This is a genomic window from Xanthomonas sp. WHRI 1810A (assembly GCF_040202885.1).
Taxonomy (GTDB): Bacteria; Pseudomonadota; Gammaproteobacteria; order Pseudomonadales; family Pseudomonadaceae; genus Aquipseudomonas.
This window is the reverse complement of sequence record NZ_JBEGED010000001.1, coordinates 527,418-642,760: the sequence shown is the minus strand read 5'-3', so window position 1 is coordinate 642,760 and position 115,343 is coordinate 527,418. Positions and strand designations below refer to the sequence as shown.

The 115,343-nt window shown below is 59.8% G+C and carries 100 protein-coding genes, 1 pseudogene and 1 riboswitch (1 of these 102 only partly in view); of the genes and pseudogenes, 54 read left to right on the top strand and 47 right to left on the bottom strand.

Features of this window, described 5'->3' with window-relative positions:
- Positions 1-51, top strand: the end of a protein-coding gene (locus ABQX22_RS02860; RefSeq protein WP_349796288.1) for a YajG family lipoprotein. 531 nt of this gene lie to the left of the window's left edge; 51 of the gene's 582 nt are visible here — the last part of the coding sequence; its start codon lies beyond the left edge, outside the window; the stop codon is at positions 49-51.
- A gap of 161 nt (positions 52-212) precedes the next feature.
- Here ABQX22_RS02860 and ABQX22_RS02855 read toward each other — a convergent pair whose 3' ends face one another.
- Positions 213-419 carry a hypothetical protein gene (locus tag ABQX22_RS02855; RefSeq protein WP_349796286.1) on the bottom strand — a complete coding sequence of 69 codons (207 nt, stop codon included), beginning with the start codon at positions 417-419 and terminating at the stop codon, positions 213-215.
- Between the two features lie 139 nt (positions 420-558).
- Here ABQX22_RS02855 and ABQX22_RS02850 point away from each other — a divergent pair, with 139 nt between their 5' ends.
- Positions 559-828: a hypothetical protein gene (locus ABQX22_RS02850; protein WP_349796284.1), complete on the top strand. Its 270-nt coding sequence runs from the start codon at positions 559-561 to the stop codon at positions 826-828.
- Between the two features lie 63 nt (positions 829-891).
- On the opposite strand, the gene ABQX22_RS02845 is transcribed toward ABQX22_RS02850, so the two are convergent.
- Positions 892-2,055 carry a 1-acyl-sn-glycerol-3-phosphate acyltransferase gene (locus ABQX22_RS02845; RefSeq protein ID WP_349796282.1) on the bottom strand — a complete coding sequence of 388 codons (1,164 nt, stop codon included), beginning with the start codon at positions 2,053-2,055 and terminating at the stop codon, positions 892-894.
- Positions 2,056-2,185: 130 nt separating this feature from the next.
- Here ABQX22_RS02845 and ABQX22_RS02840 point away from each other — a divergent pair, with 130 nt between their 5' ends.
- The 4 genes from ABQX22_RS02840 (at position 2,186) to ABQX22_RS02825 (ending at position 4,340) form a co-directional block, all read left to right on the top strand.
- Positions 2,186-2,377: a CPXCG motif-containing cysteine-rich protein gene (locus tag ABQX22_RS02840; RefSeq protein WP_349796280.1), complete on the top strand. Its 192-nt coding sequence runs from the start codon at positions 2,186-2,188 to the stop codon at positions 2,375-2,377.
- Positions 2,377-2,637, top strand: coding sequence for a putative signal transducing protein (locus ABQX22_RS02835; RefSeq protein WP_349796278.1), 261 nt, complete (start codon positions 2,377-2,379; stop codon positions 2,635-2,637). Before ABQX22_RS02840 ends, ABQX22_RS02835 begins: the two co-directional genes overlap by 1 nt.
- Before the next feature lie 51 nt (positions 2,638-2,688).
- Positions 2,689-3,330 (top strand): SOS response-associated peptidase, encoded by a 642-nt coding sequence (locus ABQX22_RS02830; RefSeq protein WP_349796276.1) that lies wholly within the window; start codon positions 2,689-2,691, stop codon positions 3,328-3,330.
- A gap of 191 nt (positions 3,331-3,521) precedes the next feature.
- Positions 3,522-4,340 carry a M48 family metallopeptidase gene (locus tag ABQX22_RS02825; protein WP_349796274.1) on the top strand — a complete coding sequence of 273 codons (819 nt, stop codon included), beginning with the start codon at positions 3,522-3,524 and terminating at the stop codon, positions 4,338-4,340.
- 126 nt (positions 4,341-4,466) lie between these two features.
- On the opposite strand, the gene ABQX22_RS02820 is transcribed toward ABQX22_RS02825, so the two are convergent.
- The 3 genes from ABQX22_RS02820 to ABQX22_RS02810 form a co-directional block, all read right to left on the bottom strand.
- Positions 4,467-5,051: a TMEM165/GDT1 family protein gene (locus tag ABQX22_RS02820; RefSeq protein WP_349796272.1), complete on the bottom strand. Its 585-nt coding sequence runs from the start codon at positions 5,049-5,051 to the stop codon at positions 4,467-4,469.
- Positions 5,052-5,140: 89 nt separating this feature from the next.
- Positions 5,141-5,262: riboswitch (yybP-ykoY riboswitch) on the bottom strand.
- Positions 5,263-5,300: 38 nt separating this feature from the next.
- On the bottom strand, positions 5,301-6,299 hold the full coding sequence (locus ABQX22_RS02815; protein WP_349796270.1) for a class I SAM-dependent methyltransferase: 999 nt from the start codon (positions 6,297-6,299) through the stop codon (positions 5,301-5,303).
- Positions 6,300-6,449: 150 nt separating this feature from the next.
- Positions 6,450-7,415 (bottom strand): 2-hydroxyacid dehydrogenase, encoded by a 966-nt coding sequence (locus ABQX22_RS02810; RefSeq protein WP_349796268.1) that lies wholly within the window; start codon positions 7,413-7,415, stop codon positions 6,450-6,452.
- A gap of 257 nt (positions 7,416-7,672) precedes the next feature.
- Between ABQX22_RS02810 and ABQX22_RS02805 the strand changes: the two genes are divergently transcribed.
- The 7 genes from ABQX22_RS02805 (at position 7,673) to ABQX22_RS02775 (ending at position 18,789) form a co-directional block, all read left to right on the top strand.
- Positions 7,673-8,302: a LysE family translocator gene (locus tag ABQX22_RS02805; protein WP_349796266.1), complete on the top strand. Its 630-nt coding sequence runs from the start codon at positions 7,673-7,675 to the stop codon at positions 8,300-8,302.
- A 305-nt stretch (positions 8,303-8,607) separates the two neighbouring features.
- Positions 8,608-10,284, top strand: coding sequence for a fatty acid--CoA ligase (locus tag ABQX22_RS02800; protein WP_349796264.1), 1,677 nt, complete (start codon positions 8,608-8,610; stop codon positions 10,282-10,284).
- A gap of 379 nt (positions 10,285-10,663) precedes the next feature.
- On the top strand, positions 10,664-12,586 hold the full coding sequence (locus tag ABQX22_RS02795) for a DUF1302 domain-containing protein (protein ID WP_349796262.1): 1,923 nt from the start codon (positions 10,664-10,666) through the stop codon (positions 12,584-12,586).
- 14 nt (positions 12,587-12,600) lie between these two features.
- A complete protein-coding gene (locus ABQX22_RS02790; RefSeq protein ID WP_349796260.1) occupies positions 12,601-13,965 on the top strand; it encodes a DUF1329 domain-containing protein in 1,365 nt (454 codons plus the stop codon).
- 372 nt (positions 13,966-14,337) lie between these two features.
- Positions 14,338-17,097 carry a LuxR C-terminal-related transcriptional regulator gene (locus ABQX22_RS02785; protein ID WP_349796258.1) on the top strand — a complete coding sequence of 920 codons (2,760 nt, stop codon included), beginning with the start codon at positions 14,338-14,340 and terminating at the stop codon, positions 17,095-17,097.
- A gap of 103 nt (positions 17,098-17,200) precedes the next feature.
- The gene (locus ABQX22_RS02780) at positions 17,201-18,520 is read left to right on the top strand and encodes a type II toxin-antitoxin system HipA family toxin (protein WP_349796256.1); all 1,320 of its coding nucleotides are present in this window, start codon (positions 17,201-17,203) and stop codon (positions 18,518-18,520) included.
- Entirely contained in the window at positions 18,517-18,789 is a 273-nt protein-coding gene (locus ABQX22_RS02775) for a helix-turn-helix domain-containing protein (RefSeq protein WP_349796254.1), read from the top strand. The genes ABQX22_RS02780 and ABQX22_RS02775 overlap by 4 nt, the downstream gene beginning before the upstream one ends.
- 8 nt (positions 18,790-18,797) lie before the next feature.
- Here ABQX22_RS02775 and ABQX22_RS02770 read toward each other — a convergent pair whose 3' ends face one another.
- Positions 18,798-19,196 carry a type II toxin-antitoxin system MqsA family antitoxin gene (locus ABQX22_RS02770; protein WP_349796252.1) on the bottom strand — a complete coding sequence of 133 codons (399 nt, stop codon included), beginning with the start codon at positions 19,194-19,196 and terminating at the stop codon, positions 18,798-18,800.
- Between the two features lies 1 nt (position 19,197).
- A complete protein-coding gene (locus ABQX22_RS02765; protein ID WP_349796250.1) occupies positions 19,198-19,494 on the bottom strand; it encodes a type II toxin-antitoxin system MqsR family toxin in 297 nt (98 codons plus the stop codon).
- Between the two features lie 467 nt (positions 19,495-19,961).
- Between ABQX22_RS02765 and ABQX22_RS02760 the strand changes: the two genes are divergently transcribed.
- The 8 genes from ABQX22_RS02760 (at position 19,962) to ABQX22_RS02725 (ending at position 29,189) form a co-directional block, all read left to right on the top strand.
- A complete protein-coding gene (locus tag ABQX22_RS02760) occupies positions 19,962-21,104 on the top strand; it encodes a transporter substrate-binding protein (RefSeq protein WP_349796248.1) in 1,143 nt (380 codons plus the stop codon).
- A complete protein-coding gene (locus tag ABQX22_RS02755; RefSeq protein WP_349796246.1) occupies positions 21,101-21,694 on the top strand; it encodes an ANTAR domain-containing response regulator in 594 nt (197 codons plus the stop codon). Before ABQX22_RS02760 ends, ABQX22_RS02755 begins: the two co-directional genes overlap by 4 nt.
- Positions 21,691-22,539 carry an ABC transporter permease gene (locus ABQX22_RS02750; protein WP_349796244.1) on the top strand — a complete coding sequence of 283 codons (849 nt, stop codon included), beginning with the start codon at positions 21,691-21,693 and terminating at the stop codon, positions 22,537-22,539. The genes ABQX22_RS02755 and ABQX22_RS02750 overlap by 4 nt, the downstream gene beginning before the upstream one ends.
- Positions 22,540-23,466: an ABC transporter permease gene (locus ABQX22_RS02745; protein ID WP_349796242.1), complete on the top strand. Its 927-nt coding sequence runs from the start codon at positions 22,540-22,542 to the stop codon at positions 23,464-23,466.
- A gap of 38 nt (positions 23,467-23,504) precedes the next feature.
- Entirely contained in the window at positions 23,505-25,139 is a 1,635-nt protein-coding gene (locus tag ABQX22_RS02740) for an ABC transporter substrate-binding protein (protein WP_349796240.1), read from the top strand.
- 294 nt (positions 25,140-25,433) lie between these two features.
- Positions 25,434-26,381, top strand: a complete 948-nt coding sequence (locus ABQX22_RS02735) for an acetamidase/formamidase family protein (protein WP_349796238.1) — start codon at positions 25,434-25,436, stop codon at positions 26,379-26,381.
- 9 nt (positions 26,382-26,390) lie between these two features.
- Positions 26,391-28,133 carry an ABC transporter ATP-binding protein gene (locus tag ABQX22_RS02730; protein ID WP_349796236.1) on the top strand — a complete coding sequence of 581 codons (1,743 nt, stop codon included), beginning with the start codon at positions 26,391-26,393 and terminating at the stop codon, positions 28,131-28,133.
- A gap of 351 nt (positions 28,134-28,484) precedes the next feature.
- On the top strand, positions 28,485-29,189 hold the full coding sequence (locus ABQX22_RS02725; RefSeq protein WP_349796234.1) for an OmpA family protein: 705 nt from the start codon (positions 28,485-28,487) through the stop codon (positions 29,187-29,189).
- A 175-nt stretch (positions 29,190-29,364) separates the two neighbouring features.
- On the opposite strand, the gene ABQX22_RS02720 is transcribed toward ABQX22_RS02725, so the two are convergent.
- Positions 29,365-30,261, bottom strand: a complete 897-nt coding sequence (locus ABQX22_RS02720; protein ID WP_349796232.1) for an acyltransferase — start codon at positions 30,259-30,261, stop codon at positions 29,365-29,367.
- A gap of 104 nt (positions 30,262-30,365) precedes the next feature.
- On the bottom strand, positions 30,366-32,456 hold the full coding sequence (gene pta, locus ABQX22_RS02715) for a phosphate acetyltransferase (RefSeq protein ID WP_349796230.1): 2,091 nt from the start codon (positions 32,454-32,456) through the stop codon (positions 30,366-30,368).
- A 254-nt stretch (positions 32,457-32,710) separates the two neighbouring features.
- Here pta and ABQX22_RS02710 point away from each other — a divergent pair, with 254 nt between their 5' ends.
- Positions 32,711-33,196 (top strand): FKBP-type peptidyl-prolyl cis-trans isomerase, encoded by a 486-nt coding sequence (locus ABQX22_RS02710; protein WP_349796228.1) that lies wholly within the window; start codon positions 32,711-32,713, stop codon positions 33,194-33,196.
- A gap of 132 nt (positions 33,197-33,328) precedes the next feature.
- The gene (locus ABQX22_RS02705; protein WP_349796226.1) at positions 33,329-33,811 is read left to right on the top strand and encodes a glutathione peroxidase; all 483 of its coding nucleotides are present in this window, start codon (positions 33,329-33,331) and stop codon (positions 33,809-33,811) included.
- Positions 33,812-33,829: 18 nt separating this feature from the next.
- Here ABQX22_RS02705 and ABQX22_RS02700 read toward each other — a convergent pair whose 3' ends face one another.
- Positions 33,830-35,005 carry a glycosyltransferase family 4 protein gene (locus ABQX22_RS02700; RefSeq protein WP_349796224.1) on the bottom strand — a complete coding sequence of 392 codons (1,176 nt, stop codon included), beginning with the start codon at positions 35,003-35,005 and terminating at the stop codon, positions 33,830-33,832.
- 311 nt (positions 35,006-35,316) lie between these two features.
- Between ABQX22_RS02700 and ABQX22_RS26845 the strand changes: the two genes are divergently transcribed.
- Positions 35,317-35,742 carry a flagellar protein FlhE gene (locus tag ABQX22_RS26845; RefSeq protein WP_441005232.1) on the top strand — a complete coding sequence of 142 codons (426 nt, stop codon included), beginning with the start codon at positions 35,317-35,319 and terminating at the stop codon, positions 35,740-35,742.
- A gap of 43 nt (positions 35,743-35,785) precedes the next feature.
- Here the strand turns inward: ABQX22_RS26845 and ABQX22_RS02695 are convergent, their stop codons facing one another.
- From ABQX22_RS02695 to cysZ, 3 genes are all read right to left on the bottom strand, one after another.
- On the bottom strand, positions 35,786-36,277 hold the full coding sequence (locus ABQX22_RS02695; RefSeq protein WP_349796222.1) for a hypothetical protein: 492 nt from the start codon (positions 36,275-36,277) through the stop codon (positions 35,786-35,788).
- Between the two features lie 54 nt (positions 36,278-36,331).
- Complete coding sequence (locus ABQX22_RS02690; RefSeq protein WP_349796220.1) at positions 36,332-36,601, bottom strand: hypothetical protein; 270 nt, start codon at positions 36,599-36,601, stop codon at positions 36,332-36,334.
- Positions 36,602-36,846: 245 nt separating this feature from the next.
- Entirely contained in the window at positions 36,847-37,611 is a 765-nt protein-coding gene (cysZ, locus tag ABQX22_RS02685; protein ID WP_349796218.1) for a sulfate transporter CysZ, read from the bottom strand.
- Between the two features lie 404 nt (positions 37,612-38,015).
- On the opposite strand from cysZ, the gene trxB reads away from it, so the two are divergent.
- Positions 38,016-38,978 carry a thioredoxin-disulfide reductase gene (gene trxB / locus ABQX22_RS02680; protein WP_349796216.1) on the top strand — a complete coding sequence of 321 codons (963 nt, stop codon included), beginning with the start codon at positions 38,016-38,018 and terminating at the stop codon, positions 38,976-38,978.
- A gap of 68 nt (positions 38,979-39,046) precedes the next feature.
- Here trxB and ABQX22_RS02675 read toward each other — a convergent pair whose 3' ends face one another.
- The 6 genes from ABQX22_RS02675 to ABQX22_RS02650 form a co-directional block, all read right to left on the bottom strand.
- Positions 39,047-39,388, bottom strand: a complete 342-nt coding sequence (locus tag ABQX22_RS02675; RefSeq protein ID WP_349796214.1) for a HopJ type III effector protein — start codon at positions 39,386-39,388, stop codon at positions 39,047-39,049.
- Positions 39,381-39,677: a DUF1244 domain-containing protein gene (locus tag ABQX22_RS02670; RefSeq protein ID WP_349796212.1), complete on the bottom strand. Its 297-nt coding sequence runs from the start codon at positions 39,675-39,677 to the stop codon at positions 39,381-39,383. Before ABQX22_RS02670 ends, ABQX22_RS02675 begins: the two co-directional genes overlap by 8 nt.
- 193 nt (positions 39,678-39,870) lie before the next feature.
- The gene (gene folX / locus ABQX22_RS02665) at positions 39,871-40,242 is read right to left on the bottom strand and encodes a dihydroneopterin triphosphate 2'-epimerase (protein WP_349796210.1); all 372 of its coding nucleotides are present in this window, start codon (positions 40,240-40,242) and stop codon (positions 39,871-39,873) included.
- Positions 40,243-40,245: 3 nt separating this feature from the next.
- On the bottom strand, positions 40,246-40,806 hold the full coding sequence (gene folE, locus ABQX22_RS02660) for a GTP cyclohydrolase I FolE (RefSeq protein ID WP_441005231.1): 561 nt from the start codon (positions 40,804-40,806) through the stop codon (positions 40,246-40,248).
- Between the two features lie 20 nt (positions 40,807-40,826).
- A complete protein-coding gene (folM, locus tag ABQX22_RS02655; protein ID WP_349796208.1) occupies positions 40,827-41,537 on the bottom strand; it encodes a dihydromonapterin reductase in 711 nt (236 codons plus the stop codon).
- A gap of 261 nt (positions 41,538-41,798) precedes the next feature.
- Positions 41,799-42,368 carry an antibiotic biosynthesis monooxygenase gene (locus ABQX22_RS02650; RefSeq protein ID WP_349796206.1) on the bottom strand — a complete coding sequence of 190 codons (570 nt, stop codon included), beginning with the start codon at positions 42,366-42,368 and terminating at the stop codon, positions 41,799-41,801.
- Between the two features lie 212 nt (positions 42,369-42,580).
- Between ABQX22_RS02650 and ABQX22_RS02645 the strand changes: the two genes are divergently transcribed.
- The gene (locus ABQX22_RS02645) at positions 42,581-43,531 is read left to right on the top strand and encodes a MerR family transcriptional regulator (protein ID WP_349796204.1); all 951 of its coding nucleotides are present in this window, start codon (positions 42,581-42,583) and stop codon (positions 43,529-43,531) included.
- A gap of 107 nt (positions 43,532-43,638) precedes the next feature.
- On the opposite strand, the gene ABQX22_RS02640 is transcribed toward ABQX22_RS02645, so the two are convergent.
- Together ABQX22_RS02640 and ABQX22_RS02635 are read right to left on the bottom strand one after the other, a co-directional pair.
- On the bottom strand, positions 43,639-44,244 hold the full coding sequence (locus ABQX22_RS02640) for a hypothetical protein (protein WP_349796202.1): 606 nt from the start codon (positions 44,242-44,244) through the stop codon (positions 43,639-43,641).
- Between the two features lie 70 nt (positions 44,245-44,314).
- The gene (locus ABQX22_RS02635; RefSeq protein ID WP_349796200.1) at positions 44,315-44,770 is read right to left on the bottom strand and encodes a PAS domain-containing protein; all 456 of its coding nucleotides are present in this window, start codon (positions 44,768-44,770) and stop codon (positions 44,315-44,317) included.
- A 100-nt stretch (positions 44,771-44,870) separates the two neighbouring features.
- Here ABQX22_RS02635 and ABQX22_RS02630 point away from each other — a divergent pair, with 100 nt between their 5' ends.
- Both ABQX22_RS02630 and ABQX22_RS02625 read left to right on the top strand, forming a co-directional pair.
- Positions 44,871-45,326 carry a flavodoxin gene (locus ABQX22_RS02630; protein ID WP_349796198.1) on the top strand — a complete coding sequence of 152 codons (456 nt, stop codon included), beginning with the start codon at positions 44,871-44,873 and terminating at the stop codon, positions 45,324-45,326.
- 784 nt (positions 45,327-46,110) lie between these two features.
- Complete coding sequence (locus ABQX22_RS02625) at positions 46,111-49,620, top strand: dermonecrotic toxin domain-containing protein (protein WP_349796196.1); 3,510 nt, start codon at positions 46,111-46,113, stop codon at positions 49,618-49,620.
- Here ABQX22_RS02625 and ABQX22_RS02620 read toward each other — a convergent pair.
- A complete protein-coding gene (locus ABQX22_RS02620) occupies positions 49,574-50,377 on the bottom strand; it encodes a SirB1 family protein (protein ID WP_349796194.1) in 804 nt (267 codons plus the stop codon). The two genes, ABQX22_RS02625 and ABQX22_RS02620, sit on opposite strands and share 47 nt — an antisense overlap.
- Positions 50,378-50,583: 206 nt before the next feature.
- On the opposite strand from ABQX22_RS02620, the gene ABQX22_RS02615 reads away from it, so the two are divergent.
- A complete protein-coding gene (locus ABQX22_RS02615; protein WP_349796192.1) occupies positions 50,584-51,606 on the top strand; it encodes a Glu/Leu/Phe/Val dehydrogenase family protein in 1,023 nt (340 codons plus the stop codon).
- Between the two features lie 38 nt (positions 51,607-51,644).
- On the opposite strand, the gene ABQX22_RS02610 is transcribed toward ABQX22_RS02615, so the two are convergent.
- Positions 51,645-51,914, bottom strand: a complete 270-nt coding sequence (locus ABQX22_RS02610; protein ID WP_349796190.1) for a YebG family protein — start codon at positions 51,912-51,914, stop codon at positions 51,645-51,647.
- Between the two features lie 254 nt (positions 51,915-52,168).
- Between ABQX22_RS02610 and ABQX22_RS02605 the strand changes: the two genes are divergently transcribed.
- A complete protein-coding gene (locus ABQX22_RS02605) occupies positions 52,169-52,657 on the top strand; it encodes a phosphate-starvation-inducible protein PsiE (protein ID WP_349796188.1) in 489 nt (162 codons plus the stop codon).
- 79 nt (positions 52,658-52,736) lie between these two features.
- Here ABQX22_RS02605 and ABQX22_RS02600 read toward each other — a convergent pair whose 3' ends face one another.
- Complete coding sequence (locus ABQX22_RS02600; protein ID WP_349796186.1) at positions 52,737-53,066, bottom strand: DUF3509 domain-containing protein; 330 nt, start codon at positions 53,064-53,066, stop codon at positions 52,737-52,739.
- 522 nt (positions 53,067-53,588) lie between these two features.
- A complete protein-coding gene (locus ABQX22_RS02595; RefSeq protein WP_349796184.1) occupies positions 53,589-54,008 on the bottom strand; it encodes an HPF/RaiA family ribosome-associated protein in 420 nt (139 codons plus the stop codon).
- A 500-nt stretch (positions 54,009-54,508) separates the two neighbouring features.
- Here ABQX22_RS02595 and ABQX22_RS02590 point away from each other — a divergent pair, with 500 nt between their 5' ends.
- The 3 genes from ABQX22_RS02590 to ABQX22_RS02580 are packed head-to-tail and all read left to right on the top strand — an operon-like array spanning position 54,509 to position 56,729.
- Entirely contained in the window at positions 54,509-54,793 is a 285-nt protein-coding gene (locus ABQX22_RS02590; RefSeq protein WP_349796182.1) for a DUF3649 domain-containing protein, read from the top strand.
- A complete protein-coding gene (locus ABQX22_RS02585; protein ID WP_349796180.1) occupies positions 54,790-56,397 on the top strand; it encodes a PepSY-associated TM helix domain-containing protein in 1,608 nt (535 codons plus the stop codon). The genes ABQX22_RS02590 and ABQX22_RS02585 overlap by 4 nt, the downstream gene beginning before the upstream one ends.
- Entirely contained in the window at positions 56,397-56,729 is a 333-nt protein-coding gene (locus ABQX22_RS02580) for a DUF3325 domain-containing protein (RefSeq protein ID WP_349796178.1), read from the top strand. The genes ABQX22_RS02585 and ABQX22_RS02580 overlap by 1 nt, the downstream gene beginning before the upstream one ends.
- A gap of 6 nt (positions 56,730-56,735) precedes the next feature.
- Here the strand turns inward: ABQX22_RS02580 and ABQX22_RS02575 are convergent, their stop codons facing one another.
- Positions 56,736-57,620 (bottom strand): AraC family transcriptional regulator, encoded by an 885-nt coding sequence (locus ABQX22_RS02575; RefSeq protein ID WP_349796176.1) that lies wholly within the window; start codon positions 57,618-57,620, stop codon positions 56,736-56,738.
- 233 nt (positions 57,621-57,853) lie between these two features.
- Between ABQX22_RS02575 and ABQX22_RS02570 the strand changes: the two genes are divergently transcribed.
- Both ABQX22_RS02570 and ABQX22_RS02565 read left to right on the top strand, forming a co-directional pair.
- Positions 57,854-58,753, top strand: coding sequence for a DMT family transporter (locus ABQX22_RS02570; RefSeq protein ID WP_349796174.1), 900 nt, complete (start codon positions 57,854-57,856; stop codon positions 58,751-58,753).
- Positions 58,754-58,999: 246 nt separating this feature from the next.
- Positions 59,000-62,104, top strand: coding sequence for a hypothetical protein (locus ABQX22_RS02565; protein ID WP_349796172.1), 3,105 nt, complete (start codon positions 59,000-59,002; stop codon positions 62,102-62,104).
- 46 nt (positions 62,105-62,150) lie between these two features.
- Here the strand turns inward: ABQX22_RS02565 and ABQX22_RS02560 are convergent, their stop codons facing one another.
- Positions 62,151-63,125, bottom strand: coding sequence for a 2-hydroxyacid dehydrogenase (locus tag ABQX22_RS02560; protein ID WP_349796170.1), 975 nt, complete (start codon positions 63,123-63,125; stop codon positions 62,151-62,153).
- A gap of 190 nt (positions 63,126-63,315) precedes the next feature.
- Positions 63,316-64,263 (bottom strand): LysR family transcriptional regulator, encoded by a 948-nt coding sequence (locus ABQX22_RS02555; RefSeq protein ID WP_349796168.1) that lies wholly within the window; start codon positions 64,261-64,263, stop codon positions 63,316-63,318.
- 183 nt (positions 64,264-64,446) lie between these two features.
- On the opposite strand from ABQX22_RS02555, the gene ABQX22_RS02550 reads away from it, so the two are divergent.
- The 4 genes from ABQX22_RS02550 (at position 64,447) to ABQX22_RS02535 (ending at position 69,347) form a co-directional block, all read left to right on the top strand.
- Complete coding sequence (locus tag ABQX22_RS02550) at positions 64,447-65,958, top strand: efflux transporter outer membrane subunit (RefSeq protein ID WP_349796166.1); 1,512 nt, start codon at positions 64,447-64,449, stop codon at positions 65,956-65,958.
- Positions 65,959-66,082: 124 nt separating this feature from the next.
- The gene (locus ABQX22_RS02545; RefSeq protein WP_349796164.1) at positions 66,083-68,269 is read left to right on the top strand and encodes an FUSC family protein; all 2,187 of its coding nucleotides are present in this window, start codon (positions 66,083-66,085) and stop codon (positions 68,267-68,269) included.
- Positions 68,259-68,459 (top strand): DUF1656 domain-containing protein, encoded by a 201-nt coding sequence (locus ABQX22_RS02540; RefSeq protein WP_349796162.1) that lies wholly within the window; start codon positions 68,259-68,261, stop codon positions 68,457-68,459. Before ABQX22_RS02545 ends, ABQX22_RS02540 begins: the two co-directional genes overlap by 11 nt.
- A 15-nt stretch (positions 68,460-68,474) precedes the next feature.
- Positions 68,475-69,347 (top strand): HlyD family secretion protein, encoded by an 873-nt coding sequence (locus ABQX22_RS02535; RefSeq protein WP_349796160.1) that lies wholly within the window; start codon positions 68,475-68,477, stop codon positions 69,345-69,347.
- A gap of 120 nt (positions 69,348-69,467) precedes the next feature.
- Here ABQX22_RS02535 and ABQX22_RS02530 read toward each other — a convergent pair whose 3' ends face one another.
- Together ABQX22_RS02530 and ABQX22_RS02525 are read right to left on the bottom strand one after the other, a co-directional pair.
- Complete coding sequence (locus tag ABQX22_RS02530; RefSeq protein WP_349796158.1) at positions 69,468-70,292, bottom strand: SDR family oxidoreductase; 825 nt, start codon at positions 70,290-70,292, stop codon at positions 69,468-69,470.
- Positions 70,293-70,469: 177 nt separating this feature from the next.
- The gene (locus ABQX22_RS02525; RefSeq protein WP_349796156.1) at positions 70,470-70,934 is read right to left on the bottom strand and encodes a multidrug transporter; all 465 of its coding nucleotides are present in this window, start codon (positions 70,932-70,934) and stop codon (positions 70,470-70,472) included.
- 820 nt (positions 70,935-71,754) lie between these two features.
- Here ABQX22_RS02525 and ABQX22_RS02520 point away from each other — a divergent pair.
- The 3 genes from ABQX22_RS02520 (at position 71,755) to ABQX22_RS02510 (ending at position 80,413) form a co-directional block, all read left to right on the top strand.
- Entirely contained in the window at positions 71,755-74,511 is a 2,757-nt protein-coding gene (locus tag ABQX22_RS02520) for an RHS repeat-associated core domain-containing protein (protein WP_349796154.1), read from the top strand.
- Between the two features lie 122 nt (positions 74,512-74,633).
- Positions 74,634-77,468: an RHS repeat domain-containing protein gene (locus ABQX22_RS02515; RefSeq protein ID WP_349796152.1), complete on the top strand. Its 2,835-nt coding sequence runs from the start codon at positions 74,634-74,636 to the stop codon at positions 77,466-77,468.
- Positions 77,469-77,632: 164 nt separating this feature from the next.
- Positions 77,633-80,413 (top strand): RHS repeat domain-containing protein, encoded by a 2,781-nt coding sequence (locus ABQX22_RS02510; RefSeq protein ID WP_349796150.1) that lies wholly within the window; start codon positions 77,633-77,635, stop codon positions 80,411-80,413.
- 132 nt (positions 80,414-80,545) lie between these two features.
- Here ABQX22_RS02510 and ABQX22_RS02505 read toward each other — a convergent pair whose 3' ends face one another.
- The 13 genes from ABQX22_RS02505 to yaaA all read right to left on the bottom strand — a co-directional run bounded on the left by ABQX22_RS02505 (position 80,546) and on the right by yaaA (position 99,039).
- A complete protein-coding gene (locus tag ABQX22_RS02505; RefSeq protein WP_349796148.1) occupies positions 80,546-82,000 on the bottom strand; it encodes a mannose-1-phosphate guanylyltransferase/mannose-6-phosphate isomerase in 1,455 nt (484 codons plus the stop codon).
- 236 nt (positions 82,001-82,236) lie between these two features.
- Entirely contained in the window at positions 82,237-82,914 is a 678-nt protein-coding gene (locus ABQX22_RS02500) for an alginate O-acetyltransferase AlgF (protein WP_349796146.1), read from the bottom strand.
- A 12-nt stretch (positions 82,915-82,926) separates the two neighbouring features.
- On the bottom strand, positions 82,927-84,102 hold the full coding sequence (locus ABQX22_RS02495) for an alginate O-acetyltransferase (RefSeq protein WP_349796144.1): 1,176 nt from the start codon (positions 84,100-84,102) through the stop codon (positions 82,927-82,929).
- Positions 84,103-84,112: 10 nt separating this feature from the next.
- Positions 84,113-85,711: an MBOAT family O-acyltransferase gene (locus ABQX22_RS02490; protein ID WP_349796142.1), complete on the bottom strand. Its 1,599-nt coding sequence runs from the start codon at positions 85,709-85,711 to the stop codon at positions 84,113-84,115.
- A 214-nt stretch (positions 85,712-85,925) separates the two neighbouring features.
- Complete coding sequence (locus ABQX22_RS02485) at positions 85,926-87,059, bottom strand: mannuronate-specific alginate lyase (protein WP_349796140.1); 1,134 nt, start codon at positions 87,057-87,059, stop codon at positions 85,926-85,928.
- 7 nt (positions 87,060-87,066) lie between these two features.
- Positions 87,067-88,503 (bottom strand): alginate O-acetyltransferase AlgX-related protein, encoded by a 1,437-nt coding sequence (locus ABQX22_RS02480; RefSeq protein ID WP_349796138.1) that lies wholly within the window; start codon positions 88,501-88,503, stop codon positions 87,067-87,069.
- A gap of 13 nt (positions 88,504-88,516) precedes the next feature.
- On the bottom strand, positions 88,517-90,157 hold the full coding sequence (gene algG, locus ABQX22_RS02475) for a mannuronan 5-epimerase AlgG (RefSeq protein ID WP_349796136.1): 1,641 nt from the start codon (positions 90,155-90,157) through the stop codon (positions 88,517-88,519).
- A gap of 200 nt (positions 90,158-90,357) precedes the next feature.
- The gene (locus tag ABQX22_RS02470) at positions 90,358-91,881 is read right to left on the bottom strand and encodes an alginate export family protein (protein WP_349796134.1); all 1,524 of its coding nucleotides are present in this window, start codon (positions 91,879-91,881) and stop codon (positions 90,358-90,360) included.
- The gene (gene algK, locus ABQX22_RS02465; RefSeq protein WP_349796132.1) at positions 91,878-93,290 is read right to left on the bottom strand and encodes an alginate biosynthesis TPR repeat lipoprotein AlgK; all 1,413 of its coding nucleotides are present in this window, start codon (positions 93,288-93,290) and stop codon (positions 91,878-91,880) included. The genes ABQX22_RS02470 and algK overlap by 4 nt, the downstream gene beginning before the upstream one ends.
- Positions 93,291-93,292: 2 nt before the next feature.
- A complete protein-coding gene (locus ABQX22_RS02460; protein WP_349796130.1) occupies positions 93,293-94,462 on the bottom strand; it encodes a PilZ domain-containing protein in 1,170 nt (389 codons plus the stop codon).
- Between the two features lie 52 nt (positions 94,463-94,514).
- Positions 94,515-95,996 (bottom strand): mannuronan synthase, encoded by a 1,482-nt coding sequence (gene alg8, locus ABQX22_RS02455; RefSeq protein ID WP_441005230.1) that lies wholly within the window; start codon positions 95,994-95,996, stop codon positions 94,515-94,517.
- A gap of 128 nt (positions 95,997-96,124) precedes the next feature.
- On the bottom strand, positions 96,125-97,441 hold the full coding sequence (locus ABQX22_RS02450) for a nucleotide sugar dehydrogenase (protein WP_349796128.1): 1,317 nt from the start codon (positions 97,439-97,441) through the stop codon (positions 96,125-96,127).
- An 818-nt stretch (positions 97,442-98,259) separates the two neighbouring features.
- Complete coding sequence (gene yaaA / locus ABQX22_RS02445; protein ID WP_349796126.1) at positions 98,260-99,039, bottom strand: peroxide stress protein YaaA; 780 nt, start codon at positions 99,037-99,039, stop codon at positions 98,260-98,262.
- Between the two features lie 293 nt (positions 99,040-99,332).
- On the opposite strand from yaaA, the gene ABQX22_RS02440 reads away from it, so the two are divergent.
- The 8 genes from ABQX22_RS02440 to ABQX22_RS02405 all read left to right on the top strand — a co-directional run bounded on the left by ABQX22_RS02440 (position 99,333) and on the right by ABQX22_RS02405 (position 105,650).
- Positions 99,333-100,589 (top strand): polysaccharide deacetylase family protein, encoded by a 1,257-nt coding sequence (locus tag ABQX22_RS02440; RefSeq protein WP_349796124.1) that lies wholly within the window; start codon positions 99,333-99,335, stop codon positions 100,587-100,589.
- Between the two features lie 319 nt (positions 100,590-100,908).
- Positions 100,909-102,303 (top strand): PhoH family protein, encoded by a 1,395-nt coding sequence (locus ABQX22_RS02435; RefSeq protein WP_349796122.1) that lies wholly within the window; start codon positions 100,909-100,911, stop codon positions 102,301-102,303.
- Positions 102,304-102,498: 195 nt separating this feature from the next.
- Complete coding sequence (gene moaC, locus ABQX22_RS02430; protein ID WP_441005238.1) at positions 102,499-102,948, top strand: cyclic pyranopterin monophosphate synthase MoaC; 450 nt, start codon at positions 102,499-102,501, stop codon at positions 102,946-102,948.
- Positions 102,945-103,196: a MoaD/ThiS family protein gene (locus tag ABQX22_RS02425; protein WP_349796118.1), complete on the top strand. Its 252-nt coding sequence runs from the start codon at positions 102,945-102,947 to the stop codon at positions 103,194-103,196. Before moaC ends, ABQX22_RS02425 begins: the two co-directional genes overlap by 4 nt.
- Before the next feature lie 2 nt (positions 103,197-103,198).
- Positions 103,199-103,648 carry a molybdopterin synthase catalytic subunit MoaE gene (gene moaE, locus ABQX22_RS02420; RefSeq protein ID WP_349796116.1) on the top strand — a complete coding sequence of 150 codons (450 nt, stop codon included), beginning with the start codon at positions 103,199-103,201 and terminating at the stop codon, positions 103,646-103,648.
- Positions 103,649-104,009: 361 nt separating this feature from the next.
- Complete coding sequence (locus ABQX22_RS02415) at positions 104,010-104,597, top strand: CsgG/HfaB family protein (RefSeq protein WP_349796114.1); 588 nt, start codon at positions 104,010-104,012, stop codon at positions 104,595-104,597.
- 22 nt (positions 104,598-104,619) lie between these two features.
- Positions 104,620-104,991 (top strand): DUF4810 domain-containing protein, encoded by a 372-nt coding sequence (locus tag ABQX22_RS02410; protein ID WP_349796112.1) that lies wholly within the window; start codon positions 104,620-104,622, stop codon positions 104,989-104,991.
- Positions 104,988-105,650 carry a DUF799 domain-containing protein gene (locus ABQX22_RS02405; protein WP_349796110.1) on the top strand — a complete coding sequence of 221 codons (663 nt, stop codon included), beginning with the start codon at positions 104,988-104,990 and terminating at the stop codon, positions 105,648-105,650. The genes ABQX22_RS02410 and ABQX22_RS02405 overlap by 4 nt, the downstream gene beginning before the upstream one ends.
- A 123-nt stretch (positions 105,651-105,773) precedes the next feature.
- Here the strand turns inward: ABQX22_RS02405 and ABQX22_RS26840 are convergent, their stop codons facing one another.
- The 4 genes and pseudogenes from ABQX22_RS26840 to ABQX22_RS02390 all read right to left on the bottom strand — a co-directional run bounded on the left by ABQX22_RS26840 (position 105,774) and on the right by ABQX22_RS02390 (position 110,249).
- Positions 105,774-106,268: a methyl-accepting chemotaxis protein gene (locus tag ABQX22_RS26840; protein ID WP_441005237.1), complete on the bottom strand. Its 495-nt coding sequence runs from the start codon at positions 106,266-106,268 to the stop codon at positions 105,774-105,776.
- 372 nt (positions 106,269-106,640) lie between these two features.
- Positions 106,641-107,795 (bottom strand): annotated as a pseudogene (locus ABQX22_RS26835) (FIST signal transduction protein); the annotation flags it as partial.
- Between the two features lie 182 nt (positions 107,796-107,977).
- A complete protein-coding gene (rhlB, locus tag ABQX22_RS02395) occupies positions 107,978-109,480 on the bottom strand; it encodes an ATP-dependent RNA helicase RhlB (protein WP_349796106.1) in 1,503 nt (500 codons plus the stop codon).
- A gap of 100 nt (positions 109,481-109,580) precedes the next feature.
- Entirely contained in the window at positions 109,581-110,249 is a 669-nt protein-coding gene (locus tag ABQX22_RS02390) for an alpha/beta hydrolase (protein WP_349796104.1), read from the bottom strand.
- Between the two features lie 480 nt (positions 110,250-110,729).
- On the opposite strand from ABQX22_RS02390, the gene ABQX22_RS02385 reads away from it, so the two are divergent.
- From ABQX22_RS02385 to ABQX22_RS02370, 4 genes are all read left to right on the top strand, one after another.
- A complete protein-coding gene (locus ABQX22_RS02385) occupies positions 110,730-111,761 on the top strand; it encodes an amino acid ABC transporter substrate-binding protein (RefSeq protein ID WP_349796102.1) in 1,032 nt (343 codons plus the stop codon).
- 66 nt (positions 111,762-111,827) lie between these two features.
- Positions 111,828-113,009, top strand: coding sequence for an amino acid ABC transporter permease (locus ABQX22_RS02380; protein ID WP_349796100.1), 1,182 nt, complete (start codon positions 111,828-111,830; stop codon positions 113,007-113,009).
- Between the two features lie 10 nt (positions 113,010-113,019).
- Entirely contained in the window at positions 113,020-114,117 is a 1,098-nt protein-coding gene (locus tag ABQX22_RS02375) for an amino acid ABC transporter permease (RefSeq protein WP_349796098.1), read from the top strand.
- Positions 114,118-114,127: 10 nt separating this feature from the next.
- Positions 114,128-114,892 carry an amino acid ABC transporter ATP-binding protein gene (locus ABQX22_RS02370; protein WP_441005229.1) on the top strand — a complete coding sequence of 255 codons (765 nt, stop codon included), beginning with the start codon at positions 114,128-114,130 and terminating at the stop codon, positions 114,890-114,892.
- Positions 114,893-115,343 lie beyond the last annotated feature (451 nt).

Here is a 115,343-nt window from a genome sequence, read left to right as displayed (position 1 = left end):
CTGACCCGTTTGTTCCAGGATCAGACGATCGGGAAAGTGCTGGGTCAGTAACACGGCTGATAGCTACAAAAAAAAGCCCCGGTTTCGAGAGAAGCCGGGGCTTTTTGTTGAACTGTTTTTTGTAGGAGCGCGCTTGCCCGCGATTGAGGCGGGCCAGTCACTGCATCTGTCACAGATGGACCGTCATCGCGGGCAAGCGCGCTCCTGCAACATCACGCCGCCTGCTGATAAAAATTCAAAAACGTGTAACCCGTGTCCAGGTCGACATCCGGCCAGTCGTGATGGGCATGACCCCCCAGCGCGCAATACACCAGCCAGTGGCGATCCTGTACGTTGAATGCCAACGCGTCGATCAAGGCTTCCTGCTCATCGCTTGGGGCAATGAGGTAGAGGCGGTCCTGGTTATTGGCATGCAGCATGATGAAGCTCCGGGGGACGGGGTGTCGGGTCGAGGTGCCACACAGTGCCCGGTTCAGGTGACGTTAAGGTGACACCCGTTAGATTGCCAGTCAGACCCACAGAATCGGCGTTGCTGATGATGACGCCATCGAGGCTCACATGTCGTTGCTCCCGCTGTCTCCCGCGATGACCCTGAATCTGTTTGCGCTCTTCGCAGCCGGGCCCGGTGTCTGGCTGCTCTCCGTCACGCGCAGCAAGGAGCAGCGGGAAAATGCCCACCTGCATACGCTTACCGAGCAGGCGCCGATCGACGAACCGATGCACCTGATGGACGTGGGCACCCTGCGACTGATTCGAACCTGCTACAGGGTCGGTGCCGGATGCCTGGGATTTGCGCTGCTGTTGTCGTGGGCCAGCACCCATCTCTGACTGTGAGTGCCCTGCAAACAAAAACGGCGCCCCGAAGGCGCCGTTTTTACAGGGATCAAACGATCAAAGCGGCAGACCGGCCTTGACCCGATATTGATTGCGCACCGGCGTCGCGTATTGCAGGACCAGGTAAGGGCGATGCTCATCAGGGCAGCCGTGCAACCGTCGCTCCCATTCTTCCTCGGCGCGGGCCAGCTCATCGGCCGCAAACACCTCGGCAGCCAGCGGCACCTTCAGCGCCGGATCGGCATCCGCCCAGCGCGCATACGCCAGGTAATGCACCGGGAACAGCCGGTAGCCACCGAGAATCTGGCGGTCCATTTCAATGGCCAGCTGCTTGGTGTCCTCAAACACCTCGGTGATCGGCGGGGCGAAGTTCACATGCACCCGGCCTTTGTAGCCGGTGATGCCCAGCGCGATGCTGACGTCGTCTTCACCCGGCGCCTTGGTGTAGTTGCCGGTGGTGGCGCGGATGAACAACTCGCGCGCCTTGGCGTGATCGCACGGGTCATATTCGTAGCTGATCGATACCGGCGTCAGGTTGAGCGAGCGAATCACTTCGCCGAACGGCTCGTCCTTGCGGCACATGTGGAACATCTTGAGGATCGCCGACTCGGTGCGGTCGTCGCCGTCCTTGGCGCGGCCCTCGGCCTGGGCGATCCAGATCGACTGGCAGTCGTTGCGAATCGAATGATTGATGTACGCCGACAGCAAGTGATACGACGCCATCTTCTCTTTGCGGCCGGTGATGGAGCGATGAACGATGAAGCTTTTGTTCAGGCGCATCAGGTCGCTGACGAAGGGCTTTTGCAGCAGATTGTCGCCGATGGCGATGCGCGGCGTCGGCAGACCCGCGTGATACACCGCGTAATTGACGAAGGCCGGGTCCATCACGATGTCGCGGTGGTTGGCCAGGAAGAGATAGGCCACCCCCGACTTGAACTGCTCGACGCCGGTGTAGGTCACACCATCGGTGGCGCGTTCGATTGTATGGTCGACGTAATGCTCGACCTTGTCCTGCAGCGCGGCAACGGTGTCGATGCCGGCGAACTGGCGCCGCAATTTGCGGGCAATGGCCGGCTGCAGCATCCAGCCCAGCGAGTTGGCCAGGCGCGGGAAGCGGAAATGCGTGAGGATTACGAGGAACGCCTTATCGCCCAGCAGCCGCGCGAGCACGGCTTTTACTTCGGAGTCGTTGTAAGGTCGGATGGCATCGAATTCGCCCATCATGCTCTCTTGTTGAAAAAGGCTAGGGTAAAGGTGGCCGGCGCCGGGAAAACAAGCCCGGGGCTGTAGATATCAGGACCGGCCTTTAAATGAGCGGCGATTATACGCAAAACTGGCCCTGGAGACCGCGATGCACGAAATACAACCCTCAGCACCCTATGAATGCCCGTACTGCGGCGAACCCGGCGAGACCACGCTGGACCTCACCGAAGGGGATAACAATTTCATTGAAGATTGCCACGTGTGCTGCCGTCCGATTGAGTTTCATCTGGAAACCGACGGCGAACGCTGGGATCTGGAAGTCCGCGCCGAGAATGATTGATGCGCAAAATCTACGAGCCAGAAAATCTGATGGAGGGCGAGTTGCTGCAAGGCATGCTCGCCAGTGAGGGCATCGAGGCACACATCACCGGTCGCCATTTATTGGGCGGCGTAGGAGAACTGCCGGTTTTCGGATTGTTGGGCTTGTCGGTCGACGACGGTCTGGCGGACCGGGCACGGCAGTTGATCACTGAGTACAATGGCGCCTTTCCGTTGTCTGGCGATGAGCCAGACAGCTACCCCGACGTGCTGCTGTGTTGAACCGCTTCGAGCCCTGCGTCGTATCCCTTCAAAAAGAGTTGCCCTGAACCCATGTGTGGACGTTATGCGCTGTTTCGTTGGACGCCTGCATTTGCGACCTTGCCGGGCTTCCCGGCGGACCAGAAAGCCCAGTGGAATATTTCCCCGGCCGATTCGGTGCTGATGGTGCGTGCCACGGCGGCGCCGGAGGAGGGCGGGGAGCCTGGTCGTGAGCTGGCACGTGCCCGCTGGGGCCTGACCCCGCCGTGGCTGACTGACTTGTCGCGTACCCCGGCCCATGCCCGCGCGGAAACCGTGGCCGAACAGCCGATGTTCCGTCAGGCATTTCGTGAGCGTCGCTGTCTGCTGCCGGCCAACGGTTTCTATGAATGGCGCGGCAGTGCGCGCAAGCGTCCGTTCTGGCTGACACCGGGCGAGGGTTCGGCGCTGTATTTCGCGGCCATCTGGGAGGCTTACCCCGTGGAAGGGCACACCTATTTAAGCGTGGCCGTCATTACTCAGGCGGCCGCCAGTCAACGTCGACCGTTGATTCTGGATGCGCAAGGCCAGGCGGCCTGGTTGGCAGGGGACACGCCGTTGCCAGCGCTGCAAGCCCTGCTCGCCGCCCCGCAAACTGCCCTGCGAGAGCGGCCGCTGGCCAATCTGGTCAACGACCCGAAACTCAATGCGCCGGAATGCCTCACACCGATGTAATACTCACCAGATTCTGTGGGCGGGAGCTTGCTCGCGAGACATCAGCCGACGGTTGGAGATGCGTCGGATGTACGGGCCTTTCGCGAGCACGCTCCCTCCCACGGTTGTTTATCAAATGGCCAACGGCTGCCATCTGGCACATGCATACGGTATTGCCTAGGATGTGCGCGATGATTTTCAGGAGATTTTCGATGCGTCAGACATTTGCTTTATGTGCGTTGAGCGCGGCACTGCTACTGGGCGGTTGCTCAGCCGTCAACACCACCAGCGGCGATTCGGTGGGGGTTGAGCGCAAGCAGTACATGTTCAGCATGCTGTCCACCGATCAGGTCAACCAGATGTACGCCCAGTCCTATCAGGAGACCGTCACCGAGGCCACCACCAAAGGCGTGCTGGACAAGGACAGCGCCGAAGCCAAGCGTGTGCAGACGGTGGCCAAACGATTGATCGCCCAAGCGCCAAAGCTGCGGCCAGACGCGGCGCAGTGGCAGTGGGAAGTGAACCTGATCAAGAGCGATGACCTGAACGCCAACTGCGGCCCGGGTGGCAAGATCATCGTCTACACCGGCCTGATCGATACCTTGAAACTCAGCGACGACGAGCTGGCCGCAGTGATGGGACATGAAATCGCCCATGCCCTGCGTGAACACGGCCGCGAAGCCATGTCCAAGGCCTACGGCGTGCAGATCGCCAAACAGGGCGCTGGCGCATTTCTGGGATTGGGCCAGGACAGCCTGGCGCTGGCCGATACCGTGGTCAATTACAGCCTGACCCTGCCAAACAGCCGCTCCAACGAAAACGAAGCGGATTTGCTGGGCCTGGAGTTGTCGGCGCGGGCCGGTTACAACCCGAACGCGGCGATCACCCTGTGGCAGAAAATGACGGCCCAGGCCGGCACTTCGCAGCCGGAGTTCATGAGCACTCACCCGGCGTCGACCAATCGTATTGCGTCGTTGCAGGCCGCGATCCCGAAGGTCATGCCGTTATACGAACAAGCCCCGAAGTCCTAACGTTTTTGTAGGAGCTGACGAGCTGCCGAAGGCTGCGATGCGGTAAGCCTGACACACCGCGATCGCAGCCTTCGGCGGCTCGTCAGCTCCTACATCGATTGTGGTGGACCGGGGTTTGGCCCGAACTTACACCCACCCGCTAATCTGCATCGCCTTGTAAACCGCCACAATCGCCAGCACGAAGAACGCCGTGGCCGCGATACGGCGGATCAGTGTCAGCGGCAACTTCTCCGCCGCGAAATTCCCCGCCAGCACCACCGGCACATTGGCGATCAGCATCCCCAGCGTCGTGCCCAGAATCACCAGCCACAGATACGAATATTGCGCGGCGAGCATGACCGTGGCGATCTGGGTCTTGTCGCCGATTTCAGCAATGAAAAACGCAATCAGCGTGGTGACAAACGGTCCGAACTTGCGGCCAGTGCTGGCCTCCTCGTCGTCCATCTTGTCCGGGACCAGGGTCCACAAGGCGGTGGCGGTGAAGCTCGCGGCAAGAATCCAGTGCAGGGTGGCGTCGGATAGATAACTGCTGAACCAGGCGCCCACCGCGCCGGCGGCCGCATGGTTGGCCAGGGTCGCGGCTACAATGCCGGCGATGACGGGCCATGGCTTGCGAAAGCGGGCGGCGAGAATAAGCGCGAGGAGTTGGGTCTTGTCACCGATTTCCGCAAGTGCGACAACCGCGGTGGGGACCAACAGGGATTCCAGCATCAGTGGTTTTCCTAAGGGGCGGGTCGACACGGCTATGACACGTACAGCCTCCCCGCCCCGGGTAAGGTGTTCGTGTCATAGGTCTTGTCAAACCACCGATCCGTCTGGGCGGATCTGGGGTCGCACGCACCATGGTTATCTAACCAAGTATGTTGATGCGCGCCGGACGAGCATGGCGCTCGTGGGAGACTACTCCCCTAGGACGGAGCGGATTCTGCCTTTGCAGACCGCGTTGGGCAAGCGCTAATTTCAGGCCTTCTTGGCGCGATAAATTCGAAAGCCCTGGCCCTCGGCCATCGTGGCGCACGGGCCCAGATGCTGCTCGATGATCGGTTGGTAGCGCAGAAAACTATTGGCAACCAGGCGCAGTTCGCCGCCTTTTTTCAGATGATTGCGCGCTTTTCGCAGCAGGTTTTCCGAGGCGGCATAGTCGGTGTGCACGCCGGTGTGGAACGGCGGGTTGGTCAATATCGCGTCCAGATGCTCGGGCGCGGCGTCGATGCCATCGCCCGTCACGACCTCGGCTTCAAGCCCGTTGGCGGCCAGCGTCAGTTGACTGCTGGCCGTGGCGAATGCGTCGACATCCAGCAGCGTCACTCGGCTGTCGGGGTAGCGCCGCTTGACCGCAGCGCCCAAAACCCCCGCGCCACACCCGAAGTCCAGCACATGCCCACCGGGCAGGCGGTCCAGATTTTCCAGAAGCAGGGCTGACCCGCGATCCAGCCGGCCATGGCTGAACACGCCTGGCAGGCTGATGACCTTCAACGGCGCGTCGGCGGTGGGCACTTCAAAATGTTTGGCGAGGCTTTCCAGGGTGACGGCTTGCGGCGGCGTCTGCACCGTCACTTGCCAGAGCTGGCAATGGCGGGCGCTGTCGAGTTTGCGCGCACGGCCGAAGGGGCTCAGCTGGCGCGCGGCGGCTTCGATACCGGCGCGTTTTTCGCCGACCAGGAACAGCTCGCGTCCGTCCAGGCGAGAGGCGAGGGCGTTCAACAGGTAGTCGGTGAGGTCCCGAGCCTTGGGCAGGAATAGCACAGCGGCCTCGAACGAGGTGTCCGGCGCGTGGACCCCGAAATGCGTGCGTTCAGGGAAGCGCGCCTCCAGTGCGCCATGCTCCCCTGCGTGCCAGCTCCAGCCCTGCGCATTGGGCAGCTTGCCCATCAAATCGTCGGCGGGCAGGCCGGTCAGCAATAACGAACCCTGAAACAGCTGGGCCTGACGAAGTAACACTTCACTGCGCGGGTCCATCTTCGGCTCCTGAAAAAAGGGCGGAGTGTGAAACTCAACGCAGCACCGGTCAACTGTAGGAGCGCGCTTGCCCGCGATTGCGGTGTGTCATTCGATCATTGATTTACCGGCAGACGGCAATCGCGGGCAAGCGCGCTCCTACAAGCGTTGTTAGCTCACCACCCGAACCGGCGCACCGGCGTAAAACCCCAACGCGTTCTCGTTCACCTGCGTGACGATACGCTGCCGCGCTTCCTGGCTGCCCCAGGCGCTGTGCGGGGTGATGATCAGGCGCGGAATATCGCCGGACAACAGCGGGTTGCCATTGACCGGAGGCTCCACGGTCAACACATCTGTCGCCGCGCCGCCCAGTTGGCCATTGCGCAGTGCATCGGCGAGCGCCTGCTCGTTGATCAAGCCGCCGCGCGCCGTGTTGACGATGAAGGCATGGGGTTTAAACAGGCTCAGTTCATGGGCGCCGATCATGTCGCGGGTGTGTTCGTTAAGCGGGCAATGCAGGGTCAGTGCGTCTACTTGCGGCAGCAGTTCAAGCAGGGGCACGCGATCAGCCCGTGCAGGGCGACCGGGAATCTGCCCCAGCAACACGCGCATGCCGAACGCTTCGGCCAGCTTCGCCACCGCGCCGCCCAGTTCGCCATGCCCCAGCAGGCCCAGGGTCTTGCCTTCCAGCTCCACGATGGGGAAGTCCAGCAGACAAAACTGTTTGGATTTCTGCCACAGCCCTTGATGAATCGCCGTCTGATAATCCAGCACCCGCGTGGCCATCGCCAGCAGCAACATCAGCGTGTGTTGCGCCACCGAAGGCGTGCCGTAGCCCTGGCAGTTGCTGACGACCACGCCGTGCTGGCGCGCAGCGTCGAGATCGACGTTGTTGGTGCCGGTTGCGGTGATCAGCACCAGCTTGAGGACCGGGCACGCGGCAAAGGTCGCGGCGTCGATCATGATTTTGTTGGAGATCACCACCTGCGCATCTTGCAGGCGCTCGATGACCTGATCGGGCGTCGTACTGGCGTGCAGCTCCAGCTCGCCGAAAGTTTCACGCCATGGACTCAGGTCCAGATCACCCAGATCCAGAGAAGTGTGGTCGAGGAACACGGCTTTGCGGTTGTCGCTCATGTACGGGACTCCTGTGGCTCAAGTGCAAGAAGATACGTAGGACGTGTCCCATAGTGCTTCAAGAACTTGTCTGAGTGCCAGACTCCAACAATGATCGCTTCTACGCGGAGCGTAGGAACTAGCACCACTTGTTCGCCAGACGTTGGACCTGACACGCTGCGCAATCGCTTCGCCAACAAGTTGGCTCCTAATGAGTCTGGGGGCGTAAAGTAGCGGCCTTACCCCAGCCTGCCGCGCTGAGCCAATTGGAGACCCCCATGTACTGGACGGAATTTCTCACCGTTGCCCTCATTCATTTGCTGGCCGTGGCCAGCCCCGGCCCGGACTTTGCGGTGGTGGTGCGAGAGAGCGTGACCCACGGGCGAAAGGCCGGGACGTGGACCGCCATGGGCGTGGGTAGCGCGATTTTCGTGCACGTGGGGTATTCACTGCTGGGTATCGGGCTGATCGTTTCCCAGTCCATCGTGCTGTTCAACGCGCTGAAATGGGCGGCGGCGGCCTACCTGCTGTACATCGGCATCAAAGCCTTGCGCGCCAAACCGACCAGCGCGGGCGATGCGCCTGTCGATATCGGTGTGGGCGAGCGGACCGCACGCGGCGCCTACACCGCCGGCTTCGTGACCAATGGCTTGAACCCCAAAGCGACGCTGTTCTTCCTGTCCTTGTTCACTGTGGTCATCAACCCGCACACGCCCATGGTGGTCCAGGCCGGCTATGGTGTGTACCTGGCGCTGGCGACCGGGGCGTGGTTCTGCCTGGTGGCGCGGCTGTTCAGCCAGCCTCGGGTCCGCGCAGGTTTTGCCCGGATGGGGCACTGGTTCGACCGGGCGATGGGTGCTGTTCTCGTGGGGTTGGGTGTGAAGCTGGCGTTTACCGAGCTGCATTAAGCGACGTCACCACCCTTCGCCGCGAACGTGGGAGGGAGCTTGCTCGCGAAACGCCGGTACATCCGCCATTATTTTTTCGCGGCAGCCGTTTCATCGCGAGCAAGCTCCCTCCCACCTGGAAGTCCAGGTTGTCCTCAAAATCCGCGTCGAGCCTCAATTCTGGCCATTTACCCGCACCAAACAGCGTAACGCCTGCACCCTCGCTCGTCTTGCAAATCATCCCTTCGGCTGATTTGACTGGCGAACGCGTTCTCTAGAGTCCATATTTTTCCCGCAATGCCTGTGCACCTTGAAAAGGGATTCCTATGTTGCAGACTCGTGTGATTCCTCCCGCCGAGGGTGTCTACCAGTACCCCCTGTTGATCAAACGCCTGCTGATGTCCGGCAGCCGCTACGAAAAATCGCGAGAAATCGTCTACCGGGATCAGTCGCGGTTTTCTTACCTGACCCTCAACGAGCGCATCTGCCGACTGGCCAACGTGCTGACCCAGGCCGGGGTCAAAGCGGGTGACACCGTGGCCGTGCTGGACTGGGACAGCCATCGCTACCTGGAATGCATGTTTGCCATCCCGATGATTGGCGCGGTGATTCATACGGTCAACGTGCGGCTGTCTCCTGAGCAGATCCTGTTCACCATGAACCACGCCGAAGACCGGTTCGTGCTGATCAACAGTGAATTCCTGCCGCTGTACAAGGCCATCGCGCCGCAGCTGACTACGGTCGAAAAGACCTTGCTGATCACCGACACCGCCGACAAGAGCGCCGACCTGCCGGACCTGGTGGGCGAGTACGAGACGCTGCTGGCCGCCGCGAGCCCGGCGTACGCGTTCGAGGATTTCGACGAGAACTCGGTGGCGACGATGTTCTACACCACCGGCACCACGGGCAACCCGAAAGGGGTGTATTTCACCCATCGGCAACTGGTGCTGCACGCCATGGCGCTGGCGACCATCATGGGCAGCATCGAAGGCTTGCTGTGCCACGACGACGTCTACATGCCCATCACGCCGATGTTCCACGTCCATGCCTGGGGCGTGCCTTATGCGGCAACCATGCTGGGCGTCAAACAGGTGTATCCCGGGCGCTACGACCCGGAACTGCTGGTCGAGTTGTGGCGCAAGGAGAAGGTCACGTTCTCCCACTGCGTGCCGACCATCCTGCAGATGCTGCTCAATGCCAAGGCTGCCCAAGACATCGACTTCGGCGGCTGGAACATCATCATCGGCGGCAGTGCGCTGAACCGCACGCTGTATGCGGCGGCCAAGGCCAAGGGCATTCAGCTCAACGCCGCGTACGGCATGTCGGAAACCGGGCCGCTGATTTCCGTGGCTCATGTCGATGATGAGCGGATGGCGGGCAGCGACGAGGAGCAGGTCACGTGCCTGCTCAAGGCCGGCACGCCGGGGATTCTGGTGGAAGCGGCGATTGTCGACCTGGAAGGCAATTTCCTGCCGTCCGATGGCCAGACCCAGGGCGAACTGGTGTTGCGTGCGCCGTGGCTGACCGAAGGCTATTTCCGCGAGCCGTTGAAGGGGGCCGAGATGTGGGCGGGCGGCTGGCTGCACACCGGCGACGTGGCGACGCTGGATGCCACGGGGACCATCGATATTCGCGACCGGATCAAGGACGTGATCAAGACCGGCGGGGAGTGGGTGTCATCGCTGGATCTGGAAGACCTGTGCAGCCGGCACCCGTCGGTACGCGAGGTGGCGGTGGTCGGGATCGCCGATCCGCAATGGGGAGAACGGCCGTTTGCGTTGCTGGTTGCCCACGAGGGCCACGTCATCGACGCCAGATCGTTGAAGGAGCACCTCAAGCCTTTCGTTGAATCGGGCCACATCAATAAGTGGGCAATCCCCAGTCAAATCGCCCTTGTTACGGAAATTCCCAAGACCAGTGTCGGCAAGCTGGACAAGAAGCGCATCCGCCTGGACATCGCCCAATGGCAAAGCACCAATAGCACCTTTCTTTCTACCCTTTGATTCACGCTCTGAATCGGCGCTCTGACTGCCCCTTTGCGCGGCTTGACTACCCGTAGGGCGCGCAAGGCCTCTACGGCGGGCATCGCGCTTGCCAAATTCACAGAATCAGCCATTCTGCCCGCCTGTCACACACACCACTGCGCCGAAATCGGCGTGCCAGACGCGTTGACGCTGCAAATCACACTTTAGAGGGATCGCGCAGCGGGAGCCGCTGGCTATAGTCGGCACTGAGTAGAAACCGGAGAAAAACGCCGCATTGTTTCGCAGCTTGCATGGGCTGCCACGAGGCGCGTTGACAACCAGGCCTGCGGGTTCACCTGCCTGAGTCGTTTCCGCGATCACTTACTGCCATAACAATAAAGCTCATGGAGTAGCGTCGATGACATCAGCTAACCAGTTCTGGCGCCGGGCGAAATTGCCCCTGGCGGTCAGTCTCGCTTCTACGCTCGCCGGGCCGGCATTCGGCGTCAGTTTCAACATCGGCGAAATCGAAGGCAACTTCGACTCCTCGCTCTCCGTGGGTGCCAGTTGGTCGACCCAGAATGCCAACAAGAACCTCATCGGTTCCAACAATGGGGGCCACGGCCTGTCCCAGACCTCCGATGACGGTCACTTGAACTTCAAGAAAGGCGAGACGTTCTCGAAGATCTTCAAAGGCATTCACGATCTGGAGCTGAAATACGGCGACACCGGCGTGTTCGTCCGGGGCAAGTACTGGTATGACTTCGAGCTCAAGGACGAAAGCCGCGAGTTCAAGGACATCAGCGACTCCAACCGCAAGGAAGGCGCTCAGTCATCCGGCGGCCAACTGCTTGATGCGTTCATCTATCACAACTACTCCATCGGCGATGAGCCGGGGTCGGTGCGGTTTGGTAAGCAGGTCGTCAGCTGGGGTGAAAGCACCTTCATCCAGGGCGGCATCAACAGCATCAACCCCATCGATGTGTCGGCGTTCCGGCGTCCGGGTTCGGAGATCAAGGAAGGCCTGATCCCGGTCAACATGTTCTATCTGTCCCAGAGCATCACCGAGAACCTGTCGGCCGAAGGCTTTTATCAACTGGAGTGGGACCAGACCGTCACCGACAACTGCGGCACGTTCTTCTCGCAGCCGGACGTGATTTCCGACGGCTGCAACAATAACCTGGCGGTACTGCGCACGCGCAACAGCCTCAACGCAGCGCTGCCGGCCGCCCTCAGAGAGCCGGTGCAGAACACGCTGGCCCAGCGCGGTGTGACGTTCGGCAACCCGGACGAAGGTGCCGTCGTTGCGCGCGGCCCTGATCGCGATGCCCGTGACAGCGGCCAGTTTGGCGTGGCCTTGCACTACAACTTCGAGCCGCTGGACACCGAGTTCGGCGGCTACTTCATGAATTACCACAGCCGGCTGCCGATCTTCAGCGGTCGCGGTGGCCCGGCAAGCGCCTACAGCGCAGCGGGTCTGGTGGGCGGCCTGGCGGGTAACGGCGTGCCCTTGGGCGTCGCAGCGGGTCTTGCGCCGACGCTGCTGCCGGTGGTGGTCGCGGGCAACTCCAGTTACTACGTGGAATACCCCGAAGACATCCGCCTGATGGGCCTGAGTTTCTCCACCACGTTGCGCACCGGCACCGCGTGGAGCGGCGAGGTCAGTTACCGGCCCAACGCGCCGATTCAGATCAACACCACCGACATCCTGTATTCCGGCCTGACGCCGCTGAACCCCAACGTCGCGCTGCTGCAAGGCCGGCCGAACACCGACCAGTCGGGCTATCGCCGCAAGGAAATTACCCAGGCCCAGACCTCGCTCACGCACTTCTTCGATCAGGTGATGGGCGCTGAACGTCTGACCGTGGTGGGCGAGGTGGGCTGGACTCATGTGGGCGGTCTGGATAGCACGTCCAAACTGCGTTACGGCCGCGACCCGGTGTATGGGCCGGGCCCGCTGCCGGGCGGTCAATGCCAGGCGCTCAACGCCAGTACGCTGATTGGCGCTGCGCAGAACAACCTCAGCCGTTACTGCGAGAACGACGGGTTCACCACCACCGATTCCTGGGGTTACCGCGCCCGTGCCATCTGGGATTACAACAGCGTGTTCGCCGGGATCAACCTGCGGCCGAGCATTGCCTGGTCCCATGACGTCGACGGCTACGCGCCGGGGCCGGGTGCCAACTTTGAAGAAGGCCGCAAAGCGGTCAGCCTGGGTCTGGATGCCGAGTACCAGAACACGTACACGGCCAACCTGTCCTACACCAACTTCTTCGACGGCAAGTACACCACGGTGGACGATCGCGATTTCGTAGCGCTCAGCTTTGGCATGAACTTCTAAGGACGACCCTGAACATGAAAATAAAAAAAGGTCTGTTGCAGGCAGGTGTACTGAGCCTTTCATTGCTGGCGACCGGCGTCATGGCCGCCGTTTCGGACACTGAAGCCGCCAAGCTGGGCACCACATTAACGCCAATGGGGGCGGAAAAAGCCGGCAACGCCAGCAACACCATTCCGGCGTGGACGCCCATGGCAACCAACGCGGGTGCGGTGGATGATCGTGGTTTCCTGGCCAACCCGTACGCCACTGAAAAGCCGCTGTTCACCATCACCGCGCAAAACGTCGATCAGTACAAAGACAAGCTGGCGCCGGGCCAATACGCGATGTTCAAGCGTTACCCCGAAACCTTCAAGATGCCGGTCTACCCCTCCCACCGGGGCGCCACCGTGCCGGCTGACGTGTTCGCCGCCATCAAGAAAAACGCCACCGGCACCAAGCTGGTGGCGGGCGGCAACGGCCTGGAAAACTTCGACACGGCGGTGCCGTTCCCGATTCCGCAAAGCGGTCTGGAGGTGATCTGGAACCACATCACCCGTTATCGCGGCGGCAGCGTCACCCGGCTGGTAACCCAGGCCACCCCGCAAACCAACGGCTCCTACAGCCTGGTGTATTTCCGCGACCAGTTCGTGTTCCGCGACAAGATGAAGGACTACGACCCGAAGAACCCCGGCAACGTGCTGTTCTACTTCAAGCAGGAAGTGACCGCGCCTGCGCGCCTGGCCGGTGGCGTGCTGCTGGTCCATGAAACGCTGGATCAGATCAAGGAGCCCCGCTCGGCGTGGGTCTACAACGCCGGTCAACGCCGTGTGCGCCGGGCGCCGCAAGTCTCGTATGACGGCCCGGGTACGGCGGCCGATGGCTTGCGTACGTCCGACAACCTGGACATGTTCAACGGGGCGCCGGATCGCTACGACTGGAAACTGATCGGCAAGCAGGAGCTGTACATCGCTGCCGACAGCTACAAACTGGACGATCCGAAGCTCAAATACGCCGACATCATCAAGGCCGGGCACATCAATCAGGATCTGGCGCGCTATGAGTTGCGCCGGGTCTGGCACGTCACCGCCACGCTGAAGGAAGGTCAGCGGCACATCTACGCCAAGCGTGATTTCTTCATCGACGAAGACACCTGGCAGGCCGCAGTGATCGATCACTACGACGGTCGCGGCCAGCTGTGGCGTGTGGCAGAGGCGCACGCGGAGAACTACTACGACAAGCAAGTGCCGTGGTACGCGCTCGAAGCCCTGTATGACCTGCAATCGGGTCGTTACCTGGCGCTGGGCATGAAGAACGAAGAGAAACGCGCGTACGACTTCGGCTTCACTGCGTCCACCAGCGACTTCCAGCCCAATGCCTTGCGTCAGGAGGGGGTGCGCTAATCACCTTGTAGGAGCGCGCTTGCCCGCGAAACCTGTCCGGAGGCGGCGATTGTTGATTGCCTGCACCGGCCACTTCGCGGGCAAGCCTCGCTCCAACGGTATTGGATTGAGTGTATGTGTGTGGGAGGGAGCTTGCTCGCGAGGGGCCGATACATCCGAAAGAGATGCATCGCCTGGCAGACTTATCGCGGGCAAGCGCGCTCCTACAGGTTTTGGATTGCTGTCTTGCAGCTATAACCCACCATTCGCTCCGCTGATCGGAGATCTTTTCTTACAGTCTTTCGTCGTAGTTCCTTCAAAAGGTCTGAGTTAGCCGCTAGTCTCGGGAGCATCTGACTGCCGAACAACAAGCACTTCTAACAAGAGCCGGCCATGACTGATCTGTCGCGTTTGCAGGGATTCGCAAATTACACGGTCACTGCACTGGAAGGACGTTTCTTCCGCCCCCCGTTACCCGAAAATCATGTGCCTCGCCCACGTCTGTGCGCGCGTTTGGCTGCCGGTTTGTCAGGGCGTCTGCTGTTGGTCAGCGCTCCGGCCGGCTTCGGTAAAAGCTCCCTTGCCGTCGAGTTCTGCCAAGGCCTGCCTGAACAATGGCAAAGCCTCTGGCTGGGGTTGAGCCATCGCGACAGCGACCCGGGCCGGTTTCTCGAACGTCTGTTGTCGGGGCTGCAACACTACTTTCCGCAGCTGGGCGGCCAGGCGCTGGGACTGTTGAAAATGCGCCAGCGCCATCAACCTTTCGCCTTCGAGGAATGGCTCGACGGGCTGCTCGATGAGCTGGCCATGCACCTGATGCTCAGCAAACCGCTGCTGCTGGTGCTCGACGATTACCACCTGGCGCAAGGTCCGGTGCTGGATCGCTGTTTGCAGTTCTTCGTCAATCACTTGCCGGCCGGGATGATCGTGCTGGTGACCAGTCGGCAGCGACCGGACTGGCACCTGGCGCGTTTGCGGCTGTCGTGCCAGCTTCAAGAACTGACCGAACAGGACCTGCGCCTGACCGAGGCAGAATCCCTGGCCGTGCTCGATCAGCACAGCAATGCATTGAGCGAGGACGCCCTGCACACGCTGGTTCGGCGCAGTGAAGGCTGGGTCGCCGGGCTCAGGTTCTGGTTGCTGGCGGCCAGCGAGGCGGGCAACGGCAGCGGGCTGCCGCAAGGGCTGAACGGCGGTGAGGGGCTGATTCGCGACTACTTGCTCGAAGAGGTCATCGACTGCCTGCCGACTGAGGTTCAAGCCTTTCTCTATGACACGGCGTGCCTGGAGCGTTTCTGCGTCGAGCTGTGCAACGCCGTCCGCGACAGCCATGACAGCGATCAGATGCTGCGTTACTTGCAGGCGCATCAGGTGTTTCTCGTGCCGCTGGACGAAAGCGGCCGCTGGTTTCGCTATCACCATCTGTTCACCGATCTGCTGCGCACTCGAGCCGGTGCCGCGGCTCAGATGGCGCCGCAACAAACCCGTTTGCACCTCAACGCCTGTCGCTGGTTCAGTGAACAGGGTCTGCTGGACGAGGCGATCGAACAGGCGCTTCGGGCCGGGCATCTGGACGTCGCCGCCAACCTGGTGCAGAACCTGTCCGAAGAGCAACTGCTGGCCGAGCAGAACGTTGGCATGCTGCTGCGCTGGAAAATGGATTTGCCCGACAGCCTGTTGATCAGCACCCCACGGCTGATCGTTCTGTATGCGTGGGCGCTGGGGCTGGCGTGTCAGCTGGACGCCGCCGAAGAACTGGCCGATCACCTGAGCCGCTTCCTGCCGGCGCCCTCGGCCACCGCCCAGAAATCCATGCTCGCGCAGTGGCTGGCCATCAGCGGCATCATCGCCCGGGGTCGTGGCGACAGCGAAAAAGCCCATCGGTATTGCGGCGAAGCGCTGGCCAGCCTGCCGCAAAAACGCTACGGCCAGCGGCTGCTGTGCCTTTCGACGCTGGCGAATCTGGCCATTGCCGAAGGCGACCTGTGGCGCGCGCGCGCCTTGAACCGCGATGCGCTGGAGCTGGCGCAACGGGTCGCCAATCCGCTGTTCGAAGCGTTGGCCCACTACGACCGTGCCCGCGTCCTGCAGGCCCGAGGTCAGATTCTTCGGGCGCTGGAGGAAGTACGCCAGGGTCTGCAACGGCTCAAGGGGTTGTCGTTACAGCGCCTGTATGCGGTGCGGGCCCGGCTGACGCTGTGCGAAGGGCACCTGCTCACGCTGTGCCTGCAAGCGGACGCCGGTCGTGTGCGATTGGCCGCGGGGCTTGCCGAAGCACGGGCGTGTCGTGATATCAGCGTGTTGATCGGCCACTGTGTCATCGCCGGGTTGGAGGGACGGGAAGGGCGGTTTGCGCAAGCGTTCGCCGAACTGGCCGAGGCGGAGCGGCTGATGCACATCTGGGACGTGCCGCCGATTTACTACCTGGCAATCATCACCCTGATCAAGTGCGAACTGTGGCTGGCGCAGGGCCGTATCGATCTGGCCGAAGCCTGGTTGATGCGCCTGGAGCAGACCTACAGCGGCGAGCATCCTGCCGCCGCGCCGGAGTGCCACCCGCATTTGCCGCAACACATCCAGTTGCTGCAGGCCGTGCTGGAAAATATTCAGGGCCATACGACGCAGGCCACTGAGCGGCTGCAGCGTCTGGAAACCCAGGCCCAGGCGAACGGCGCCCAACTGGTCAGCCTGACTGCCCTTAACCAGCAAATCCTGTTTCTGCTGGGGACAGCGCACGAAGCCAAGGCCAAACCGCTGCTCACCTGCGCCCTGCAAGCCGCAACTGGCGGCGCATTGCTGCCTTTCCAACGCATGATCAAGCAACACCCGGTCTGGTTGCGCGACCAACTGCAACAGCGCAAACCGTGCCTGCTCGTACAGTTTCTGCTGACCCAGATTCCTGCGCCCAGCGGCAGCCGCGAGGGCCTGGACAGCCACAGCACCGATCACCTGAGCGTGCGCGAAATGAGCGTCCTGCAACTCATCGCCCAAGGCTGTTCCAATCAGGAAATCAGCGAGCGGCTGTTCATATCGCTGCACACCGTCAAGACCCACGCGAGTCACATTAACAGCAAGCTCGGCGTCGAACGCAGAACCCAAGCGGTAGCGCGGGCGCAGGAGTTGGGTTTGCTGGGGCAGGGATCGGTACTTTAATGCCGAAAATCTGTCTTATTGCTGATTTTTAGGCATTAAATTGCCTTTTAAGCAGTTATTCGCTACGGTTTAGGCATTAAATTGCCGAGTGGCCGTCATGTTCATGCTGACCCTCCAACTGTATCTGCAAGGCGCCTGGCGCGATGCCATGCGTCTGGACGTCGAACAGCCCGAAGCCGGGTTGCTCAGTCCGTGCAGCTTTGCCTATGACCAACACTATCTCGTGGACCATCTGGACGCTCTGGATCGAATCACTGCTCAGGCCGTCAGCGCAACGTTGCCGCTGGGATGGGAGTTGCAACGTACAGCACAGGTGCCGGCTTTCCTGCATGACATCCTGCCGGCCGGCGCCGCGCGCAGATTCCTGTTGGCGCGCCTGACGGTGCCGGAAAATGAGACCACTCAAGCTGATCTCTTGCTGCTGAGCCGCTGCACACCGGCCCCCATCGGCCATCTTCGGATCAAGGAGGCGGTCGAGTCGATGCCCAAGGGCCACAGTCTGGGTTTCACTCGCCAGGAGGTGATCACGCGGGACAGCCGGTTTCTTGAATACGCATATGAACAAGGCGCGGCGGTTGGCGGGGCAACGGGCGCCGGCGGCGAAGCGCCGAAGTTGCTGCTGGCTGAAGATGCTGAAGGTCTGCTTCACCCGGACGCAACGCTGGCCGACGATCACGCGCGCCAACACTGGTTTGTGAAGTTCTCCCGGAACAAAGCCAACGACAATGATCGTACGGTATTGCGCAGTGAGTTCTGCTATTACCAGGCGCTGAATCAATTGGGCTTGAACACCATCACGGCCGATGGAATGAGCCTGGAAGAGGCGCGCAAACCGAGTCTGTGGATGAAGCGCTTCGACCGGCGGATTGATGCGCAGGGCGTTAACCGGCTGGCCGTCGAGTCGGTCTACTCGCTGGCGGGCATCACGCGCCCTGGCAGTTACATGAGCCATGTCGCCGCTGTTCGAGCGCTCGCCCAGGCGTGGATTGCCAACGGGCAGCAGTCTGAAATTTCGGGGCTGATCAGCGAGTACATTCGCCGGGACTTCATCAACCAGATCCTCGGCAACAGTGATAACCATGGCCGTAACACGGCGGTCCTGCGGGATGAACAGCGCATTGATCTGGCGCCGATCTACGACCTCGCCCCTATGGTCATGGATGAGGAAGGCGTGACGCGAACAACGAAATGGCCGGATGAAATCGAACGCGCCGGGCAGGTGGACTGGCGGGCCGCCTGCAACGCGCTTTCTTCGTGGGCAGAGCCGGAAGCGTTATTCGAAGGTTTGATGCAGGACGCACAACTGTGCCGGGCGTTGCCCGACCTGCTCAGCGACATCGGCTTGCCTCATGCCACCTTCAACCATCCTCGCATCGCGCTCTACCGGCTCGATGCAACCCTGAAAAACTGGGGCCTGCTGTGACCGACGACATCCGCCAGCGCGGCATTATTCTCGATGACCTCAAACAGCAACTGTTAGCTGGCAGCGTCACCATCGGTGCTGCGGTCAAACGCCTGCGCACCGAAGTGACCGGACTTCGGCAAGAACAATTTGCCGGCATGTGCAAAATCTCACTGCGCACCCTGCGCCAGATCGAACAGGACGACGGTAACCCGACCATTCAAACGCTGAACCAGGTGTTCAAACCGTTCGGGATGCGGGTGGGGATAGTGCCGGTCAAGCGGGCGTAACACCTGCGTTACTGAACCCTTATTTCTGCAAGCAAGTCCGGGTGTTTATCGAGCACTTGCAGAAGTTTGACCAGGGACAGCGGGGGTTTGGTCTTGCCGGTTTCGTAACGCGAAAACGCATTCACTCCCCCACCAAAGATCTCGCCAGCTTCGCGCTGATCGAGGTCCAGTTTCCTGCGGACCGTTGCAATAAACTCAGGATCGATAATTGATGCATTGACCTGCTTGTTGAATTTCAGCATTGCGGCACTGACGCGCGTCGATTCCTCCGTGTCCATGACGGCCTCACCGCACTGCGCGCAGTGCTCGGCGTTTACAGAAGGGATGATGGTTGCGAACCCTTTATAAGTGTAGGGGAGGTCCAAAATTTTCCTGGTTAACTCATGTGCACAAGCCGGGCATTTCATATCAGCATTCCTTGAAAGACACGACAAGCACGTCATCAGTGACGGTCAACTTCAAATAAAGTCTGCCGCTTGATACCCAAGGTCGGTAAACGTCCTGCCAGATTTTGTGGTCTGCGTAGCTCGTCATGCTTTTGTAAAAGTCCTGGGTTTTCAGTTTTCCAATCACATCAACCATCGCGGCGAAGTCCAATCCCGCAGCGGCTGCCCCTGCAAGCGACGAAGAGGTGACTCTGATTTTCCCCGCCGAAATCAATTCGTGAATCCGCGATAGCTTGCAATGAGGGACGTGCTTTTGCATATGAACGATAACCTACTTGGTTAATTTAGCAAGCCAGAGCTCTGCCATGGATTTCCGTATCCGCATCGAACGTTAGTTTCGGATTTACAACATGCCAGCGGGGATTTCTCTCAAAATAATGCAACGTCCCGAAATGGACGACAGCGCACCGCTTTGCAATCATCAGCGGCTCGGCACCTCCTGCGAAAAGCGCGGAGCGATGGCAGTAGCTTCAAGAAATTTCGCACAATCTTGGAGCGCTTGGACTACGCTCGGCTCCATCAGTGGGCGCTTTCAATGCATGGATTTCCCGCGAACGCCGATTCAAGCCAGACCAACGGAGATGGCATGCTTTTTCCATGGAAGGGTCACCTACAAGCTCGGCCGTGGCCGTTAAGACTTGTCTACATTCAGCGCATAGCGCCAGGTGATGAAGCCTGATCGACCGGACTCCCGGTGGGTCAGGCTTTTTTATTGGAGTTGAAAAAATGCGACGCACGATTGAGGTGGGTTTTCTCTTCTCCACCGACGGGACGTACAGACGCATGGGACAGCACGGTCTGGCGGGTGCCCGGCATGCGCTGGCCGAGATTAATCGGCGTCGGGAATACGATTTTGAGTTGAAAGCGACCCACATCAATCCGCAGGGCTACCTGCATCGCTACAACGAAGGTGCGGTTGCGCTGATGCAAAGCGGCATTCGGCATCTGTTCGGCACCACCACGTCGGCCAGCCGCAAGGAGATCATTCCGGACCTGGAGCAGAACGCCAGTCTGCTGTGGTACGCCTGCCCGTACGAAGGCTTTGAAAGCAGCGAAAACGTGCTGTACCTCGGCGGCTGTCCGAACCAGACGCTGATCCCGCTGCTGCGTTATGCCCTGAGTACCTTCGGCAAGCGCGCGATGCTGGTGGGCTCGAACTACATTTGGGGCTGGGAGAGCAATCGCATCGCCCGGGAAGTGTTGCAGGCCGCCCACGGTGATGTGGTGGGTGAAAAATACGTGCACATGGGCTCGACGAATTTCAGCGACCTGGTGCAGTTTCTGCTGACCGAGCAACCCTCGTTCGTCCTCAACAACCTGGTGGGGGAATCCACCTACGCGTTCTTGCGTCAGCTGGACGCCGCCTGCGTCGAGCACGACATGGTCCTGCCGGTGCTCAGTTGCAACCTGACCGAGGCCGAGCTGGTAGAAGTCGGCGAGATGCAAAACCTGCGTCTGCTGTCCTGCGGGCCGTTTTTCGAAGGCGTCGACAATGCGTTCACCGACAGCCAGTTCCACGTCCACGGCCAGCGCCCCTGCTCGCACTACTACACCGGGCCGTACGTGGCGCTGAACCTGTTCGCCGAAGCCCTGCACCACGTGGGCAACGACGAACCGGAGGCCATCTGCAATTACCTGTACGCCCATGCCCAGGACAGTGTGCTGGGCCGCCTGAAGATCTCCGGCCGCAACAACCACAGCAGCCTGCCGTGCCACATCGCCGAGCTGAGCGAAGGGCGTTTTGTGGTGGTGCACAGCGAAGCCCGGGCGTTGCCGGCCGACCCTTACCTGACGTCCACCGATCTGCGCGAATTTCATCGCCTGCGCGCCCTGGCGCCCGTGCCTCACTTGAGGATCGTCAAAAAATGAGCCTGCTCAAACGTCCTGACTTCGAACAGGGCCGCTTGCTGTTGGTGGACTGCGAGCCGCGCACGCTGGCCAGTCTGGAGAAAAGCCTGCATCGCCTCGGCATCACCGCCCTGGCATTGGTGGATGATGCCGACGATTCGCTGGAGGGGGTATTCGCCGCGATCGTCGAACTCGAACACTTCAGCAGCGTGCACCTGCTGCAACGGCTCAATCTGGCGGGCGTGCCCATCGTGGCCCTGACGCCGCACGAAACCCTGTCGCAGATTCAACGGGCCATCGAATTGGGCGCCACGGCCTTGCTCAACAAACCCATCACCCAGGGCTCGGTGTACACCACGCTGATGATGGCGATCGGTTTGCACGAACGGCTCGATGCCGATGCCCGCACCATCGACACCCTGCAACAGCGCCTGAATGCCCGGCCGCTGTTGGCGCAGGCGCTGGCGCGGTTGATGGTCGATCAGCAGCTCAACGAGCGCGACGCCTACGAGCGCCTGCGTGCCCTGTCGATGCAGCTCAACCGCAGCATTGACGACCTGTGTGCCGAGCTTGCCGCCGACCGTCCCCAGCAAGGCGGGATGTGGACATGAGTGTGATGCGTGCCCTGGTTCGTCGTCCTGCGGTTGCTTTGTCGTTGCTGTACATCGCGTTGGTGGTGGTCTTCGCTCTCTTTGCGCCCTGGATGAGTCCTTACGACCCGTCCGAACAATTCGTCGAAGGCCTGTCCATGGAGGGCGCGCCGCTGGCCCCCGATTCGCCGTATTGGCTGGGCACTGACCTGCTTGGACGCGACCTGTTTTCGCGGCTGATCTATGGCGCCCGCACGTCGTTGTTCATCGGTCTGGTGGCCAACGGCATGGCGGTGCTGATCGGCACGCTGGTGGGGCTGACGGCGGGATTTCTGCGCGGCTGGACCGGCAGCATCCTGATGCGCTTCACCGATTTGATGATGGCGTTCCCGGCGTTACTGCTGGCGATTGCCCTGTCGGCGATCTTTCAGCCCAGCGTTTGGATCGTTGCGCTGGTGATTGCGATGGTCAACTGGGTGCAGATCGCACGGGTCATCTATTCGGAAACCATCGCCCTCGGCGCGCGGGACTTCGTCGCCGTCGAGCGCACGCTGGGCGCCAGCTCGTTGCGCATTCTGTTTTCCCATCTGCTGCCGCATTTGCTGCCGACGATTCTGGTGTGGGCCACCCTGGGTATTTCCACCACGGTGCTGCTGGAAGCCACGCTGTCGTACCTTGGCGTGGGCGTGCAGCCGCCGACGCCGAGCTGGGGCAACATCATCTTCGAGAGCCAGACCTATTTCACCTCGGCGCCGTGGCTGGTGTTCTTTCCCGGCATTGCCATCGTCTTGCTGTCGCTGGCCTTCAATCTGGTGGGCGACGCCTTGCGCGACGAACTCGACCCCACGCTGCAAGGGAGAAGCTGAATGTTCGCTTTCGTCAGCCGTCGCATCGGCTATTCCCTGCTGATTCTGCTGGGCGTGACCTTCATCACGTACCTGCTGCTGTTCATGTTGCCCGCAGACCCTGCGCGCCAAATCGCCGGACGCAGCGCCACGCCGGAGGTGGTGGCGGGGATTCGTGCCCAGCTCGGGCTGGACCTGCCGTTCTATCACCAGTACGCCAACTACCTGGGCAACCTGCTGCAGGGCGATCTCGGGCGTTCCTACATCCAGCGCACCAACGTCACCGAACTGATCGGCTCGCGCTTGCGGCCGTCCCTGGAATTGATGGCCGCCGGCATCGGCTTCGAGCTGCTGATCGGCATCACCCTCGGCGTGTTCGCGGCGCTGCGGCGTGACAGCTTCGCCGACAAGCTGTTGATGGCATTGTCCTTCGTGGGTGTGTCGGCGCCGCAGTTCATCGCGGCGATGCTGTTTCTGTACTTCTTCGCCGTGCAGCTGGGCTGGTTTCCGTTAGGGGGTTATGGCGGGGTTGAGCACCTGATGCTGCCGGCGCTGACCCTGGGGATTCTCGGCAGCGGCTGGTATTCGCGCATGGTGCGTTCTTCGATGATCGAAGTGCTGCATCAGGACTTCATCCGCACCGCCCGGGCCAAGGGCTTGAGTCGGGTGCGCGTAGTGCTGCGCCATGTGCTGCCCAACGCGATCATCCCGGTGATCCCCATGATCGGCATCGACATCGGCATTTTCATGGGCGGGCTGGTGGTGGTCGAGTCGGTGTTCGGCTGGCCGGGCATCGGGCAACTGGCCTGGCAAGCCATCCAGCAAGTGGACATTCCCGTGATCGTCGGCGTGACCACGGTTTCGGCCGTGGCCATTGTGCTCGGCAACCTGGTGGCTGACCTGATCATTCCCTGGGTCGACCCGCGAATTGATGTGAAAAAACACTAAAAACCTGAGCAAGACCATTATCGAAGGGGAGCTGGAGCATGAAGCGCAAAGTACTGTCCCTGGCCATTGCGGCCACCTTATCCAGTGGACTCGGACTCAGCGGATTCGCGCTGGCCGACGACATTGATCCCAATGCCAAGAACGGCGGTGCGGCGATCGTCACCTACCAGAACGACGTCGCCACCCTGGACCCGGCCATCGGGTACGACTGGCAGAACTGGTCGATGATCAAAAGCCTGTTCGACGGCCTGATGGACTACAAGCCGGGCACCACTGAACTGGTCAAGGATCTGGCCGAGAACTACACCATCTCCGACGATGGCACGGTCTACACCTTCATCCTGAAAAAGGGCGTGAAATTCCAGAACGGTCGCGAGCTCAAAGCCAGCGACGTGAAGTACTCCTTCGAACGCACGGTCAATCCGAAAACCCAGAGCCCCGGGGCCGGGTTCTTCAGCGCCATTGTCGGTTACGAAGACATGGCCGCCAGCAAGGCAGAGCATCTGAGCGGCGTGGTGGTGGTCGACGATTACACGGTCAAGGTCACCCTCAAACAGCCCAACGCGACCTTCCTGCACGTGATGGCGATCAACTTCGCCTCCATCGTGCCCAAGGAAGAGGTGGACAAGTGGGGCGCTGATTTCGGCAAGCACCCGGTCGGTACCGGCGCGTACAGCCTGGCGGAGTGGAAGCTGGGCCAGCAGATCGTGTTCAAGAAGAACCCGAACTACTACCGGCCAGGCCTGCCGCACATCGACACCATCACCTTTGAAGTGGGGCAGGACCCGATGGTGGCGTTGCTGCGCTTGCAGAAGGGCGAAGTGGACATTGCCGGCGATGGCGTGCCTCCGGCCAAATTCCTCGAGTTCAAGAACGACCCGAAATACAAAAGCCTGATGATCACCGGCGACCAGCTGCACACCGGTTACGTGACCCTGAAAACCACGTTGCCGCCGTTCGACAACCTCAAGGTCCGTCAGGCGGTGAACATGGCGATCAACAAGGATCGCATCGTGCGCATCATCAACGGGCGCGCGGTGCCGGCCAACCAGCCATTGCCACCGGCGATGCCGGGTTACGACAAGTCCTACAAGGGCTACGCGTATGACGTCGAGGCGGCGAAAAAACTCTTGGCCGAAGCCGGGCACCCGAACGGTTTCGACACCGAGCTGTACGTGATGAACACTGATCCGCAGCCGCGCATCGCCCAGTCGATCCAGCAGGATCTGGCGAAGGTCGGGATCAAGGTGCAGATCAAATCCCTGGCCCAGGCCAACGTGATTGCCGCCGGCAGCGCGAAGGACCAGGCGCCTATGGTGTGGTCCGGTGGCATGGCGTGGATCGCGGATTTCCCGGACCCTTCGAACTTCTACGGCCCGATTCTCGGGTGTGACGGTGCGGTCGAAGGTGGCTGGAACTGGTCGCTGTACTGCAACAAGACGCTGGACGCAGAAGCGGCGAAAGCCGACAGCATGGCCAAGCCCGAACAACAGGCCGAGCGCACCGAACTGTGGAAGAAAATTTTCACCAGCGTCATGGCTGACGCGCCGTGGGTGCCGATTTTCAACGAACAACGCTTCTCCGTGCGCTCCTCGCGCATGGGCGGCGCCGATATCCTGTACGTCGATCCGGTCCATGTGCCGGTGAACTATGACTACATCTGGATCAAGTGATAACAGTGCCCGAACAACGCGAACCCTGTAGGCGCTGACGAGCCCGTGCGAGGCGGCGAGGCGGTGCGTCAGGCGAATTGCATCGCAGCCTTCGGCAGCTCGTCAGCTCCTACAGGGGTACGTGTCGAGCACGGAAACGAGTCGGGCACAAAACTGTGGGAGGGAGCTTGCTCGCGATGGGGCCATTACATCCACAGGAGATGGGTCGCCTGGCAGATTTTTCGCGGGCAAGCGCGCTCCTACAGGGCTTTATGTCGACTACCAAACGCAACACCCATTTCGGAGAACGGTGTCATGTGCCAGAACTGCCTGGTCAAAACGATTCACAGCATCCACACCCATTACGGCTGGGACAAAAGCTTCACGCCGGCCGAGACCGTTGCACCCGGTGCGATGCTGGAATTCAAATGCCTGGATTCCTCCAACGGCTATTTCACACCCCACTCAACCGCGAACGATGTCGCCAACATGTCGTTCGACAAGATCAACCCGGTGACCGGCCCGATCTTCATCGAAGGCGCAGAGCCCGGTGACATCCTGAAAATCACCTTGGACAGCTTCAAGCCTAGCGGCTTCGGCTGGACCGCCAACATTCCCGGATTCGGCCTGCTCGCCGACCAGTTCACAAATCCGGCCCTGGCGCTGTGGCACTACGACAAAGACACCTTGGCGCCCGCCGCTTTCGGTGAGTTCGCCAAGGTCCCGCTGAAACCGTTCGCCGGCACCATCGGCCTGGCGCCTGCCGAATTAGGGCTGCACTCGGTGGTGCCGCCACGTCGCGTCGGCGGCAACCTCGACATTCGTGACCTGTCCGCAGGCACCACGCTGTACCTGCCGGTTGAAGTGGCCGGGGCGCTGTTGTCCATCGGCGACACCCATGCCGCACAGGGCGACGGCGAAGTCTGCGGCACCGCCATCGAAAGCCAGATGGACGTGGTGGTCAAACTCGACCTGATCAAATCCACCCCGCTGGCCAGCCCGCGCTTCAGCACCCCCGGCCCGGTCACGCGCCACCTGGACAGCGCCGGCTACGAAGCCTTTACCGGCGTCGGCCCGGACCTGATGCAGGCCGCGCGGCAGGCCGTCAGCAACACCGTCGACTGGCTGTGCCGCGAGCACCACATGCCCGCCGAACAGGCCTACATGCTGTGCTCGGTGTGTGGCGACCTGCGCATCAGTGAAGTGGTCGACCTGCCGAACTGGGTGGTCTCGTTCTACTTCCCGAAAATCGTGTTTGCGTGAGGCGTGGCGATGAGTGATCAGCTTTCCCCAGCGGTGTTGTCGGTCGAGCGCTTGAGCATCGACATCGGTCACGGCGCCAACCCGCGACGCGTGGTCGATGAGCTGAGCTTTACCCTGCGCGCCGGCCACACGCTGTGCATCGCCGGCGAGTCAGGCAGCGGCAAGTCGCTGTCGTCACTGGCGATCATGGGCTTGCTGCCCAAGGCCGCGAGAGTCCCGGGCGGCGCGATCATTTTCGACAACCGCGACCTGATCACACTGCCCGAACGCGACCTGCAACTGCTGCGTGGCAAGCACATCGGCATGATCTTTCAGGAGCCAATGACCTCGCTCAATCCGTTGATGACGGTCGGCCAGCAGATGGACGAAACACTGCGCCGTCACGAGCCGCTCGACCGCCAGGCGTCAAAACGTCGGGCCAGAGAGATGCTCGATTCGGTGCGCATGCCCCAGGTGGAAAAGCGCCTGACGCAATACCCGCACGAGCTGTCCGGCGGCATGCGCCAACGGGTGATGATCGCCATGGCCATGCTGTGCCGGCCGAAAGTGCTGATCGCTGATGAGCCGACCACCGCGCTGGACGTGACGATTCAGGCGCAGATCCTGGAATTGATGCGCGAGCTGCAAAAGGTCTACGGCACCAGCCTGCTGCTGATCACCCACGACATGGGCGTGGTCGCGGAAATGGCCGACGAAGTGGTGGTGATGAACCACGGTCGTACCGAAGAACAGGCGCCGGTGCGGCAGCTGTTCACTCAGCCGCAGGCGGCCTATACGCGCAAGTTGCTGGATGCCGTGCCGGTGTTGGGCACCGCGGGGAAACCGCAGGACCTCAGCCAGCAGCCGGTGGTCCTGGCCGTCAACGACCTGAGCGTACGTTTCCCATTGCGCATGGGCTGGTTCGAAGAGATCAGGCATGTGCACGCGGTGGAGAAGGTCAGCTTCGAACTGCGCGATGGTGAAACCCTGGGGCTGGTGGGCGAAAGCGGCTGCGGCAAGTCCAGCACGGGCAAGGCGTTGATGAACATGATCGCCTTCGAGGGCAGCGTGAAGCTGGCCGGCAAAGAACTGAACGGATTGCAGGGCGCGGCGTTGCAGGCCGTGCGCCGGGACATCCAGATGGTGTTTCAGGACCCGTATGCGGCGCTCAATCCGCGCAAGATCATTTTCGAGCTGGTGGGCGAGCCGCTGCTGATCCACGACAAGATGCCGGACACGCCCCGGCAGGCGCGGGTCGCCGAGCTGTTGCATCAGGTGGGCATGCCGGCGGAGGCCATGCAGCGTTATCCGCATCAGTTTTCCGGCGGCCAACGGCAACGTATCTGCATCGCCCGGGCGCTGGCGCTCAACCCGAAAGTGATCATCGCCGATGAGTCGGTCTCGGCGCTGGATGTCTCGGTGCAGGCGCAGGTGCTGGACTTGCTGGAATCACTGCAGAAGCAGCACGGGCTGAGCTATCTGTTCATCTCCCACGACATGGCCGTGGTCGAGCGCATCTGCCATCGCGTGGCGGTGATGTACGGCGGGAAAATCGTCGAAATCGGTCCGCGCGATCAGGTGCTGCACAATCCGCAGCATCCCTACACCAAACGCCTGCTCAGCGCGGTGCCGCTGCCGGATGTGGACCGCAAGCGTGACTTCAAGGCGCTGCTTCAGGAGTTCGAACAGCCAAGCCCGATCAAGGCCAAGGGCTTCGTGGCGCCCGAGCAGCAGTTCAAGGCGTTGGGGGAGGGGCATTGGGTGGCGGTGTAATGCAGGCGTTGTTGGAGCGAGGCTTGCCCGCGAAGCTGTCTTCCTGATTTGCCTGACACTGCGCGGCGTCAGCTTCGCGGGCAAGCCTCGCTCCAACAGGTATCAGCGGGGTCAGCCCTTCGACCACATCTCATCGAGATTCTCCACGCCCCAGTCCTGGGCCATTTCGAACTTGACGATGGTGTCGCCCTGCAGGCACACGTCCTTGTCGTTGTTCAGGTGCCGTTAAGGAATTTTCCCCTAATGTCATGCTCTAAACGCGCACATGTTCACGCGCCTGTATTCGTTATCATGGCCGTGGCCACGCAGAGCAAATTATGCTGCACCCAGCAGAAATCAGGAGCTGCCTTCATGTTGAATCCTCGCCGTTTGATCATCGCCGCTACGGCGCTTGCCATGCTGTCCGGCTGTGCGACGCAATCCAATCCTTACGATAACCAGGGGCAAACCCAGAGTTCCGGCGGTGTCAGCAAAACAGCCAAGTACGGTGGACTCGGCGCCCTGGCCGGTGCGGTGGCCGGTGCTGCCATCGGTCACAACAATCGTGGCAAAGGCGCGTTGATCGGTGCCGCGGTCGTCGGCGCCGGTGCCGCTGGTTACGGTTATTACGCTGACAAGCAGGAAGCCGCGTTGCGCGCCAGCATGGCCAACACCGGGGTCGATGTGCAGCGTCAGGGCGACGTGATCAAGTTGGTGATGCCGGGCAACATCACGTTCGCCACCGACTCTTCAGCCATTGCCAGCAGCTTCTATTCCCCGCTGAACAACCTGGCCGGCTCGCTCAAGCAGTACAACCAGAACCTGATCGAAATCGTCGGCTACACCGACAGCACCGGCAGCCGCCAGCACAACATGGACCTGTCCCAGCAACGTGCGCAGAGCGTGGCCACGTACCTGACGTCCCAGGGCGTTGATGGCTCCCACCTGTCGGTCCGTGGCGCAGGGCCTGATCAACCGGTGGCCAGCAACGCCGACGTCAACGGCCGTGCCCAGAACCGCCGTGTCGAGGTCAACCTGAAGCCGATTCCGGGTCAGGAGTATCAGCAACAGCAGTAATATTGCCCGCTGCAAATGAAAACGCCCCGGACTTACGTTCGGGGCGTTTTTCGTAGTATTTCTGTAGGAGCCAACTTGTTGGCGAGACGGATTAATGTGTACATCAGTTATGGCGCCTCGCGAACAAGTTCGCTCCTACAGAGATTTCATGAGCCGCGTCACCTCGGTCTATCAGTTACACATGCTGCTCATGCATCCTGGTCAGCAACGCATCCTTTTCTTCCCACAGCCGGTTGATCCACTGCTGAAACTCCAGCCGGTACTCAGCATTCTGGTCGTAGCTCTTGCCAATGAACTGCGGCGGGATCTTGATCTCTTCAAAATGCGCGACCACCTCGTTGACGTTGCCACACAGCAGATCCCAATAGCCGAAGCGCCCGCCCGGATAGTGAATCGTCACGTTAACGATGGCCTCCAGCTGTTCCCCCATGGCATCCAGCACGAAGGCAATGCCGCCGGCCTTGGGCTTGAGCAGGTGTTTAAACGGCGACTGCTGCTGGGCGTGCTTGGCCGGGGCGAACCGGGTGCCTTCGACGAAGTTGAAAATGCCCACGGGGTTGTGGCGAAACTTCGCACACGTCTTACGGGTGGTCTGCAGGTCCTTGCCTTTCTTTTCCGGATGCTTGGCAAGATACGCCTTGCTGTAGCGTTTCATGAACGGGAAGCCCAGCGCCCACCACGCCAGCCCGATCACCGGCACCCAGATCAGCTCCTGCTTGAGGAAGAACTTCAGCGGGCGAATTTTGCGGTTGAGGATGTACTGCAACACCATAATGTCGGTCCAGCTCTGGTGGTTGCTGGTCACCAGGTAGGAGTGCTGATAGTCCAGCCCTTCTAGCCCGGTCACGTGCCATCTGGCGTGATCCATCAGGTTCATCCACGCCTTGTTGTTGCTGATCCAGGCTTCGTGGATGTGGCTCATTAGCCAGTCTGTGACCTTCTGCGCGGCGGGGAAGGGCAGGCACAGCTTGAAGATCGCGACGATGAACAACGGCGTGCAGCAGACGATGGTGTTGATTGCCAACAGCAGCGAGGCGATGACGCCACGCAAAGGGGCAGGCAGAAAATCCATGGTGGGTCAGACTCCAGATAAGACCAATGCCGCCGGTGCAGTCCCGGCGGCCTTATTGTATGAGGGCGTTGTTGCACTGTAACGCGTGTGGGCAATGACCGCTTTCAGAGCAGGTTCGCTGCCTGAATGGCGGTCAGCGCGATGGTGTAGACAATGTCATCCACCTGCGCACCACGTGGCAGATCGTTCACCGGTTTGCGCAGCCCTTGCAGCATCGGGCCGAGACTCACGCAGTCCGCACTGCGCTGCACGGCCTTGTAGGTCGTGTTGCCGGTGTTGAGATCGGGGAACACGAACACATTCGCGCGTCCGGCTACCGAGCTGTCGGGGGCCAGCTGCCGGGCGACGTTCTCGTTGGCGGCGGCGTCGTACTGCAGCGGTCCGTCGATCAGCAGATCACGTTGGGTTTCCCTGGCCAGTTGGGTGGCTTCGCGCACCTTCTCCACCTCCTCGCCACTGGCCGAATTCCCGCTGGAATAGCTGATCATCGCTACCCGTGGCGACAGCCCGAACGCCACCGCCGAGTCAGCGCTTTGCACGGCGATTTCCGCCAGTTCGCTGGCTGTCGGGTGCGGGTTCATGATGCAGTCGCCGTAGACCAGCACCTGGTCGGGAAACAGCATGAAGAACACCGAGGACACCAGCGTGCAGCCGGGGGCCGTCTTGATCAACTGCAAAGCCGGGCGAATGGTGTTGGCGGTCGAGTGAATCAGCCCGGACACCAGCCCGTCGACCTCATCAAGCGCCAGCATCATGGTGCCGATCACCACCGGATCTTCCAGCTGCTGTTCGGCCATGGGCGCGTTCAGGCTTTTGCTCTTGCGCAGTTCGACCATGGGCGCCACGTAGCGCTCGCGGATCAGGTCCGGGTCAAGGATCTCCAGCCCCGGCGGCAATTCGATGCCTTGAGCGCGGGCCACGGCGTGCACGTCTTCGGGCCTGGCGAGCAGGACGCAGCGGGCAATGCCGCGGGCCTGGCAAATGGCCGCCGCCTGCACCGTCAGGGGTTCGGCGCCTTCGGGCAACACTATGCGTTTGTTCGCCGCCTGCGCGCGCTGGATCAACTGGTAACGGAACACCGCCGGCGACAGGCGCAGCTCTCGCGGCGTGCCGCAACGCTGGTGCAGCCAGGTGGCGTCCAGGTGGCCGGCGACAAAATCCGTGATGATCTCCGCGCGCTCGCGGTCATCGATGGGGATTTCCTTGTTCAACTGATTGAGCAGCATGGCCGTGTCGTAGGACCCCGTGCTCACGGACAGCACCGGCAACCCGGCCTGCAGCGCGCCCCGGCACAAGTCCATGATGCGCGGGTCGGGGAGGGTGTCGCTGGTCAGCAACAGCCCGGCCAGCGGCACACCGTTCAGGGTCGCCAGGCTCACTGCGAGGATGATGTCATCGCGATCCCCGGGCGTGACCACCAGCACGCCCGGCTTAAGCAGTTGCAAGGTGTTGAGCACCGTTCGCGCGCAGATGATGATTTTCGACATGCGTCGCTGCTCGTAATCACCGGCGTTGATCACCTGCGCGCCCAGCAGTTCGGCCACATCTCGCGTGCGTGGCGCGTTGAGGTCTTCCTGATACGGAATGCAGCCCAGCAGGCGGAAGTCGCCACTGCGTAGCAACGGCGAGTGTTCCTTCATACGCGCGGCAAACACGTCCATGCTTTCGTCGGTGCGCACTTTGTTGAGGATCACCCCAAGGACTTTCGGGTCCTTCGGGCCGCCGAACATCTGCGCCTGCAACTCGACGCGGCCTGACAGTTCTGTCAGCACCTCGTTTTCCGGGGCTGACACCAGGATCACATCGGCGTCCAGGCTCTTGGCCATGTGCAGATTGACCCGCGCGGCATAGCTGGCGCTGCGGGTCGGGACCATGCCTTCGACGATCAGCACATCCTTGCCCACCGCGGCTTGCTGATACAGGTTGATGATCTCTTCGAGCAGCTCGTCCAGCTGGCCGTCGCCGAGCATCCGTTCGACATGCGCAAGCCCCAACGGTTTGGGTGGCTTCAGGCCATGGGTGCGGGCAACCAGCTCCGTGGAGCGCTCGGGACCGGTGTCGCCCGGGTGCGGCTGGGCGATGGGCTTGAAGAAACCGACTTTCAGCCCGGCACGCTCCAGTGTTCGGACCAGCCCCAGGCTGATGGACGTCAAACCCACACCGAAGTCAGTGGGCGCGATAAAAAAAGTCTGCATGCGGGCTTCTCGAATTGAGCAGTGCAAGGGCCGAGGCAAGTGTCGCCAGTGAGTCGACCGGAAAAATCAGGACGCTGTTCAATCGCAGCGTCTCAGCGTGGCGCAAGGTTATCGTTATCTGCTGCGCGCGCACAGCGGTTGCCGGACGTCGGGGAGTGTTCCATCTGGGCCGTCCGTCCGAGTTGCGTTCGCTTTCGCGCGAGGGCTTGGTTAAACTTGCTCGTTCTTAACTCTCAAGCAAAAGGTCTTGCACCATGCCGATCGCCCCCAACAAGGCTGTCTCCATTGACTATACCCTGACCAATGACGCTGGTGAGGTCATCGACAGTTCGGCCGGCGGCGCTCCGCTGGTGTACCTGCAAGGCGCAGGTAACATCATCCCGGGTCTGGAAAAGGCGCTGGAAGGCAAGAACGTCGGCGATGAACTGAAAGTCGCCATCGAACCAGAAGATGCCTACGGTGAATACTCCGCAGAACTGGTCAGCACCCTTAATCGCAGCATGTTCGAAGGTGTCGACGAGCTGGAAGTCGGCATGCAGTTTCACGCCTCCGCGCCTGACGGCCAGATGCAGATCGTCACCATTCGCGATCTGGATGGCGACGACGTGACAGTCGACGGCAACCACCCGCTCGCCGGGCAGCGCCTGCACTTCCAGGTCAAGATCGTTGATATCCGTGACGCCAGCCAGGAAGAAGTCGCGCACGGTCACGTACACGGCGAAGGCGGCCATCAACACTGATTTGTGCTGCTAAGCTCAGAGAGCTGGCCAGGCGTCCTCGAAGGATCAGCGAAAACGGTTTCGTTTTTGCGCCTGACAGGGCGCCTTTTTCGGCCGATGGTGTTTTTTGTAGGGTGAGCAGGGGAGTTCTTCATGAGTATATTTCACGACCTGAAATTAACAGCTCTGGATGGCCAGGAACTGCCTCTCGCGCCGCTCAAAGGCAAAGTGGTTCTGGTGGTCAACGTGGCCTCCAAGTGTGGGCTGACGCCGCAGTACGCCGCACTCGAAAACCTCTATCAAAAGTACAAGGACAAAGGCTTCAGCGTCCTGGGGCTGCCTTGTAATCAGTTCGCCGGCCAAGAGCCCGGCACGCAAGACGACATTCAGGCGTTCTGTTCCGTGAACTATGGCGTGACCTTTCCTTTGGGCGACAAGCTTGAAGTGAATGGCCCGCACCGTCACTCGCTGTATCGATTGCTGGCCGGTGAAGGCGCCGAGTTTCCTGGCGATATCACCTGGAATTTCGAGAAATTCCTGGTCGGGCAGGATGGCCGCGTGCTGGCCCGCTTCTCACCGCGCACCACGCCGGATGACCCTGCGATCATTGCCGCCATCGAAAAAGCGCTGCGCTGACCGATCACCGCTGCTCGCTCAACGCTGAGCGTGCCCCAGCGCGGGCATGTCCCTGACTTCGATCACCGACCTCAGCTGTTTTTCAAACAGCTCGATGACGCCTGCCCAGCCTTGCTGGCTGGCGTGCTGGCGCGCGTTCAGTCTTACACGGCGTAGCGTCTCGTTGTCCTCCAGCATCCAGCACGCGGCGTCGATGAAGCCGTGCTCATCACCGGACATCGCCACCGCACCGTTATGCCCGTGGCGGATATGCTGCGCGGCGGCAGCCTCGTCATACGCCACCACGCCAAGACCTGAGGCCAGCGCTTCCAGCACGACGTTGCCGAAGGTGTCGGTCAGGCTTGGAAACACAAACAGGTCGCCGGAGGCATAGTGCGCCGCCAGGGCTTCTGCCGTTTGTGCGCCGCAGAAAATCGCGTCGGGCAGTTGTTGCTCCAGCGAGACACGCTCGGGGCCGTCACCGACGATGATCAGCCGCAGTCTTTTTTCGGGGTAGGCGTGCGTCAGTGCGTCGAAGGTCGGCTTGAGCAGCCTGAGGTTCTTTTCCGGGGCCAGGCGGCCGACATGCAGGACCGCGATGTCATGAATGTCCAGGCCCCAGCTTTCCCGCAGGAAGTGCGAGCGCCTGGACGGGTGAAAGCGCTGACTGTCCACGCCCCGTGACACAAGCTCCAGCCGCTCGAATCCGCGACGTGCCAGCTCGGCCTTCTGACTGACACTCGGCACCAGCGTGGCGTCGGAGCGATTATGAAACCACCGCAGGTAGTGGGTCAGCAGACGCGTGAGAAACCCCAGGCCGTAGTCCCGGGCGTAGCGCTGGAAATTGGTGTTGAAGCCACTGATGGTCGCAATCCCCAGCCTGCGGGCTGCGCGCAAGGCCGAAAACCCCAGCGGGCCTTCGGTGGCGATGTACACCACGTCTGGCCGGTCCCGCCGCCAGCGTCGAAGCAGCTTGTGCATCGACGACTGCCCCCACTGCAGCCCCGGATAACCGGGAATCGGCCAGCCGCGGCACAGCATCACATCCTCCCCGACCGTGCCCCGCCTGTCGCCGCCTTGCCTTGGCCGCACCACCTGCACCCGGTGCCCGCGCAGACGCAGCCCGTCACACAACTGGCTCAATGTGCCGGCCACGCCATTGATCTCGGGTGCGAAGGTTTCGGTGACGAACGTGACATGCAGGGATTTACTCATAACCGCCAGTTTCGAACGCCTCCATTGCGGGCGCGTGGCGGTTGGGTGATGGATTTGTGACGGTTAGCTCCTTCGTCAATCGGGATCAGTGGGTGAGGATTTAATTTAATTGGTAATCCTACAAATTTGTTGTTTATTTTCCTACTGGAGCCGTAGGACGATTCTGAATATCTGAAAGTTACAAGTTTAAGTGTTGACCTGAAAGCGCTCCTGAATAACGTCAGGAATATCAATAGCGAGATGGTTCATTTGCTATTCGATATTTCGCGGATAATTATTTGGTGTCCGCATAAACATTTCAGGAATTCAATATGAAAAACTATAAAAAGTTGAACGGTACTTTTGTGGTCGCAGGAATATTGTCAGCGGCTTGTTTGCTATCACAGGCAGCGATTGCCGGAACCTATAATTCGTCCATAAACTTGCCAACCTTACATGCTAAGGGACCTGTTTACGTCGCTCATTTACCTGTATCTCCCGGTCCTAAAAGTGGGATGCTAATTAAAAGCGTTTCCTGGAGCTGGAACGTACACGGTTGGCCAAAAGGTCTACAGGTTCAACTGTGTCAAGGTCGGACCAGATGCATCGACGTATCCCGCCAGCGTAGCGGCACCACCAATGTGTACAACCGAAATCAATCCACCGAACCTTTTTTCTATGAGTTGAGACTTTCGGGACAAGGGGCTGGACCAGTTCCCGTGGCTGGTTTGAAGGGGGGGCTCACTGTTACCTGGTAAACCAAGTGTCGCACTCATTCATGAGAATGAGTGCGTTCCATGCTTATATTGCCAGCATGTTCTTGAATGTCTCTGGCATTGAGTCATGAAAGCTGAATATTTTCTCCAATATTTCGGCTGAAGATGTACCTCTCTCAATTTCGGAATTGTATAAAAAAGCGCTTTTTTCTTGCATGTATCGACTGATTTTTGAAAAGTAAGCCTCCGTTATAGGTGTCACCAGTTCGCCGGTTGCGGCATAACGAATGTTGGGCCTGTCAGATACGTCCAGTAATGCGTGAGTCAGCGAGTTATGAGCGTAGCCATATGCAAGCTTTTTAGCTTCCTCCGGATCCGCTTTGGCAGTTTGCATTATGCGGCTCCGTTCTTGTAAGCGTGCAGCTACGCGTTTTTCGTCCTGTGCTGCTTGGCCTCGGTTAGACGCGCTTTCGAAAATTTTTTCAAACGTATCACCCTTCGTTTTTCCCAAATTTTTGCCGCCATTTGATATATCTATGGCTACTTGGTTTGGGGGCTTGGTAGCCGTTATATGCATAAAAAGTCCTTACGATTGGTGGGCACCGGCCATCAAGCCACGGTGCCTAGCGCGCTACTTCTCAGAGGACGTGCCGTTTTGCGGCGCAGCGAGTTTGGGTAATTCGGTTCCTAGGGAGTTGAGGCTTCGCAGTTCAATGCTCGACCTTGGACGGACTAGGCGGGTCAAGGCGGCGGGTTCCGGTGTTATCTCTTTATCGGCTGGCTTGGCCGGCTCCATGGCTTCAGTCAGCGCCTGCATAAATTTGGTCGAACGGGGATCCACCTTGCGTTCCAGGAAAGCCGGAGGGTTTTTGGTGGTTTGAACGTGGTTGTTCACTTCCATGGCAACAAGACTCCTGAGGATAAACGCTGGCCTGCAATAGCGTTCGCAGGCATTTGCTCTCTCGGATGAGGCTTGCTGATGGTTGCGCATAAGACTTGTGAGACGTGAAGAAAACTGCTGTAGGACCGGTCCTGTTTGTTTTGAAATGTAGGAGCTGCCGAACAGCGCGAGGCTGCGATGGCGGTGTGTCAGGCAGTTCGCTATCGCAGCCTCGCGCGGCTCGGCGGCTTCTACAGAAGCGGGGGCTATACCGGGCGAGTGGTGACGGCTAGTTGCGTTTCGGCTCCGCGCTCGCGCACCCAGAACAACGTAGCGCCCGCCACTGCCGCCGGCATCATCAGCAGGTTGACCACCGGGATCAGCAGCACCAGATAGACAATCCCGCCAAAGCTTAGGCTCTGCCAGCGTTTGGCGCGCAGCCAGGCGAGCATGTCTTGCCAGCTCATTTTGTGGTTGTCGGCGGGGTAGTCGATGTATTGGATGGCCATCATCCACACACCGAACAACAGCCAGAGCGGCGCGGCGATGAGATTGACCGCCGGGATCCACGACAGAATGAACAGGCCGATGGCCCGGGGCAGGAAGTAGCCCAGCTTGCGCATCTCCCGGCTCAAGGTGCGGGGCACCATTTCGGCCAGTTCTTTCCAGCTGAAGGCCGGGAAGTCGTCAGTGCCGCGTATGACCACCTCGACCTTTTCGGCAAGGAAACCGTTGAACGGCGCCGCGATCACGTTGGCGATCATGGTGAAGGTGAAGAACACCATCAACACCAGTAGCACGACAAATAACGGCCACAGGATGTAATTGAGGAAACTCAACCAGCTCGGCAGGGTGGGCATGAATGCCTCCACCCACATTTCGAACTCATGGCCGGCCAGATAAATCAGTCCGGCGAACAGCACCAGATTGATGGTCAGCGGCAGCAGCACGAACAATCGCAAGCTGGGACTGAGGACCAGTTTCAAGCCTTCTCGCAGGTACTGCGGGCCAGACAGAGCGGGTGCAGGCATGATGGCCTCCAAACGTGGAAAACGCGCCGACCTTACCGGCTTTGCGGGACGGTTGAAAGCCGCTTTAATGTTATCGCCAAGCCTGCCTCATACCCGGCCACGCTTGGCGGGTGCGCCGGACATTCGCCGAAACACACTGGTCTGAATGAGCGCGCATCAGGCGACAGCTCGTCGGGATAGCCGCGCGCTATGAACGGGATTGCAAAACGATATTTCCTTAATGCCCGTTGGCCCGATAAGCTTGCCGCCAACTTTCACCGGTGCTGCGACTGCGGTCGCTGCGTCACTTTTTCCGGATCCGCGCGTCGCATGGCTTGCCAGACGCATTCGCCGATCCTTTTTATCCCCGCCGGTGCGCCGGTTTCCGACCGCGCAACACGACGGCGGGTCGATAGGAGTGTGTCATGTCCGATATCCGTCATTCCCGAGTGATCATTCTGGGTTCCGGCCCTGCCGGCTACAGCGCTGCGGTCTACGCCGCCCGCGCCAACCTCAAGCCGCTGCTGATCACGGGCATGCAGTCTGGCGGTCAGCTGACCACCACCACCGAAGTGGACAACTGGCCGGGCGACCCCCATGGCCTGACCGGCCCGGTGTTGATGGAGCGCATGCGTGAACACGCCGAGCGTTTCGAGACCGAGATCGTTTTCGACCACATCAACGCCGTGGACCTGGCAGGCAAACCGTTCAGCCTCAAGGGCGATAACGGCACCTACACCTGTGACGCCTTGATCATCGCGACCGGCGCCAGCGCTCGTTATCTGGGCTTGCCGTCCGAAGAGACCTTCATGGGCAAAGGCGTGTCGGCCTGCGCGACCTGCGACGGTTTTTTCTACCGCAACAAGCCGGTCGCCGTAGTCGGCGGCGGCAACACGGCGGTGGAAGAGGCGCTGTACCTGGCCAACATCGCGAGCAAGGTGACGCTGGTTCACCGTCGCGAGACCTTCCGCGCCGAGAAGATCCTGATCGACAAGCTGCACGCCCGTGTGGCCGAAGGCAAGATCGAGCTCAAGCTCAACGCCACGCTCGACGAAGTGCTGGGCGACGACATGGGTGTCACTGGCGCGCGTTTGAAGAACAACGACGGCAGCTTCGGGGAACTGAAAGTCGACGGCGTGTTCATCGCCATCGGCCACACACCGAACACCACGTTGTTCGACGGTCAACTGGCGCTGAAGGACGGCTACATGGTCGTGCAGGGCGGTCGTGAAGGTAACGCGACGGCCACCAGCGTCGACGGTGTGTTTGCCGCAGGCGACGTGGCGGATCACGTCTACCGTCAGGCCATCACCTCGGCCGGCGCCGGCTGCATGGCGGCACTGGACGTCGAGCGGTATCTGGACGGGTTGGCGAACGCTTCATTCTGACCGACGTTCAGGCGTGAAAAAACCGGCTTCGGCCGGTTTTTTTGTGTTCGCTGTAGGAGCGCGTTGTGTCAGGCCTTACGCGTTAACGGCGCTGTGCTGAATGTTACGCCGGCAAGGCCGTGAGCAATCAGCGCACGAATATTGCCGTGATCGTTGCCGTCGGGCGTGGCTTGCACCGAACGGTAATGCTCGCCGAACGCCAACAAGGCTTCTTCATCGCTCAAGCCTTCCAGCAACGCCAGGCCTAGGGTCTTGCAGGAGCCTTCGTTCTGACCGGCTGCGTTCTGCACATCGCCGTTGCTGAACCCCTGGGGCTGATAGGCGTAATGCTCGGTGATGAAAGACAGGGTGTCGGCGAACGCGTGCTCGCCACTGCGCAGGCTGGCGCGCAGGCCGTTGAGATCAGTCATGCCGGGTTTCCTTGGCGAACGCGGCTTGCTGGTCGGCGTTGGCTTCTTTCTGGTAAGTGGCTTTCCACTCGCTGTACGGCATGCCGTACACCACTTCACGAGCATCATCGAGGGTGATGTCGATCTGCTTTTCGTCGGCGGCGGCTTTGTACCATTTGGACAGGCAATTGCGGCAGAAACCGGAGAGGTTCATCAGGTCGATGTTCTGGACATCCTTGCGGCTGTCCAGGTGCGCCACCAGGCGGCGAAAGGCGGCGGCTTCGAGTTCGAGGCGTTCTTGCTCGGTCATGAGGGGGCTCTTTGGGGGAAAGTGATGGGGCGGATGATAAAAGCGTGGCGGCGGGTGGGCAATGGTTGCCGGCCTGTGCTGACCAAGTGTAGGAGCGCGCTTGCCCGCGATATCGGTTCAACGCATAAGGAGCTTTGCCTGATACACCGCAATCGCGGGCAAGCGCGCTCCTACAACGGGTAAGCAGCGTAGGTCAGCGTTCGGCCGCCAGGGTGATCGACACCGATTCCGCAAAGCGCAAGGCGTGAGGCTTGTCGACTTCGACTTCGGCGTACTGAACCGCCTCATGGCTCATCACCAGGTCCAGCACTTCCTGGGTCAGGCGCTCCAGCAAGGCAAAGCGATTGCTTTCCACGTGCTGAATGATGGCTTTGGTGATGGTCCGGTAATTGAGCGCGTGATCGATGTCGTTGTCGCGCACGGCTTCCTGCGCGGCATACAGGATGGTCAGATTGATCAGCACGTCCTGCTTGTTGAGAATCTCGTCCTCGTTGATGCCGATGAACGTGCGCAGGCACAGGTCTTTGACCCGGATGCGCGCGGTGCCTGGTTCAAGTCTTGGCATGGACTACTTGCTCCGTCCGATCAGTTGCAGAAATTCCATCCGTGTCGTGGCCAGATCGCGGAAGGCTCCCAGCATCACTGACGTATTCATCGTTGAATTCTGTTTCTCGACGCCGCGCATCATCATGCACATGTGCTGGGCTTCAATCACCACGGCAACGCCGGCGGCGTTCGTCACCTCTTGCACTGCGTCGGCGATTTGCCGGGTCAGGTTTTCCTGGATCTGCAGGCGGCGGGCGTACATGTCGACGATACGGGCGATCTTCGACAGCCCCAGTACCTTGCCAGTGGGGATATAGGCCACGTGCGCCTTGCCGATGAAGGGCAGCAGATGATGCTCGCACAGGGAATACAGCTCGATGTCCTTGACGATCACCATCTCGTCGCTGTCGGACGCAAACAGTGCGCCGTTGACGATGTCTTCAAGGGTCTGGTCGTAACCGTGACACAGATACTGCATCGCCTTGGCAGCGCGTTTCGGGGTGTCCACCAGACCTTCACGGTCCGGGTTTTCGCCCAGGCCGACGAGAATCTCGCGGTAATGCTGCGGCAGTGACAGGGTCATCAAAGGGTCCTCGGGGTGGCTTACTTAACGTGCCGTCCGCCGTTTACGGTCAGGGTGGTGCCGGTAACGTAAGGGTTTTCCAGCAGATAACGCAGGCTCTGGTAAATCACCTCGGCGCCGGGTTCGATGCCCAGCGCCGATTTGGCCAGTGTGCGGGCGCGGTAGGCCGCGTCGTCGTCGGGTTGAAACATCAGCATCGCCGGGGCAATGCCGTTGACCTTTATCCTGGGCGCGAAGCGTGCGGCGAACGACAGCGTCAGGTTGTCCATGCCCGCTTTGCTGGCGCAGTAGGCAATGTGCTTGCCGCTGCCTTTGCGGGTCACGTCGTCGCCGATATGGATAATGTCGGCCGATTCGCTGCGATGCAACAACTCGGCGCAGTGGAGATTGATCAGGTACGGCGCCAGCATGTGGACATTGAACATGCGCATGAACACATCGCCTTCGTCGCCCTGGGTGTCGCCCAGCCATTCGGACGCGTTGTGCACGATAGCGCGCAGGCTGTCGGTGTGGGTCTTCAGTTCGGCGATGAAGGCCAGCACCGTGTCCTGTGACGAGAAATCCGCCTGTATCGCGACGGCGCCCAACTCCCGCAAGCGCTGCACGCCTTCCCGCTCGTGGCGGTAACTGACGATCACTGCCTCACCCTCGGCCAGCAGGCGCTCGGCGCAATACAGGCCGACACGCTGGCTGGCGCCGGTGATCAGGACAGGGGCAGTGGAAGAAGCCATGGGCAGCTCGCGGTTCAGGTGGGGGAGAGAGGGGGTCGCGCAAAGGCGTTGGCGGTTGGCTGCCGATCAGCGCCAATCAATCAGCGATTACCTGACGCGAAGTTATACCAAGTGGGCGGGGCTGTACAACTATTGGGGTGGCAATACGGATTGTTGGAGCGAGGCTTGCCCGCGAAGAATTGATGAGATTCTGAAGATGTTGGCGCTGAACCGACACCTTCGCGGGCAAGCCTCGCTCCAACAGTGTTTGGTGTGAGGCGACTAACGGGTAGATGCAGGCTTGGCAATCACAGCAGGCACTGCTGGCGTACGGTGCAGCCACGACGCCAGCAAGTGCGTGGACAGCGGGATGAACCAGAACACCATCAGCGGCGTCAGGATCAGGGTGCTGATCATGATGCGCGGCAGTAATTCAAGCTGACCCAGCAACGGGCCCAGGACGTAGTTGAAGATCAGCGACACGGGGAAGAACGCCAGCCAGATGGCCACGGCCTGTTTCCAGCGCGGCGGACGCTGACCGATCGCGCCGAACCAGCCGTCGATGCCTTTGACGCGATGCTCTGACGGCGCGGCAAACAGCCCGCTGCCACGCACCAACCAGGAGCGACGGGACGCAGAATGCTCCCACGCGTGCAGGGTGGCCTCGTCGGCAAACCGGAAGATAATCTGGAATTCGTCATCATCGGGCGGCGGAGCGAGCACACCTGAACCGAGATAACCGGGGAAATCTGTAGCCAGTTGTTCGCCTTCATGCAGCCAGGCAATCAGCTCTTGATAGCGGCCGTGGGCGACGCGACGGGCAACCATCAGCGTGACAGGGGAGGTAGACATTGTGTATCTCCGATAATCGAGTGAGGTTCCCGGGTAGGGAAATCACAGGGCGAAACGCCGGGGTGGTGGCGCTGCGTCAGCTTCTCTGGAAAAGCAAGCAAGGATTATTCCTGAATCCTTTTGAAAAGCCAGAAGACTTTGTCCGACTTCACGCTTATATGCCGGGCGGCGAAGGTACAATGCGCGCATTGCCCATGAGTGACCCCTGATCAATGACTGAGCTCCTGACCCACCACGTGGTTGCCGACGCGCTGCAGCAGGAAGAACTGTTCCCGATTCGTGAAGTGTCGCGCCTGACCGGCATCAACCCGGTAACGCTCAGAGCCTGGGAGCGGCGCTACGGCCTGATCCAGCCCACGCGTACCGAGAGCGGGCATCGCCTGTACTCCCCGGCCGACATCGACGACGTGCGCAGTATCCTCGGCTGGATCGAGCGCGGCGTTGCGGTCAGCAAGGTCGGCAGCATTCTCGCCAAGGCGCAGATGGCGCGGGCCGAGAGCAACAGCGGTGAAAGCGACGCTGGCGCCGGTGAGTGGGGCGAATGGCAGGCGCAGCTACGGCGCGCCGTCAATGAGTTCGATGAGCGCCGACTGGAACAACTCTATGGCCAGGTATTTTCCAGCTATCCGATTACGCAGGTGTTCCAGGACATCCTGATGCCGGTCTGGCGAGAGTTCGCCGCGCATCATGACCAGTTCGGGCAGACCAGCGAATGGTTGTTCCTGGACAGTTTTCTGCGCGGGCGGACGTTGCAGCGCGTGCAGCTCTCCAGCGCCCACGCCCAGCAGCGCGTGGTGTTGGCCGCCATGCCGGGCCAGTGCCGTGAGCTTGAACTGTGGGTCGCCGCGCTACTGATGAGCACCGCCGATACCGCGATCATCGCGCTGGCACCGGGCCAACCGCTGGAAGAACTGAGCCTGGTGTGCGGCAAGATGAAGCCGGACGCGCTGGTGGTGTTCTCCAATCACCCGCCGACAGCCGACTTGGCGAAGCGATTGGTGAGGTTGGGGTTGGGCCTCTACTGCCCGCTGTTGCTGGCGGGGGAGGCGTCGGACGTCGAGCAGGAAAACCTGGAAAACTCACCCGTTGCCTGCCTGGGGAGCGACGCCGTCGTCATGCGCCGGCGTTTGCAGCAGTTTCTGGCGGGCAGGTTGGACAGCTGAGGGCACGCACGCTGTAGGAGCGAATTCATTCGCGAAGCGGCATTGCAGGCCAACGGTGCCATCACCGGCAACGCAGATTCGCGAATGAATTCGCTCCTACAGATGAATCAGGTATGCATCGAAGGATGGATCTTGCGGTGTTCTTCAAGGATGTACTGGCGCAGTCGATCGGTGTCGTCCTTGCGGTTCTGACTCAAGCGGTATGCCGCGAGGCCATGCTCGGTCAAACGCTCAAATGTGCCGCGCATCGCGATGGGAGCCAGGCCCGCCGGCTTGAACCAGGCGTTGAAGTATTTGGGGGGTTTGGTCTTTTTGCGGATTTCCAGCAGCACACCTTTGAAAGACATCTCGTGGACCCAGAGCGCGGTCTGCGAGCCTTTCTCGGTCACCAGCGCCACCGGCTCAGGCAGCACAAGGCGCCACGGTCGAATTCGTGGGCCTTCCTCAAAGATGCTTGGAGCACCCAGCTCCAGGTGCAAGGCATGGAATTCGTCTTCGACCAGATGCAGCGGAAAGGTCATCTGCTGGTTGTCGAACTGCGCCTGCAGGGTCACCTGTTCGTGCGCGGCAAGGCGCGTCAGCAGGTCCTGAATCTGCACACCCCCGTTGACCACCAGGCTGCGTGATGTATCGCGCAGATTGAGGTTCGGGTTGTGTTGCATGTTCTGGATGAAGTCCAGTTCATCCTGCGTGAGGATAGGGTCGCGCTGCATGATCGGGCTCGATTAACCGGTTCTTGTATAAAGCAGACAGTGAATTCGGTTACAGGTTGCTGCGATGAGTCTAGCCGGCGTGTTTCTTTAATTCGGCGATCTCACGCCGAGCTTGCGCCAGTTCTGCCTGCAGTTCGACAACTTTTTTCTGCGCTTGAACCTGCTCGGTGACGTCCTTCTGGATGCCGATGTAATACATCAGCTTTTCGGCGTCGTTGAACACCGGTGTGATGGACAGCTCATTCCAGAACGGCGTGCCGTCCTTGCGATAGTTGCGCAACACCTGACGGCAGGGACGGTGGTTGGCAATAGCGTCGCGGATCAAGGCCAGCCCGGCCTGCTGACGGTCATCGCCCTGCAGGAAGCGGCAGTCCTGATAAAGGATGTCCTCGGACGCGAAACCGGTCATCGCCTCAAACGCCTTGTTGGCGTAAATCAGAATGTTGTCCTCACCTTCGTGCTCAGCGACGACAATGCCGTCGCTGGACGCGTCGACCACCCACTGCAGTAATTTGGCGCTGATCATGAAGTGTTTCCGAGACAGGTCGTGTGGCTGGCATTCTAAGACATTGCGCGTACGTGAGGCATAATGCCCGGACGTTTTTACTCTGCCGCAGGATTACATCATGAAGGTCGCCATTCTTTCAGGCTCCGTCTATGGCTCGGCCGAAGAGGTCGCTCGCCACGCCGAGACAATCATCAGCGCCGCCGGTCATCACGTGCTGCATAACCCCCGCGTTACGCTCGCCGGGCTTCAGGCATTCGAACCACAAGCCTTCCTGGCCGTGACCTCCACCACCGGGATGGGGGAATTGCCCGACAACATCCACGCGATCTACTCGCAAATCCGTGACGTGCTGCCTGCCGCTTGGCGCGGGCTGCCCGGGGGTGTGATCGGTCTTGGGGATGCCAGTTACGGCGATACCTTCTGCGGCGGCGGCGAACAGATGCGCGAATTGTTTGCCGAAGCGGGCATTCGCGAAGTCGTCGACATGCTGCGGCTGGACGCCAGCGAGACCGTTACTCCAGAGACGGATGCCGAGCCGTGGCTGGCGGAGTTTCTTTCGCAATTGCAATCCTGAGCCAAGGGGGGGGCCGTCGCGCATTTGCGCAGCGGCTTGCGCGAATCGGGACATGTAAGCTGCCCCTCTAATTGCTTCTGGCCCTGACGGCTAACATCGCGATGCGTTTGCCTTTTTTCAGAGAAATATTGAGGCGCTTCAGGAAATGGTGGCAGAAGGGCGTGACTACGCAAGGGACACAATCACCAAATTCAATACAGACGTGTCGGTAATGTTGGCGCTTGGGGAGTACGCGAAGTCTGCTCGCAGTCGTGGTGGCATGTTAGTTAATGTCACTGCTTAAGAGTCAGAAAAAGCCTGCGCCTGAAAAGAGCCGGCGCAAGCCTCTTCAGCTAAAGCGGAACGGTGAAGCTGCCTCTATAACTGAATTTCAAACAAAAAAAAGCCGCTGCAGGCGCAGCGGCTTAAACAAACGTTGAATTCAGGAGCTTCAAAAAAACAACGTCGAGGGAGTGCTTTTCAAGTTAAGCAGGATTAAGTTATTTCAAACTTATTAAATCGCTTAACCGCGAATGCGCAGAGAGTAGAGCTTTTGCCGCAGTGCAACCAGACTCTTTTTGGATATGCACTGTTACGACCGGCGCAACAGTAGGATGAAACCTTGCTGATCGACGTATGGACTGCATTTCCTGCAAACCCTGTCGTTCGCACTTTGACCTTCAAGCAATATTTACCTCAGATCCAAAAGAGTAACCGCCTGAAATAGGGCTCCCGAACCTGCCGCGTGTGCACTCATTCGCCGGATGCCAATGGGCGTGACAGGTTCTTAATTGGAGCTGTATTCATGACTGATCTCTCTGCTGCGCGTTTCTTGAACGTGCAAGGTGCCGACACTCCCCACGCCACCCTCAACCACCTGCTGGCGGTCTCCACGGCCTGCTCGCAATGCGCCTCGTTATTGGCGCAGGCCCCTTCGCTGCGAGAAGTGGCATTCGAACGCCTTTCAAGCTTCATGCGCGGAAATACCCGGGTCTGGAATCCAGACATCATTTTTTTGAATATCGGCTCGGAGTCCGGCGCGGTGCAAAGCTCTTGTTCACTGACCGACGCTTTGGTGCAGGCGATGTTGTCCGGGACCAGCGCGTTCGACCAAAACCTGAAGGCGTTGTATCACCGACACGACAGCATCGATGCGCAGCATTTGCTTGCTGCAGATGACTTCACCCGAATCAAGAGCGCTTTTGATCAGGTACTGATGACCTTCGATGGGGCTTATCAAGGGGCGCTCGCCTGGGGATGGGATCGCCAGACGTCATCGGCGGACGGTGGACACAGTGCATCGCGGCATCAGTTGGTCAGTGAGCAACATCGTTTGGCGCTTGAGCATGAGATCGAGTTTGAAGTCGGTGCGCAGAGGCTCGATAACGACGATAAACGTCGACTGCTGCACGTTTTGAATAACCAACCCGGCGATGGGCTGTTCAAGGTATTTGTGCGTCTGGCAAACGGGGTCAATGCACCGCTGCTTTCAGTATTCATGGTCGCCAGCGATGAACAGACCACCGAGGCGCCCCAGGCTCAGGGCGCGTGCTATTTGGTCATGCCGGCTGGAGGGATCGAGCGGTATGGATCCTTTTCTGAACTCAATCGTCAACTGGCTCGCCGGCTTGGCCCGCCATCAGGTGAGCAGAGCCTGCAGCACCATCTGTATTTGTCCGACCTGAGCGGGTTGCCTGCAGATTACGTGTTCGCCGAAACCGATTTGACGTACGAAAGCTGTGTTGAGCCGATGCTGCATTGCCATCTGCAAGCCCTTCGCAGCAAGCAGGCCCGGGACTTCGACTCTTTGGTTGAGCAGGCACGAGCAAACAATGGTGATTACCAAACCTTTCTGAAGAGCGTCGCTGATGTGCAGGTATGCGCTCATGTCGACCAGGTGATGGGTCGTCGCTTCCACCGTCTTGCCCAGCGCGCGGAACAAAAAGCCCAGCCCCATTGGCTGAAGTACGCAGACCCCGACAAGCGCGAACACTATGCGATGCTTGACAGACAGTACCGCGAGCGCAGGCTCGCCACGGATGCTCAGTTGGTTGGGGTGGAGTCGCTGGAGGTGTTCGCCCGCAATGAGGTGGAGGGTTATATCCGCAGGCATTTGGGCTATTCGGTTGATCCGCAGCAGGTCATGATCAGTTTGCCAGACGCCTTCGATATCAAAGGTGGCGCGTTCAAGCTCACTTATCGCAAGTCGTTGCTTGAGTTTGCCATGCAGGGCCTTCCTGCGGTTGCGGGCAGCGGCCAACTCACCATCCCGGTGGCGAACAGCAACCCTTCATTCACGTTCGCGTTTGTGAAGACCATGCTCGATGAGCTGGATGTGCAGCGCCGTTACCGTCAACAGCTCAGGGCGCGGCTTACCAGCGAGACAACCTTACGGGCCATCACCCACCGACGGGACAGCGCGTTGGCGCTGAGCGTCTGGGCCGCTTCGCTTCAAGGCCACCTGGCAGATGACAGAAGCCAGGCACTCATCCACCGGGTGCGCGGGGACCACGACCAAACGGGCGCTGCATTGACGCTGGGTAGCCTGACCCTGGCGGCAAATGGCGCTCGGTTCAAGGATGTGCTGGTGTTCCGTGACAGCAGCACAGCGGGCGACCATCACTACGTGCTCTACGCGCCCGGCGCCCCGGGTGCCAGAGATGTATGGGGCTTCAACACATGGCGCCACCTGGCCCTGGAAGTAGGCAGTTGGCTTGCAGCCGATGCGGGGGTCAATTACGTCAGAGACCAAACGGCCACAACCAGCGGAACCGATTATTTCGACTTCCTGGAGAGGGTGCGGGTTAAAGGCACGTTGTGGAATCAAGCCAGCGTCGTCTTCAATGAGCTTGAAGGGCGAAACTTTGAGGAGAGGCTGTCAGGTGCAGTTCGCCACAAGGTCGAGCGGTCTCTGGCAATTGATGACGCTGCGCTTTTGGGGCTCACGACACAAACCTCCTATGCCAACCAAGGCCTCATCGCGCTGCTCGACCACAGGGTCGGAGAACTGAATCAGGCCTTTATGCATACCACTCACGACCTGGTGTCCTTCGAGCAATTTGCGAGGCGCGAAGGGAGTCAGCTGCTGACCGATTACATGCACAAGCAAGGCGTCAGCGAGCATTTTGATACCGATACGATCTATGTTGACCTTTCTGACAAGGCCGCTCACGTCACCGATCCGGACTTCAGCGAATACACCAGCCTGCGGTCATTGACCAGCCTGTTCATGGAAGGGTACTCGGGTAACTACGCTTTCAAACCTGGCGCGCCGATGTATTCCTCGGTGGGGCAGGACCTGCAATGGCTGCCTGACTATGTGGACGAAGCGTTACAGAACGCGGCCTTTGGCGAGCGGTACATCAAGTGGATCGAGGATGAATTCCTGGACCCCCAACACGCGCAGTACGCTTATCGAAAGGCATTGTTCGGCAAGCGACTCCAGTTGGATATGCGCTCAGCCGCCATGCGGGAGTTTCTAAACGGCAACCTGTCTGCAAAACAGTACCAATGGCTGACCCGGTTAATTGTCTCGCTGGATAAAACGGTGCTGGAAAAAGACCGATTGCTGCAAAGCCTGCTCAAGCGCAGTCGCGCATCGATGTTTCGCTACGGCGGTTATGTTGTGCAAGGCGTTTACATGCTCCGGAATTTCAGTACGTCGGATGGCGACTTCAATCTCTTATATACGCCCAATGCCCCTGATGGCATCAGCTTCAGAAAGCTGACCGACTATGTAAAGCTCATGCGCTCGCCTGAAATGCGCCGCTACTACTACCTGCGTGTGCCTTATAAAGGACAGCCAAGTGTCGGGACGCTATTCGACAACATGGACCGCAATATCCCAACGCGGTGGGTCGAAATCGAAAACCAGGAGCACCAGAATACCGATCAGATATCGGACGTTCACGAACTCTATGACGCGCAGGTCAGCCGGATCATTTCCGACGTCGATGACCAGACCGAGAGCACTGCCGAACGATGGGGTCTGAGGATTTACCAGATTGTCAGGATGCTGGGCACTGTGTTGCTGATGCCGTTCCCCGGTGCTTCGCTGGCGTGGACAGTCCTTCATCTTGCAGTCGATCTGCAGCAAGGGCTGCTGGCTTATAGAGACGGAGACCGCGCGGCGGCATCCTGGTTCTTCGGTTCCGCAGTGTGGGGATCGTTGTCGGTGGGGCTGGGCGTTAAAACAGTGCTTGCGGGCGAGAAGCCATTAATCCACATAGTCGCCAACTGGACCGCGAAGAATCTGCATCCTCGCACCCTCAATGAATTGCACTCCCATTTGGCAAAGACTGCAAACGCTGGGTAAGCCGCAATTGCTGCACCGGATCGTCACTCAATAACAACGCATGCTCCAGGTCGAATCGTTCGGCCTGTGGGCATTCGAGTGTCTGGTAGAGACTGGCACGCGCCAGGTAATCGCTGACATTACCAGGCCCAAGCTCCAGTACGCGGCTGGCATCCTTGAGCGAGGCCAGCAAGTCGTCATTGATCTGATGCAGGTGCCGCAGATTGCGCGACAGGCGTTGCAGCATGGCAGGAGGCGTAGCGGTGCGCATGTGTTCTGCGTTGAGGTGCATGTCCGGACCGAACTGGCGTATCAGCAAATCCCTGCAATCTCTGGGGTACAGCCTGCGACCGCCACAGGCGTCTAGCAGGTGGTCTGCACCGGGTACACGCAGCAAAAAATGGCCGGGAAAGTTGACGCCTTCCAGCGGGATGCCCAGGCGCCGGCTAATCTCCAGACTGATCATCGCCAGCCCCAGCGGCTGACCGCGCCGACGCTGCACGATTTTGTGCAATAACGCGCAATGGGGTTTGGGATGCGCCACATCGTCCTGCTGGAATCCCAGTATCGCCAGTTGACGCAGCAGGGGTTGCGCCAGTTCCTGCGCTGGCAGCATAGGCAGTGCGCCACTGATTTTGCGGGTGAGGTCGTCGATCTCGCTCAGCGTCTGTTCCTGCACGCATTCAGGGTCATGCTCGACGGATATCCAGAGACCTGCTTCGAACACCGAAGGCGGCGTGCGTTTCAGGCAGGCAAGGCACTGAGTACGTGGGTTCATCGACGTCTCCGACGGGATCAGGCGGCTGGGTATTTGTCATCACACAGCCCTGTTGTAGCCCTTGTGCAGGGTATTCGTCCAGTCACGTTTAAGCGCGTCGCTTGCGCTTGGCGCCGGTTGCCAGCTTGTCGGCCAGCGCCCCTGTGGGCCGTCATGTTTCGCCGCAGCGCCTATACTCGCAATACAAAAAATCGGGGGCACTGCCGATGTTCGCTCTCATGCAAAGCTCACGGGTGCAGTTGCTGCATGTGATCGTTGATTCGACCACGTGCCTTAAAGCCGTGATTGCTATCCACAGCAGCCAAAAAGGTCCGGCGCTGGGAGGATGTCGCTATCTGTCCTATCCGAATGAGCAGGTTGCGATAGAGGATGCCATTCAATTGGCGAGGATCATGAGCTACAAAGCGGTGTTGGCGGGGCTTTCTCTGGGCGGGGGAACCGCCGTCATTATGCGTCCTGCGCACGTGCCAGATCGGTCCGCCCTGTTCGAGGCGTTCGGGCGTTTTGTGCAGACGCTCGATGGGCGTTACATCACCGCCATCGACAGCGGCACGTCCCGCGAAGACATGGACTGTATTGCGCAATACACCCAGCACGTCACCAGCACCACCCAAGGTGGCGACCCGTCACCGCACACCGCTATGGGCTTGTACACCGGCATCCGCACCACGGCGATGGCGCGCCTGGGCAGCGAAAACCTTGAAGGCCTGCGGGTGGCGATTCAAGGCTTGGGCCACGTGGGTTACGCGCTGGCTGAACAGCTGCATGCCGCAGGTGCCGAGCTGCTGGTCAGCGACCTCGACAGTGGGAAAGTGCAATTGGCGATGGAAACGTTCGGCGCCAAACCCATCGGCGTCGAAGCCTTGCTCAGCACGCCTTGCGACATCCTGGCCCCGTGCGGTCTGGGCGGTGTCCTCAACAGTCACAGCGTGGCCAAGTTACGATGCGCCGCCGTGGCCGGTGGTGCCAACAACCAGTTGAGCTGCCCGGCGATCGCCGATCAACTGGAAGCACGAGGCATTCTGTATGCGCCCGACTTCGTCATCAATGCTGGCGGGCTGATCTACGTCGCCCTTCAGCATCAGGGCGAAAGCCTCGGCACCATCACCGCTCACCTGACGCAGATTGGCAGGCGATTGACCGAAGTCTTCGGCCACGCCCAGGCTGAAAAACGCTCACCCGCGCGCGTGGCCGATGCCCTGGCAGAGCGGTTGTTGAACATCGAGTAAGCGAATCCGCGGCCGACCCAGCGAAGCAACCAGCGTCATCACTCTTGCGGCACATCGCCTGAATTAATCAGCTCGGCCAGCGCACTGGCGTTGCTTTTGAACGCTGCGGCAAAGGCTGCGCGGTTCTTCGCCATGAAGATCCCGGCGTCTTCTGCCTGCTTTTCAGTCAGGCCCGCGACGTTTTTCTGCAAAACCTCCGTGAGCGATTCAGCCAGCTCAAGCATTTGGTCATGCGCATCGGCGAGTTTGCGGTCCACGAATGTAGTCTCCAAGTCGCGGGTACTGCGATACAGGGTCTCAACAGCCATCTTTCGGCCTCGTCATCGGGTGCAGTAATGAGTACTGTTTATTTATACAGTGCGCAGCATAAGCGAATCGATTCGGTTTGAATAGTGGCAGTTCGAACGCATTTACAGCGCGCCATGTCCCTTGCGACAACCCGTCACGGCCTGAACGCTAGTCGATGGCCCCGTTTCTACTAGAGAATGACGAGGTCAGCACAAGCAATAGCGTCACGCTGACGCGGCATTATCCCGTTCTGGGTTACTCAAGGAAGTACATCGTGAAGATCAACTGGGCCGAATCATTGCGTCAACAGGTGCACAACTGCGCCGATTCCATCGGCAACCTGTTCGTTGAGGGGTTTCATTACCTGGCGCTGTTTGCCATTGGCGGCGTGACGGCATGGGCAGCCGTCCTGGCGTTTCTCGGCATGCTCGACAAAGGCCACATCAATGTCGATGACATCCTGTTGCTGTTCATCTATCTGGAACTGGGCGCGATGGTGGGGATTTATTTCAAGACCAACCACATGCCCGTGCGTTTCCTGATCTACGTCGCGATCACGGCGCTCACGCGTCTGCTGATTTCCGACGTGTCGCATCATGCGCCGCCGGACCTGGGCGTGGTGTACCTGTCGGGCGCGATTCTGCTGCTGGCGTTTGCGATTCTGGTGGTGCGCTATGCCTCGTCGCAGTTTCCGTCACAGAAAGTGCCGGACCGCCACAGCAAAGCAAAGGGTGCGCTGGTCGAGGAGAAGGGCGAGATCTGATTGCTCGGTCATCCCGCAAGGGAAGGGGAAGGGGAAGGGGGAGGCGATGGGGTTATCGCCTCCGCGAGACTGAATTCATTCAAATACCCGCTGACAGCGCAGGTCGAGCCATTAACCCGTTCTTGGCTGCGATGGGCGCCAGCTGCCTGAGATCGCCATCTGTCATGGCAGCCAGGATTTTGATTGCGCTATGGCCTTGCTCGATCGCGATGCCGAATTGCACGCTTTCGATCAGGCGACGCAGTCGCTTGGGCGAGTTGCGTTGTTCGGCGCTGATTAACCGTTTGGCGACCACGCCTGACTCGTTGGAGAGCGTCAGCATGATGGTGCCGTCTAGGCCCTGGATACTTAGATTAACCCGGTAGTCCGGGTGGAATGCATCGGTGATCAGTTGAAAAGGATTGTCCATGGCCTGGTACCTGGTTATCGATTCTGCATAAGTTGACTGGGGGTTGGTCCCTTTAGTTCTCGATGCTGGTCAACGGTAGAGAAATTCCTGTCTTGGCCGTTATCGCTGAGTTAACGGTTTCGTCTGGTCGCTGCCGGTTGATCTGCAGTCTGTTGAGCGAGGTGCTTGTCGTTGGATGAAGCGCGTCTGCGCACGTGTAACGCTTGCAATAACCGTACTTGCACGGTTTGGGCCACGTGCGATGAATGGTCGTTCCGAATTGGCCGGCCGGTTTATGAGCAACGAATACGAACAGTTTCGACAAGCACTGTTTTAGATGACTGAAAGCAGGGGCAGTTAATTGGCGCCAGTAAGCACCAATAGTGCCCGTGACGCCTGCTTTGTGTGCAGCCCTTGTGTTATGTGGCCTGGCGACAAATCCAGCCCACAAAAAAGGCGAGCCTGTGTTCACAGGCCCGCCCTTCGTTCAACGCGGATGTCTCTCGATCAACGGTGGTCAGTTGATCGGTTTACGCTGCCGGTTCAACCGTGCAGTGCGTCATCTTTCTCCAGAAATTCTTCTTGCAGCAGTGCGTCCGGGCTTTCGGTCTCGCGCTCCTCGACTTTGCTGATGGCGGAAACGCCACCGCGTTTGCTGCGCAATTTGCCAAACAAGTGCTCAAGCGCGTGATCGAGTTTCACGGCGGCACCGTCTACCGCCAGGTCCAGTGAACTGGCCTTGTGAGTGACAGAGATAGGTTGATGTCCTTTGGGCCGGGCTTCCATCTGGCAACGGATGTCGTGCGGGCCTGGCTTGTCGCCGTTTTCGTCCTGGATATGGACTTCGATGCGGGTGAGATCTTCCTCGTAACGTTCGAGCGTGCTTTCAACGGTGGTACGTACCCACTCCTCCAGTCTGACACTGCTTTCGATGTGGTTATCGCTATTGACCTGGATTTGCATAGTTCTTCCCTTACTTTGGCTTGCTCGGGAGAGTCTCGACGTCACTGAGTTTCGTCTGCCCTCAGTCACAGTGTTGGCGGCAATGGATAAACAATTCAACCCCTGATACCAGAGAATATATTTCGTCCGTATGCGGAACTTTGGTCGCTTATGCCGCTTGGCTGCGATGTTATTGGCCACGCTGGCACGGAGAACGCCTGACAGGGCCGTGCGGCACGGCTACCGGAGAACGCGGCAGTCAAGGTCTCCCGCTGCAGCGACCGGTTGAGCAAATGTGCCTGATTGTGTCGGAGAGCTTTGCGTATGAGAATATTTATCATTAATATTGCAATCTTTCCTACGCGCTGTCTTGCGAATTCCTACGGACCGCCCCCTTTCAGGAAGCACCTTCCGATGTCGATTCAGGCAAATCCTGAAGAAACCGCCTGCGCCTCGCTGGGCTTGGACTGCTGATGGACAGCGCCGCGATGAGTCGCCGCAAAGCCAGCAGGCCCAGGCGTATGCCGGTTTCCTGGCAATGGCGCGTCGCGGTGGCGTCTCGCGTACTCGCGGCAGCCCTGGGCGGCTATCTGGTTGCAGCGTTGTTCAGCGTTTGCCTGGCGCAGTGGCTGCCGTTTACCCGCGCCGAGTCCGTGGTGCTGGCCATGACGGTTTCATTCCTGGGCTGGTTGTTCGTGGCGTTGTGGTGTTTCGCCTGCCGCAAGGCGTGGCAGGCCTGGCTGGGCGTGTTCGTGCCTGCGGCGGTGTTCGCCGCCCTGTACGGGATCGGGCGGTGGTTGTCATGAAGGAAGGTTTCCGCCAATCCATGAGCTGGCTGCACACGTGGGCGGGGCTGGTGTTCGGCTGGTTACTGTTTGCGATTTTTCTGACCGGCACGCTCTCGTACTTCAAGGATGAGATCACCCAGTGGACCCAGCCTGAAATCCAGGTCCGCGACGTGGACGCAGGGCTGAGCCTGGACCGTGCACAAAGCTGGCTGCAACAGAACGCGGCCGACGCGCCGCGCTGGTTCATCAACTTGCCTGACGCCCGCTCGCCCGGTTTGTCGGTGATGTGGCAAAAACCGGTCGGCGGGTTCTCACAGAAAAACCTCGACCCGCTGACAGGCACCGACACCCGCGCGCGGGAGACCAAGGGCGGAGAGTTTTTCTACCGGTTCCATTTCCAGCTGCAAATGCCTCATCCCTGGGGACGCTGGCTTGCCGCCGTCGCTGCAATGGTCATGCTGGTGACGATGGTCAGCGGCGTCATCATCCACAAGAAGATCTTCAAAGAGTTTTTCACCTTCAGGCCGCGCAAGGGCCAGCGCTCCTGGCTCGACGGGCATAACGCCGTGGGCGTGTTGATCCTGCCGTTTCACCTGATGATCACCTACAGCAGCCTGGTGATCTTCATGACCATGGTCATGCCGGCGAGCATTCTCACCGCCTACGACGGCAACACGCAGGCGTTTTTCAACGATCTGTTCCCCACCTCCAGACCCGTTGAAGCCTCCGGGACGCCGGCCCCCCTGGCGCCGCTGCGGCCGATGATGGACATCGCGCGCGCGCATTGGCAGGGCGCATCGGTGGCGCGTCTGGCGGTCAGTCGGCCCGGCGACGCCAATGCATCGGTGACCGTGGTGCGCGGCAGCGACGATCGGATCGTCTACGAACCGGGTTCCGGGATGACCTTCAACGGCGTCACTGGCGTGCTGGACAACGAAAGCGTCATGACCGGTGCGCCGCTTAAACTGGCGGGCGCGTTGTACGGCTTGCACCTGGGGCATTTCGCCGGACCGGTCTTGCGCTGGATGTACTTTCTGTTCGGTGTGGGCGGCACTGCGTTGATCGGCACCGGGTTGGTGATGTGGCTCGGCAAGCGTCGACTCAAGCACGCGAGCACCGGGGTATTGCCCTTTGAGTTGCGGCTGGTCGAAGTGCTGAACGTGGCCAGCATGGCCGGGCTGATGCTGGCGGTCGCGAGTTTCTTTTGGGCCAATCGTCTGTTGCCGGTCAGCCTGACAAGCCGTGCGGGTTGGGAAATCAACGTCTTCTTCATCATCTGGGGCGGGGCGGTGCTGCATGCGCTGCTACGTAAAGGTGCAACGGCGTGGCGTGAGCAATTGGCGTTGGGCGCGGTGCTGTTTGCCGGGCTGCCGGTGCTCGATGCGCTGACGGCCGGGCCGTATCTGTGGGCCGCGCTGCGACAGGGGCATTGGGCACTGCCGGGGGTGGACCTGACGGCACTGGCGACCGGGTTGTTTCTGGGGTGGACGGCGCGAAAATTTCGCGTCGGTCGGCGCACTGGTATCGCGAGCAAGCTCCCTCCCACCCGCTTGAGCAGTCGTGGGAGGGAGCTTGCTCGCGAGGACCCAGTCCCCAGCACCCCAGCGCGAGAAGTGCACTGATGCTGCTCGTCGCGCTGTTGTGCTACCTGGGATTCTGCGGACTGAGCCTGTCCATGAGCCGTCATTACGCCGATGCCGTGGGCGGGAGACTGACGCCCGAGCGCCGTCAATGGCTGCGCGTCAGCGGCTGGATCGCGCTGGTATTGTCGCTGTGGGCCGGTGTCGAGGCGGGCGGCTGGAGCATCGGTCTGGTGCAATGGTTCGCTGCACTCATGGGCAGTGCCATGGTGCTGCTGATGGCGATGGCCTTTCGGCCACGGCTGGTGCTGTTGCTGGCGGGACTTGGTTTAGTGATCAGTCCGGTTGCGGCTGTTAGTCAGTGGTGGGTCTGACGTTGTTTAGTTCGCTCGGCCCGACATCGCCAACCGATATGCCCCTGGTGTTGCGCCCACTGCCTGGCGGAAGCGGTTGCTGAAATGGCTGGCGCTGCCGAAGCCGCAGTCCAGGGCGATGTCGCCGAAGGTTCTGGTCGAGCTGCGGAGCAAGTCCCGGGCGCGGCTCAAGCGCCGGGCCAGCAGGTACTGATGGGGCGGGACACCGAAGCTTTCGCGAAACATTCGGGCGAAATGGTATTCGGAGAGGGCGCACATCCCGGCCAGTTGCCCCAGGCTCAGCGGGTCGGCCACGTGGCTGTCGATGAACTCCACCAACCGTCGGCGCAGGTGCGGCGCCAGTCCGCCTTTCAACCGCAAGCCTTCGCGCAGTCCTACCTGATGCAGCATCGTGTGGCTGAGCATTTCATGAGCCAGGCTGCTGGTCAGCAGACGCTCGCCGGGTTCGCTCCAGTTCAGCTGGATCAATTGGCGAAAGCGTGTGGCCTGCATCGGGTCGTCGATGAAGGTGTCTTCGCGCAGCGCCATTTCCCGAGGCTCGCGATCAAGCATCGTCACGCAGTTGAGGGCGAACTGCTCGGGGCGAATGTACAGATGCGCCAGGCGGATCTCACCGTTAACCACCCACGCTGATTCATGACCGGCGGGCAGGATGCACAGCTTGCCGGGCGACCCTTTGTTGTCGGGCTGACCACGGCGGTGCGTGCCCAGGCCGCCATCGACGTAACACGACAGCGTGTGGTGTGTCGGCGCGTGATATTCCTGCGCGTCATGCCGGTTGTTCCACAGGGCGGCCACAATCCCGTCGCCCAGAGACGCAGTCTGCTCCAGCCGCGCATTGGGCGAGCTGTTCAGGGACTGGAAAACCTGGAGGGTGTCGAGGGTCGGCATGGGCTTGAACTCGGTCTGGCGTCTGTTCTGCAGGAGCCAACTTGTTGGCGTAGCGGACAACGTGGCGACTCAGGTCGGGACGCCTCGCGGAATGAATCGCTCCTACAGGGGAATCAACCGCATCCTACGCTGTAGCGCCCGTCTTAACAGCCACCCCGCGATCAAATGCGCAAGATTGTGCAAGTGCCGGTGCCATCGACTGTTCACACTCGGGCTTCATCAAGGAGCCCGCCATGAACCTCTCGCTGTATCTGCTGACTGTCTTGATCTGGGGCACCACCTGGATTGCGCTGAAACTGCAGCTGGGCGAGGTCGCGATCCCGGTGTCCATCGTGTATCGCTTCGGCCTTGCCGCGTTGATCCTGTTCGCCATGCTGGCGGCCAGTCGCAAACTGCAGCCGGTCAATCGTCGCGGGCATCTGATTTGCCTGGCTCAGGGGCTGTGTCTGTTCTGCGTGAACTTCATGTGTTTCTGCACCGCGAGTCAGTGGATTCCCAGCGGGTTGATCGCGGTGGTGTTTTCCACCGCGACGTTATGGAACGCGCTGAACGCGCGGATTTTCTTCAAACAGAAAATAGCGCGCAACGTGATCACCGGCGGCGCCGTGGGCCTGGTGGGATTGGCCTGTATGTTTTGGCCCGAGCTGTCGGGGCATTCCGCCAGCCCCGAAACCCTGCTCGGCCTGGCGCTGGCGCTGCTGGGGACCCTGTGTTTTTCCGCCGGGAACATGCTGTCCAGCCTGCAACAGAAAGCCGGCCTGCGCCCGCTGACCACCAACGCCTACGGCATGCTTTACGGCGCGACGATGCTCAGCGCGTATTGCGTGGTCAGCGGCACACCGTTCACCTTCGAATGGAACGCGCGGTACGTCGGCTCGCTGCTGTACCTGGTGATCCCGGGCTCGGTGATCGGCTTCACCGCCTACTTGACGCTGGTCGGCCGCATGGGGCCGGAGCGCGCGGCGTATTGCACGGTGCTGTTCCCGGTGGTGGCGCTGAACGTGTCGGCGTTCGCCGAAGGCTACCAATGGACGGCGCCGGCGTTGATGGGGCTGGTGCTGGTGATGGTCGGGAATGTGCTGGTGTTCAGAAAGCCCAAGGCGGTGGTGCCGGTGGCTGGCAAGCTGGCTTGATCTTTTTTGACGGCTGAAAATCTATCGCGGGCAAGCGCGCTCCTACAGGGGATTGCGGTCCTCTGTAGGAGCGCGCTTGCCCGCGAATGCTTCAGGTCAGGCGCTGAACAGTTGGCTGCCTGATGAACTCGCAGAATCCGCTGTCTAGTTATTTCCACTTAATATAAGTCGCGATACTGGCTGGGCTATTTTTAAGACTCAAAGGCTGAACGATTTCATGGACGCTGTTCAAAAAGGATTTTCACCATGCATACCCCATCCGTCTCTAATAGCCCTCACAGTGGACAACCCTGTGTTCAAACGGCCGAAGCGCTTTATCGCCTGGACATAGGCGCTTCCAGGTTCGAGCGATCGGCTTTAAAAAAGGTCCACGGTTTTACGGTGGAGAGTGGCCTGCTTCGTGGCCCCTCAAACGTCTTGGGCTCACTGATCATCGTGCGCGCTGAGACGGGTGCTTTCCTCGCCCTTATCGAGCAGCCCGGGAACTCGGGGATGCTTAGCGTGGATACGCAAGGACAGCGCAGGTTCCTGCCATCGCAGGAGGGTGGGCGTCGTCGCAGCGACGGCGTAATAGAGGTCATGGAAAAGTCTGGGCGGGCACTTGAGGTCGACGATGATCCTGTGGTGATCGACGTGCTGGTGGGTTTTACCCGTGCCGCCGTCGACATGGTGGGTGATCCGATGGCTTATGCGATTGCTCAGCTGGAAACGGTGAATTTATGCCTGCGTAATTCGCTCGTTGAAAATCTCTCACTCGAACTGGCAGGGGTGCAGATCGTAGAAGAAAACTACCTGTTGACCATAGATGTCCTCCCTACGGTGCGGGAAGTCTTCTCGTCCGGGACCGAATGGTTTGCGCCCGATATCGTGACCGCGTTTTTACATGATTATGAAGGAGGTGCAGTAGGTATCGCGCGCCTCAACGGCCAGTACAGTGCCCAAGCTATCTATGATCATAAATCATTCAGGCATGAGGTCGGCCATAACGCAGGCGGGCGTGACCCTGCCGAGCATGACGATGACTACCACTACGGCTATGACAACGGCCGCTCCACGACCTGTATGGCTGCGGATGCAGGCAGCATTCCTTATTACTCCAACCCGGACGTGTTTGATCAATATGGCTTACCCCTCGGAGATCCGAGGAATGCCAACATGGCCAGAGTCTGGCGGGAAGCGGCTGAGCGCATGTCGTCCTATGCGCCGCCCTTCGAGGGGGTAAGGATGTCCCTCGCGGGTGTTACGTCATCTGCAACCGCCACTGTAGATTTACCTGCTTCCAGTCATCAGCAGACGGTTGGCGTAAGTGCGCAATCTGGAGCCGTCGGATCGACTGTCCTAGTGAACGATCCAGAGGGCGAAACATCCCAACTGACGGTCGTTCTCACGGCCAGCAATGGCCTGCAATATCCGGTTCAACTGACGGCGTGGGTCAGTACTGGCGACGGTGAAAGGCATCCCGTCGACAGGCCTTTTTCTGGCACAGATTCCGTCTTGACGCTTGAGTACCACGCGGGCGAAAACCCTTGGTTCCCCTCAGCAATGGCCAGTGGACCTTTGCTGCTGGAGATACGAGACATGGACGAGCCTGCTCAGGCAATCCCCATCACGGTATTTGTTTCTCTGTCTGGCACCGCGCCAGACAGCCTTCCTGAGCCGCAGATCAAAGAGCTACGTGAAGACGTGCTTTATCTGAGTGACGCCCTGCAAGGCGTGACGGCCCGGCTGTTTGCGGGCGCTTTCGACTTTCAGGCCGGTGATCGCGTTACCTTGCGTTGTGCGGCGCAAGCAGGTTCGTCTTGGGAAACAACGCGCGTGCTCGGCGAAGAGGATGCCGGTCCGGATACAGACATCAGTGTGCCAATCGAGCCGGTATATGCCTGGGCTAACCAGCAGGTCGCGATTGTTTATCGACTGGAGCGGCCGAACGGCGTTGCTGCGCTTTCAGCTATCGCCCGAATTATCGTTTACGACGCTGATGGCTTACCCGCTCCAAAAATCGATAGTGCCGTTGACGGTCAACTTAATCCTATCGATTTGTTGGCAGGTGTAAACGTCAGGTTAGTGGCCAACCCTCACATGAGCGCTGCAGATGAAGTTCAACTCCATTGGCGCTGTGCCATTGATCGGGGTAATTACTCATCGCCTAAGCAAGCGGGCAATCCCATGGGCATGAGCTTTCAGGTGCCAGCCGACGTGATTGCGTTCTGTCTGAGAAAGGAGGTGACCGTCGGTTATTCCGTTCTTCGAGATAGGGTGGAATCGGAGTCCGAGTTACAGGTTTTTGCCATTGCTGCGCTGGATGAGGGCTTGCCTCCTGTTCAGGTAGAACATGTGATTGACGGGGTCATGGATATTGATTCATTCGTGGGAGATCCGATGATATCTGTGGCGCCCTGGCCTTTCATGGCAACCTGGCAAACCGTCACTTTGCTTGGGTCGACAGTGGATGGGCCGTTAGAACCCATCCAGTCGATCAATGGCGTCGCTGTCACCGACGCGCAGTTGGTGAGCGGTTTTTCCGCACCCATATCTCGGGGCTGGATAGAGAGCGCGATAAATAACGGAGCCACATCTATAGGCTTGATTCTGGTCTTGGGCGCAGAACCACCCTTTCCTGTGGGGATCCATTTTAGTAAAGCGATACAGATTTCCCTGATAGCAGGAGGGTTGGCACCGCCGATGATCATCGCGGCTCCCGACGGTGCACTTGATCCTGTCAACGTTCTGGAAAACATCAGCGTAGAGGTTCGCGCTTCGGCGGCAATGCTGGGAAATACAGTGGTGGTTCGGTGGCGCGGTAGTTCGGGAATCATCTATACGACGTCGCCTCAAACAGGAACAGGCGACACATTGCAGTTCAGTATCCCTCCTCAGGAAGTCATTCCTCATGACCTGGGCAAGTCGGCTTCTGTGAGTTATTTCATCTACGAGGGTATTTCAGATCCGCAAGAATCAAGGCCTGCGGTGTTCGACATCTTGCCATTCAAGACCGCTGACATGCCTCAGATGGTGGTGCCTCAGGCCAGCGCCAACGTGCTCGACCTATCGACATTCACAGGCAATGCCAACGTAATTGTCGAACCATGGCTACTTATTGCAGCAGGGCAGCGTGTGTGGCTGACCGTGATTGATATTCATGGCAAACAGGAGTTCGATCTGCTACGCGGGTCTGCTGTCAGCAGCAGTGAAGCAGCCAGGGGATTGAACGTCGTTTTCCCCCGAGCACAAATCGAATCAATCAGCCGTGGAATGGCGTTTGTGGTGCTGATGGACGTGACGTTTGATGGCGCCCGGTCGAAGGAAAATGCAGTACGTTTTCCGGCGCTGACGCTGACCGTCGCCAACTGAAAATTCCTTGAATACCGAGCCACCTTGGGTGGCTCGGCGGCTTGGCCTAGCCCTTCCACACCTGCTGATTCACCAGATCCTGCGGTTTTTCGCCCAGCAGTGCGGCGCGCAGGTTGGCGCAGGCGCGGTCGGCCATGGCCTGGCGGGTTTCGGTGGTGGCCGAGCCGATGTGGGGCAGGGTCACCGCGTTGCTTAAGCGGAACAATGGCGAATCGGCCAACGGTTCTTTCTCGTAGACGTCCAGCCCTGCGCCACGAATCGTGCCGTCCTGCAACGCGGTGATCAGTGCTGGTTCGTCGACGATCGGCCCGCGGGCGATGTTGATCAGGATCGCGTTCTTCTTCATCAGCGACAGTTCGCGGGTGCTGATCAGGTGCCTGGTCTTCTCGCTCAGCGGCACCACCAGGCAGACGAAATCCGACTCGGCCAGCAGTTGATCCAGTGTGCGAAATTGCGCGCCCAATTCCTGCTCGATCTGGGTTTTGCGGCTGTTGCCGCTGTAGAGGATCGGCATGTTGAACCCCAGCCGGCCCCGACGCGCCACGGCGGCGCCGATGTTGCCCATGCCGACGATGCCCAGTGTCTTGCCATACACGTCAGTGCCGAACTGCGGCGCGTCGATGCTGCGGGTCCAGTGGCCGGCCTTGGTCCACGCATCCAGCTCGGCGACCCGGCGGGCGCTGCTCATGATCAGGGAAAAGCCAAGGTCGGCCGTGCTTTCGGTGAGCACGTCCGGGGTATTGGTCAGCATGATGCCGCGCTCGGTGAAGTAGCCGACGTCGTAGTTGTCGTAGCCGACCGAAATGCTCGAGACCACTTCCAGCTGCGTCGCGTTCGCCAATTGCTCACGGCCCAGCTTGCGGCCTGCGCCGATCATGCCGTGGACATGGGGCAGGGCTTCGTCGAACTGCTGATTCAGGTCACCTTTTTTCGGATCGGGGATGATCACGTTGAAATCTTGCTGCAGGCGCTCGGCCATTTCCGGGGAGACGCGGCTGAAGGCAAGGACGGTCTTTTTCATCGGAGTGCTTCTCTCGGCGGTTCAGAGGGGCGATGCATAGCACGCTAACATTCTTGGCGGTTGAGGGGGAGCGGCGACCAGCGATTGGTTGTAGGAGCGCGCTTGCCCGCGAATGCGGTGGGTCAGCGGTTACATCGTCGACTGAACCACCGCATTCGCGGGCAAGCGCGCTCCTACAACAGCAGTGCTTTCAAACCGACTCAAGCACCGCATGGGTCTGCAAATCCGCCTCATGCGCCGCCATGATCTCCGGCAATGAGCCGCGCAGGTACTCGACCCAGGTCTTGATCTTGGCGTCCAGGTACTGCCGCGACGGGTAGATGGCGTACAGGTTCAGCTCGTGGGAGCGATACTGCGGCAACAGCCGGATCAGCGTGCCGTTGCGCAGCCCTTCGATCGCGGAGTAGATCGGCAGATTGCCGATGCCCATGCCGCTGACAATGGCGGCGGTCATCGCATCGGCCGAGTTAACCAGGAAGGGCGAATTGGCGATGGTCACCACCTCTTGCCCGTCAGGACCGTCGAAGGCCCACTTCTCCAGCGGGAACACCGGGCTGATCAAACGCAGGCAGGCGTGGTTGAGCAGGTCCGACGGTTTGTGGGCCATGCCGAACGCTTTGATGTACGCCGGTGACGCACAGACGATGCTGTACGTAATGCCCAGGCGCTGCGAAACGAACCCCGAATCCGGCAGCTCGCTGGCCAGCACGATGGACACGTCGTAGCCCTCTTCGAGCAGGTCCGGCACGCGGTTGGTCATGGTCAGATCGAACGACACGTCCGGGTGATTACGCCGATAACGCGAGATGGCGTCGATCACGTAGTGCTGACCCACGCCGGTCATCGAGTGCACACGCAGTTGCCCGGAAGGACGCGCATGGGCGTCGCTGGCCTCGGCTTCGGCTTCTTCGACGTAGCCCAGAATCTGTTCGCAGCGCAGCAGGTAACGCTTGCCCGCTTCGGTCAGGGCAATGCGCCGTGTGGTGCGGTTGAGCAGGCGGGTCTGCAGGTGGGCTTCAAGATTGGAGACGGCGCGGGAAACGTTGGCGGTGGTGGTGTCCAACTGAACTGCTGCCGCAGTGAAGCTGCCCGCTTGTGCCACGCAACTGAAAGCGCGCATGTTTTGCAGAGTGTCCATTGGCCGTTCTCTGAAGAGATGGCAAATTGTGACATGAAGTAACTGATCCATGTCAGCTAAACCAGAGGATTATCTTCCGTTCGGTAATAAAGAATCACAGAAGACCCGACTTATCGCCATCGCAGACGAGCCCTAGAATCGCGCCATCATTTGTCCGTCCTTCTTAATCGGGTAATCGCAGCTGTGCCGCGTCGCATCATCAGAGGGCTCAAGCCCCTCAGTGTCTGGGCTTTAACGTTAGTCATCAGTGGTTGTATCGGAACGCACGGCATTGCCCCGCAAGACACCTCGTTGCCCGCCGACGCGCTGGCAACCGATGACGCCATCAAATCCGCCGCGCAAGACGCCCATTGGCCCGCAGGTCAGTGGTGGCGCGCGTATGGCGATGATCAGCTCAATCACTGGATCGAACTGGCCGCACTCGGCAGCCCGAGCCTGGCCATGGCCGCCGCGCGCGTGCGTCAGGCCAGGGCCATGGCGGGCGTGGCCGAATCGGCGGAGTCAGTGCAGATCAACGCCGACACCTCCCTGAAACGACACAACTGGGCGACTGACCAGTTCTATGGCCCGGGTGAGCTGTCGAACACCAGCACGTGGGACAACAATGCCTCGCTGGGTCTGAGTTATTCTCTGGACCTGTGGGGCCGCGAAAGCAATTCCAGCGAACGCGCGCTGGACCTGGCGCACATGAGCGTGGCGCAGGAACGTCAGGCGCAGCTGGAATTGCAGGACAACATGGTGCGCGCCTACATCCAGCTGTCGCTCAATTACGCGCAGCGCGACATCGTCGAGGCGACCCTCAAGCAGCAGCAACAGATTGTGGACCTGGCCCAGCGTCGCTTGCGGGGCGGCATCGGCACGCATTTCGAAGTCAGCCAGGCCGAAACCCTGCTGCCTGAAACCCATCGCCAGATCGACGCGCTGGACGAGGCCATTGCCTTGAGCCGCAACCAGATTGCAGCACTGGCCGGCAAGGGACCGGGGGAGGGCGCGCAGTTGCAGCGCCCGACGCTGTCCCTGCACGCGGCGTTGAAGTTGCCGTCGGCCTTGCCGGCCGAGTTACTGGGCCAGCGGCCGGACGTGGTTGCCAGTCGCTGGCGAGTGGCGGCGCAGGCGCGGGGCATTGATGTCGCGCACGCAGGCTTCTACCCCAACGTCGATCTGGTGGGCAGCCTCGGCTACATGGCCACCGGCGGCGGCATGCTGGAGTTTCTGGCGGGCAAGAAATTCAACTACAGCGTCGGCCCGGCGGTGACGCTGCCGATCTTCGACGGCGGGCGTTTGCGTTCCGAACTGGGCGAGGCATCGGCCGGCTACGACGAGGCCGTGGCGCAGTACAACCAGACCCTGGTGAGCGCGCTCAAGAGCATCTCGGACCAGCTGATTCGTCGCGCCTCGATGGACAAGCAGCAAGGCTTTGCCGATGAGTCGGTGGCCGCCGCCCGGAAGACCTATGACATCGCGATGGTCGCCTACACCCGTGGCCTGACCGATTACCTGAACGTGCTGAACGCGCAGACGTTGTTGTTTCATCAGCAGCAGGTGCAGCAGCAAGTGCAGGCCGCACGTCTGACCGTGCACGCCGAATTGGTGGTCGCGTTGGGCGGCGGGTTGATGGCGGGCAATGATTCGCCCGCGCCTGACACGACCGTGGCGCCGAAAACGCCCAGGACGTTGGCGGTGTTTGACCGGTGAGCCAGATAATTGTGCAGCGCCGGTCAGACCGTCATCGCGGGCAAGCGCGCTCCTACACCGTCACCTGTAGGAGCGCGCTTGCCCGCGAATGCTTTTTATCAAACGCCACCGGCGGCGACCTGAAATGACCACCCTCCTGCACCGCTTCACGGCCCTGCCATGGCGCCGTGAGTTCAACGGCTGGGCGCGCAGCGACGGCGTGACCTGGATCTACATTTTCAAAGTGCTGGCGGCGGCGTTCCTGACCTACTGGCTCGCCATGCGCCTGGAGCTGCCGCAACCGCGCACCGCAATGATCACCGTGTTCATCGTCATGCAGCCGCAAAGCGGGCACGTGTTCGCCAAGAGTTTCTATCGCTTGCTCGGCACCCTCGCCGGGTCGGTGATGATGGTGCTGTTGATGGCCTTGTTCGCGCAGAACAGCGAACTGTTCCTGGGCAGTCTGGCGCTGTGGGTCGGCCTTTGCTGCGCCGGTGCCGCTCGGTATCGCAACTTTCGCGCCTACGGGTTCGTGCTGGCCGGTTACACCGCCGCCATGACCGGCCTGCCGGCGCTGGCGCACCCGGACACCTCATTCATGGCCGCCGTCTGGCGCGTGCTGGAAATCTCCCTGGGCATTGCCTGCTCGACGCTGGTCACCGCCGCGATCCTGCCGCAAAGCTCGGGCGCCTCGATGCGCAACGCGTTGTATCAGCGCTTTGGTGTGTTCGCGCAGTTCGTTAACCAAGGCCTGCGCGGTCACACGGACCCCGCCTCGTTTGAAGCCAGTAACGTGCGCTTCATCGCCGAGGCGGTGGGGCTGGAAGGCTTGCGTGCCGTCACGGTGTTTGAAGATCCGCACATGCGTCGGCGCAACGGACGGCTCAACCGCCTGAACAGCGAATTCATGACCCTGACCACGCGCTTCAACGCCTTGCACCAGTTGCTTGAGCGGCTGCGCAGTCACGGCGATACCACGGCGCTCAGGTCGATCGAACCGGGCCTGGCCGCGCTGGCCGAACTGCTCGATCATTTTGCAGGGCGCGCGCTGATCGACAGCGACGCCAGGCAGTTGGCCGAGCGCTTGAGTGCCTTCCAGGCCGCGTTGCCGGAACACGTGCGCGAGCTTCGAGCCGGCTTCATGCTCAGTGAGCCCAGCGACGACCAGCAGCTGGACTTTCACACCGCCTACGAGCTGCTTTATCGCTTCGTCGACGATATGCATGACTACGCACTGACCCACGCCTCGCTGGCCGAGCACCGCCATGAGCGGGAAAACTGGGTCGAGCCGTTTCTGTCGAAAACCAACTGGATGGCGTCGGCGGCGTCGGGCATTCGCGCCACCTTTATCCTCGGCGTGATGTCGGTGTACTGGGTGGCGACCGCGTGGCCGAGCGGGGCGACGATGACCCTGGTGTCGGCCGCGACGGTGGCGCTGTCCGCCACTACGCCCAACCCGCGACGCATGTCGTTTCAGATGGCCTGCGGCACGGCGCTGGGCGCGGTGCTGGGCTTTTTCATGACGTTTTTCGTGTTCCCGTCGATTGATGGTTTCCCGCTGCTGTGCATGGTCCTGGCACCGGTTTATGCCTTCGGCGCGTTTCTGGCTTCGCGGCCGCAGTGGGCCGGCTACGGGCTCGGGCTGCTGATCTTTTTCAGCATCGGTTCGGCGCCGGACAACCTGACGGTCTACAACCCCTACGTGTTCATCAACGACTACATCGCCATGGTCATCGGCATGCTGCTGTGCGCGGCAGCGGGGGCGATCATTCTGCCGCCCAACAGTCGCTGGCTGTGGCGGCGGCTGGAGAACGACCTGCGCCGGCAAGTGGTGTTCGCCATCAGCGCGCCGCTCAAAGGCATGCGCTCCAGCTTCGAAAGCCGCACCCGGGATCTCATGCACCAAGCGTACGGCCTGGCGGCGGGGCACCCCGAAGTGCAGCGCAACCTGCTGCGCTGGATGTTCGTGGTGCTGGAAATCGGCCAGGCGATCATCGAGCTGCGCCGTGAGCAAGACATCTTGCCGGTGCACCCCAGCTACGCCGAATCGCAGCCGTGGCGCCAGGCGATCCGGGTCATGGGGCGCTCGCTGATTCGCCTGTTCATCCAGCCTGACCGCAGCAATCTGGCCCGCAGCCTGCACGCCGTGGACCAGGCCATTACCTGCGTGGCCCAGACGGATGAACCCTTTGCGCCGCACTTCGATACCTCGGCGTTGCGTCGGGTCAAGAGCCACCTGCACTTCATCCGCACCTCGCTGCTCGACCCGCAATCGCCGCTCGCCGCGTACGCCCCGAACCACGAGCCGCAAGGACTTCTTCATGCCACGTGAAATTGCTTTCCATGGCGTTTACATGCCGACCGTGACGGTGATGTTCGTGGTCGCGATGGTGGTCGCCTGGGCCCTGGATCGCGTGATGTCCGGGCTCGATCTGTACCGTTTTTTCTGGCATCCGGCGCTGCTGCGCCTGAGCCTGTTCAGCTGCATTTTCGGCGCCATGGCGCTCACTGTTTACCGTTGAGGCACGTTGTCTGAGATGAAAAAGCTCTTCAGTCTGATCGCCACGTTGTTGGTGCTGGCGTTGGCCCTCTGGATAGGCCGGCTGCTGTGGATTCATTACATGGACACGCCGTGGACCCGGGACGGGCGCGTGCGCGCGGATGTGATCAACGTCGCCGCGGACGTGACCGGCATGGTGGTGGACGTGCCGGTGCGCGATAACCAGCAAGTGAAGAAGGGCGACCTGCTGATGCAGATCGACCCGGAGCACTATCAGCTGGCGGTCAAACAGGCCCAGGCGCTGGTGTCGTCGCGCAAGGCCACCTGGGAGATGCGCAAGGTCAACGCCAGCCGCCGTGCCGACATGGACAACCTGGTGATCTCCGCCGAGAGCCGTGAAGACGCCTCCAACGTCGCCAGTTCCGCCCAGGCCGATTACCAGCTGGCCCTGGCGCAGCTGGAAGCCGCTCAACTGAATTTGCAGCGAACCCGCGTGCTCGCCGCCGTGGACGGCTACGTCACCAACCTCAACGTGCACCGTGGCGACTACGCGCGCATCGGCGAGGCGAAGATGGCGGTGGTCGATATGCATTCGTTCTGGGTGTACGGCTTCTTCGAAGAAACCAAGCTGCCCCACGTCAACATCGGTGACCCGGTGGACATGCAGTTGATGAGCGGCGAAGTCATGAAAGGCCACGTCGAGAGCATCGCCCGCGCCATCTACGACCGCGACAACCCGGAAAGCCGCGAACTGATCGCCGACGTCAACCCGACCTTCAACTGGGTGCGCCTGGCCCAGCGTGTGCCGGTGCGCATTCATCTGGATCAGGTGCCGGCCGGCGTGGTACTGGCGGCGGGGATCACGTGTACGGTGATTGTGAATCCCGAGACGAATAGTTCGACGTTGTAACGCTTCATTGTAGGAGCGCGCTTGCCCGCGATGGCGTTCCGGGCGATACATCTTTATCGGATGTACCGGCCTCATCGCGGGCAAGCGCGCTCCTACAAGGGATTGTGTCGGGCCGAGGGTTTAGAGTTTCCCGCTCAACCCAAATCGTTTGCTCAACACTCGATCCAGCAACGCTTTTGGCAGCAACCACGCCAGCAGCGGCAGGGCGTGACAACCATTGCCTGAACGCAGCAAGCGTGGCGGCTTGTTTCGCTGCACAGCCTTTAGCACGTCCTGAGCAAAATCCGCTGCCGGGGTCGGGTTGTCTTGCGACGCGTTGGCCCGGGCACGGATGCTGTCGCGCAGCGGCCACCACGGCGAGCCTTCGTGAATCACCTGTTCGGCCTCACGCTTGGCACTCTGGGCAAACTGGGTGTCGAGGGCGCCGGGCTGGACTTCCATCACCCGGATGTCGAACGGTGCCAGCTCCAGGCGCAAGGCGTCGTTCATGGCATGCACTGCGGCTTTCGACGCGCAATAGGCGCCGGCAAACGGCGTGACCAGCACGCCGGACACGCTGCCGATGTTCACCACCAGCCCCTTGCTGCGGCGCAGGGCCGGGAACAGCGCGCGGGTCACGCCGACGATGGAGAACACGTTGGTCTCAAACTGCCTGCGCAGCACCTCCACGCCGCCGTCGAGCAACGGCCCGATGGCGCCGTAACCGGCGTTGTTGATCAGCACGTCGAGGGCGCTGTTCTGTTGCTCGATCGTTGCCGCCAGCCGCGCCAGTCCTGCTGCATCGTTGACGTCCAGCTCGATGCCAGTGAAACCCGCCGCGTTCAGCGCTGCGACGTCTTCAGGTTTGCGAGCCGTGGCCCACACGGCGTACCCGGCGAACTTGAAAGCATCGGCCATCGCACGACCGATGCCGCTGGAACAACCGGTGATCAGAACAACGGGCATGGCGTGGTTTTCCTTGTTTAGGCAGTGTGGGGTCGGACAGGGCTAGGGTCTTTTGCGCCGAGCAGTGTGGTAGGGAGCTTGCTCGCGACGCTTCAATCCAGGCGCTAGACATGTAGGGAGTATGCGGACGTCTCGCGAGCAGGCTCCTCACTTGTCGTGCAGAGGGGGCTCAACGTACTAACCCGAAAACGTGCCTTGCAGGCGTTCGACGCGAAACTCAAGGGTTTGCGGCCGATAGCCCGGTCGAAGCGGCGGCAGCGGCAGGCAATCCTGCCACTGGCTGCCCGGCAGCAAATCGCCGGGGCCGCGATAGCGTGGCGCGGTGTAGGTGTCTTCAGCGAGATTGACTGTGTCGCCCGGTGCGTGGGCTGCGATCTTCCAGCGCAACTCCTTCAGCGCCACGGTATTGCCGTTATCGATCAGCACCAGCAACGGACGACCCGCCGGGCACTGCTCGGGGGCGTAGTCCAGACGTATTTGCAGGCGTTCGAGCCGCTGCTCGTCGCGGCTGTCCTCCCAGATCACAAACGCCGCCACAATCCCCAGCCCCACAGCCGCTGCGAGCGAGACAGGCAAGGCTTTGGACGGGTAACGCAACAGCAGGACCAGCCAGGTGAGCAGGAGTATCGCGCCGAAGATCATGGGAAGCGTCCGAAACAGGCAGATGCCGGCATCGTACCGAAAGGGGCGGGATAGACCAAATCGCTGGTTTAGGTATCGCCGCGTTCGCGCGCCGAATGGGCAGTGTTGGAGCGAGGCTTGCCCGCGAAGGCGTTGTTGCGGATGTTGATTCGTCATCTGAACTGGCGTCTTCGCGGGCAAGCGCGCTCCTACCGGCAGGTGCTGAACCAGTGGGAGCGAACCTGTTCGTGAAGACGTCATCACATTCCTTGCATCTCTTTCGCCAGAAACACCGCCTTCGCGGACAGGTCCGTTCCCACAGGTCATGCTGCCACCGACAAACCTGCGGCGAATGCCTGGGTTTCGTCGGGCCACTGATCGGGCAGTGTTGGAGCGAGGCTTGCCCGCGAAGGCGTTGTTGCGGATATTGATTCGTCGCCTGACCTGGCGTCTTCGCGGGCAAGCGCGCTCCTACAGGCTGGTGCTGAGCCTGTGAGAGCGAACCTGTTCGCGAAGACGTCATCACATTCCTTGCATCTCTATCGCCAGAAACACCGCCTTCGCGGACAGGTCCGCTCCCACAGGTCATGCTGCCACCGACAAACCTGCGGCGAATGCCAGGGTTTCGTCGGGCCACTGATCGGGCAGTGTTGGAGCGAGGCTTGCCCGCGAAGGCGTTGTTGCGGATATCGATTCGTCGCCTGACCTGGCGTCTTCGCGGGCAAGCGCGCTCCTACAGGCTGGTGCTGAACCTGTGGGAGCTAGGCCCGGACTGACGGTTTTTCGCTGTGCTGAAAGCCAACTAATATTCAGGAACACATCGCAATGGATTGCCCCGGTCATGACCTGTCAGCCAGCGTTGCACGCCCACACTCCAACGTTGGCGGTGATTGAACCGCGGGGTTTGCTGGCGCGCTCGGTGGCGTTTCACCGTGCGCAAGCAGGCGCGGCGCTTTCTGAGCGAGTTGATCGGACCACCTACGATGCAGCTGCCAGGCCCGTTGGACGATGGGATGCGCGGTTATGGGCGGCGGCCAATCAGGCGCCTGATGCACCTCGTAACCTGACCTACGTCCACTCGCTCTCGGGGCGGCGGTTATTCAGTGACAGCGTCGATGCGGGCTGGAGTGCGGTTATTACGGGTGTAGCCGGGCAGGTTGCCTGTTGCTGGGATGGGCGAGGACATTCCCAGCGTGTTGAATACGATCTGTCCCTGCGCCCGGTGGCGGTATTCGAAAGCGATGGAACGGTCGAAAGCTGTGCTGAGCGATTGAGTTACGCAGGAGCGGGCAACGCTGATGCCAATCAGTGTGGTTGCCTGATTCGACATGACGATCCCGCAGGTTCGGTATTTAACGCCTTGTTTGGACTGACCGGAGCAGTAGTCGACCAGACGCGCCGGTTTCTGAACACGTTGGAAGCACCGGACTGGCCAGCTTGCGCCGGTGCCCGCGATAACCTTCTGGAGCCCGGTGTTGGGTTCGATTCTTCCTGGAAGTATGGGCCCACCCAAACGGTTATCGAACAGTGCGATGCCATGGGACATATCCGATTGTTCAATCAGACCGTTGCCGGTCAGCTCAGGCAGACTCGACTGCAGTTGTCGGGGCTGGCAGCGCAAGCATTGGTCAGCGACATCCGGTACAACGCCCAAGGTCAGATCGAGTCAGAAACCGCAGGCAACGGCATCGTCACCACCGCCCGTTATCGCCAAAGCGATGGTCGGCTGATTCAACTGGATGCCCGGGATGACCAGGGCGGCGTCCGGCAGGATCTGAGCTACGAATACGACGCGGTGGGCAACGTCACCCGCATCGAAGACCGGGTGCAACCGACGCACTACTGTGGCGGCAAGCGAGTGGAGCCGGTTTCCACCTACCGGTACGACACGCTCTACCAGTTGATCGAAGCCACCGGACGAGAATTCGTGACACTGAATCGAGGGCCGGATCTGCCGGTTTTTCAGTCACCGCCCGACCCTTCGCAACTGGCCCACTACAAGCAAACCTATGACTACGATGCCGGCGGCAATTTGCAGGTGCTCAGTCATACCGGCGGGCAAAATCATTCGCTGAACATGGTCACTGCCCGTCACAGCAATCGCAGTCTGGCGGTGCTCAATGACGTACCGCCGTCCGAGGCCGACATCGCCGCCGCCTTCGACGGCAACGGCAATCTGCGCGAACTGCAACCGGGACAAACGCTGACCTGGGATCGGCGCAATCAACTGCAGCAAGTGCGTCCGGTGATTCGCGAATCCGGTCCGGATGACAGCGAATCCTACGTCTATGACAGCAGTGGCCGGCGCGTTCGCAAAGTCACGAAGACGCTCGCCAGATCGGTCACGCACACGGCAGAGGTGGGTTATCTGCCAGGTGTGGAAATCCGCAGCAATACCGCGACCGGCGAGACGTTGCACGTCATCACGTTGCAGGGCGGCCGCAACAGCGTGCGTGTGCTGCATTGGCAGCAGGGCAAACCCGAGGGCATCACCAATGATCAAATTCGCTATGGCCTCAGTGATCACCTGGGTTCCTGCACGCTGGAGCTGGATCAACAGGCACAAACCATCAGTCATGAGAGTTATTACCCGTTTGGCGGAACGTCCTGGTGGGCGGGCAGAAGTGAGGTTGAAGCGCGTTATAAAACAGTGCGCTATTCCGGAAAAGAGCGCGATGCAACCGGGCTTTATTACTACGGCCTGAGGTATTACGCGCCGTGGCTGATGCGGTGGATTAGTCCGGATCCGATGGAAGAGATATCAGATCTGAATCGTTATCAATTTGTGGGCAATCAGCCTATAAACTTTTTCGACATCTTGGGGTTAGTAAAATGGCCTTGGCAGCGCGGGACGGCCCCAGAAGTTGCCGAATTTATCGAAATATATAAGCGGGAGGACGTTGGCGGTGCCCGTGCTTTTCATGGGCGCGAGCTTGAGGTTGAAGCCCAGAAGTTGATGGATGTCGTGGGGAAAATGAACGAGCAGCCGACGCTTACCGACTATGTCGATGGTGGTAGCGGGGCTTATCGTGAGATCAATAATCATCTGCGCGGATTTGAGCAGGGCAACGATAGTACGCTTAACGCCATACAGGACCTGGATTCCGAGTACCAGCAATTGACCGACTATTCAGGTGTGGCTTATAGAGCCGTCAAAACTGGCCAAGGCATTTACGCAGACAAGATAAGACCCGGGGATGTTGTCAGGGATGGAGGGTATATGTCAGCAAGCGCATTGGTCAGGAATAGCATCAGTTGGCTGGAGACATGGACCGATAATCTGACCCAGAACCCCGAGCATGTGGTGTTCGTCATGAGCAAGGATGTGCCCAAGAAAGTCGCAGGCATTGCGATGCTCGGAGATCACCTACTTGTGGCTCCTGGCGAATTTATGAAGGTAGCCGACATCAAGAAGGTCTCGTCGACCTCGTCCGGGCAAACGGTGAAAGTTGTGGGGCTCAGGCCCGTCGGTCACATCGAAAGACACGACATAAAGGACATCCAGACAGGGGAAATGGTGATGGCTGCCGAGAGAGGCCTTGGGCAACGTTTGCTCCGCCGTATCGAGCGTCGTATGACGCGCGCTTTGCAAGCGTAACAAAGCCCTGCACTTGCTCAATACCTGGCTCTTTCAGTCTGATTTGGGTTCGGACTGGCGGTCTTTAACCCTGGCGATTCAAGACTAGTCTTTAGGGACTCTCGCAAAGGATTGCGCTGACCATGCCGTGGAATCCTGTTCTTCACACCCATACCCCTGTCCTTACAGTCATCGAGCCGCGCGGTTTGCTGGCCCGCTCGGTGTCGTTTCATCGTGCGGACGATACAGAAACGCCTGCCGAGCGCATTGACCATACCGTTTACGATGCCGCCGCCCGGCCTGTCGGGCGTTGGGATGCGCGGTTGTGGGCGGCGGCTGAGCAGGCATCTGCTGCACCTCGCAACCTGAGCTACATCCACTCGTTGTCGGGTCGGCCACTGTTTTCTGACAGCGCCGATGCCGGATGGAGTGCCAGCCTGGTGGGGGAGGCCGGGGAGGTCATGCACCGCTGGAACGCGCGGGGGAATTCACAGCGTGTTGAACATGATTTGCTGTTGCGTCCTGTGGCGTTGTTCGAAAGTGAAGGCAGCCACGAAGGCTGTGTAGAGCGCTTTGTTTATGGCTCTGCCGATGCTGCCCTGCGCAATCAGTGCGGACGACTGATTCGTCATGACGATCCTGCGGGTGTAGAGCTTGACCAGGGATTTGACTTGAATGGCGCCGTGGTCGAACAGAGACGGTACTTTTTGCAGATGATCGATACCCCTGACTGGCCGGAACCTTGTGCTGAACGCAATGCTTTGCTGGAAGCCGGCACCGGGCTCACCACTGGCTGGCGCTATAATCCCCTCGGTGAGCTGTTGGAGCAAAGCGACTGCCAACGCAACGTTCGACGCTTTTCTCAAACGGTTTTTGGCGATTTAAAGGCCGCTGCGTTGCAGCTCAAGGGTCAGTCTGAACAGGTGTTGGTAGATGGCATCCACTACAACGCCCAAGGCCGGATCGAATCGGAAACCGCCGGTAACGGCGTCGTCACCACCGCTCTCTACCAACCACAAGATGGGCGTCTGATCCGTCTCAAGGCTCAGCGCGATGACGGGCACGTGCTGCAGGATTTGCACTATGAATACGACGCTGTCGGCAATGTCACCCGCCTCGAAGACGACGCGCAAGCCACACTGTTTTCTACCAATCAACGGATCGAACCGGCATCGACCTACCGCTACGACACGCTCTATCAATTGATCGAGGCAACCGGGCGCGAGACCGCCAGCACCCATCACGGACCCGCATTGCCTGGCTTTCAGTCCCCCGCTGACTTCTCGAAACTGACGAATTACAGGCAAACCTACGAGTACGACGCCGGCGGCAATTTGTTGAAGTTCAGCCACGAGGGTGCGCAAAATCACTCGCTGAACATGGTCACTGCCCGTCACAGCAACCGCAGTTTGCCGGTGCTCAATGACGTGCCGCCGTCCGAGGCCGACATCGCCGCCGCCTTCGACGGCAACGGCAATCTGCGCGAACTGCAACCCGGACAAACGCTGACCTGGGATCGGCGCAATCAACTGCAGCAAGTGCGTCCGGTGATTCGCGAATCCGGTCCGGATGACAGCGAATCCTATGTCTATGACGGCAGTGGCCGGCGCGTTCGCAAAGTCACGAAGACGCTCGCCAGATCGATCACGCACACGGCAGAGGTGCGTTATCTGCCCGGTGTGGAAATCCGCGGCAATACCGCGACCGGCGAGACGTTGAACGTCATCACGTTGCAGGCGGGACGCAACAGCGTGCGTGTGCTGCATTGGCAACAGGGCAAACCCGAGGGCATCACCAATGATCAAATTCGCTATGGCCTCAGCGATCACCTGGGTTCCTGCACGCTGGAGCTGGATCAACAGGCACAAACCATCAGTCATGAGAGTTATTACCCGTTTGGTGGTACGTCCTGGTGGGCGGGCAGAAGTGAGGTCGAAGCGCGATACAAGACCGTGCGCTACTCAGGAAAAGAGCGCGATGCAACCGGGCTTTATTACTACGGCCTGAGGTATTACGCGCCGTGGCTGATGCGCTGGATTAATCCGGACCCGGCGGGGGAGCGCGGCGGAATAAACGCGTTTGGTTTTCTTTATGGCTCTCCCTTGAGGTATGTCGAATTGGAGGGCGCCACACCTGACGACACCACTACCCCTCATCTGGAGATGAGTCCTGCGCTGCTCCCCGGTATGACGCTGGTAGCAAAAGGGATGTCTTCATTCAACCCAACCCAGCGCAAGAGAATGCAAGGCGCATTAGAACTCGCTGTTGAGCTGCTCAGTGAAACCCGGGCGTTGCTAAAGGAGGCGCCCCTTTCAGAGCCTATTGGCAATGTACTGGATTCGACGTTCGGGAAACTCCCTCCCGGTACGCGACAATCCGCCGCGTCTTCTGTTGAAGCTCGTCTGGGTCAGCAGGAGATTTATCTCAAGCGGTTGTCCACCGACTCGGGCTGGAAAATTGGCTTGTTTGATTCGGGCTCAGACATTGTAGGACTCACTAATCCGAGTCATGAAAAAGGCAATGAAAAAGTCATCATGATGTCGAGAGCCTATCTCGAGAGTCGGCATTTGATGTCGATAGCGGGCATTCTTATTCATGAGGCAAGCCATGCGACATTGAACACTGTGGATATGTTTTACCACCCGGAATATTCGACACTGACGCCCTCATCTCAAGCACCTTCAGACGTGGGGAAGTGGTCAGAAAGATTAAGGATGGCATTGAACTCGAACGCCACAGTTGGCCCCCGCGAAGATCAGGGCCTTGATACCTCGAATTACGCGGCAAATATGAATCTTCTTTTGAAGAAGCACCAGAGCACGCCTGAGGAACGGGCTAAAGAGTTCACTCAGAATATGACTTCGCGAATAAGTCTACTGGCAAAGAACGCAGACACCTATTCCATGCTGGTCATGTCCACTCATTTGCCTGAAAAAATAATGGCCAGGAAAATGGCCGACAAGACCTGGATCAAGTGAATCGACGGGACTTTGATTCCTTAGGTAGGAGCCCAGTGAGTCGGCCTACTACAGGTATTACCGGATAGCAATGAGGGATGGTCAGGCTACGAATCTGACGATTGGTGGTCTGCAGGATAGACGCTCGACTAGTCTTCAACGACAACCGCAAGGATTGCGAGCCCATGCCGTGGAATCCCGTTTTACACACCCACACCCCTGTTCTGGCGGTCATCGAGCCGCGGGGTTTGCTGGCGCGCTCGGTGTCGTTTCATCGCGCGGAAACTACAGAAACGCTCACCGAGCGCATTGACCGGACTGCTTACGATGCCGCCGCCCGGCCTGTCGGGCGTTGGGATGCGCGGTTGTGGGCGGCGGCTGAGCAGGCATCTGCTGCACCTCGCAACCTTAGCTACATCCACTCGTTATCGGGTCGGCCACTGTTTTCTGACAGCGCCGATGCCGGATGGAGTGCCAGCCTGGAGGGAGAGGCCGGGCAGGCCGTGTACCACTGGAACGCGAGGGGGCATTCTCAGCGTACTGAACATGATCCGTTGCTGCGCGCTGTGGCCGTTTTCGAGGGGGATGGCACGGTTGAGCACTGTGCCGAGCGGTTAACGTACGGTGGGCCGGGCGCCGCCGATAGCAATCAATGTGGGTGCCTGGTTCGACACGATGACCCAGCAGGGTCGCTGGTCAACGCAGCTTTCGGGCTGAGCGGAAAACCCGCCAGACAGGTGCGTCGTTTTCTGAACGGGCTGGCTACTGCGGATTGGCCGGCTGCGGTCAGTGAACGTGACGAGTTGCTGGAGTCCGGCCCAGGGCTTCAGACGTGCTGGACTTACGGGGCGGCCAACGATGCCGTCGAGCAATGCGACGCTCTGGGGAGTATTCAATCTTTCAGCCAATCTGTCGCCGGTCAGCTCAAGCTCGTTCAGTTGCAGCAGTCCGGACAGGCAGTGCAGACGATAGTCAGCGACATTCGCTACAACGCCCAAGGCCGAATCGAATCTGAAACCGCCGGTAACGGCGTCGTCACCACCGCTCTCTACCAACCACAAGATGGGCGTCTGATCCGTCTCAAGGCTCAGCGCGATGACGGGCACGTGCTGCAGGATTTGCACTATGAATATGACCCTGTCGGCAATGTCACCCGCCTCGAAGACGGCGCGCAAGCCACACGGTTTTCTACCAATCAACAGATCGAACCGGTGTCGACCTACCGCTATGACACGCTCTATCAATTGATCGAGGCAACCGGGCGCGAGACCGCCAGCACCCATCACGGACCCGCATTGCCTGGCTTTCAGTCCCCCGCTGACTTCTCGAAACTGACGAATTACAGGCAAACCTACGAGTACGACGCCGGCGGCAATTTGTTGAAGCTCAGCCACGAGGGTGCGCAAAACCATTCGCTGAACATGGTCATCGCCCGTCACAGCAACCGCAGTCTGCCGGTGCTCAATGACGTGCCGCCGTCCGAGGCCGACATCGCCGCCGCCTTCGACGGCAACGGCAACCTGCGCGAACTGCAACCCGGACAAACGCTGACCTGGGATCGGCGCAATCAACTGCAGCAAGTGCGTCCGGTGATTCGCGAATCCGGTCCGGATGACAGCGAATCCTACGTCTATGACGGCAGTGGCCGGCGCGTTCGCAAAGTCACGAAGACGCTCGCCAGATCGGTCACGCACACGGCAGAGGTGCGTTATCTGCCAGGCGTGGAAATCCGCAGCAATACCGCGACCGGCGAGACGTTGCACGTCGTTTCCGTGCAGGGCGGCCGCAATAGCGTGCGTGTGCTGCATTGGCAACAGGGCAAACCCGAGGGCATCGGCAATGATCAAATTCGCTATGGCCTCAGCGATCACCTGGGTTCCTGCGCGCTGGAGCTGGATCAACAGGCACAAACCATCAGTCATGAGAGTTATTACCCGTTTGGTGGTACGTCCTGGTGGGCGGGCAGAAGTGAGGTCGAAGCGCGATACAAGACCGTGCGCTATTCAGGAAAAGAGCGCGATGCGACCGGGCTTTATTACTACGGCCTGAGGTACTACGCGCCGTGGTTGATGCGCTGGATCAATCCGGATCCGGCGGGGGATGTGGACGGGTTGAATGTATTTCGGTGGATCAAAAGTAACCCCGTGAGCGGATTCGACGATTCGGGCCTGATGTTTAAATGGTTCAACGAAATCCTTGATCCCGACGAACGTAAGATCAGAAATTTGGGTTTTGAAATCAAAATCCGTGGCGCTGATGAAGCTATGCGAGAAGGTAAGTCGCATCTGATTTTCAAACTCGACATGGCGTTGATCGAGGGCCAGGCGCTGATTCAGAGGGAAATCGATCTGCTGGCCAAGGGAGAGACTGCTGCGCTCACAAAATTTTTGGGTGCGCAGCCTCAGATGGACGGACTGGATGAGCGCGTGAAGTCTGTAATTCAGGGCTATACCAAAATATCGGAGGCCATGGGGCGCTATAAACACGGCGGTGATCTGCGCCAGAGCCTGATCTTGATTGAGCCGTCTTCAACCAACCCGCTGGATATCAACACTGTAGCTATGGTTTCCCCTGGGGATACGAAGAAGCGCTTGTTTCTTAATTCAAGATTTCAGGAAAAAAGCATTGTTGAGATGATTTCCACCGTTGTGCATGAAGTGTCACACCAAGAGCTTGAGACCGATGATCTCTTTTATTACGCACCTCTGGAAATCAGCCTTTCAAAAGGGAAGGAGCGGTTTTCCACAAGCTTGGCGAACGGTGCCCAATCAGCGGAGATATATAATTTAGCCGCACGAAACAATCAGCATCACCTTCAGCACGGATTCGGAAATACGGAGGACTTCATCATGCGCACGGCCGACTTCTGGGGGCGCTACCTCATCTCGCGGCGATTGAGTGCCGACACGCAAAATAGATTGTTGAGTTACTCAACAGCTAACCCGAGGGCGGCAGTTTCCAGCTAATCCACGCTTATACAGCCTGTCTAGCCCGTGAGCTGGAAATAATATTCAAATAAAAAGCCCCCGCAAACCCCGCCGCGGATGGGGATTCGCAGGGGCTTGCGGGGGCCAGTACTACTCGTTGTTAAACGATGATCAACGCGCGATGGTCTGGGTTTTTACGCCCGCTTCCACCGTGTTGTTGGAGCGGCCGTAGACGTCTTCGAAACGTTCGATGTCGTCTTCGCCCAGGTAGCTGCCCGACTGCACTTCGATGATTTCCAACGGGATCTTGCCTGGGTTGCGCAGGCGGTGGACCGAGGCGATCGGGATGTAGGTGGACTGGTTTTCGGTGAGCAGGAACACGTTCTCGTCACAGGTGACTTGAGCGGTGCCCGAGACCACGATCCAGTGTTCGGCGCGGTGGTGGTGCATCTGCAGCGACAGGCTGGCGCCCGGCTTGACCGAGATGCGCTTGACCTGGAAGCGGCCGCCCATGTCGACCGAATCGTAGGAGCCCCACGGACGGTAGACTTCAAGGTGGTTCTGGGTTTCGGAGCGACCCTGTTCGTTGAGGGTGTTGACCATCTGCTTGACGCCCTGAACCTTGTCCTTGTGGACGATCATCATCGCGTCTTTGGTCTCCACCACGACGATGTTGTCCAGGCCGATCACCGACACCAGTTTGCCGTTGCCGTGAACCATGCAGTTGCGGCTGTCTTGCAGGATGACGTCGCCTTTGGTGACGTTGCCGTTGGCGTCTTTGTCGTGCACGGCCCACAGCGAAGCCCAGCAACCGACGTCATTCCAGCCCGCCGACAGTGGCACCACGCAAGCGCGTTGGGTTTTTTCCATGACGGCGTAGTCGATGGAATTGTCCGGGCACTGAGCGAAGGTGGCGTCATCGATTTCGATGGTGTCGTCTTCTTTCTTGCTGCGCTCAAGGGTCAGCAGGCAGGTGTCGTAGATGTCCGGATCGTGCTTTTTCAGCTCTTCCAGATAACGGCTGGCGCGGAACAGGAACATGCCGCTGTTCCAGAAATAACCACCGGCTTCGACGAACTCGGTGGCGCGTTTTTCGTCCGGCTTTTCAACGAAGCTCGACACGCGGCTCACGCCTTCCGGCAGCAGCGCGTCAGCGGTGGATTTGATGTAGCCATAACCGGTTTCCGGTTTGGTGGCCGGGATGCCGAACAGCACCATTTCGCCACGCTCGGCGGCTACGGTGGCCAGCGCCAGTGCGCGTTGCAGCGCTTTCTGGTCTTCGATGACGTGGTCGGCTGGCAGCACCAGCATCAGCTCGTCGCGACCATCATTGACCAGCATCATCGCGGTCAGGGCCACAGCTGGCGCAGTGTTGCGGCCGAACGGTTCCATGATAATGGCCTGGGTGTCCAGCTTCAGTGCGCCCAGTTGCTCGTTGACGATGAATCGGTGTTCCTTGTTGCAGACCACGATCGGGTGCTGCATGCCTTCGAAGACCAGACGCTCCAGGGTTTGCTGGAACAGCGTGTGGTTGCCGGTCAGGGCCAGGAATTGTTTCGGGAACTGCTTACGCGAAAGCGGCCAGAGTCGTGAACCGCTACCACCTGACAAGATCACTGGAATCATTTTGTTTCTCCAATAGCAAAAGCGTTCGAATGGGCTGTATGTCGGTCTGTCGTTTCGTCTTGCTTATTGTTGTCCTGCAGCGGTCGGCGCTCTCATGGCAACGTGCCCAGCACCGACCGCAATATCCAGTTGTAGGAGCGCGCTTGCCCGCGAAACGGCCTTACAATCGACGGACATCTAACGTCTGAACGACTGCAATCGCGGGCAAGCGCGCTCCTACAAAGATCAAAAACCGATTAGCGCGTTGCGGTCGGGCGCTTTACCCAGACCGGCGACAGGCTGGTGCCGCTGCCGGTGACGTACAGCACGGCGGCTTCGCCACGCTCCAGTGCAACCGGTTTGACGTCGCTGACTTTCTTGTCGCCTTCGTACAGGGCCAGGCTGACTTTGACCGGGTTGATTTCGCGCTCGCCGGTGCCTTTGGCTTTGACGGACTCAACCACGGCGGTCTTGCCGTCAGCGGTCTTGAGGGTCAGTGGCTTGTCACTCAGGTTCTGCACCCGGACCAGGGATTTCTGCTTGTTCTTGAACGGCGGCTCTTCGACCAGTTGCGGTGCGCCCGCGGTGTTGTTGACGATGGTGTAGTAGTGGTCACCGGCCAGTTTCACCGGCAGCGTCTGGCTGCCGATCTTGGCGCTGTAGTCGCCCTGTGGCATGAAGCTGAAATCAGTGCTGCCCAGTGGGCCCACTTCGTTCAGGTTGGTGTTGCCGACGGTGGCGCTGACTTCGGCGTTGCTGGCGTTGTAGACCCGCACGAAGGTCGAGCCTTTCGGTGCAGTCGGGCCGTAGAGCGCGGAATCACCGGCGACGGCGTGCAGCGACACCAAGCCCAGGCTTGCTGCCAGGACGCAGGTTTTGAGCAGGCTGCTTTTGGTTTTACGAGCAGTCGTTTGAGCTGGGTTCTGTAAGGTCATGTGAGAGTCCTCTCAGTTTTGCGCCCGGCTGGGCGACTCGGAGTTAGTGGCGGTAAGTGCCATGTTTTGTTGGGGGTCACGAGCCTTTTTCAGCTCTGCGATCCACTGCGGATCGAACTCGCCAAGGTCGTTGTGAGCGGGCAGGTAGCGCTCCGGGAATTCCCAGATGAGCACCTGCGGTGGGCTGCTTTTGAAGGCGTCGGTCTGCAGATACTTGAGCATCGGCAGGATCGGGCCATGGCCGTCTTCGGCGTAATTGACGACGTCGCTGTGCAGGGCCTGCTTGAGGGCGCCGGCAAAGTTCCAGTTGGGGTTGGCGCTGTAGCTGGTGCCGACCAGACCGACCGCGACCTGATTGTCGGCAAACAATGCATCACCACTGTCGGCCACAGGCTCGGCTGGATTGGTGCTGCGTTGTTGCAGGTCATCAGGCTTGGGCAGCAGGTTGCTGAACAGCGGGTCCAGCGGCAGGAAGGTGGTCAGGTCGCCTTTGTACGGTTCAGTCGCTTTCGCTTCAGTAACGAAGGTCTGCGGATCACCGCTCAACGGAGTCTGCTTCAGGATGGCCGCGCCCAGTTGCTGAGCGGCCACTTCGGCGCCCATGGGCGTCCAGTGCGTGTCGGTGCGCAGGAAGACCTGACCGCTGTTTTTCGCGTTTTCCAGCGGCGCCAGCAGGTCAGGGGCGAAGATGCCGGCCTGGCTGACTTGCGCATGGAACTGCTGGTACAGATCGGTGTGCAGGGTGGCCGGCGTGTTGCTGCCGATGTGTTCCGGGTACAGACGGGTCTTGGCCGGAATGATCGCCAGCACCAACTCCGTGCCCTGCTTTTTCAGCTGGTCGCGCACGCCCTGAATCAACGCCAGGTTGTCGGCTTCGTTCTGGTCACCGTTGGCCACCGCGTCGAACTCTTCGTCGGTGTACAGCCATTGGTCCTTGCCCAGCACCACGCCCGGACGGCCTTCGTTGAACAGCTTGTAGTCCAGCGCGGCCCAGAGGTTGGTGCCCAGGCGCTTGATCGGAAACGCCTCGTCGTAGTGGGTTTCCACCGCCTTGGTCCAGCGACCGTTGAGCACGGTGGTTTCCTGGGACGTCGAGAAGCCGCTGAAGCTGCGCAGCGACCAGATCCCCAACGCCAGCAGGATCGCCAGGAACAACGCGATGTAGAGGATTCGTAATGAACGGGTCATGTCAGGCTCCTCAGAACTGGAAGTAAAGGAACGGCGAGAAACTGGCCGCCGAGAGTTTGAGAATCGACGCTACGAACATCAGCAGGATCAGGCCGCGCATCACGTAGCGGGACCAGTCCGCAGTCCAGTACGCAGGTTGCACCTGTGCTTCGACGCCCACGGTGTAGCCCGGCTGATGAATGCTGCCCGGCGCATCGCCAGGCACCGCCTTGATCATGCCTGGCTGTGCAGTGGCAGGACCGTCTGCCGGCACCGCGCCGTTGGCGAGCACGGCTTTGTCGCCGGTGCGGGTGTCGCTGGTCGGCTTGGCTGGCGCGCGGTTCTTGTAGAAATCGCGCAGGCCGAAGAACGCCAGCGTGACGTACGCCACCACCAGGGTGGCCACTTGCAGGCCGGTAAGGCTGGCCTGATTGAGCTCGGACAGACTCCACTCACTGAAGCTGAACATTGCGCCGTACATGCGGGCGGCAACGTGCAGGTTTTCCGAGCGGAAGATCACCCAGCCCATCACCACCAGCAGGAAGGTCAGGGCCCAGCGAACCGGGTTGAAGCTGCGCGGCGTAGTGTTGATGCCGAGCGCTTTTTCAATCGCCAGCCACAGGCCGTGCCATGCACCCCAGACGATGTAGGTGATGTTCGCGCCGTGCCACAGACCACCCAGCAGCATGGTCAGGAACAGGTTGCGGTAGGTCGCGATCTTGCCGCCACGGTTACCGCCCAGGGTGATGTACAGGTAGTCACGCAGCCAGGTGGACAGGCTGATGTGCCAGCGCCGCCAGAACTCGGTGATCGATTGACTGATGTAGGGCTGCTTGAAGTTTTCCATGAAGCGGAAACCCATCATCAGGCCCAGGCCGATGGCCATGTCACTGTAACCGGAGAAGTCGAAATACAACTGCGCGGTGTACGCCAGCGCACCCAGCCAGGCATCGCCGGTGGTGGGGTGCTGCAGGGCAAAACAGTGGTCAGCCACGACCGCGAGCGTGTCGGCGATGAACACCTTCTTGATGAAGCCCTGCATGAAACGCGTGGCTCCCTCGGAAAACTTGTCCAGCGTGTGCGTGCGGTTGTTGAACTGATCGGCCAGGTCGCGGAAACGCAGCACGGGGCCGGCGATCAGGTGCGGGAAGATGGCGACAAACGCTGCAAAGTCGATCAGGTTGCGCGTGGCCGGGGTGTCACCGCGGTAGACGTCAATGATGTAGCTGATGGACTCGAAGATGTAGAACGAGATCCCGATCGGCAACAGCACGTGCGTCAGGATGAACGGCTCAAGACCCACCGAAGTCATCATCGCGTTGATGCTGTCGACGCCAAAGTTGGCGTACTTGAAGTAGCCCAGGATGCACAGGTCGACGCCCACGCCGAGCAGCAGCCAGCGCTGAGCCGGTTTGGTCCGCACGCCGGCGGCGCCCACCTTGAGGCCGATCCAGTAATTCCACAGCGTCACTGCTGCGAACAGGGCCAGGAAGTCCACTCGCCACCAGGCATAAAACACGTAGCTGGCGACCAGCAGCAGCAGATTGCGATAGCGTTGCCCGCTCAAGTAGTACAAGCCGAGAAACACCGGCAAGAACAAGAACAGGAACACGTTGGATGAGAACACCATCCTGATATCTCCGTTTGTCCAACATCCAGAGGCCGAAGCCCCCCCAGACCCCCCGCTCCAGAGCGGGGGAGGTGAAACATGAATCTTTGAACCGATGCCGACCTATGTAGGAGCGCGCTTGCCCGCGATGACGATGTTCCTGCCGACGCATCTTCATCGGATGTACAGGCTTCATTGCGGGCAAGCGCGCTCCTACAGGTTCTAGTCGTGCGGTTTACGAACCGCTTTTCTCACCCTTCTCATGCGACGGGTCATACGTGCGGGTCAGGTCGCCGCCGAGGCGGAAGTTCTTGAACGGTTGCATCTTGTGCTTCTGTTCCAGCACATCCGGACCGCAGTCGTAGAGCGAGCAGTACGGTTCCAGCCAAGCGAATTTCATGTCTTTTTTCAGGTCCGTCATGTCCTGCTTCTCGCCACCGCGCGAGGCGAATTCATCCGGATCCTTGACCCCTGCCAGTACTCGGTCACCCAAGCGTTTCAGCGCGCCGTTGTTTTCCGGACGCAGGTCCACACCGTTGACCTGAGCGAAACTGGCGATCATCGCCAGCGGCGGCAGGGCATAGTTGTGATACGCCAGGGCACGCTGCTTGCGCTTGACTTCGTTGGGCAGGAAACCCTGCGGATCGACCTGATTGGCCGCGACGCGGAATTCCTTCACCGACCAGTCGAACAGGTCCTTGCGGTTGGTGGCGACGGACGTTGCCATCACCGACCAGGCTGCCCAGTACGAGTGGTTGTTGGTTTTATCCAGCGGCAGGTTGTCCCAGTCGCTGATTACCTGCGTGCCCAGCTTGCTGAACCAGGCTTCGATGATCTGCGCGTCCTGCTGGCGTGTGGCCAACGGATGGGAATCGGAGAACTTCAGGCGCAGATAGGACGAGGCCATGCTGCCCAGCGCCCATTTGCGCATGGACTTGCCGGTGTGGTTGAAGTCGGTGGACTCCAGCGCGTCGGCCTTGGCCCAGGTGCTCAGCATGTTCAAGGCGCAGTCGAGCTGTTCCGGACGACCGTCGCGCATGTACTGCATGACCACTTTGCTGGTGTTGCGCTCCATGGTGGTGATGGTTTTGGTGGCATCACGGAACGCCTGCTCGGAGTCCTTGTTCAGCGTGGAGCGTGCTTTGTCCGAGCCTTCGTACTTGCTGCGAAAAACCAGCTTGTCGGTGTACGGCTGCGGAATGGCGTCACAAGAAAACTTGTTATCGCCAGTTTTGACTTTCTCAATGCTTTCGTAATAACCCTTCGGCGGCACGAGTGTCGTGGCGGCGCTGGCGCTGGTGGCGAACACGGCCGAAGACAGCATGGCCAGCGAGAGAAGGGTCGGGAGCATCAGTTTTGGTGTGTGCATATGAGCCTCATAACCCGGCTTGCGCGGTGTTGTGCGCGGTATTCGGGAAGACGTTGCGTTTGCAAACTTTGGCTTCGATCTTCTGTGGCGCAGTGCCCGCTTCGGGACCCTGCACTTCCAGTGCGAGCAATTGCTGGTCAGCCCAGTCCTTGTCGTCGCGCAGTTCGAAGGCGAAGCGCCCGTCGGTATCGGATGTTTCAGGTTTTTCGATTTTCAAATCTTCGTGGCGGCCGTTCATGTACCAGAGTCGGGCCTGAAGGGTTTTCACCGAGGTGTCGGCGAATTTGATATCGATCTGATTACTGCCGTTACGCACGTCCTTGATGCCATTTTTGCCATTGACCAACACTTCGTTGGTGCCTGGCTTGAGCGAAGTGCTGGCACTCATGAGCGCCGGCTTGCCTTCGCAGCCGTTGTCCAGCAAGGACATCATCTGGCGGTAGATGGTCTCCTGGTCCAGACGGTACAGCGGGGAGAATTCCCAGATGAGAATCTTCGGTGGGTGTTTCTGGAAGTCTTCGCTGCCCAGGTACTGCAGCATCGCGCCTTCCAGACCGCCGCCAGGGAAGGCGACGTTCAGCACGTCGGCGCCCATGTACTGCTGCAGGAAGCCGGCGAAGTTGTAGTTCTTGCCACTGTGGCTGGTGCCGACCAGGGTGATTTCCGGGGTGCCCGCGTCGCCGAACAGATCGCCGTCGGCGGCTTCGCCTTTGGGTTCCGTTTCAAACATGTCCATGTACTGGATCGCGTAGCTGGAGTTGCACAGCTGACCGGCCATGTTGTGCAGGGTTCCTTTCTTGCCCATGCGGCCCGAGACGTGGGTTTCGAATTCACGCTTGGGAATGCTGGCGAAGTCCGGCAGTTTTTTCACCGATTCGGCGACGATTTTCGCGGTGCGTTCTGCGCCGTACGGGGTCCAGTGCTGGTCGCCACGGAAATAGAAATCGTGGGCCTGTTGCTCGTTGGTCAACGGCGACAGGTCCGGCACGGTGTAGCCCATTTTCGCGAAACGACCGAGCATCGCCTGGTAGTTTTTCAGCGCGGTGTTGTAGTCGAACTTGTCGCGTTCGGCCGGGAACAGCTTGTTGCGATCCACCAGGCCGCGGGTCGGCTGATACACCACCACCAGCTCGACGCCCTTGCTCTTGAATGCGTCGTGCAGTTCTTTCATCCGCGCGTAGCCTTCAGGCGTGGTGTCGAACTCGGTACGCAAATCTTCCTTGGTCCGGAACAGCCAGTCGCCCTGGGCCTGAACCAGCGTGGTGAAGTTCTGCTGATAGCGTGAAACGTAGTTTTTTTCGTCGTGCGCTTCCGGGCACAGACTGCAGCACGGCTCGGCCTTGAAGGCGGGCAGGGCGGCGTCATCGGCGTAGGCATTGCCCGCAGCGAACAGCGCGGCGGTCAGGCCTGAAAGGCTGAGAAACTTGATCAATTGAGCGTGCATAGCAATACCTTCCTCAGTCCTTCAAGTCTGTCTGACGTTCGACCGGGTCGATCAATACGGCTTTTTGTTGGCGCACCAGCAGGTCGAGGATTTCGTCCTGGCGGTCGCCCAGGATCCCGTTGAAGGTGATGCCGCTGGTTTTGGTCGGGGCCAGCATCGACACTTTGTACAACTCCACACTGAGCGGGGAGTCGATGGACAGCGGGCCGGAACCATTGGAGGCCAGGTTGCCGCCGACCATGATCAGCGATACCTCGGCGTCGAACGGGTCGAGCTCGATGTCCCGGTCGGTGTCTTTCAAATCCTTGATGTGGCCGTAGACGCCCATCAGGCCGTTGCCCATGGCCAGGTTCTCGTACAGCTTGATGTTGGTGCTGTTGCGAACCCGGATCCCGTGACGACGGTTGGCGAACACGCGGTTGCCCCAGATCAGGTTGTCGCCGCTTTCGTACAGCGTGATGCCGTCCGAATGGTTGCGGTAGATCTCGTTGTAGGCGATCAGGTTGTTGACGCTGTTACGGTCAAGGACCACGCCGGACAGGTGATTTTCGTAGCTTTTGTTGTTGATGATGAAGCTGTCGTTCACTTCACGGGAAACGATGATGCCGTGCTTTTTCTTGGTCCCGAACACGGTGTTTTCCGCGATGATCAGACCGTGAGAACGGTCGTGCGGGTCAATGCCGTAGACGATGTTGTCGCGGTAGGTGCTGCCCTTGACCACGAAGTCGCGGGTCTCGTAGCAGTAGAAGCCGTACCACAGGTCAGAGAACTCGGAATTGATGATCCAGCCGGTCGGGTCCGGGCGCTTCATCACCGCTTTCATGTTCGGCGTGTACTGGGAAATGCTCACCCCGTACGACTTGCTGTTGTTGTAGCCCAGGCTCGCCATCTTGGTGTTGACGATATAGGTCTGTGTGCCGCCCCAGGACAGCAGGAACGGGCGGAATTCCTTGGGCGCCTTGTACGTCGACGGGCCGTTGGCCTTCTCGCTCCAGCCGGTCACCTTGGTGTCGGTGATGAACAGCATGTTGTCGTTGACCATGAACGCGCCGGACTCTTGCGAGAGGCGAAGTTCCTTGACCTTCTTGTCGACTTCGAGAATGCCTTTCTTGCCGACCACGATGGGCAGCCGCGCCACGAAGACGCCGGGCGAGGTTTCGCTCAGGTACTGGTTCGGCACCTTTTTCGCGAGGTCGGCCAGGCTCATGTAACCGTCGTCGATGAAGATCGCCTGCGGAATGCCGTGCTGACGCGCGACCCACTCGGCCATCTTGTTGTCACCGCCGATGAATTCCTTGAGCGAGTCTTCCTGCATCATCCGCTTGATCGAGACCTTGCCCGGCTTGCTGCGCACGATCTTCTTTTCCACCGCTTGCGCGGTGTAGCCCGACAGGTCAGGCAGCTTGGGCTTGTCCATCATCAGCGGCGCGCTGGGCGGGCTGCTGATGGTGTAGGTCTTGGCCTGCTGCAGTTCTTTGACCGTGCCCGGCGCCGGCGCTTTGCTGACGGGCGCGGTGCCAGGTACGGCGTTGGCCATGGCCGAAGTGCTCGCCAGCAACAAGGCGCTGCTCAACACCGCGCCTCTGAGCAAGGAGCTTTCCAGCAGGGCATGCGGCCATGCCCGGTTACGCACACTGCTTGCTTGACTGTTCATTTCATTCGCTCTCATCAATTGCTGAGTAAGCATCTGATTTAAATGACGATACATACTGTTGGAGCGAGGCTTGCCCGCGAAGGGGCCAACGTCGTCAACAGAAGTTCGCGAACCTGAAACACCGCCTTCGCGGGCAAGCCTCGCTCCAACAGGGTCAGCGTTATCTGTGTCATGACGGTTGTCTCCCTTGGCGGCTTGCATCAGAAGCGCCAGATAACGTCGACGATGGCGCGGTGCATGTAGTCATCCACACCGCTGTGATACGCATCGCCGGGCTTGAACACGCCTGCGCGCAGACGCACCAGAGCAGAAGGCTCGTCGAACGACTGGCTGACCGAAGCGGGCAACAGGCCCTGTTTGAAATACTTGGTGACCACCAGATCCATTTCTTCGCCCAGGTCCTTGCGGCCGTCTTCCAGCGGCAGGGAGTCGAACCCACCTGAAGTAGTTACCCCGTCTTGATCAACCTCATCCTGCAGCGCTCTGGCCGGGTTTAAGCCCGAGCCGCCAATACCGCTGTTCCCGTCAACACGACGAAACTTGTGGTAGATCAACGAAGCGTCGTATTCGTCGCGCAGCTGCCATGAGGCGAACAGGGAGCCGGACTCCACGTTGGCCATTTCGCCCTGGAAGGCTTCACCGAAGCGATGCACGCGCGAGCGCGTACCGGTCCAGTTCGAGCGGTTGCTCTCCAGGCCGTTCTGTTCGTAGTTCTTGCTGGCGCGCGAATAAGCACCGCCCACTTGCCACATCGGATCGAGACGGAAGCGCAGGCCAAGATCAGTTGCCCAACCGCTTACGTCTTCGCTTTCCTTTTCTTGCGCGATATATTCGTCGCGGCCTGGGTTATAGCGAGTGGGGAGACGGTCTCGATCGCCATCTAGCCATGTCAGGCTGCCCCAATAATTGACTGTATTCAGATTGCGATAGTTATAAGCGTCGCTGTTGGCTTGAATACCCAGCCAAGTCAAATCACTCCGTGAGGTCTTGTCCAAATCATCAACGGCATCGTTCTGATTTTTCAGACTGCCACCATCGTGACTGTGGTGCGCGCGAATGCCAGCCCATTGCCCCGGCGTCCATTGATAGCTGACATCGCCAAATAGATGCTGGCGATCTTTGTCCTGCGCCGAAAGTTCGGTCAGATCGGTGCGGTATTCGCTGAATCGCTGGGCGGCTCCGACTTCTGCTTTAAGCAGGGTCGTATCGAAGGCCCAGTTCAGCGCTTCGATGTTGACGTCATGCCATTGGCCATCGTCATTGCGCAGACGCTGGCGACCAAACTTGAGCATCTCGCCGGGGTAAGGCGTGAAGCCGCTGTAGCCGATCCAAAACTCGCGCAACGCTGCGTAACTGTCATCCACCTTACGGCTGTTAGAAGTGCTACGAGCGCGTAAGGTGCTTCCTCCGCCCAGGTCATCAACCCGTTGATCCAACGGGTCGGTCTGGATGGTGTCAGTGGCGGTCACCACCTGGCCCATCGCGTAACCGCTCCAGTCACCCCATTGCCCGTAGATCCAGGGGCGTACGTCCAGACCGATACCGTTGACATCGCCACCGTCGCGGGTGCCGAGGTCACGGTCGTCTTCGGCCTGGCCGGTGGCCTTGATTTCGATGCCGAAGTTTTTGGCGTCGGTCATGGCGGCGAGTGTCGGGGTTGCCCACATCAGGGAAAAGCCCAATCCCAGGCCTGCGGCCATCAGGGGGGTTAGCATCAACTTCATAGGGGTGCGTCCTCGCCGTCTTTTTCGGGTTGCAGGGCTTGCATGGCCAACGCGTTCTGAGCGCTGGCGCCACGCACCTGCTGTTCTTGTTGGAGGAGGCGTTGTGCGGTCGCACGCTTCTCCGACGGCAATTGCTCGTTGAGTGTCTTGGCCAGATCGGCGGCTTCAGGTGTTCCCTGAGCCAGGGCCAACTGGGCGAAGACCCAGGCGTTGACCGGGTCCGGCTTGATGCCTTTGCCTTGGGAGAACAGCTGCGCCATCGCGAAATCGGCGCTGTTCTGGCCACCACGGGCCGCGGTCAGCAACTGATCAACCGCTTTCTGCGGGTCAGGGTTGCCGAGGTAGCCACGGCGGTACAGCTGGCCCAGGTAGTAGTGCGCGGACAATTGTGTCGCGGCGGCTTTTTGCAGATGCTCTTCGGCTTTACGGGCGTCAGGCAGCACCATCTTGCCTTCGTAATACAGGCGACCGAGCAACAGTTCGGCACGTGGCTGATCGGCGGCGCGGCCGTTGTCCAGGTATTCCATCATCTTGTCGACGTCGCCCAGTTCGGGGTAGTCGTAGAGCAATTGCGCCAGGCTCACCCACGACGCGGGGTAGGCCGGGGCGATTTTTTCCAGCAGTTGCTGGGAGGTCTTTTCGTCCGGCTTGCCCAGGGTCGCGTCGGACAACACCCGCGCCACGCTGTCGACGCGCTGTGCAGTGACGGAACCCACGGCATAACCCTTTTGCATCTGGTCCAGCAACGCAGCCTGTTTGTCGGTCGCGTCCTGCTTCTGGTACACGGTGGCCAGCTCGACATAGCAGACGTCGGTGGTGGCCAGCGCCTGTTTGCAGATGCTTTCCACTTCTGCCAGATGCTGGTCGTAGGTGCCTTGTGTGCGGTACAGGAGGACCTGCGCCAGACCGGCTTCCGGGTAACCTTGTGCGCGCCACTGGCTGATTTTCTGCTGGGCGTTCACGTTCGGGAAGCTGTGCGGGTATTGCAGGTACAGCATCGCCAGCGGAATCAACGTGCCTTGCTCGCCATTGGCGAAGGCCTTTTTCAGCAGGTCTTCGGCTTCGTGCTGTTCAGCTTCGGTGGAGTTCGGCTTGACCGCCAGCAGCTTGCCCAGACGCGATTGCGCACGGGGCGAGGTGTCCGCTGCGGCGCGATAGGTCGCCTCGGCCTGCTTGATCAGTTCAGGGTCGCGGGTGCCAACCTGAATGTCTGCCAGGCCAACCTGTGCATCGCTATAGCCCAGGTCCGCCAGTTGCCGATAGTTCTGCTCCGCGACCGCAGTGTCTCCGCGTTTCAGGGCCTCATTGGCCAGGCGTTGATCAGGCAGACCGGCACAGCCGCTGATGCCGATCGCAATCGCCAGGCTCAATAACGTAGGGGCTGACAAGCTTCGTAGTGGGCTAGCCATGTTTAGAAACCTACCGCCGTGGCTTTATCGATCAGCCAGTTCAGCGAGGGACCACGGTCGCTGACCACTTCCACCGGACGGCCGGCCAGGTTGCTGTTGATCGAGTCGTCAGGCTTGATCTGCACGCGGATGTCCGACGACAGATCAACCGGGTTCAGGCTGGTCGCGCTGACGATCTGACCGCCGTGGGTGCCTGGCTCGCCGGCCACCTGGAAGTTGACGCGAGCACCAGGCTGCACATCGGAGAACTGGCGATAGGTGAAGCGGGCATCGACGTTGGCAGCCACGTTGCGCGGGGTCAGCTGGAAGATCACCTGACCTTTCGAGGCGTACTGACCGTCGGCTACCAGTTGCTTGCCGACCACGCAATCGCATGGGCTGGTCAAGGTGCCTGCCATCTGGCGACCGAACAGTTCTTCGATCTTGGCCGGCTGCATTTCGTCAGGGTCCAGGTTGCCCTTGAGCATTTCCAGCATGTTGGTGCTGAACGAGGCGAGCGGGGCGCCCTTGGCAACAAAACCATCCGCGCCGACCAGGCTGGACACCGTGCCTTCGCGTGGCATGGTCACGTCGGTGGTGGGCACGCTGACCAGACCTGCGGTGGAGTGGCTGACGAAGTACATGCCGTACACCGACTTGAAGACAAACCCGAAGGCCGCCAGGCCGACGATGAAGATACCGGCGCTGAAGACCACGGCGCGCAGACGACCGAACGCGGTCATGCCGCTGCCGCCATCCTTGATCTTGCGGGCCTTGGTGAAGTTGTCGCGCTGCAGGGTCGCCAGCACTTCGCCCATGCTGACGACTTCGCCGCTCAGGTGGGAGGTGATCAGGTGGCGCAGGGTCGAGATGTCCTGTGCGTCGAGGTTCTGGAACTGCGCGCCAACGCGACCGGCCGCCGCGTCAAAGGAGCGGACCTGGATTTCCACGTCCATCGCCAGACCGAGGTTGTCGATCACAAATTGCAGACGACCCTTGTAAACCTGGCCGACGGTCAGTGGGTGGTCGCCCACGTTGAACGCCAGACCGCCTGCGGACAGGTCATCGACCTTGGCATCGATCGTCGCGCGGTCATTGCCTGTCAGACGGATTTTGGCTGGAATCCGGACGCGTGCGTGTTGACGCTGAGCTTCGGATTCGTGGACGACATTCACATTCACGGCGGTATTCATGGCGGTAATTCCTGAGTAATCGAGTTGATCCATTAGTCCGGCTGAGGCTCGTTCAAACCATTGTCAGCAGTACTGCAACGAAAATGCTTCCAGCCGAAAACGTCATGGTTCGAGACGACCAGGTGTTGAACCACCCCTGGAAGCTGGCCATGTCGCGGCTAAGTTTGGTGTCCTGGCGGGTCCAGGACTGGCGGTCGAGGCGAAAGAAAACGTAGATCTTCATCAGCGCGCCAACAATCTGGTTGTAATAGAGAATCACCGGGTAGGCCGGTCCGATCGAGTGCCCGCTAAGGGACAGCAACAACGTGAGAATCAAACGGGTAATACCGATCCACAGCAGATAAACCAGCAGGAATTCGAAGCCGTACTTGAACATCGCGATCACGGCAACGGTGAGGCCCAGCAGGGAGGTCCACATCGACACGCGCTGGTCGAACAGCACGATGCTGGTAAACACGCCCAGACGACCGACGCCCAGGCCAAGGGCCCGAGAGTTCTGGCGCAGGTTGTTGCCGTACCAGCGATACATCAGTTTGCGGCTGGCCTTGAGAAAGCTCTTCTCCGGCGGGTGCTCAACGGTGTTGATCGCGGCATCGGGCACGTAGAAGGTGTCGTAGCCCAGGCGCATCAGGCTGAACCAGCTGGACTTGTCGTCGCCGGTCAGGAACTTGAAGCGGCCCAGACGCCAGTGCTGCAGCGAATCGCTTTCAACGTCGGCGATGAAGGCGGGGTCGGTGACCACGGTGGCGCGGAACACCGACATCCGGCCGGTCATCGTCAACACGCGCTTGGACAAAGCCATGGAGCACATGTTGATGTGACGCTGGGCGAAACGCAGTTTGTGCCACTCGGCCATGATGTAGCCGCCGCGCACTTCGCAGAACTCATTGGTGGTCAGGCCGCCGACATTTTCGAACAGCTGGAACCAGGGCACGGTCTTGCGCACGACGCCTTCGCTGAGCACGGTGTCGCCATCGACCACCGCAACCACGGCGCGGTCGTCCGGCATGTGCCGCGAAATCGCCCGGAAACCGAAGGCCAGGCCGTCACGCTTGCCGGTGCCGGCGATGCGCACGAAGTCCAGCTTCACGTGCTCGGGCGGGTTGTGCTTGGCCCACAGCGCCTTGACCAGCAACTCGTCGGACATTTCCACCAGAGAGCAGACCACGGTGGTCGGGTAGCCGCACTCGATGGCTTCACGAATCACCGAGCTGTACACCTGGGCGGTGGTCAACGCGTCAATCCGGAAGCTGGTCACCATGAGAAACACATGGGAGGGATCGGCCGACTTGCCCAGCTTGCGCACCTTGCGACGCAGGTGCGGGTAAACGACATACAAAAACAACATGCCCCGCACAAAGTGCGTTGCCCCCATCGAGTAGCGCCAGATACCGACGATCCCGATCAGGAAAATAAAGTTCTTCGACTGTGAATCGAAGATGCTTGAAGGCAGCGCCATCGCGATGGCAGCCAGCAAGCTTAGATAAAACAGCCAACCTGCGGCATTCAGTAAGCCGTGCTTTAGCCTGAGCATAATGTGTATCCGCTTAGTGAAAAACAGAGGACCGTTGGAGCAAGGCTTGCCCGCGAATCAAAGCAACGCGGTGCGTCAGATAGCCTGCGTCGCCAGCTTCGCGGGCAAGCCTCGCTCCTACAGGAGCCTTACCAGCAAATACCTTCGGTCTGACCGTTTTCTTCGGTCGCGTTGGCCATGAAGCCGACCAGGTCGATGACGCGCTTGCCAGCCGGCGCGTTATTGGCCAGAGCGCGGAAGCGCTCATCGCGGTTACCGAGGATGATCACGTCGGAGTTGTTGATCACTTCGTCGAAGTCCGCGTTGAGCAGGGACGACACGTGAGGGATCTTCGACTCGATGTACTCTTTGTTCGCGCCATGGACACGCGCGTATTCAACGTTCTTGTCGTAGATGCTCAGGTCGAAACCCTTACCGATCAGCATTTCTGCCAGCTCGACCAGCGGGCTTTCACGCAGGTCGTCGGTGCCGGCCTTGAAGCTCAGGCCCAGCAGCGCCACTTTGCGAGAATCGTGGGCCGCGACGATGTCGAATGCGTTCTGTACTTGCGACACGTTGCTGCGCATCAGGGAGTTGAGCAGCGGTGCCTCGACGTCCAGGGAACCGGCGCGGTAGGTCAGGGCGCGGACGTCTTTCGGCAGGCAGGACCCGCCGAAGGCAAAACCAGGGCGCATGTAGTACTGCGACAGGTTGAGGGTCTTGTCCTGGCAAACCACTTCCATCACTTCGCGACCATCAACGCCGACAGCCTTGGCGATGTTGCCGATTTCGTTGGCGAAGGTGACCTTGGTGGCGTGCCACACGTTGCAGGTGTACTTGATCATTTCGGCAACGGCGATGTCCTTGCGGATGATCGGCGCGTCGAGCTCTTCGTACAGCGATTGCAGAACGTCGCCCGACGCCTTGTCGAACTCGCCAATCACGGTCATCGGCGGACGATCGTAGTCGGCAATCGCGGTGCTTTCGCGCAGGAACTCAGGGTTCACGGCGACACCGAAATCGACACCGGCTTTCTTGCCGGAGCAGTCTTCCAGGATCGGGATGACCACGTTGGCGACAGTGCCCGGCAACACGGTGCTGCGAACCACGATGGTGTGGCGGGAGGTCTTGTCACGCAGGACGAAACCGATTTCGCGGCAGACCGACTCAATGTAATCGAGCTCCAGGTCGCCATTCTTTTTGCTCGGGGTACCGACGCAAATCATCGACAGGTCAGTGGCACGAATCGCTTCAGCGAAGTCAGTGGTGCCACGCAATTTGCCGTTCTTGATGCCCTGGTCCAGAAGCTCGCCGAGGCCCGGTTCAACAATGGGTGATTTACCCTGATTGATCAGATCGATCTTGGCGCTAGAGATGTCTACGCCAACAACATCATGACCGCGCGCAGAAAGGCAACCGGCACATACTGCACCGACATAGCCCAAACCAAAGATGCTGATATGCATCGTAATCTCCTCGATTTTTACGCCATTAGTTGGCCGGATATAAATACTGTCATCAACTTTCATGCGCTTGTTTACACAACACATAAATGTCGTTAAACAAGCGCAGGCAACTACAGGCAAAAAATAAGTATGAGGGCCTCAAATAAGGCTGACTCAAATGCTACAGAATGAAGACGCCGGGTAGCCCATGTAAGAATGAATGGGTTCCCGATCTGGGATACGGCATAGCACTCCGGTAAATAGGTCGAGCCGCCTGTCGCGCCTCTGGCTCAAGGGCTTGCCCTTGGTCAGTCATGTCCTGCTCGATGGGTGGTCAGGCCCCGGTATGGTGCTCGCCTGATGTTCAGCAACTAGTTTGGTGCGTGACTCCCTTTACGTACCGCGTCGACCCCTTGGGCCTAAACTCGTTGGGCAACTTCCAGATACGTCTCAAGTCCATGTAAGAGATGTCTTACAGGCGGACGTGAATTGTTACGGGATGTAGGAGCGCTGTATTTCGAGATAAGTTCCTGGCCATTCGTCCTCTTTTTGAGATTTTCTCGAACGCGGCTGGAAAATGAGGTAGTTGCAGGGTGCTAGCACTAAGCCCCAACCCCTAGTTATAGGGCCCTTGCGCTAGATATGTATAAAATTGCCATCACTAGATAAAATCAAAGTGCCACTATGAAAATAAGGTGTTAAATTTTTGAGACTTTCGAAGTCGCCGGAAACTTGCCTTTATATTGGCGCCAATAAGCCGTCAAAAGACGGCTCTGCACGAGGAATTTTTAATCAAATTCGGACGCACGATGACGACGCGACACCTCAAACGGATCCAATCAAGCCTCCGGGGTGTCCCGCAGGAACACAAAGGTGTCTTTTTTGGAGTGCTCGGCGCTGAAGCGATAGCCACTTACGTCGAACTGTTTCAGGGCATCGGGGTGTTTGATGCGCTCCGAAATGACAAACCGGCTCATCATCCCCCGCGCTTTTTTCGCGTAGAAGCTGATGATCTTGTATTGGCCGTTTTTCAGGTCACGGAATTCGGTGTTGATCACGCGCGCTTTCAAGTCCGGGCGCCGGACCGCTGAAAAGTACTCGTTGGAGGCCAGATTCAGCAGGACGTCATCACCCTGTGCGGCCAGCGCTTCATTGAGCCATTCGCTGATGCGCGATCCCCAGAAGGCATACAAGTCTTTGCCGCGAGCGTTGGCCAGTTTGGTGCCCATTTCCAGACGGTACGGCTGCATCAGGTCCAGCGGCCGCAGCAGGCCGTACAAACCCGACAGCATGCGCAGGTGCTTCTGCGCGTAGTTCAGATCAGCCTTGGTCAGGGTTTCAGCTTGCAAACCGGTGTACACGTCGCCCTTGAATGCCAGCAGTGCCTGCTTGGCGTTATCGGGAGTGAAGGCCGGGTTCCAGCTGCCGAAGCGTGCGGCGTTGAGGCCCGACAGTTTGTCGGAGAGGTGCATCAACTCGCCGATCTGGGCGGGCGTCAGTTCTCGGAGTTGGGTGATCAGCTCCTGAGAATGATCCAGGTATTGCGGTTGCGTGTAGCGATCGGTAATCGGCGGGGTTTCAAAATCGAGTGTTTTTGCGGGGGAAATCACCATCAGCATGCGGTTGTCTCCTTTAATCGTGCGGCGATTCTAGAGGTTGTGCGCAGGTGACTCCAGCTATGGTGGCAATAGGGACTCTTTAGGCGTGCGCTTGTCCGCGATCGCGTCAGGTCAGTCAGCGCATTCGGCAAAGACGAACCGCAATCGCGGGCAAGCGCGCTCCTACAACGTGGAGGCCAACTGCGGTGTGCCAGGCAAGACACTTCGCGAACAAGTTCGCGCCTGCAGAGGGGTTCGCCTTATAGTGCCAACGCTTATTCCAATGTTGATGATCAGGGTAGGGAGCCGTTGTTTTGCGCACAGTTTTATTGATCGCAGCCTGTCTGGTCGGGCTCACTGCGCAGGCCGCGCCTGTGGAAGTCGCGACGCTTGATCGCAGCGTCTGGCCCGAAGCGTTGGTCACTCCGCAACTATTCGATGTCGCCTCGCGCGCCGAGATTCTCGGTTTTGCCCACCAGCTGCTGGAAAGCGAGCAACTGGAGGAAAGGCAGCTCGCCGCGCGCCTCGGTCTGCGGCAGATCAACCTGGCCTCGATCAACGTCATCCGCACCCGCTTGTGGACGCGCCTGTTCGAGAACTACCAGTTCGCGCAAAAAAGCTGTGATCAGGATGCCTCGTTCTGTGTGCTGGTGGACGACCTGCCGATGCTGCGCCAGCGCGCCGGGGAATTTCAGGTGGCGGACGACTCCTTTTACGCGCGGTGGGCAGCGCCCGCGGCGGCGTTCAATCAGCGCTACCTGAGCGAATTGCTGCGCATGGCGGCCCTGTTCCCCGTCACCAGCAGCGAAATCGAGCGCTACAACTCCGATGAGCTCAGTGGCGAGGAAATGCCTGATCGCACCTTCCTTCTCAATTTCGACAGCGGCCCCACGGTGGCCGACGGCGCCACTGACTGGCTGGCGGACTTCATGCGCCAGCAAAAAATCAACGCCACGTTCTATGTGCTGGGCAAATCCCTGCAGACCCGGCTGGACGCCAGTTCAGCTGCTGCGCTGCAGACACTCTATAAACAGCAGTGCGTTGGCATCCAGGGCTGGGAGTACCGTTCGCATGCCCACTGGGCCGATTGGCAGGACTCCATCACCCGCAGCGCGGCCCTGGTGCAGCAAACCCTGCCGGACAATTTCGTCCCGCTGTTTCGCCCGCCGTACGGTCATCGACGCGCCGACAGCGCCGGGTTTTTCCGCGATCAGCAGTTAAGCGTGGCGCTCTGGAACATTGACGCCCAGGACAGCACCGGCCAGCTGGACGCCGAACAAACCTCACAGCGCGTATTGACGCTGATGCTGCTGTGGCGCAAAGGCACGCTGGTGTTCCATGACGCAAACAAGATCGCGCAGCAGGCGGTGCCGTGGTTGATGGCCAACACGGCGCAGTCAGGTGTGATTTGGGAGGACTGTCATATTTACCCGCAGCAGCTGTCGGACGAATCCGAAACAGTGATGCCCGATGACACAGAGCAGGAAGAACCCGGCGAGCAAGCGCCAGAAGATGAGCCGCAAGTGCCGTCAGAACAGCCGGATGGGCCCGTAGATCAAGGGGATGAGTGAATAAGGAGGGGGACAAGCGCTGGATTTGCCGAGGATTTTGCCCCGACCGGACTTCCGACTGTAAACGCGTGCGAAGCGTCCGCCAAGGGCTATTCGTCATGCTGAGAAATAAACATCAAAACCCGGAAAAATACTTTTTTATGTCATGGGTTTTGCGGTATTACGACAGTAGACCGCCGAACCCTGCAACACAGGTGGCGTCACCCAGACTCCACTTTGCGCATTTCTTTCCTGCCTCAAGGAAAGTGTTTCGGCGGCCTTTCTGTAGCGCAGTATCGTTGTGTGCTGCGCTATCTGGCTTCTAATAAGGTGAGCGAGTATGGATGACCACGGACGCACCCCTTCCTCTAACCAGCCAATCCTCTACGTGCTCGATACCAACGTCTTGATTCACGATCCAAACGCGCTGCTCAATTTCGAAGAACACCACGTCGCCATCCCCATGACCGTCCTGGAAGAACTGGACAAGCTCAAGGCGGGCAAGCATTCGGTTGCTGCCGAGTGCCGTCAGGCCATTCGACTGATCGACAAGACACTCGGCGAAGCGACCCCGGAGGAGGTCGAAAAAGGCGTACCGATCGATCGCGGTACAGGCGTGCTCAAGGGTTATCTGTCCATCCTGATGACCAAGCGCGAAGAGCCCAACAGCCTGCTGCCCGAGCACCTGAACGACAACATCATCATCAACCAATTGATTGACCTGCACGCCCGTAAAACGGACTTGCGTATCGTGCTGGTCACCAAAGACATCAATATGCGCCTCAAGGCCCGTGCGTGTGGGATCGCGGCCGAGGACTACAGCACCGACCAACTGGTGGACGACGTCGCCCTGTTGTCGCGCGGCTATCAAAACATGACCGGTTCGTTCTGGGACCGGGTCAGCAAGGTCGACACCCGTCAGGAGCGCGGCCGCACCTGGCACCGCGTGCAACTGTCCGAAGCCCTGCCGCCGATGCACATGAATGAATTCATCATTGATGAGCAAGGCTTTGTCGGCTGGGTCAAAGGGGTCAAGGCCGATGAGTTGCTGATTCTGGACATGCATCAGGAACCGTTGATGCACCAGGAAGCCTGGGGCCTCAAGCCGCGGGACATCTACCAGGGCCTGGCGCTTTTTGCGTTACTGGACCCCGATATCCATCTGGTCAATCTGTCCGGCGCGGCAGGTTCCGGTAAAACCATCCTGGCCCTGGCCGCTGCCATCGAGCAGACCATGGTCACCAAGCGCTATCGCCGCATCATCGCCACCCGCAGCGTGCAGGGGCTGGACCAGGAGATCGGCTTTCTGCCCGGCACCGAGGCTGAAAAAATGGAGCCATGGCTGGGGGCGATCACCGACAACCTGGAAGCCCTGCACATGGATGACGAGAACACCCATGGCAGCGTCGATTACATCCTGAGCAAAGTGCCGCTGCAGTTCAAATCCCTCAACTACATCCGGGGCCGCAGTTTCCAGCAAAGCCTGATCCTGATCGACGAGTGCCAGAACCTCACGCCGCACCAGATGAAAACCATCATCACCCGGGCCGGCGCCGGCTCGAAGGTGGTCTGCCTGGGTAACCTGGCGCAGATCGACACCCCCTACCTGTCGGCCACCAGTTCGGGGCTGACCTACCTGACGGAGCGCTTCAAGGATTTCCCCAACGGCGTGCACATCACCCTGCAAGGGGTGCCACGCTCGATCCTGGCTGAGTATGCGGAGAGTCATTTGTAAACAACCCGCTGCATAACCCTGTAGGAGCGCGCTTGCCCGCGATTGCGATCTGTCAGTGACCCTTATGTCATCTGACACACCGCTATCGCGGGCAAGCGCGCTCCTACAGTTCACTGCACACAAGCGCTACAATCCCCGCTCCTGCTCAGGAGTACCAATGTGCTGACTCATCTCGATTCCCAAGGTCGCGCCAATATGGTCGACGTCACCGAAAAAGCCGTGACGTTCCGTGAAGCCGTGGCCGAAGCGCGCGTGCGCATGCTTCCTGAAACCCTGCAAATGATCGTCTCGGGCGGGCACCCGAAAGGGGATGTGTTCGCCGTGGCGCGCATTGCCGGCATTCAGGCCGCCAAGAAAACCAGTGACCTCATCCCGCTGTGCCACCCGCTGATGCTCACCGGCGTCAAGGTTGAACTCAGCGCCGAAGGCCACGACACCGTCCACATCATCGCCCGGTGCAAGCTGTCGGGGCAGACCGGTGTGGAGATGGAAGCCTTGACCGCCGCCAGTGTGGCGGCGCTGACCATCTATGACATGTGCAAGGCCGTCGATCGCGGCATGGTCATCGAGCAGGTGCGTCTGCTGGAGAAACTGGGCGGCAAAAGCGGTCATTTCGTGGCCGATGAAACGGTGGAGGCGAAATGACCATCCACGTTCAGGTTCAATTCTTCGCCCGGTTTCGCGAAACCCTCGGTACCGAAAGCGAGCGCCTGGAAGGCACGTTCGCCACGATCGACGCAGTCCGCCAGCACTTGCTGGGACGCGGTGGCGTATGGGATGTGCTGTCCGAGCCGAACATCATGTGCGCGCGCAACCAAGAGCTCTGCCAACTGGACGAACCGGTCGAGCAGGGCGATGAAGTGGCGTTTTTCCCCACTGTCACCGGAGGTTGAGCATGGCCGTCCGAGTGCAGGCCACGCCGTTCGATCCCGGCGCTGAGGTCAACGCCCTGCATGCCGCCAATGTCGGTGTCGGTGCGGTGGTGAGCTTCGTCGGTTACGTGCGGGACTTCAACGACGGCCGGGAAGTGGCGGGGATGTTTCTCGAGCACTACCCCGGCATGACCGAAAAGGCCCTGGGCAAGATCGTCGAAGAAGCCCGGCAACGTTGGCCGTTGCTCAAGCTTGAGGTGTTGCACCGGGTGGGCGCGCTCGAGCCGGGCGAGCCGATTGTGTTTGTCGGTGTCGCCAGCGCCCATCGGCAGGCCGCATTCCAGGCCTGCGATTTCGTCATGGATTACCTGAAAACCCGCGCGCCATTCTGGAAGAAAGAAACCACGTCACAGGGGCCGCGCTGGGTGGAAGGGCGTGACAGTGATCATGCGGCGGCCGATCGCTGGAAGTGAGTGCAAGTTGTAGGAGCGCGCTTGCCCGCGATTGCGGTGTGTCAGACGAGATAACCGTGTAGAGACGGAATGCTATCGCGGGCAAGCGCGCTCCTACAGCTAAGCGCGTTTGTTCGAATCGCTCGACAGATTCATGGCGCCAGAAAGGCGGCATAGGTGTTGACGTCAGTAGTGGGTCCCCTTACGATTGCGGCCGTTGATATCACAGTGATGTCACGAAGGACGATCACATCGCCTTCGAGGATTTGGCAGTTTGGAGATTCATGTGAAATCGCTACAGCGCGTTTTGTTATCAGGGATGACAGCGGCCACGTTGGCGTTGATGGGTGGTTGTGCAACGGAAAGCTCTCGAGCGCTGCCTGTGGAGAAAGTCGAAAGTGCGTCCACTGCTTATGCCGGCGTACGCACGCCCATTGCCGTGGGCAAATTCGATAACCGTTCCAGCTACATGCGCGGGATTTTTTCCGACGGCGTTGATCGACTCGGCGGCCAGGCCAAGACCATCCTCATCACCCACATGCAGCAGACCCATCGCTTCAGCGTGATGGACCGCGACAACATGGTCGAGATCGGTCAGGAAGCCGCGTTCAAGAACAAGGCTCAGCAGATCAAGGGCGCTGACTTCGTCGTCACGGGCGACGTGACCGAGTTTGGCCGCAAAGAAGTCGGCGATCAGCAATTGTTTGGTTTGCTGGGCCGTGGCAAACAGCAGATTGCCTACGCCAAGGTTGCGCTGAACATCGTCAACATCAACACCTCTGAAGTGGTTTATTCGACTCAAGGTGCTGGCGAATACCAACTCTCCAATCGCGAAATCATCGGCTTCGGCGGCACCGCCAGCTACGACTCGACGCTCAACGGCAAGGTCCTGGACCTGGCGATGCGTGAGGCGGTGAACAGCATGGTGCGCGCTATCGACAGCGGCGCCTGGAAACCAACGACTAACTGATTCACAGGGAAGTGTCAGCATCATGGCAAAGAAAATGATCGGGTTGCGGGTGATCGCGGCCGTCGCGGCAACCGTGTGGCTGGGTGGCTGTGTGCAACAGCCCAAGACGTTGTACCAATGGGGCAGCTACCAGCCTGAGGTGTACGAGTACTTCAAGGGCGAGCCTAAGGAAGTGCAGGTCGCCAAGCTGGAAGAAGACTTGCGAAAGATCCGCGCGACAAACGGCAACCCGCCGCCGGGTTATCACGCGCAACTGGGCATGCTGTATGGCGGCCTGGGCAAGGATGACCAGATGGTTCAGGAGCTGCGCACCGAGAAAGCGCTGTTTCCGGAGTCGGCAACGTACATGGATTTTCTGCTTAGAAACGTCAAGACAGGAGTCGCCTCCAAATGAGCGCACGTTATCTGAAACTCTCAGCCTGTCTGCTGGCTGCAACCGTTCTGGGTGGCTGCGTCGCACCGAAAGCCTCTGTCGATTATTCGGCGTTCAAGGAAAGCAAACCGCGTTCGATCCTGGTGATGCCGCCGGTCAACGAGTCGCCTGACGTCAAGGCCACCTATAGCCTTTACTCCCAGGTGACGTTCCCGCTGGCGGAGGCGGGGTACTACGTTCTGCCGGTTGGATTGGTCGATGAGACGTTCAGGCAGAACGGTCTGACCAACGCCACGGACATTCAGGAAACATCGCCCGCCAAGCTGCGTGAGATCTTCGGCGCTGATTCGGCCCTGTACATCAAGGTGACTCAGTACGGCACCACCTATATGGTCATCAGCAGCCAGACCCTGGTGACGGCGACCGCCAGACTGGTGGACCTGCGCACCGGCACGACGCTGTGGACCGGTACCGCCGGTGCCTCCAGCGATGAGGGCGGCAACAACAGTGGTGGCGGCTTGATCGGCATGCTGATCACCGCTGCGGTGAAGCAGATTATTAACAGCTCTACTGACGCGGCCCATCCGATTGCCGGTATTGCCAGCGCTCGTCTGTTGTCCGCGGGTCATCCAGCGGGCCTGCTGTACGGACCACGCTCGCCCAAGTACGGCACTGACTGAAGATCTGCCCCTTCTCGGGTTGCGCGCATCAATCTGTAGCAGCCAACGTGTTGGCGAAGCGGCTTGTCAGGCAAGCCTAAAACGCTTCGCGAACACGTTCGCTTCTACAGTTACCTGCGTGTTTCAACGATGCGTCAGGCCGATTAACGTATCGGCCACATGGCGAGTGCGCTGGGCCGTGCCTGCCGTCTGCTGGCTTGAGCCTTCGAGTTCTGCCAGCAGGCCGGTGAGCGTGCCCACTTCGGTGGATTGATGCTCGATGTGCTCAGCCACTTTACGGATCTCGCTGCTCAGCCGGTCGATGTCCGAACCGATCTCGGTGGCGTTTTGCGTAGTCTTCTCGGCGAGTTTGCGCACCTCGTCTGCCACGACGGCAAAACCTCTGCCCATCTCGCCGGCACGCGCCGCTTCAATCGCGGCATTAAGTGCCAGCAAGTTGGTCTGCCCGGCAATCTGCTGGATCACCTGCACGATGGACTGAATGCGCAGGCTCGACTGGGCCAGCTCCCGAGAACTCAACACCACGTCATCCGCTTGCCCTGCCAGGGCATTCACCGTCGCACTGGCTTTGCCGATGACGCCCCCTTGCTGGTCGATGGTGCCACCCAGTTCGTCCATGGACACATGCAACTCGCCGGAGTAACGCTGCAGCTGAGTCGAGATGTCCGCTTGATCCGCGTGTGCCTGATGCAGCACCTCGCCCAGATCCGATAGCCCGGAGAAGACCGGCTTGATGTGCTCGTCCAGGCCTTTGGTGTCGATGGCCGAATTGAAGTTGCGCAGCTTGAACTGTTCGATCTGCTTGACCACCACATGGTTAAGCCCGGAGAGCTTCTTGATCTGGCGGCGCAGGAAAAACGCTTTGAACTCACCGTAGTAGGCGATGAAGTTATCGATGTAATCGTCGCTGAAGCTGGCGTTGTCTGGCACCCGGAAGAAGAACACGGCCGTCAGGGTCTGATTCAGGTTCAAGCCCAGGATCTCGCCGAAGGTCGAGAAGCCGACGACGGGGGTCTTGCCGAACACGCCACCCATGCGGCCCAGTTCGGCGCCGTTGTTGAGGCGGCGCAGGATGCAGTCGCTCAATAAGCCCACCAGCGGGGTGCCTTGCTTGTTGCGCAGGAATTTCGCGAAGTCCTCGCGCGTGGTATCCACCAGCGGCGTACGCTTGACCATCACCAGCTCTTCGCCGGGCGCCACGTCACAGAACAGATAAATGCGCTGGCTCTGCTGGTCGATCCTGGCGATGGAGCGCACGAACAATTCGTCGCCCACGCGAATGGCGAACGAGTAATTGGCCAGGTGCCCTTCGAGTTGATCAGGCAGGCAGCTGAATTTTTCGCAGAGCGCCGTCACCATGCTGGTGATTTCCCCACGGGCGTTGATCACCTGACTGATGTAACGCTCTTCCAGGGACGCGGTCAGCACGCTCAGGCTGAACGGTGTCGGCTCGAAGTTCTGGCTTTTGAACACGCCGAACCGGGTGTTTTTTGCGCTCTTGAGAAACACCACCTGGGCGTGGTTGACGTAGGTGCGTTTGCCGTCGTGGATCGCGGTGGTCTTGAAGTCGCTTTTGCCACCCGCCGAACCACCGACGAACAGGCACGGGAAGCGGCCCGACTCGTAAAGGGCTTCCATGAAAAACGATTCGGACGCCGATAACCCGTCGAACGTGACGTAGGCCAGCGTGTCCCGGTGATCAATGACCGTCGACACCGGGGTGCGTTTGATTGAATCCACCAGTTTTACCAGCCGCTCGCGCATGGGCAGCGCGCGCCCCTGACCGCGAATGTCTTCGCTGTGCAGGGGGATGTGTACGCATTCGGCTGACGCGATGACGCTGGCGTCAAACATGGCCAGCACGATCCTGTCCCACGTATTGCCGGTGGCGCAGTAAAGGCCATCGCCTGCCGAATGCAGCTCACCCGAGGTGGTGCACAGGCTCAGTGTGGCGTTGGGAAATCGCTGGGCGATTGCGCGAGCCGCCTGCTCCAGGTCGACATGCGGTGACACGAAGCCGGTCAGGTAAACAGGCTCGAAACGCAGGGCCGCCAGTTGAGCACTCAGCTCTCTGGCGGTGGTCACGACCGTCAGCACGCCGGTTTTGTCGGAGGCGATTGACTTGAATCGAGAAAAGAAACTCATGAGCGATATCCAATAAGTAAAGGCCTTGAAGACCTTCTATTGGCTGAGCTATCGGCTTGGGAGGGTAAAAGCTGAGATCTGGCGTCAGACCGTTTGGCGGATCATCCCCGAAAGAGGCGCCGATCTGTGGGGATATACCCCCGCTGCGCGGCAATGAGCGTCGCCGCGAGCGGAACGGGGGATTACTCGACGGCAGGTTCAGATTTGGGCTGACGCACCACCGCACGCAACAGATGCGTCGGCGGGGTTTCGCAGCTGATCTTGCGACCGAGCTTTTCTTCGATGGCCGGCAACTGATAGGAGTCATCTTCCCCGGCGAAGCTGATCGACACGCCATCGGCGCCCGCGCGACCGGTACGGCCGATACGGTGGACGTAGTCGTCCGGCACTTCCGGCAGCGTGAAGTTGATCACATGGCTGATGCCATCGATGTGAATCCCGCGACCGGCGACATCGGTGGCCACCAGCACGCGAATCTTGCCTTCGCGAAAGCCTTCCAGGGTCTTGATGCGTTTGTGCTGCGGCACATCGCCCGAGAGCTGCGCCGCGTTCACACCGTCACGCACCAGGCGTTCTTCGATGCGCCGCACTTCATCCTTGCGGTTGGCGAACACCATCACCCGCGCCCAACCGTTGTCGGTGACGAGGTTGTACAGCAGCTTGTATTTGTCGGCACCGGCCACGGCGTAAACGTGCTGTTCAACCGTATCGCTGGCGACGTTGAGGGATTCGATTTCGACGATGGACGGGTCCGTGGTCCACTGCTTGGCGAGGTTCATCACGTCTTCGGTGAAGGTCGCGGAGAACAGCAGGGTCTGACGCTCGCCCTTGTGCGGGGTCTGGCGAATGATCGAACGCACCTGCGGGATGAAACCCATGTCGAGCATGCGGTCGGCTTCGTCCAGGACCATGACTTCGACCATGTCCAGGTGCACTTCGCCGCGCTGGTTGAAGTCCAGCAAACGACCGGGCGTGGCCACCAGGATGTCGCAGTGGCGGGCTTCAAGCTGCTTGAGTTGCTTGTCGAAATCCATGCCGCCCACGAACGTCATGACGTTAAGGCCGGTGTACTTGGTCAGCAGCTCGGCGTCTTTGGCGATCTGCACCACCAGCTCGCGGGTGGGCGCAATGATCAGCGCACGTGGCTCGCCCATGTAGCGTTCCTTGGGCGGTGGCGTCTGCTGCAACTGGGTGATGATCGAGATCAGGAACGCGGCGGTCTTGCCGGTGCCGGTCTGCGCGCGGCCAATGGCGTCCTTGCCCTTGAGCGTGAAGCCCAGAACGCCCGCCTGGATCGGCGTGCAGTACGGGAAGCCCAGGTCGTGGATGGCGTGCATCAATTCCGGGGACAGATCGAAATCGTGAAAGCGGGTCTTGCCTTCTTGCGGTTCTACGGCGAAATCTTCGAGCTTCCACGGCACCACGGGCGGTTTGGGCGCAGCGGGTGCGCGTTCGCGGCGTGGGCGTTCAGCTTTTGGCTCAACCGGTTTGGCTTCACCCGGCGCGGCATGACGGGCGGGCGGGATGGTCTCGGCTGGCAAGGCGACAGGCGCTGCAACTGCGGCGGTTCGCTCGCGCTGTACGCCTTCGATAGGGCTTTTGGCGACGGGGAGGGGAGCGGCTGCGGCGGACGCGAGCTGCTCAGCCTCGCTCTTGCCGAACATCTTTTTAAGTGCTTTGAGCACGGTCATCTCGTCAATTGATTAAGGAATGTACGCCGGGCAGTGTAAAGCAAGAACAGGGCCCGGCGTAGTGCCATACCAAATATGCTGAACAAATGAAAGGTCAGCGTGTCGCCTGGCGCAGCCGATCCCCGAGCCAGACGCCTATGTCGGCAATCTCTTGCGGTAACACTTCGTGCCCCATTGGGTATTCCTGCCATGTTGCGGTGACGCCCTGAGCCGTCAAGTGCTCATAAGCGGTGCGTCCCATGGCGTGCTGGACGACGCCGTCGTTCGAGCCATGCAGGCAATACACCGGAATCCTTTGCTGACTGGCCGACAGGGTCATGTCGTCCGAAAAGGTGGGTGCGTAGGTGGACAGCGCCAGCACGCCGCCAAGCGAGCCCTGCCAGCGCAGAAAGGCCGCATGCAGCACCACCGCGCCACCTTGCGAGAACCCGGCGAGGAAGATGCGCGCCGGGTCGATGCCGCTGTCACGCTGCGCCTCAATCAGATCAAGCACCCGCTGGGCCGAGGCTTCCAGCTGATCGGCGTCGATGGCGCGGGCCGGACTCATGGCCTTGATGTCGTACCAACTGGGCATTTCGTAGCCGCCGTTGATGGTCACGGCCTGAGTGGGCGCCTGCGGCAGCACGAAGCGCGTGGTCAGTAGCGACCGCTGCAAAGCCTCGGCCACGGGCATGAAATCAAAACGATCCGCGCCCAGGCCATGCAGCCAGATAACACAGGCGTCGGCTGCCTTTTCGGGTTGCAGAATAAGGGGTTCGCTCATGAGTGCTCCAATTGTGTGCGTGGTGTCCATCGGTGCGCGTTAAAGCGGTGCGCGCCGGCGTTCGAAGATGAATCAAGATGTCGCAAGACTACAAGTTTAGCGCTTGACCTGTCGCTAATTCGACAATGCCAGCATGGTGGTACGGGCTTTGCTACAAAACCTGCGGAGTGAAAGCGCTCACCTGTGTCGGTAACACTAACAGGCAACTGGATAGTGCCGTCCGGGGCGGCAAGGAGTCCATTCGGGAGGACTCCAGGCACGATTCGTCTCAGGCCCGCAGGGTCAGGGAACATCAGGGAGCTGAAGTCCGCAGGCCAGACATGACGCTGTAACACGGTTGACGAGATGATCTCGCGCCGGTAGCAGCTTCAGGCCTTGCGTCGAGTGACCCAAAAATATGCCAGCACGGGTTATCAACGCCTCACAAGGGTGCGACGGGACTAAAGCTCCTACACAACAAAGAGCAAACTGGAGGTTTGAATGAAGATGTTGAAATCCACCCTGGCCGTAGTGGCCGCCGCCGCAGCGCTTGGTATCACCGGGTTCGCTCAAGCGGGCGCGAAACTGGATGCCATTCAGAAGAAAGGCTTCATCCAGTGCGGCGTCAGTGACGGTCTGCCAGGTTTCTCGGTTCCGGACGCAAGTGGCAAGATCCAGGGCATCGACGCCGACTTCTGCCGCGCTGTTGCCGCTGCAGTGTTTGGCGACGCGACCAAGGTCAAGTTCAGCCAGTTGAACGCCAAGGAGCGCTTCACCGCGCTGCAATCCGGCGAAATCGACATCCTGTCGCGTAACACCACCTGGACCAGCTCCCGCGACGCGAGCATGGGCCTTGTATTCCCGGGCTTCGTGACTTATTACGACGGCGTTGGCTTCCTGGCCAACAGCAAGCTGGGCGTGAAAAGTGCCAAGGAACTGGACGGTGCGACCATCTGTATTCAAGCCGGTACCACTACCGAGCTGAACGTGTCGGACTACTTCCGCGCCAACAACCTGAAATACACCCCAATCACCTTCGACACCTCCGATGAAAGCGCCAAGTCGCTGGAATCCGGTCGTTGCGACGTGCTGACCTCCGACAAATCGCAGCTTTACGCACAGCGCTCCAAGCTGGCCAAACCGACCGATTACGTCGTTCTGCCTGAAACCATCTCCAAAGAACCTTTGGGTCCGGTCGTTTCCCGTGGTGACGAAGAGTGGACCACCATCGTTCGCTGGGTTGGCTACGCACTGTTGAACACTGAAGAAGCGGGCATCACCTCGAAAAACGTTGAAGCCGAAGCCAAGTCCACCAAGAACCCGGACGTCGCTCGTCTGCTGGGTGCCGACGGTGACTACGGCCCACAGCTGAAACTGAAGAAAGACTGGGTTGTTCAGATCGTCAAGCAAGTCGGTAACTACGGCGAGATCTTCGAGAAGAACCTGGGCAAAACCACTCCTCTGGCCATTGATCGCGGTCAGAACGCTCTGTGGAACGCTGGCGGCATTCAATACGCACCACCTGTGCGTTGATTGACCTGCACCCGGCCACTTGAAACGTGGCTGGGTGCTTCGTTCCAATTTTTACCGGGGCACTCCATGCAAAATCAAATCAGCGCACCAAAGCAGAGGCTGACCCTCAGCGATCCCAAAGTGCGCGCGTGGCTATTTCAGATAATCACGGTTATCGCTGTAGTCGCGATGGGTTGGTATCTGTTCGATAACACCCAAACCAACCTGCAACACCGGGGTATTACCTCAGGTTTCAGTTTTCTGCAAAACAGCGCCGGCTTTGGCATCGCGCAGCATCTGATTTCCTTCACGGAATCGGACAGTTACGCGCGCGTATTCCTCATCGGTCTGTTGAACACCCTGCTGGTGACGTTCATCGGTGTAATTCTGGCAACCCTGCTGGGATTCGTCGTCGGTGTCGCCCGCCTGTCCAACAACTGGATCATCAACAAGCTGGCCACGGTTTACGTCGAAGTCTTCCGTAACATCCCGCCGCTGCTGCAGATCCTGTTCTGGTATTTCGCGGTATTCCTCACGCTGCCGGGTCCGCGTGCGGCTCATGGTTTCCTCGGCTCGTTCTTCGTCAGCAGCCGTGGCTTGAACATGCCGGCCGCCATCACCAATGATGCAACCGCGCCGTTCCTGATCAGCATTGTGCTGGCCATCGTCGCGATCGTGCTGATGGCACGCTGGGCAAACAAGCGTTTTGAAGCCACGGGTGTGCCGTTTCACAAGTTCTGGGCCGGTCTTGCCCTGCTCATTGTGATCCCGGCGTTGTGCGCGTTGATCTTCGGCTCTCCCGTGCATTGGGAACTGCCCGAGCTCAAGGGCTTCAACTTTGTCGGCGGTTGGGTGTTGATCCCGGAACTGCTGGCCCTGACCCTGGCGTTGAGTGTGTACACGGCAGCGTTCATCGCTGAAATCGTGCGTTCGGGCATCAAGTCCGTCACCCACGGCCAGACCGAAGCGGCGCGTTCGCTGGGTCTGCGTCCCGGCCCGACGCTGCGCAAGGTCATCATCCCGCAAGCGATGCGTGTGATCATCCCGCCGCTGACCAGCCAATACCTGAACCTGGCGAAGAACTCCTCGCTGGCGGCCGGTATCGGTTACCCGGAAATGGTTTCGCTGTTCGCCGGTACCGTGCTCAACCAGACGGGACAGGCAATCGAAGTCATTGCCATCACCATGAGCGTGTACCTGGCGATCAGTATCAGCATTTCCCTGCTGATGAACTGGTACAACAAGCGCATTGCGCTGATCGAGCGGTGAGGAAACGCGCATGACATCCCATACTTTCAAACCCGATATGCCGCCGCCGAGCAAAGTGTTCGGCCCCATGGCATGGATGCGGCAGAACCTGTTCTCCAACTGGTGGAACACGGTCCTGACGCTGTTCGCGATCTACCTGGTCTGGCTGGTCGTGCCGCCATTGTTGAGCTGGGCGATCTTCAACGCCAACTGGGTGGGCACCACCCAGGCCGACTGCACCAAGGCGGGCGCCTGCTGGGTGTTCATCGAGCAGCGCTTCGGCCAGTTCATGTACGGCTACTACCCACAGGAGCTGCGCTGGAGGGTTGACCTGACCGTCTGGCTGGCCATCATCGGTGCTGCACCGCTGTTCCTGAAGATGATGCCGCGCAAGGCGATTTACGGCCTGTCGTTCCTGGTGATCTACCCCATCGTCGCTTACTTCCTGCTGCACGGCGGCGTGTTCGGCATGACTCAGGTGGCGACCAGCCAATGGGGCGGCCTGATGCTGACCCTGGTGATCGCCACCGTGGGTATCGCCGGTGCGTTGCCATTGGGTGTGGTGCTGGCGCTGGGCCGTCGTTCGGAAATGCCGGCGATCCGCGTGCTGTGCGTGACGTTCATCGAGTTCTGGCGCGGCGTGCCGCTGATCACCGTACTGTTCATGTCCTCGGTGATGCTGCCGCTGTTCCTGCCCGAAGGCATGAACTTCGACAAGCTGCTGCGGGCCCTGATTGGCGTGATTCTGTTCCAGTCGGCGTACGTCGCTGAAGTGGTGCGGGGCGGCATGCAGGCCATTCCGAAAGGTCAGTACGAGGCTGCTGCGGCGATGGGCCTGGGTTACTGGCGCCGGATGGGCCTGGTGATTCTGCCGCAAGCCTTGAAGCTGGTGATTCCTGGTCTGGTCAACACCGTGATCGCGCTGTTCAAGGACACGAGCCTTGTGATCATCATCGGCCTGTTCGACTTGCTCAACAGCGTCAAACAAGCTGCCGCCGACCCTAAATGGCTCGGTATGGCCACCGAAGGCTATGTCTTCGCGGCCTTGGTGTTCTGGATCTTCTGTTTCGGTATGTCCCGCTATTCCATGCATTTGGAACGTAAGCTGGACACAGGCCACAAGCGTTAGGAGTTTTGACATGAGTGAAGTTATCACCAAGCCTCTGGGCGCCGAAGGCATGATCCGGATGGAAGGCGTCCATAAATGGTACGGCCAGTTCCATGTGTTGAAAGACATCAACCTGAACGTGCGTCAGGGCGAGCGTATCGTCTTGTGCGGTCCGTCGGGTTCGGGCAAGTCGACCACCATTCGCTGCCTCAACCGTCTGGAAGAGCATCAGCAGGGCAAGATCGTCGTGGACGGCACCGAGTTGACCTCGGACCTGAAACAGATCGAAACCATCCGCCGCGAAGTCGGCATGGTGTTCCAGCACTTCAACCTGTTCCCGCACCTGACCATCCTGCAGAACTGCACGCTGGCGCCGATGTGGGTACGCAAGATGCCGAAGAAGAAAGCCGAAGAAATCGCCATGCACTACCTGGAGCGCGTACGCATTCCGGAACAGGCGCACAAGTTTCCCGGCCAACTCTCTGGCGGTCAGCAGCAGCGTGTGGCGATTGCCCGTGCCTTGTGCATGAAGCCCAAGATCATGCTGTTCGACGAACCGACCTCGGCCCTTGACCCGGAAATGGTCAAAGAGGTGCTCGACACCATGGTCGGCCTGGCCGAAGAGGGCATGACCATGCTGTGCGTGACCCACGAAATGGGCTTCGCCCGCACCGTGGCCAACCGCGTGATCTTCATGGACAAAGGCGAAATCGTGGAAGAAGCCGCGCCAAACGACTTCTTCGACAACCCGCAAAGCGACCGTACCCGTTTGTTCCTGAGCCAGATCCTGCATTGATCGGCTGAGCACAACGCAACACCCGAAACCCGGACCCAGGTCCGGGTTTTTTTATGCCGCCCCCGCTGTAGAACGGTGATCGAGGTGTATCAGGCAGACCGCGTTGGCAGGGTTTGCTGCCGCTGCGCGCCAGATCGCGGGCAAGCCACGCTCCCACGCCCTCCGGGCAGAAGCAGATCCGCGTGCCCCCAGGCTTTTGATTCTGGCCGACGGTCATGGGAGAAGCGGATCGCCGTGCCCCAAGGCTTTTGATTCTGGCCGCAGGCCGTGGGAGCTGACTTGTCTGCGATGGGGTGCGTAGCGGCCCTGAAACCAGGCGACCGAGGTGTGTCAGGCAAACCGAGTTGGCAGGGTTTACTGCCGCTTCGCGGCAGATCGCGGGCAAGCCACGCTCCCACGCCCTCCGGGCAGAAGCAGATCCGCGTGCCCCCAGGCTTTTGATTCTGGCCGA

Bases quoted from the DNA above. Each gene is read 5' to 3' on its own strand.
- ABQX22_RS02745 (WP_349796242.1), top strand. From the start codon at position 22,540: ATGTTCGCTTTCGTCAGCCGTCGCATCGGCTATTCCCTGCTGATTCTG.
- ABQX22_RS02700 (WP_349796224.1), bottom strand. From the start codon at position 35,005: ATGAGTAAATCCCTGCATGTCACGTTCGTCACCGAAACCTTCGCACCC.
- ABQX22_RS02740 (WP_349796240.1), top strand. From the start codon at position 23,505: ATGAAGCGCAAAGTACTGTCCCTGGCCATTGCGGCCACCTTATCCAGT.
- ABQX22_RS02720 (WP_349796232.1), bottom strand. From the start codon at position 30,261: ATGGATTTTCTGCCTGCCCCTTTGCGTGGCGTCATCGCCTCGCTGCTG.
- folE (WP_441005231.1), bottom strand. From the start codon at position 40,806: ATGACCCTGTCACTGCCGCAGCATTACCGCGAGATTCTCGTCGGCCTG.
- ABQX22_RS02790 (WP_349796260.1), top strand. From the start codon at position 12,601: ATGAAAATAAAAAAAGGTCTGTTGCAGGCAGGTGTACTGAGCCTTTCA.
- ABQX22_RS02580 (WP_349796178.1), top strand. From the start codon at position 56,397: ATGCTGCTCGTCGCGCTGTTGTGCTACCTGGGATTCTGCGGACTGAGC.
- ABQX22_RS02825 (WP_349796274.1), top strand. From the start codon at position 3,522: ATGCGTCAGACATTTGCTTTATGTGCGTTGAGCGCGGCACTGCTACTG.
- pta (WP_349796230.1), bottom strand. From the start codon at position 32,456: ATGCAGACTTTTTTTATCGCGCCCACTGACTTCGGTGTGGGTTTGACG.
- ABQX22_RS02735 (WP_349796238.1), top strand. From the start codon at position 25,434: ATGTGCCAGAACTGCCTGGTCAAAACGATTCACAGCATCCACACCCAT.
- ABQX22_RS02730 (WP_349796236.1), top strand. From the start codon at position 26,391: ATGAGTGATCAGCTTTCCCCAGCGGTGTTGTCGGTCGAGCGCTTGAGC.
- ABQX22_RS02820 (WP_349796272.1), bottom strand. From the start codon at position 5,051: ATGCTGGAATCCCTGTTGGTCCCCACCGCGGTTGTCGCACTTGCGGAA.
- alg8 (WP_441005230.1), bottom strand. From the start codon at position 95,996: ATGCTCAGGCTAAAGCACGGCTTACTGAATGCCGCAGGTTGGCTGTTT.
- ABQX22_RS02590 (WP_349796182.1), top strand. From the start codon at position 54,509: ATGCCGGTTTCCTGGCAATGGCGCGTCGCGGTGGCGTCTCGCGTACTC.
- ABQX22_RS02805 (WP_349796266.1), top strand. From the start codon at position 7,673: ATGTACTGGACGGAATTTCTCACCGTTGCCCTCATTCATTTGCTGGCC.
- ABQX22_RS02495 (WP_349796144.1), bottom strand. From the start codon at position 84,102: ATGACCCGTTCATTACGAATCCTCTACATCGCGTTGTTCCTGGCGATC.
- ABQX22_RS02505 (WP_349796148.1), bottom strand. From the start codon at position 82,000: ATGATTCCAGTGATCTTGTCAGGTGGTAGCGGTTCACGACTCTGGCCG.
- ABQX22_RS02600 (WP_349796186.1), bottom strand. From the start codon at position 53,066: ATGGACAATCCTTTTCAACTGATCACCGATGCATTCCACCCGGACTAC.
- ABQX22_RS02410 (WP_349796112.1), top strand. From the start codon at position 104,620: ATGGCAAAGAAAATGATCGGGTTGCGGGTGATCGCGGCCGTCGCGGCA.
- ABQX22_RS02510 (WP_349796150.1), top strand. From the start codon at position 77,633: ATGCCGTGGAATCCCGTTTTACACACCCACACCCCTGTTCTGGCGGTC.
- ABQX22_RS26845 (WP_441005232.1), top strand. From the start codon at position 35,317: ATGAAAAACTATAAAAAGTTGAACGGTACTTTTGTGGTCGCAGGAATA.
- ABQX22_RS02640 (WP_349796202.1), bottom strand. From the start codon at position 44,244: ATGCAGCGCGACCCTATCCTCACGCAGGATGAACTGGACTTCATCCAG.
- ABQX22_RS02595 (WP_349796184.1), bottom strand. From the start codon at position 54,008: ATGCAAATCCAGGTCAATAGCGATAACCACATCGAAAGCAGTGTCAGA.
- ABQX22_RS02810 (WP_349796268.1), bottom strand. From the start codon at position 7,415: ATGAGCGACAACCGCAAAGCCGTGTTCCTCGACCACACTTCTCTGGAT.
- ABQX22_RS02625 (WP_349796196.1), top strand. From the start codon at position 46,111: ATGACTGATCTCTCTGCTGCGCGTTTCTTGAACGTGCAAGGTGCCGAC.
- ABQX22_RS02755 (WP_349796246.1), top strand. From the start codon at position 21,101: ATGAGCCTGCTCAAACGTCCTGACTTCGAACAGGGCCGCTTGCTGTTG.
- ABQX22_RS02635 (WP_349796200.1), bottom strand. From the start codon at position 44,770: ATGATCAGCGCCAAATTACTGCAGTGGGTGGTCGACGCGTCCAGCGAC.
- ABQX22_RS02645 (WP_349796204.1), top strand. From the start codon at position 42,581: ATGACTGAGCTCCTGACCCACCACGTGGTTGCCGACGCGCTGCAGCAG.
- ABQX22_RS02840 (WP_349796280.1), top strand. From the start codon at position 2,186: ATGCACGAAATACAACCCTCAGCACCCTATGAATGCCCGTACTGCGGC.
- ABQX22_RS02480 (WP_349796138.1), bottom strand. From the start codon at position 88,503: ATGCACGCTCAATTGATCAAGTTTCTCAGCCTTTCAGGCCTGACCGCC.
- ABQX22_RS02370 (WP_441005229.1), top strand. From the start codon at position 114,128: ATGAGTGAAGTTATCACCAAGCCTCTGGGCGCCGAAGGCATGATCCGG.
- ABQX22_RS02695 (WP_349796222.1), bottom strand. From the start codon at position 36,277: ATGCATATAACGGCTACCAAGCCCCCAAACCAAGTAGCCATAGATATA.
- ABQX22_RS02780 (WP_349796256.1), top strand. From the start codon at position 17,201: ATGCTGACCCTCCAACTGTATCTGCAAGGCGCCTGGCGCGATGCCATG.
- ABQX22_RS02405 (WP_349796110.1), top strand. From the start codon at position 104,988: ATGAGCGCACGTTATCTGAAACTCTCAGCCTGTCTGCTGGCTGCAACC.
- moaE (WP_349796116.1), top strand. From the start codon at position 103,199: ATGGCCGTCCGAGTGCAGGCCACGCCGTTCGATCCCGGCGCTGAGGTC.
- yaaA (WP_349796126.1), bottom strand. From the start codon at position 99,039: ATGCTGATGGTGATTTCCCCCGCAAAAACACTCGATTTTGAAACCCCG.
- ABQX22_RS02855 (WP_349796286.1), bottom strand. From the start codon at position 419: ATGCTGCATGCCAATAACCAGGACCGCCTCTACCTCATTGCCCCAAGC.
- ABQX22_RS02835 (WP_349796278.1), top strand. From the start codon at position 2,377: ATGCGCAAAATCTACGAGCCAGAAAATCTGATGGAGGGCGAGTTGCTG.
- ABQX22_RS02560 (WP_349796170.1), bottom strand. From the start codon at position 63,125: ATGAAAAAGACCGTCCTTGCCTTCAGCCGCGTCTCCCCGGAAATGGCC.
- ABQX22_RS02535 (WP_349796160.1), top strand. From the start codon at position 68,475: ATGAAAAAGCTCTTCAGTCTGATCGCCACGTTGTTGGTGCTGGCGTTG.
- cysZ (WP_349796218.1), bottom strand. From the start codon at position 37,611: ATGCCTGCACCCGCTCTGTCTGGCCCGCAGTACCTGCGAGAAGGCTTG.
- ABQX22_RS02460 (WP_349796130.1), bottom strand. From the start codon at position 94,462: ATGAATACCGCCGTGAATGTGAATGTCGTCCACGAATCCGAAGCTCAG.
- moaC (WP_441005238.1), top strand. From the start codon at position 102,499: ATGGTCGACGTCACCGAAAAAGCCGTGACGTTCCGTGAAGCCGTGGCC.
- ABQX22_RS02470 (WP_349796134.1), bottom strand. From the start codon at position 91,881: ATGAAGTTGATGCTAACCCCCCTGATGGCCGCAGGCCTGGGATTGGGC.
- ABQX22_RS02670 (WP_349796212.1), bottom strand. From the start codon at position 39,677: ATGACCGAGCAAGAACGCCTCGAACTCGAAGCCGCCGCCTTTCGCCGC.
- ABQX22_RS02615 (WP_349796192.1), top strand. From the start codon at position 50,584: ATGTTCGCTCTCATGCAAAGCTCACGGGTGCAGTTGCTGCATGTGATC.
- ABQX22_RS02770 (WP_349796252.1), bottom strand. From the start codon at position 19,196: ATGAAATGCCCGGCTTGTGCACATGAGTTAACCAGGAAAATTTTGGAC.
- ABQX22_RS02485 (WP_349796140.1), bottom strand. From the start codon at position 87,059: ATGCACACACCAAAACTGATGCTCCCGACCCTTCTCTCGCTGGCCATG.
- ABQX22_RS02725 (WP_349796234.1), top strand. From the start codon at position 28,485: ATGTTGAATCCTCGCCGTTTGATCATCGCCGCTACGGCGCTTGCCATG.
- ABQX22_RS02815 (WP_349796270.1), bottom strand. From the start codon at position 6,299: ATGGACCCGCGCAGTGAAGTGTTACTTCGTCAGGCCCAGCTGTTTCAG.
- algK (WP_349796132.1), bottom strand. From the start codon at position 93,290: ATGGCTAGCCCACTACGAAGCTTGTCAGCCCCTACGTTATTGAGCCTG.
- ABQX22_RS02765 (WP_349796250.1), bottom strand. From the start codon at position 19,494: ATGCAAAAGCACGTCCCTCATTGCAAGCTATCGCGGATTCACGAATTG.
- ABQX22_RS02845 (WP_349796282.1), bottom strand. From the start codon at position 2,055: ATGGGCGAATTCGATGCCATCCGACCTTACAACGACTCCGAAGTAAAA.
- ABQX22_RS02800 (WP_349796264.1), top strand. From the start codon at position 8,608: ATGTTGCAGACTCGTGTGATTCCTCCCGCCGAGGGTGTCTACCAGTAC.
- ABQX22_RS02850 (WP_349796284.1), top strand. From the start codon at position 559: ATGTCGTTGCTCCCGCTGTCTCCCGCGATGACCCTGAATCTGTTTGCG.
- ABQX22_RS02795 (WP_349796262.1), top strand. From the start codon at position 10,664: ATGACATCAGCTAACCAGTTCTGGCGCCGGGCGAAATTGCCCCTGGCG.
- ABQX22_RS02830 (WP_349796276.1), top strand. From the start codon at position 2,689: ATGTGTGGACGTTATGCGCTGTTTCGTTGGACGCCTGCATTTGCGACC.
- ABQX22_RS02450 (WP_349796128.1), bottom strand. From the start codon at position 97,441: ATGCATATCAGCATCTTTGGTTTGGGCTATGTCGGTGCAGTATGTGCC.
- ABQX22_RS02570 (WP_349796174.1), top strand. From the start codon at position 57,854: ATGAACCTCTCGCTGTATCTGCTGACTGTCTTGATCTGGGGCACCACC.
- ABQX22_RS02380 (WP_349796100.1), top strand. From the start codon at position 111,828: ATGCAAAATCAAATCAGCGCACCAAAGCAGAGGCTGACCCTCAGCGAT.
- ABQX22_RS02375 (WP_349796098.1), top strand. From the start codon at position 113,020: ATGACATCCCATACTTTCAAACCCGATATGCCGCCGCCGAGCAAAGTG.
- ABQX22_RS02520 (WP_349796154.1), top strand. From the start codon at position 71,755: ATGACCTGTCAGCCAGCGTTGCACGCCCACACTCCAACGTTGGCGGTG.
- ABQX22_RS02390 (WP_349796104.1), bottom strand. From the start codon at position 110,249: ATGAGCGAACCCCTTATTCTGCAACCCGAAAAGGCAGCCGACGCCTGT.
- ABQX22_RS02385 (WP_349796102.1), top strand. From the start codon at position 110,730: ATGAAGATGTTGAAATCCACCCTGGCCGTAGTGGCCGCCGCCGCAGCG.
- ABQX22_RS02610 (WP_349796190.1), bottom strand. From the start codon at position 51,914: ATGGCTGTTGAGACCCTGTATCGCAGTACCCGCGACTTGGAGACTACA.
- ABQX22_RS02555 (WP_349796168.1), bottom strand. From the start codon at position 64,263: ATGGACACTCTGCAAAACATGCGCGCTTTCAGTTGCGTGGCACAAGCG.
- ABQX22_RS02630 (WP_349796198.1), top strand. From the start codon at position 44,871: ATGAAGGTCGCCATTCTTTCAGGCTCCGTCTATGGCTCGGCCGAAGAG.
- ABQX22_RS02565 (WP_349796172.1), top strand. From the start codon at position 59,000: ATGCATACCCCATCCGTCTCTAATAGCCCTCACAGTGGACAACCCTGT.
- ABQX22_RS02425 (WP_349796118.1), top strand. From the start codon at position 102,945: ATGACCATCCACGTTCAGGTTCAATTCTTCGCCCGGTTTCGCGAAACC.
- ABQX22_RS02705 (WP_349796226.1), top strand. From the start codon at position 33,329: ATGAGTATATTTCACGACCTGAAATTAACAGCTCTGGATGGCCAGGAA.
- ABQX22_RS02500 (WP_349796146.1), bottom strand. From the start codon at position 82,914: ATGACCTTACAGAACCCAGCTCAAACGACTGCTCGTAAAACCAAAAGC.
- ABQX22_RS02540 (WP_349796162.1), top strand. From the start codon at position 68,259: ATGCCACGTGAAATTGCTTTCCATGGCGTTTACATGCCGACCGTGACG.
- ABQX22_RS02515 (WP_349796152.1), top strand. From the start codon at position 74,634: ATGCCGTGGAATCCTGTTCTTCACACCCATACCCCTGTCCTTACAGTC.
- ABQX22_RS02690 (WP_349796220.1), bottom strand. From the start codon at position 36,601: ATGGAAGTGAACAACCACGTTCAAACCACCAAAAACCCTCCGGCTTTC.
- ABQX22_RS02575 (WP_349796176.1), bottom strand. From the start codon at position 57,620: ATGCCGACCCTCGACACCCTCCAGGTTTTCCAGTCCCTGAACAGCTCG.
- folX (WP_349796210.1), bottom strand. From the start codon at position 40,242: ATGCCAAGACTTGAACCAGGCACCGCGCGCATCCGGGTCAAAGACCTG.
- ABQX22_RS02650 (WP_349796206.1), bottom strand. From the start codon at position 42,368: ATGTCTACCTCCCCTGTCACGCTGATGGTTGCCCGTCGCGTCGCCCAC.
- ABQX22_RS02545 (WP_349796164.1), top strand. From the start codon at position 66,083: ATGACCACCCTCCTGCACCGCTTCACGGCCCTGCCATGGCGCCGTGAG.
- ABQX22_RS02710 (WP_349796228.1), top strand. From the start codon at position 32,711: ATGCCGATCGCCCCCAACAAGGCTGTCTCCATTGACTATACCCTGACC.
- ABQX22_RS02585 (WP_349796180.1), top strand. From the start codon at position 54,790: ATGAAGGAAGGTTTCCGCCAATCCATGAGCTGGCTGCACACGTGGGCG.
- ABQX22_RS02675 (WP_349796214.1), bottom strand. From the start codon at position 39,388: ATGACTGATCTCAACGGCCTGCGCGCCAGCCTGCGCAGTGGCGAGCAC.
- ABQX22_RS02785 (WP_349796258.1), top strand. From the start codon at position 14,338: ATGACTGATCTGTCGCGTTTGCAGGGATTCGCAAATTACACGGTCACT.
- ABQX22_RS02530 (WP_349796158.1), bottom strand. From the start codon at position 70,292: ATGCCCGTTGTTCTGATCACCGGTTGTTCCAGCGGCATCGGTCGTGCG.
- trxB (WP_349796216.1), top strand. From the start codon at position 38,016: ATGTCCGATATCCGTCATTCCCGAGTGATCATTCTGGGTTCCGGCCCT.
- ABQX22_RS02760 (WP_349796248.1), top strand. From the start codon at position 19,962: ATGCGACGCACGATTGAGGTGGGTTTTCTCTTCTCCACCGACGGGACG.
- ABQX22_RS02525 (WP_349796156.1), bottom strand. From the start codon at position 70,934: ATGATCTTCGGCGCGATACTCCTGCTCACCTGGCTGGTCCTGCTGTTG.
- ABQX22_RS02435 (WP_349796122.1), top strand. From the start codon at position 100,909: ATGGATGACCACGGACGCACCCCTTCCTCTAACCAGCCAATCCTCTAC.
- ABQX22_RS02750 (WP_349796244.1), top strand. From the start codon at position 21,691: ATGAGTGTGATGCGTGCCCTGGTTCGTCGTCCTGCGGTTGCTTTGTCG.
- algG (WP_349796136.1), bottom strand. From the start codon at position 90,157: ATGAACAGTCAAGCAAGCAGTGTGCGTAACCGGGCATGGCCGCATGCC.
- ABQX22_RS26840 (WP_441005237.1), bottom strand. From the start codon at position 106,268: ATGGACGAACTGGGTGGCACCATCGACCAGCAAGGGGGCGTCATCGGC.
- folM (WP_349796208.1), bottom strand. From the start codon at position 41,537: ATGGCTTCTTCCACTGCCCCTGTCCTGATCACCGGCGCCAGCCAGCGT.
- ABQX22_RS02490 (WP_349796142.1), bottom strand. From the start codon at position 85,711: ATGGTGTTCTCATCCAACGTGTTCCTGTTCTTGTTCTTGCCGGTGTTT.
- ABQX22_RS02620 (WP_349796194.1), bottom strand. From the start codon at position 50,377: ATGAACCCACGTACTCAGTGCCTTGCCTGCCTGAAACGCACGCCGCCT.